Annotated in this window: 106 protein-coding genes and 1 pseudogene (2 of these 107 cut by a window edge); 62 read left to right on the plus strand and 45 right to left on the minus strand. The window is 54.9% G+C overall.

Annotated elements, in window-relative coordinates; all coding sequences use genetic code 11:
* From malK to ubiA, 5 genes are all read left to right on the plus strand, one after another.
* Positions 1-409 carry the final stretch of a maltose/maltodextrin ABC transporter ATP-binding protein MalK gene (gene malK / locus ACERJC_RS20215; protein WP_042321056.1) on the plus strand. The gene continues 701 nt to the left of window position 1, outside the view, so 409 of the gene's 1,110 nt are visible here — the last part of the coding sequence; its start codon lies beyond the left edge, outside the window; it ends in the stop codon at positions 407-409.
* 74 nt (positions 410-483) lie between these two features.
* A complete protein-coding gene (locus tag ACERJC_RS20220; RefSeq protein ID WP_373672358.1) occupies positions 484-1,809 on the plus strand; it encodes a maltoporin in 1,326 nt (441 codons plus the stop codon).
* A gap of 192 nt (positions 1,810-2,001) precedes the next feature.
* Positions 2,002-2,946, plus strand: coding sequence for a maltose operon protein MalM (malM, locus tag ACERJC_RS20225; protein ID WP_373672359.1), 945 nt, complete (start codon positions 2,002-2,004; stop codon positions 2,944-2,946).
* A gap of 180 nt (positions 2,947-3,126) precedes the next feature.
* Positions 3,127-3,624 carry a chorismate lyase gene (gene ubiC / locus ACERJC_RS20230; protein WP_178824113.1) on the plus strand — a complete coding sequence of 166 codons (498 nt, stop codon included), beginning with the start codon at positions 3,127-3,129 and terminating at the stop codon, positions 3,622-3,624.
* 12 nt (positions 3,625-3,636) lie between these two features.
* Positions 3,637-4,509: a 4-hydroxybenzoate octaprenyltransferase gene (gene ubiA, locus ACERJC_RS20235; protein WP_373672360.1), complete on the plus strand. Its 873-nt coding sequence runs from the start codon at positions 3,637-3,639 to the stop codon at positions 4,507-4,509.
* A gap of 134 nt (positions 4,510-4,643) precedes the next feature.
* Here ubiA and plsB read toward each other — a convergent pair whose 3' ends face one another.
* A complete protein-coding gene (gene plsB / locus ACERJC_RS20240; RefSeq protein WP_373672361.1) occupies positions 4,644-7,064 on the minus strand; it encodes a glycerol-3-phosphate 1-O-acyltransferase PlsB in 2,421 nt (806 codons plus the stop codon).
* 170 nt (positions 7,065-7,234) lie between these two features.
* Here plsB and ACERJC_RS20245 point away from each other — a divergent pair, with 170 nt between their 5' ends.
* From ACERJC_RS20245 to ACERJC_RS20260, 4 genes are all read left to right on the plus strand, one after another.
* Positions 7,235-7,603 (plus strand): diacylglycerol kinase, encoded by a 369-nt coding sequence (locus tag ACERJC_RS20245; protein WP_152401427.1) that lies wholly within the window; start codon positions 7,235-7,237, stop codon positions 7,601-7,603.
* Between the two features lie 123 nt (positions 7,604-7,726).
* The gene (lexA, locus tag ACERJC_RS20250; RefSeq protein WP_042321072.1) at positions 7,727-8,335 is read left to right on the plus strand and encodes a transcriptional repressor LexA; all 609 of its coding nucleotides are present in this window, start codon (positions 7,727-7,729) and stop codon (positions 8,333-8,335) included.
* Between the two features lie 84 nt (positions 8,336-8,419).
* A complete protein-coding gene (gene dinF, locus ACERJC_RS20255) occupies positions 8,420-9,745 on the plus strand; it encodes an MATE family efflux transporter DinF (protein ID WP_373672362.1) in 1,326 nt (441 codons plus the stop codon).
* Between the two features lie 130 nt (positions 9,746-9,875).
* Positions 9,876-10,085 (plus strand): CsbD family protein, encoded by a 210-nt coding sequence (locus tag ACERJC_RS20260; protein ID WP_042321477.1) that lies wholly within the window; start codon positions 9,876-9,878, stop codon positions 10,083-10,085.
* A 77-nt stretch (positions 10,086-10,162) separates the two neighbouring features.
* Here the strand turns inward: ACERJC_RS20260 and zur are convergent, their stop codons facing one another.
* On the minus strand, positions 10,163-10,678 hold the full coding sequence (gene zur, locus ACERJC_RS20265) for a zinc uptake transcriptional repressor Zur (protein WP_042321076.1): 516 nt from the start codon (positions 10,676-10,678) through the stop codon (positions 10,163-10,165).
* 312 nt (positions 10,679-10,990) lie between these two features.
* Between zur and ACERJC_RS20270 the strand changes: the two genes are divergently transcribed.
* The gene (locus ACERJC_RS20270) at positions 10,991-12,205 is read left to right on the plus strand and encodes a conjugal transfer protein TraF (RefSeq protein WP_373672417.1); all 1,215 of its coding nucleotides are present in this window, start codon (positions 10,991-10,993) and stop codon (positions 12,203-12,205) included.
* Positions 12,206-12,235: 30 nt separating this feature from the next.
* On the opposite strand, the gene ACERJC_RS20275 is transcribed toward ACERJC_RS20270, so the two are convergent.
* On the minus strand, positions 12,236-12,568 hold the full coding sequence (locus ACERJC_RS20275) for a type II toxin-antitoxin system HicB family antitoxin (protein ID WP_046493903.1): 333 nt from the start codon (positions 12,566-12,568) through the stop codon (positions 12,236-12,238).
* Positions 12,565-12,828: a type II toxin-antitoxin system HicA family toxin gene (locus tag ACERJC_RS20280; RefSeq protein ID WP_373672363.1), complete on the minus strand. Its 264-nt coding sequence runs from the start codon at positions 12,826-12,828 to the stop codon at positions 12,565-12,567. Before ACERJC_RS20280 ends, ACERJC_RS20275 begins: the two co-directional genes overlap by 4 nt.
* Before the next feature lie 145 nt (positions 12,829-12,973).
* Between ACERJC_RS20280 and dusA the strand changes: the two genes are divergently transcribed.
* Both dusA and pspG read left to right on the plus strand, forming a co-directional pair.
* Positions 12,974-13,969, plus strand: coding sequence for a tRNA dihydrouridine(20/20a) synthase DusA (dusA, locus tag ACERJC_RS20285; RefSeq protein WP_373672364.1), 996 nt, complete (start codon positions 12,974-12,976; stop codon positions 13,967-13,969).
* 133 nt (positions 13,970-14,102) lie between these two features.
* Positions 14,103-14,345 (plus strand): envelope stress response protein PspG, encoded by a 243-nt coding sequence (pspG, locus tag ACERJC_RS20290; RefSeq protein ID WP_371895953.1) that lies wholly within the window; start codon positions 14,103-14,105, stop codon positions 14,343-14,345.
* A 298-nt stretch (positions 14,346-14,643) separates the two neighbouring features.
* Here the strand turns inward: pspG and ACERJC_RS20295 are convergent, their stop codons facing one another.
* Positions 14,644-15,627: a quinone oxidoreductase gene (locus tag ACERJC_RS20295; RefSeq protein ID WP_373672365.1), complete on the minus strand. Its 984-nt coding sequence runs from the start codon at positions 15,625-15,627 to the stop codon at positions 14,644-14,646.
* A gap of 64 nt (positions 15,628-15,691) precedes the next feature.
* Here ACERJC_RS20295 and dnaB point away from each other — a divergent pair, with 64 nt between their 5' ends.
* The 7 genes from dnaB to ACERJC_RS20330 all read left to right on the plus strand — a co-directional run bounded on the left by dnaB (position 15,692) and on the right by ACERJC_RS20330 (position 22,616).
* Positions 15,692-17,107, plus strand: coding sequence for a replicative DNA helicase (gene dnaB, locus ACERJC_RS20300; RefSeq protein ID WP_042321088.1), 1,416 nt, complete (start codon positions 15,692-15,694; stop codon positions 17,105-17,107).
* A 149-nt stretch (positions 17,108-17,256) separates the two neighbouring features.
* Complete coding sequence (gene alr / locus ACERJC_RS20305) at positions 17,257-18,336, plus strand: alanine racemase (protein WP_152401436.1); 1,080 nt, start codon at positions 17,257-17,259, stop codon at positions 18,334-18,336.
* Between the two features lie 22 nt (positions 18,337-18,358).
* A complete protein-coding gene (gene pnuC, locus ACERJC_RS20310; RefSeq protein ID WP_373672366.1) occupies positions 18,359-18,916 on the plus strand; it encodes a nicotinamide riboside transporter PnuC in 558 nt (185 codons plus the stop codon).
* On the plus strand, positions 18,913-19,923 hold the full coding sequence (locus tag ACERJC_RS20315) for an AAA family ATPase (protein WP_373672418.1): 1,011 nt from the start codon (positions 18,913-18,915) through the stop codon (positions 19,921-19,923). Before pnuC ends, ACERJC_RS20315 begins: the two co-directional genes overlap by 4 nt.
* Positions 19,924-19,997: 74 nt before the next feature.
* The gene (gene tyrB, locus ACERJC_RS20320; RefSeq protein WP_373672367.1) at positions 19,998-21,191 is read left to right on the plus strand and encodes an aromatic amino acid transaminase; all 1,194 of its coding nucleotides are present in this window, start codon (positions 19,998-20,000) and stop codon (positions 21,189-21,191) included.
* A gap of 233 nt (positions 21,192-21,424) precedes the next feature.
* The gene (gene aphA / locus ACERJC_RS20325) at positions 21,425-22,138 is read left to right on the plus strand and encodes an acid phosphatase AphA (RefSeq protein ID WP_152401441.1); all 714 of its coding nucleotides are present in this window, start codon (positions 21,425-21,427) and stop codon (positions 22,136-22,138) included.
* Between the two features lie 127 nt (positions 22,139-22,265).
* A complete protein-coding gene (locus tag ACERJC_RS20330) occupies positions 22,266-22,616 on the plus strand; it encodes an MmcQ/YjbR family DNA-binding protein (RefSeq protein ID WP_061075572.1) in 351 nt (116 codons plus the stop codon).
* 41 nt (positions 22,617-22,657) lie between these two features.
* Here ACERJC_RS20330 and uvrA read toward each other — a convergent pair whose 3' ends face one another.
* Positions 22,658-25,480 (minus strand): excinuclease ABC subunit UvrA, encoded by a 2,823-nt coding sequence (gene uvrA / locus ACERJC_RS20335; RefSeq protein ID WP_152401443.1) that lies wholly within the window; start codon positions 25,478-25,480, stop codon positions 22,658-22,660.
* 252 nt (positions 25,481-25,732) lie between these two features.
* Here uvrA and ssb1 point away from each other — a divergent pair, with 252 nt between their 5' ends.
* A complete protein-coding gene (gene ssb1 / locus ACERJC_RS20340) occupies positions 25,733-26,260 on the plus strand; it encodes a single-stranded DNA-binding protein SSB1 (RefSeq protein ID WP_046493925.1) in 528 nt (175 codons plus the stop codon).
* Between the two features lie 248 nt (positions 26,261-26,508).
* Entirely contained in the window at positions 26,509-26,940 is a 432-nt protein-coding gene (locus ACERJC_RS20345) for a universal stress protein (RefSeq protein ID WP_152401445.1), read from the plus strand.
* A 66-nt stretch (positions 26,941-27,006) separates the two neighbouring features.
* On the opposite strand, the gene ACERJC_RS20350 is transcribed toward ACERJC_RS20345, so the two are convergent.
* Both ACERJC_RS20350 and ACERJC_RS20355 read right to left on the minus strand, forming a co-directional pair.
* Entirely contained in the window at positions 27,007-29,715 is a 2,709-nt protein-coding gene (locus tag ACERJC_RS20350; RefSeq protein ID WP_373672419.1) for a cation-transporting P-type ATPase, read from the minus strand.
* Between the two features lie 556 nt (positions 29,716-30,271).
* Positions 30,272-30,553 carry a YjcB family protein gene (locus ACERJC_RS20355; RefSeq protein WP_042999048.1) on the minus strand — a complete coding sequence of 94 codons (282 nt, stop codon included), beginning with the start codon at positions 30,551-30,553 and terminating at the stop codon, positions 30,272-30,274.
* 593 nt (positions 30,554-31,146) lie between these two features.
* Between ACERJC_RS20355 and pdeC the strand changes: the two genes are divergently transcribed.
* Entirely contained in the window at positions 31,147-32,733 is a 1,587-nt protein-coding gene (pdeC, locus tag ACERJC_RS20360; protein ID WP_373672368.1) for a cyclic di-3',5'-guanosine monophosphate phosphodiesterase PdeC, read from the plus strand.
* Positions 32,734-32,735: 2 nt separating this feature from the next.
* Here the strand turns inward: pdeC and soxS are convergent, their stop codons facing one another.
* On the minus strand, positions 32,736-33,059 hold the full coding sequence (soxS, locus tag ACERJC_RS20365) for a superoxide response transcriptional regulator SoxS (protein ID WP_042321117.1): 324 nt from the start codon (positions 33,057-33,059) through the stop codon (positions 32,736-32,738).
* 85 nt (positions 33,060-33,144) lie between these two features.
* Between soxS and soxR the strand changes: the two genes are divergently transcribed.
* From soxR to ACERJC_RS20385, 4 genes are all read left to right on the plus strand, one after another.
* Entirely contained in the window at positions 33,145-33,609 is a 465-nt protein-coding gene (gene soxR / locus ACERJC_RS20370) for a redox-sensitive transcriptional activator SoxR (RefSeq protein ID WP_042321119.1), read from the plus strand.
* A gap of 254 nt (positions 33,610-33,863) precedes the next feature.
* A complete protein-coding gene (locus ACERJC_RS20375; protein WP_373672369.1) occupies positions 33,864-34,532 on the plus strand; it encodes a glutathione S-transferase family protein in 669 nt (222 codons plus the stop codon).
* 346 nt (positions 34,533-34,878) lie between these two features.
* Complete coding sequence (ghxP, locus tag ACERJC_RS20380; RefSeq protein ID WP_152401452.1) at positions 34,879-36,228, plus strand: guanine/hypoxanthine transporter GhxP; 1,350 nt, start codon at positions 34,879-34,881, stop codon at positions 36,226-36,228.
* A gap of 148 nt (positions 36,229-36,376) precedes the next feature.
* Positions 36,377-38,023 (plus strand): Na+/H+ antiporter, encoded by a 1,647-nt coding sequence (locus tag ACERJC_RS20385; RefSeq protein WP_152401454.1) that lies wholly within the window; start codon positions 36,377-36,379, stop codon positions 38,021-38,023.
* A gap of 213 nt (positions 38,024-38,236) precedes the next feature.
* Here ACERJC_RS20385 and ACERJC_RS20390 read toward each other — a convergent pair whose 3' ends face one another.
* The gene (locus tag ACERJC_RS20390; RefSeq protein ID WP_373672370.1) at positions 38,237-39,130 is read right to left on the minus strand and encodes a LysR family transcriptional regulator; all 894 of its coding nucleotides are present in this window, start codon (positions 39,128-39,130) and stop codon (positions 38,237-38,239) included.
* Between the two features lie 103 nt (positions 39,131-39,233).
* Here ACERJC_RS20390 and ACERJC_RS20395 point away from each other — a divergent pair, with 103 nt between their 5' ends.
* Together ACERJC_RS20395 and ACERJC_RS20400 are read left to right on the plus strand one after the other, a co-directional pair.
* Positions 39,234-39,644 (plus strand): CidA/LrgA family protein, encoded by a 411-nt coding sequence (locus tag ACERJC_RS20395; protein WP_178823771.1) that lies wholly within the window; start codon positions 39,234-39,236, stop codon positions 39,642-39,644.
* Entirely contained in the window at positions 39,637-40,326 is a 690-nt protein-coding gene (locus ACERJC_RS20400; RefSeq protein ID WP_373672371.1) for an LrgB family protein, read from the plus strand. The genes ACERJC_RS20395 and ACERJC_RS20400 overlap by 8 nt, the downstream gene beginning before the upstream one ends.
* 42 nt (positions 40,327-40,368) lie before the next feature.
* On the opposite strand, the gene actP is transcribed toward ACERJC_RS20400, so the two are convergent.
* The 3 genes from actP to acs all read right to left on the minus strand — a co-directional run bounded on the left by actP (position 40,369) and on the right by acs (position 44,529).
* The gene (gene actP, locus ACERJC_RS20405; protein WP_286631396.1) at positions 40,369-42,018 is read right to left on the minus strand and encodes a cation/acetate symporter ActP; all 1,650 of its coding nucleotides are present in this window, start codon (positions 42,016-42,018) and stop codon (positions 40,369-40,371) included.
* A complete protein-coding gene (locus ACERJC_RS20410; protein WP_042321140.1) occupies positions 42,015-42,329 on the minus strand; it encodes a DUF485 domain-containing protein in 315 nt (104 codons plus the stop codon). The genes actP and ACERJC_RS20410 overlap by 4 nt, the downstream gene beginning before the upstream one ends.
* 241 nt (positions 42,330-42,570) lie before the next feature.
* Positions 42,571-44,529, minus strand: coding sequence for an acetate--CoA ligase (gene acs / locus ACERJC_RS20415; protein ID WP_373672372.1), 1,959 nt, complete (start codon positions 44,527-44,529; stop codon positions 42,571-42,573).
* A 432-nt stretch (positions 44,530-44,961) separates the two neighbouring features.
* Between acs and nrfA the strand changes: the two genes are divergently transcribed.
* From nrfA to gltP, 8 genes and pseudogenes are all read left to right on the plus strand, one after another.
* On the plus strand, positions 44,962-46,398 hold the full coding sequence (gene nrfA / locus ACERJC_RS20420) for an ammonia-forming nitrite reductase cytochrome c552 subunit (protein WP_152401465.1): 1,437 nt from the start codon (positions 44,962-44,964) through the stop codon (positions 46,396-46,398).
* Between the two features lie 102 nt (positions 46,399-46,500).
* The gene (nrfB, locus tag ACERJC_RS20425) at positions 46,501-47,064 is read left to right on the plus strand and encodes a cytochrome c nitrite reductase pentaheme subunit (protein ID WP_046493984.1); all 564 of its coding nucleotides are present in this window, start codon (positions 46,501-46,503) and stop codon (positions 47,062-47,064) included.
* On the plus strand, positions 47,061-47,732 hold the full coding sequence (gene nrfC, locus ACERJC_RS20430; RefSeq protein ID WP_178826291.1) for a cytochrome c nitrite reductase Fe-S protein: 672 nt from the start codon (positions 47,061-47,063) through the stop codon (positions 47,730-47,732). Before nrfB ends, nrfC begins: the two co-directional genes overlap by 4 nt.
* A complete protein-coding gene (gene nrfD, locus ACERJC_RS20435; protein WP_373672373.1) occupies positions 47,729-48,685 on the plus strand; it encodes a cytochrome c nitrite reductase subunit NrfD in 957 nt (318 codons plus the stop codon). Before nrfC ends, nrfD begins: the two co-directional genes overlap by 4 nt.
* A gap of 26 nt (positions 48,686-48,711) precedes the next feature.
* A pseudogene (locus ACERJC_RS20440) lies at positions 48,712-50,471 on the plus strand (heme lyase CcmF/NrfE family subunit); the annotation flags it as partial.
* Positions 50,453-50,935: a heme lyase NrfEFG subunit NrfF gene (gene nrfF / locus ACERJC_RS20445; protein ID WP_371895984.1), complete on the plus strand. Its 483-nt coding sequence runs from the start codon at positions 50,453-50,455 to the stop codon at positions 50,933-50,935. The pseudogene ACERJC_RS20440 and the gene nrfF, both read left to right, overlap by 19 nt.
* Positions 50,932-51,552: a heme lyase NrfEFG subunit NrfG gene (nrfG, locus tag ACERJC_RS20450; RefSeq protein WP_373672374.1), complete on the plus strand. Its 621-nt coding sequence runs from the start codon at positions 50,932-50,934 to the stop codon at positions 51,550-51,552. Before nrfF ends, nrfG begins: the two co-directional genes overlap by 4 nt.
* Before the next feature lie 333 nt (positions 51,553-51,885).
* A complete protein-coding gene (gltP, locus tag ACERJC_RS20455; protein WP_152401477.1) occupies positions 51,886-53,196 on the plus strand; it encodes a glutamate/aspartate:proton symporter GltP in 1,311 nt (436 codons plus the stop codon).
* Between the two features lie 97 nt (positions 53,197-53,293).
* On the opposite strand, the gene yjcO is transcribed toward gltP, so the two are convergent.
* Complete coding sequence (gene yjcO / locus ACERJC_RS20460) at positions 53,294-53,983, minus strand: Sel1 family TPR-like repeat protein YjcO (RefSeq protein WP_178826771.1); 690 nt, start codon at positions 53,981-53,983, stop codon at positions 53,294-53,296.
* Between the two features lie 102 nt (positions 53,984-54,085).
* The gene (gene fdhF, locus ACERJC_RS20465; protein ID WP_373672375.1) at positions 54,086-56,233 is read right to left on the minus strand and encodes a formate dehydrogenase subunit alpha; all 2,148 of its coding nucleotides are present in this window, start codon (positions 56,231-56,233) and stop codon (positions 54,086-54,088) included.
* 343 nt (positions 56,234-56,576) lie between these two features.
* On the opposite strand from fdhF, the gene yjdP reads away from it, so the two are divergent.
* Complete coding sequence (gene yjdP / locus ACERJC_RS20470) at positions 56,577-56,906, plus strand: DDRRRQL repeat protein YjdP (RefSeq protein WP_373672376.1); 330 nt, start codon at positions 56,577-56,579, stop codon at positions 56,904-56,906.
* Here the strand turns inward: yjdP and phnP are convergent.
* From phnP to ACERJC_RS20550, 16 genes are all read right to left on the minus strand, one after another.
* Complete coding sequence (phnP, locus tag ACERJC_RS20475) at positions 56,903-57,661, minus strand: phosphonate metabolism protein PhnP (RefSeq protein ID WP_373672377.1); 759 nt, start codon at positions 57,659-57,661, stop codon at positions 56,903-56,905. The two genes, yjdP and phnP, sit on opposite strands and share 4 nt — an antisense overlap.
* Positions 57,662-57,724: 63 nt before the next feature.
* Complete coding sequence (phnO, locus tag ACERJC_RS20480) at positions 57,725-58,159, minus strand: aminoalkylphosphonate N-acetyltransferase (protein ID WP_373672378.1); 435 nt, start codon at positions 58,157-58,159, stop codon at positions 57,725-57,727.
* A complete protein-coding gene (gene phnN, locus ACERJC_RS20485) occupies positions 58,146-58,700 on the minus strand; it encodes a ribose 1,5-bisphosphokinase (protein ID WP_286631403.1) in 555 nt (184 codons plus the stop codon). Before phnN ends, phnO begins: the two co-directional genes overlap by 14 nt.
* Before the next feature lie 2 nt (positions 58,701-58,702).
* Complete coding sequence (phnM, locus tag ACERJC_RS20490) at positions 58,703-59,839, minus strand: alpha-D-ribose 1-methylphosphonate 5-triphosphate diphosphatase (protein ID WP_286631404.1); 1,137 nt, start codon at positions 59,837-59,839, stop codon at positions 58,703-58,705.
* On the minus strand, positions 59,836-60,516 hold the full coding sequence (gene phnL, locus ACERJC_RS20495) for a phosphonate C-P lyase system protein PhnL (RefSeq protein WP_371895942.1): 681 nt from the start codon (positions 60,514-60,516) through the stop codon (positions 59,836-59,838). The genes phnM and phnL overlap by 4 nt, the downstream gene beginning before the upstream one ends.
* Positions 60,517-60,789: 273 nt before the next feature.
* Positions 60,790-61,548, minus strand: a complete 759-nt coding sequence (gene phnK / locus ACERJC_RS20500; RefSeq protein ID WP_373672379.1) for a phosphonate C-P lyase system protein PhnK — start codon at positions 61,546-61,548, stop codon at positions 60,790-60,792.
* On the minus strand, positions 61,545-62,336 hold the full coding sequence (gene phnJ / locus ACERJC_RS20505) for an alpha-D-ribose 1-methylphosphonate 5-phosphate C-P-lyase PhnJ (protein WP_373672420.1): 792 nt from the start codon (positions 62,334-62,336) through the stop codon (positions 61,545-61,547). The genes phnK and phnJ overlap by 4 nt, the downstream gene beginning before the upstream one ends.
* A gap of 46 nt (positions 62,337-62,382) precedes the next feature.
* Positions 62,383-63,450 (minus strand): carbon-phosphorus lyase complex subunit, encoded by a 1,068-nt coding sequence (locus tag ACERJC_RS20510; protein WP_286631406.1) that lies wholly within the window; start codon positions 63,448-63,450, stop codon positions 62,383-62,385.
* Positions 63,450-64,034 carry a phosphonate C-P lyase system protein PhnH gene (phnH, locus tag ACERJC_RS20515; protein ID WP_152401503.1) on the minus strand — a complete coding sequence of 195 codons (585 nt, stop codon included), beginning with the start codon at positions 64,032-64,034 and terminating at the stop codon, positions 63,450-63,452. Before phnH ends, ACERJC_RS20510 begins: the two co-directional genes overlap by 1 nt.
* The gene (gene phnG / locus ACERJC_RS20520) at positions 64,031-64,483 is read right to left on the minus strand and encodes a phosphonate C-P lyase system protein PhnG (RefSeq protein WP_373672380.1); all 453 of its coding nucleotides are present in this window, start codon (positions 64,481-64,483) and stop codon (positions 64,031-64,033) included. Before phnG ends, phnH begins: the two co-directional genes overlap by 4 nt.
* Positions 64,484-65,209 (minus strand): phosphonate metabolism transcriptional regulator PhnF, encoded by a 726-nt coding sequence (phnF, locus tag ACERJC_RS20525; protein WP_152401507.1) that lies wholly within the window; start codon positions 65,207-65,209, stop codon positions 64,484-64,486.
* A gap of 20 nt (positions 65,210-65,229) precedes the next feature.
* A complete protein-coding gene (phnE, locus tag ACERJC_RS20530; protein ID WP_152401509.1) occupies positions 65,230-66,009 on the minus strand; it encodes a phosphonate ABC transporter, permease protein PhnE in 780 nt (259 codons plus the stop codon).
* Positions 66,010-66,107: 98 nt separating this feature from the next.
* Complete coding sequence (gene phnD / locus ACERJC_RS20535; protein ID WP_373672381.1) at positions 66,108-67,124, minus strand: phosphonate ABC transporter substrate-binding protein; 1,017 nt, start codon at positions 67,122-67,124, stop codon at positions 66,108-66,110.
* Positions 67,125-67,179: 55 nt separating this feature from the next.
* Positions 67,180-67,968, minus strand: a complete 789-nt coding sequence (gene phnC, locus ACERJC_RS20540; RefSeq protein WP_286631410.1) for a phosphonate ABC transporter ATP-binding protein — start codon at positions 67,966-67,968, stop codon at positions 67,180-67,182.
* 132 nt (positions 67,969-68,100) lie between these two features.
* Positions 68,101-68,547 (minus strand): VOC family metalloprotein YjdN, encoded by a 447-nt coding sequence (yjdN, locus tag ACERJC_RS20545; protein WP_373672382.1) that lies wholly within the window; start codon positions 68,545-68,547, stop codon positions 68,101-68,103.
* Positions 68,548-68,628: 81 nt separating this feature from the next.
* Positions 68,629-68,964: a zinc ribbon domain-containing protein YjdM gene (locus tag ACERJC_RS20550; protein ID WP_042321205.1), complete on the minus strand. Its 336-nt coding sequence runs from the start codon at positions 68,962-68,964 to the stop codon at positions 68,629-68,631.
* 525 nt (positions 68,965-69,489) lie between these two features.
* Here ACERJC_RS20550 and crfC point away from each other — a divergent pair.
* Together crfC and ACERJC_RS20560 are read left to right on the plus strand one after the other, a co-directional pair.
* The gene (gene crfC / locus ACERJC_RS20555) at positions 69,490-71,844 is read left to right on the plus strand and encodes a clamp-binding protein CrfC (protein ID WP_373672383.1); all 2,355 of its coding nucleotides are present in this window, start codon (positions 69,490-69,492) and stop codon (positions 71,842-71,844) included.
* Positions 71,841-72,731, plus strand: coding sequence for a diguanylate cyclase regulator RdcB family protein (locus tag ACERJC_RS20560; RefSeq protein ID WP_152401518.1), 891 nt, complete (start codon positions 71,841-71,843; stop codon positions 72,729-72,731). The genes crfC and ACERJC_RS20560 overlap by 4 nt, the downstream gene beginning before the upstream one ends.
* 17 nt (positions 72,732-72,748) lie before the next feature.
* Here ACERJC_RS20560 and kdgT read toward each other — a convergent pair whose 3' ends face one another.
* Positions 72,749-73,747, minus strand: a complete 999-nt coding sequence (gene kdgT / locus ACERJC_RS20565; protein WP_373672384.1) for a 2-keto-3-deoxygluconate transporter — start codon at positions 73,745-73,747, stop codon at positions 72,749-72,751.
* 701 nt (positions 73,748-74,448) lie between these two features.
* Between kdgT and proP the strand changes: the two genes are divergently transcribed.
* On the plus strand, positions 74,449-75,951 hold the full coding sequence (proP, locus tag ACERJC_RS20570) for a glycine betaine/L-proline transporter ProP (protein WP_373672385.1): 1,503 nt from the start codon (positions 74,449-74,451) through the stop codon (positions 75,949-75,951).
* 62 nt (positions 75,952-76,013) lie between these two features.
* A complete protein-coding gene (gene pmrR / locus ACERJC_RS20575) occupies positions 76,014-76,103 on the plus strand; it encodes an LpxT activity modulator PmrR (RefSeq protein ID WP_152401524.1) in 90 nt (29 codons plus the stop codon).
* Here pmrR and pmrB read toward each other — a convergent pair.
* From pmrB to melR, 7 genes are all read right to left on the minus strand, one after another.
* Positions 76,100-77,182, minus strand: coding sequence for a two-component system sensor histidine kinase PmrB (gene pmrB / locus ACERJC_RS20580; RefSeq protein WP_152401526.1), 1,083 nt, complete (start codon positions 77,180-77,182; stop codon positions 76,100-76,102). The two genes, pmrR and pmrB, sit on opposite strands and share 4 nt — an antisense overlap.
* Entirely contained in the window at positions 77,183-77,857 is a 675-nt protein-coding gene (gene basR / locus ACERJC_RS20585; RefSeq protein WP_125370199.1) for a two-component system response regulator BasR, read from the minus strand.
* On the minus strand, positions 77,854-79,497 hold the full coding sequence (gene eptA / locus ACERJC_RS20590; RefSeq protein WP_373672386.1) for a phosphoethanolamine transferase EptA: 1,644 nt from the start codon (positions 79,495-79,497) through the stop codon (positions 77,854-77,856). Before eptA ends, basR begins: the two co-directional genes overlap by 4 nt.
* Before the next feature lie 100 nt (positions 79,498-79,597).
* Positions 79,598-80,935: an arginine/agmatine antiporter gene (adiC, locus tag ACERJC_RS20595; protein ID WP_046494030.1), complete on the minus strand. Its 1,338-nt coding sequence runs from the start codon at positions 80,933-80,935 to the stop codon at positions 79,598-79,600.
* Between the two features lie 128 nt (positions 80,936-81,063).
* A complete protein-coding gene (locus ACERJC_RS20600) occupies positions 81,064-81,825 on the minus strand; it encodes an AraC family transcriptional regulator (protein WP_152401533.1) in 762 nt (253 codons plus the stop codon).
* A 334-nt stretch (positions 81,826-82,159) separates the two neighbouring features.
* A complete protein-coding gene (gene adiA / locus ACERJC_RS20605; protein ID WP_373672421.1) occupies positions 82,160-84,427 on the minus strand; it encodes an arginine decarboxylase in 2,268 nt (755 codons plus the stop codon).
* Between the two features lie 199 nt (positions 84,428-84,626).
* The gene (melR, locus tag ACERJC_RS20610) at positions 84,627-85,559 is read right to left on the minus strand and encodes a transcriptional regulator MelR (RefSeq protein ID WP_373672387.1); all 933 of its coding nucleotides are present in this window, start codon (positions 85,557-85,559) and stop codon (positions 84,627-84,629) included.
* 268 nt (positions 85,560-85,827) lie between these two features.
* On the opposite strand from melR, the gene ACERJC_RS20615 reads away from it, so the two are divergent.
* The 3 genes from ACERJC_RS20615 (at position 85,828) to ACERJC_RS20625 (ending at position 88,955) form a co-directional block, all read left to right on the plus strand.
* Positions 85,828-87,183, plus strand: coding sequence for an alpha-glucosidase/alpha-galactosidase (locus tag ACERJC_RS20615; RefSeq protein WP_373672388.1), 1,356 nt, complete (start codon positions 85,828-85,830; stop codon positions 87,181-87,183).
* 84 nt (positions 87,184-87,267) lie between these two features.
* Complete coding sequence (melB, locus tag ACERJC_RS20620) at positions 87,268-88,698, plus strand: melibiose:sodium transporter MelB (RefSeq protein ID WP_373672389.1); 1,431 nt, start codon at positions 87,268-87,270, stop codon at positions 88,696-88,698.
* Between the two features lie 2 nt (positions 88,699-88,700).
* A complete protein-coding gene (locus ACERJC_RS20625) occupies positions 88,701-88,955 on the plus strand; it encodes a SemiSWEET transporter (protein ID WP_061075522.1) in 255 nt (84 codons plus the stop codon).
* 41 nt (positions 88,956-88,996) lie between these two features.
* Here the strand turns inward: ACERJC_RS20625 and ACERJC_RS20630 are convergent, their stop codons facing one another.
* From ACERJC_RS20630 to ACERJC_RS20655, 6 genes are all read right to left on the minus strand, one after another.
* Positions 88,997-89,626, minus strand: coding sequence for a DUF2238 domain-containing protein (locus ACERJC_RS20630; RefSeq protein WP_152401544.1), 630 nt, complete (start codon positions 89,624-89,626; stop codon positions 88,997-88,999).
* Between the two features lie 146 nt (positions 89,627-89,772).
* The gene (gene fumA, locus ACERJC_RS20635) at positions 89,773-91,419 is read right to left on the minus strand and encodes a class I fumarate hydratase FumA (RefSeq protein ID WP_373672390.1); all 1,647 of its coding nucleotides are present in this window, start codon (positions 91,417-91,419) and stop codon (positions 89,773-89,775) included.
* Between the two features lie 76 nt (positions 91,420-91,495).
* On the minus strand, positions 91,496-92,836 hold the full coding sequence (gene dcuB / locus ACERJC_RS20640; protein WP_046494043.1) for an anaerobic C4-dicarboxylate transporter DcuB: 1,341 nt from the start codon (positions 92,834-92,836) through the stop codon (positions 91,496-91,498).
* A 635-nt stretch (positions 92,837-93,471) separates the two neighbouring features.
* On the minus strand, positions 93,472-94,191 hold the full coding sequence (gene dcuR, locus ACERJC_RS20645) for a two-component system response regulator DcuR (protein ID WP_152401549.1): 720 nt from the start codon (positions 94,189-94,191) through the stop codon (positions 93,472-93,474).
* The gene (locus tag ACERJC_RS20650; RefSeq protein WP_152401551.1) at positions 94,188-95,819 is read right to left on the minus strand and encodes a sensor histidine kinase; all 1,632 of its coding nucleotides are present in this window, start codon (positions 95,817-95,819) and stop codon (positions 94,188-94,190) included. The genes dcuR and ACERJC_RS20650 overlap by 4 nt, the downstream gene beginning before the upstream one ends.
* A 119-nt stretch (positions 95,820-95,938) precedes the next feature.
* Positions 95,939-96,889 carry a nickel/cobalt transporter gene (locus ACERJC_RS20655; protein WP_373672391.1) on the minus strand — a complete coding sequence of 317 codons (951 nt, stop codon included), beginning with the start codon at positions 96,887-96,889 and terminating at the stop codon, positions 95,939-95,941.
* Positions 96,890-97,372: 483 nt separating this feature from the next.
* Here ACERJC_RS20655 and ACERJC_RS20660 point away from each other — a divergent pair, with 483 nt between their 5' ends.
* The 18 genes from ACERJC_RS20660 to ACERJC_RS20745 form a co-directional block, all read left to right on the plus strand.
* Positions 97,373-99,805: a DMSO/selenate family reductase complex A subunit gene (locus ACERJC_RS20660; RefSeq protein WP_373672392.1), complete on the plus strand. Its 2,433-nt coding sequence runs from the start codon at positions 97,373-97,375 to the stop codon at positions 99,803-99,805.
* A gap of 13 nt (positions 99,806-99,818) precedes the next feature.
* On the plus strand, positions 99,819-100,445 hold the full coding sequence (locus ACERJC_RS20665) for a DMSO/selenate family reductase complex B subunit (RefSeq protein ID WP_042321258.1): 627 nt from the start codon (positions 99,819-99,821) through the stop codon (positions 100,443-100,445).
* Positions 100,438-101,211, plus strand: a complete 774-nt coding sequence (locus ACERJC_RS20670) for a dimethyl sulfoxide reductase anchor subunit family protein (RefSeq protein WP_371895925.1) — start codon at positions 100,438-100,440, stop codon at positions 101,209-101,211. The genes ACERJC_RS20665 and ACERJC_RS20670 overlap by 8 nt, the downstream gene beginning before the upstream one ends.
* A 92-nt stretch (positions 101,212-101,303) precedes the next feature.
* A complete protein-coding gene (locus ACERJC_RS20675; protein ID WP_371895924.1) occupies positions 101,304-101,900 on the plus strand; it encodes a molecular chaperone TorD family protein in 597 nt (198 codons plus the stop codon).
* Complete coding sequence (locus tag ACERJC_RS20680) at positions 101,897-102,430, plus strand: 4Fe-4S dicluster domain-containing protein (protein WP_373672393.1); 534 nt, start codon at positions 101,897-101,899, stop codon at positions 102,428-102,430. Before ACERJC_RS20675 ends, ACERJC_RS20680 begins: the two co-directional genes overlap by 4 nt.
* Positions 102,431-102,924: 494 nt before the next feature.
* Entirely contained in the window at positions 102,925-103,455 is a 531-nt protein-coding gene (locus tag ACERJC_RS20685; RefSeq protein ID WP_152401563.1) for a fimbrial protein, read from the plus strand.
* Positions 103,456-103,529: 74 nt separating this feature from the next.
* Positions 103,530-104,078, plus strand: coding sequence for a fimbrial protein (locus ACERJC_RS20690; RefSeq protein ID WP_178826554.1), 549 nt, complete (start codon positions 103,530-103,532; stop codon positions 104,076-104,078).
* A gap of 63 nt (positions 104,079-104,141) precedes the next feature.
* The gene (locus ACERJC_RS20695) at positions 104,142-106,616 is read left to right on the plus strand and encodes a fimbria/pilus outer membrane usher protein (protein WP_152401567.1); all 2,475 of its coding nucleotides are present in this window, start codon (positions 104,142-104,144) and stop codon (positions 106,614-106,616) included.
* A gap of 72 nt (positions 106,617-106,688) precedes the next feature.
* The gene (locus tag ACERJC_RS20700) at positions 106,689-107,402 is read left to right on the plus strand and encodes a fimbrial biogenesis chaperone (protein ID WP_507161369.1); all 714 of its coding nucleotides are present in this window, start codon (positions 106,689-106,691) and stop codon (positions 107,400-107,402) included.
* 17 nt (positions 107,403-107,419) lie between these two features.
* The gene (locus ACERJC_RS20705) at positions 107,420-108,043 is read left to right on the plus strand and encodes a fimbrial protein (protein ID WP_152401569.1); all 624 of its coding nucleotides are present in this window, start codon (positions 107,420-107,422) and stop codon (positions 108,041-108,043) included.
* Positions 108,043-109,098, plus strand: a complete 1,056-nt coding sequence (locus ACERJC_RS20710) for a fimbrial protein (protein ID WP_152401571.1) — start codon at positions 108,043-108,045, stop codon at positions 109,096-109,098. Before ACERJC_RS20705 ends, ACERJC_RS20710 begins: the two co-directional genes overlap by 1 nt.
* A gap of 9 nt (positions 109,099-109,107) precedes the next feature.
* Positions 109,108-109,656, plus strand: a complete 549-nt coding sequence (locus tag ACERJC_RS20715) for a fimbrial protein (protein WP_152401573.1) — start codon at positions 109,108-109,110, stop codon at positions 109,654-109,656.
* A 23-nt stretch (positions 109,657-109,679) separates the two neighbouring features.
* Positions 109,680-110,339: a DNA-binding response regulator gene (locus ACERJC_RS20720; RefSeq protein WP_178823453.1), complete on the plus strand. Its 660-nt coding sequence runs from the start codon at positions 109,680-109,682 to the stop codon at positions 110,337-110,339.
* Between the two features lie 89 nt (positions 110,340-110,428).
* Entirely contained in the window at positions 110,429-110,629 is a 201-nt protein-coding gene (locus ACERJC_RS20725; protein ID WP_152401577.1) for a DUF4762 family protein, read from the plus strand.
* A gap of 59 nt (positions 110,630-110,688) precedes the next feature.
* Positions 110,689-111,360 carry a DsbA family protein gene (locus tag ACERJC_RS20730; RefSeq protein ID WP_178823455.1) on the plus strand — a complete coding sequence of 224 codons (672 nt, stop codon included), beginning with the start codon at positions 110,689-110,691 and terminating at the stop codon, positions 111,358-111,360.
* Between the two features lie 5 nt (positions 111,361-111,365).
* On the plus strand, positions 111,366-112,316 hold the full coding sequence (locus ACERJC_RS20735) for an ABC transporter (RefSeq protein ID WP_373672395.1): 951 nt from the start codon (positions 111,366-111,368) through the stop codon (positions 112,314-112,316).
* Positions 112,317-112,324: 8 nt separating this feature from the next.
* Complete coding sequence (locus tag ACERJC_RS20740; protein ID WP_373672396.1) at positions 112,325-114,433, plus strand: peptidase domain-containing ABC transporter; 2,109 nt, start codon at positions 112,325-112,327, stop codon at positions 114,431-114,433.
* Positions 114,430-115,343, plus strand: the 5' portion of a protein-coding gene (locus ACERJC_RS20745) for an efflux RND transporter periplasmic adaptor subunit (protein ID WP_373672397.1). The gene runs 238 nt beyond the window's last position; only the first 914 of its 1,152 coding nucleotides appear in the window; its start codon is at positions 114,430-114,432; its stop codon lies beyond the right edge, outside the window. Before ACERJC_RS20740 ends, ACERJC_RS20745 begins: the two co-directional genes overlap by 4 nt.

Raw genomic sequence — 115,343 nt, forward strand, 5'->3', positions numbered from 1 at the left:
TGGTTCGCCGAAGATGAATTTCCTGCCGGTGAAAGTCACCGCGACGGCCATCGACCAGGTCCAGGTTGAACTACCGAACCGTCAGCACGTCTGGCTGCCGGTCGACAGCCGTGATGTGCAGGTGGGCGTAAACATGTCGTTAGGTATCCGTCCTGAACACCTGTTACCCAGTGATATCGCCGATGTCACGCTGGAAGGCGAGGTTCAGGTCGTCGAACAGCTTGGTCACGAAACACAGATTCATATCCAGATCCCCGCCATTCGTCAAAACCTGGTGTACCGCCAGAACGACGTGGTGTTGGTAGAAGAGGGCGCCACATTCGCTATTGGCCTGCCGCCAGAGCGTTGTCATCTGTTCCGTGAAGATGGCACTGCATGTCGTCGGTTGCATAAAGAGCCAGGCGTTTAAGGTGTCCCATTAAAAAAAAGCGCAAAGCCCTACGGTGAAGCGTTCAAAGAAAAGCAATGATCTCAGGAGATAGAATGATGATTACTCTGCGCAAACTCCCCCTGGCGGTTGCCGTCGCAGCAGGCATTATGTCTGTTCAGGCAATAGCAGTGGATTTCCATGGTTATGCTCGTTCCGGTATCGGCTGGACGGGTAGTGGCGGCGAACAACAATGTTTCCAGGCAACCGGTGCTCAAAGTAAATACCGTCTTGGTAACGAATGTGAAACCTATGCGGAACTGAAACTGGGTCAGGAAGTGTGGAAAGAGGGTGATAAGAGCTTCTATTTTGACACCAACGTTGCCTACTCTGTAGCACAGCAAAATGACTGGGAAGCCACTGACCCGGCGTTCCGTGAAGCTAACGTACAGGGTAAAAACCTGATCGACTGGCTGCCAGGCTCCACCATCTGGGCAGGTAAGCGCTTCTATCAGCGTCATGACGTTCACATGATCGACTTCTACTACTGGGATATCTCGGGTCCTGGCGCCGGTCTTGAAAACATCGACCTGGGCTTCGGTAAGCTGTCTCTGGCTGCCACCCGTTCTCAGGAAGCGGGCGGCTCGTACATCTTTAGCAGCAACGATGTCTATCGCGATTACAAAGACACCGCCAACGACGTGTTCGACGTGCGTTTAGCTGGTCTGGAAACCAACCCGGACGGCGTGCTGGAGCTGGGTGTTGACTACGGTCGCGCGAACAAAACGGACGGTTACAGCTATGCCGACGGCGCCACCAAAGACGGCTGGATGTTCACCGCTGAACATACCCAGAGCATGCTGAAAGGCTACAACAAGTTTGTCGTTCAGTACGCGACTGACGCAATGACCACCCAGGGTAAAGGGATCCCACAGGGCTCCTTCACGGGTAATAGCTACAATCCTGATACTGAAATCGGCGTAGTTAACAACGAAATCAACAACAACGGTTCTCTGGTGCGTATCCTCGACCACGGTGCGATCTCCCTGGGCGACCGTTGGGATCTGATGTACGTCGGTATGTATCAGGATATCGATCGTGACGATAACAACGGTTCAACCTGGTACACCGTGGGTGTGCGTCCGATGTTCAAATGGACACCGATCATGAGCACCCTGATGGAAGTCGGCTACGACAACGTGAAATCTCAGCGTACCGACGACACCAACAACCAGTACAAAATCACCCTGGCGCAACAATGGCAGGCTGGCGACAGCATCTGGTCTCGCCCGGCTATCCGTGTCTTCGCGACCTACGCGAAGTGGGATGAAAAATGGGGTTACGACAACGGCATCGCCTACAGCGATACCAGCGCGCATACCTTCAGCCGTGGTGACAACGATGAGTGGTCCTTCGGTGCCCAGATGGAAATCTGGTGGTAATCCAGCACTAACCTGACGTAACGAGGGGCGAAAGCCCCTCCCAAACTGCTGCAATGCCCGATGGCGCAAGCTTATCGGGCCTACGGCACCAGTTTGTAGGCCGGATAAGGCGTCCGCCGCCATCCGGCATCATCTGGTTTAGCGCGCTATTGCCTGGCCACCGCTGAACCCACGCTTTCTGAGGTGATAACAATGAAAATGAAGAAAAGTCTCGTCGCCCTTTGTTTATCCGCAGGGTTATTTGCCAGTGCGCCGGGCATCAGCCTGGCTGACGTTAACTATGTGCCGCAAAATACCAGCGCTGCGCCGACGATTCCGACGGCTGCGCTCCAGCAGTTAACCTGGACGCCGGTTGACCAGTCCAACACGCAAACGACGCAGCTTTCGACTGGCGGTCAGCGTCTTGACGTGGCCGGAATTTCCGGTCCGGTTGCCGCCTACAGCGTACCGGCGAACATTGGGGAGTTAAACATCACGCTCTCCAGCGAAGTGAACAAACAGACCAGCGTATTTGCGCCCAACGTCCTGATTCTTGATCAGAACATGACGCCTTCTGCGTTCTTCCCGAGCAGCTATTTCACCTACCAGGAGCCCGGCGTGATGAGCGCGGATCGCCTGGAAGGGGTTATGCGCCTGACGCCAGCGCTGGGCCAGCAGAAACTTTATGTTCTGGTCTTTACGACCGAGAAAGATCTCCAGCAGACCACCAAACTGCTCGACCCGGCGAAAGCCTATGCCAAAGGGGTGGGTAACTCTGTTCCGGATATTCCGGATCCGATTGCCCGTCATACCACCGACGGCCTGCTGAAGCTGAAAGTGAAAACCAACAGCAGCTCCAGCGTGCTGGTGGGGCCACTGTTTGGTTCTTCCGGCCCAGGTCCGGTGACGGTGGGGAATACTGCCGCCCCTGCGCCGACCTATGCTGCACCTGTTGCCGCGCCGGCGGTGGCTCCTGCACCTGCCAAGAAAAGCGAGCCGATGTTGAATGACACCGAAAGCTACTTTAACAAAGCGATTAAAGACGCCGTTGCCAAAGGCGACGTTGATAAAGCGCTGAAACTGCTTGATGAAGCTGAACGTCTGGGATCGACATCTGCCCGTTCCACCTTTATCAGCAGTGTAAAAGGCAAGGGGTAATGTTCTCCCCACATTGCTGATTTGCAACAACTGGTGCGTCATCTGGCGCACCTTTTTTTTAGCATTTCCTGCGACTTGTTACGCTTCTGTTGCGCAACAGATCACTTAATTATGTTTCCATCTCCCGTAAGCTCTTTTCTGCGATACAATGCCTTTCAGTTATGAAACGGAGAGTCAGGCATGTCACACCCCGCGTTAACGCAACTGCGTGCGCTGCGCTATTTTGAAGAGATCCCCGCCCTGGACCCAGAACAGCTCGACTGGCTGCTACTGGAAGATTCCATGACAAAACGTTTTGAGCAGCAGGGAAAACGGGTCACTGTGACACTGATCAGGGAAGGATTTGTGGGTCAACATGAGGTGGTGGAAGAGCTAACCCGACTGCCAAAAGAAACCCGCTACTGGCTGCGTGAAATCCTGTTATGTGCCGATGATGAACCCTGGCTGGCCGGACGCACCGTGGTGCCCGAATCCACGCTGTCTGGCCCTGAGCTGGCCTTACAAAATTTGGGCAAGACCCCGCTGGGGCGTTATCTGTTTACATCATCGACGTTGACCCGAGATTTTATTGAAATTGGTTGTGATGCCGGGCTGTGGGGACGCCGTTCCCGACTGCGACTGAGCGGTAAGCCGCTGATGTTGACCGAACTGTTTTTACCCGCATCACCGTTGTACTAAGAGGAAAATAAAATGGAGTGGAGTCTGACGCAGAATAAGCTGCTGGCGTTTCACCGCTTGATGCGTACGGATAAGCCCATCGGCGCCTTACTGCTGCTCTGGCCGACGCTGTGGGCGCTGTGGGTGGCGACCCCTGGAGTCCCTCAATTGTGGATCCTGGCGGTGTTTGTCGCCGGGGTCTGGCTGATGCGTGCCGCCGGATGTGTGGTTAATGACTATGCCGATCGGAAATTCGACGGGCACGTTAAACGCACGGCGAACCGCCCGTTGCCCAGCGGCGCGGTGACGGAGAAAGAGGCCCGGACGCTGTTTGTCGTGCTGGTGGTGCTCTCGTTTCTACTGGTGCTGACGCTCAATACCATGACCATTCTGCTGTCAATTGCGGCGCTGGCGCTGGCGTGGGTCTATCCGTTTATGAAGCGCTACACCCATCTACCGCAGGTGGTGCTGGGGGCGGCGTTTGGCTGGTCGATTCCGATGGCCTTCGCGGCGGTGAGTGAATCGGTACCGTTGAGCTGCTGGCTGATGTTCCTGGCCAACATTCTGTGGGCGGTGGCCTACGACACGCAGTACGCGATGGTTGACCGCGATGACGATCTGAAAATCGGCATCAAATCGACCGCCATTCTGTTTGGCGAGCATGACAAGCTGATCATCGGTATCTTGCAGGTGGCGGTGCTGGCGCTGATGGCCCTGATTGGTTGTCTGAACGGCCTGGGGCTGGGCTATTACGGGTCTGTACTGGTCGCTGGCGCGCTGTTTGTCTGGCAGCAGAAGCTGATTGCCAACCGCGAACGTGAAGCGTGCTTCAAAGCGTTCATGAACAATAACTACGTGGGACTGGTACTCTTTATCGGTCTGGCGATGAGTTACTGGCACTTATAAAGCATCTTGTCCGATGGCGCTGCGCTTATTGGCCTACCAGACGGTAAGCCGATGTAGGCCGGATCAGGCGGAACGCCGCCATCCGGCAATCTGACATAAAAAAAGCCGGTCATCTCGACCGGCTTTTCTATGTATTACTCGCCTTGTGTTGCGCTCTCAATCGTCAGGCGCACATCCGACGTGATGAGCTCCGCCAGCATCTGATACACCTTCATCGTTTCGCCCGGTTCCGCATCGCCGGTATCGCTGATGTAACCCTCGTCACGCAGGGTCAGCACCAGTGAGCTGAACACCGCCTTGTCGAAGAATTCCGGTGCGTTGATACCGTGCAGCACGGACAAACGCTGCGCCACGGTGCGGCTTTCTTTCTCCAGCGTCCCGCGGTTGATAGACGGGTTGGCGCTCAGCAGCCAGAAGGTGATGGCATAGCGTTGCAGCGTTTCGCGCGCGCCCGCCGCCAGCAGTTGCAGCGTGCGGGAGTGGGCCGGGTTGATATGCAACTCGTCGTCCTGAACGGTAATCAGCCCCTGACGCTGCATTTCAGCCGTCAGCGCGTCAATCACGCCTGCCAGTTCATCACGCTCCCAGCGCAGGAACAGTTCGGCTTTCAGCATCGGGTAGAGCACGTCAACGTGTTGCAGCAGCGCTTCGCGGGAAATATGACGATGCTGGGTGACGATCGCCGCCATCAGTGAAGGCAACACCAGCATATGCGCGATGTTATTGCGATAGTAGGTCATCAGCACCGCCTGCTCGCGCGGCAGAATGATGATATCGCCAATGGTATCCTTCTCGACTTCGAACTTGTTCATCTGCAACGCGTGATCGATAAGATCGTCGGCGCTGACAGACGGTACGGTCGAATCAGAGGAATACGGCACATTGCGCATCAGATCCAGATAACAGTTGAGCTGCTCGGTCAGTTGCTCGCGGGTCAGCGAACGCTGACGAGAAGCTAGCAGCGCGGTGCAGCACAGGTTCATGGCGTTTGCCGCACCCGCGTTGTTAATACGCACCATCAGCTCTGCCGCAATCCCGTTCACCGTTGGCGTCAGCCAGGCTGGACGCACGGCTTCGATGGGATCGATAGACTCGCGCCACTCCGGCACGTGGTGATTCAGGTATGTCATCAACGGCATCGGCTCGCCAAAGTTCACGTAGCCCTGACCGAGATTACGCAGCTTGCTCAAGCCACGCAGCATCTGCGGCAGACTCTCTTTCTCTTTGGTTGCCCCGCGCAGCTCTTTGGCATAGGTTCCCACTTCCATCACGTGTTCGTAACCGATGTAAATCGGCACCAGGGTGATCGGACGGGTGCCACCGCGCAGCATCGCCTGGATAGTCATCGACAGCGTGCCGGTTTTCGGATCCAGCAGACGACCGGTACGGGAACGACCGCCTTCGACAAAGTATTCAACCGAGTAGCCGCGGCTGAACAGTTCGCCCAGATACTCACGGAAGACGGTGGAATAGAGCTTATTGCCCTTAAAGGTACGACGAATGAAGAACGCGCCCAGGCGGCGGAAGATCGGGCCTGCCGGCCAGAAGTTCAGGTTGATACCCGCGGCAATATGCGGCGGCACCAGCCCCTGGTGGTAGAGCACGTAAGAGAGCAACAGATAGTCCATGTGGCTGCGGTGGCAGGGAACATAGACAATTTCGTGCCCGTCGTGCGCCAGCTGGCGCACGCGCTCAGCGTTGTGAACGTTAATCCCCTGATAGAGCCGGTTCCAGGTGAAGCCCAGGATACGGTCAGTCAGGCGAATCATCTCGTATGAGAAGTTGGCGGCGATCTCTTCCATCAGCGCAATCGCGTTTTGCTGCGCCTTTTCATGGGAGATTTTCTTGCTGCGCGCTTCATCTTCTACCGCGCGGGCAATCGCTTTGGACGCCAGCAGCTTGTTGAAGAGATCCTGACGTGCAGGCAGACGTGGCCCCACAGCAGCCAGTCGCTGACGGGCAAAGTGCATACGCGCCACGCGTGCCAGTTTCTGCGCAATGATTTTATCCGTGCCGTGCTCATCGGCCATGCGGCGCAGGGAGACGGAAGGAGAGAAACGGACAAAGCTGTCGCGACCCAGCCAGGAGACGGCAACGAATTTCTGGATGCCGTTAAGCATACGCAGCGGCGGGTTAACCTCACCCTTCTCGCGACCCGGTGAGCGTCCAAACATCACCGACACCGGCACCATTTGCACATCCAGATCCGGATTGCTGCGATGCAGGTCGAGATAGTTATGGAACAGCTTAATGGACTCTTCTTTCGGCGTGTAATAGGTGAACACCCGCGGTCCGCCGTGAATGAACACATAGCGCGGTAACTGCGTGCCATCGATCTCCAGCGGCTCTAATGGGTCGGGGAGATCGTGCGCCAGGCATTGCGCGCGCAGCGTCAGCAAGTCCGCTTTGGAGTTGTACGGTAAAACGTACATAATTGGACGAGAGGTATCGAGTCCTAACTCCGGGGCAGGATCTGCCGGAATAGACTTGCTTTTTACCAGTACGCTTAATGGTAAATTCAGGATTTTGTAGTAAATTCGTGGCCAGCCGGACATAAACGATGTAAAGCCTCTGGTTAATAATGCAATTGCGTTGCAAGGATATCAGAAAGTCATGTGAATTTCTGGTGTATCCCGTCATACTTCGCGCCGCGTTGCCTTAACTCGAATCACATGAGTTAACAAGACAATGTCATTGACGCCAATAATGCAAAAAGGTTCTTTTAATGGCTAATAATACCACTGGATTCACCCGAATTATCAAAGCCGCAGGCTATTCCTGGAAAGGTTTTCGCGCCGCGTGGATTAACGAGGCCGCGTTCCGTCAGGAGAGCGTGGCGGTTTTGCTGGCCGTGGCTATCGCCTGTTGGCTGGATGTGGATGCCATTACGCGCGTGCTGTTGATTGGCTCCGTCATGCTGGTCATGATTGTTGAAATCCTGAACAGCGCCATCGAGGCCGTGGTGGACCGTATTGGTTCTGACTATCACGAACTCTCTGGTCGCGCAAAAGATATGGGCTCGGCGGCGGTGCTGCTCTCTATCATTGTGGCGCTGATCACCTGGGGCATCCTGCTGTGGACACATTTTCGCTAAGGTTTTTTCGACCCTGATTCCATAACAAGTTAAATCTGCTGTTGAATGTGCAGTTTGTGGTTCCAAAATCACCTTTAGCTGTATATACTCACAGCATAACTGTATATACACCCAGGGGGCGGAATGAAAGCGTTAACGGCCAGGCAACAAGAGGTGTTTGATCTCATTCGGGATCACATCAGCCAGACAGGTATGCCACCGACGCGTGCAGAGATCGCACAGCGTTTGGGGTTCCGTTCCCCAAACGCGGCTGAAGAACACCTGAAAGCGCTGGCGCGTAAAGGAGCAATTGAAATCGTCTCCGGCGCTTCTCGCGGCATTCGACTGCTGCAGGAAGAAGAAGAGGGTTTACCACTCATCGGTCGTGTTGCGGCGGGCGAACCCTTGCTGGCGCAGCAGCACATTGAAGGCCATTATCAGGTGGATCCGTCTTTGTTTAAGCCGAATGCCGATTTCCTGCTGCGCGTCAGCGGAATGTCGATGAAAGATATCGGCATTATGGATGGCGATTTGTTGGCGGTACACAAAACCCAGGATGTGCGTAATGGCCAGGTGGTTGTGGCGCGTATCGACGACGAAGTGACGGTCAAACGCTTGAAAAAACAGGGCAACAAAGTTGAGTTGCTGCCTGAAAACAGCGAATTTAAACCTATCCTGGTTGACCTTCGCGAACAGAATTTCACCATCGAAGGATTGGCCGTTGGCGTCATCCGTAACGGTGAATGGCTGTAGTATTCCTGTAGGCCGGATGAGGCGTTTACGCCGCCATCCGGCACTCTCACCACTCTCGTTATAACCTCTTCTCAGGCTCGCTCCATGCCGTTTTTTGCTTCTGCTGACAAAGCGCTCTGGCGTCTCGCCTTACCGATGATTTTCTCCAATATCACCGTTCCGCTGTTGGGACTGGTGGATACGGCGGTCATTGGTCACCTGGACAGCCCCGTGTATCTCGGCGGGGTGGCGGTGGGGGCGACGGCAACCAGTTTTCTGTTCATGCTCCTGCTCTTTTTACGCATGAGCACGACCGGGTTGACGGCGCAGGCGTTCGGTGCGAAGAATCCTCAGGCGCTGGCGCGGGCTCTGGTGCAACCGCTGATCCTGGCGTTGGGCGCAGGGGCAGTGATTGCGCTCTTTCGTACACCGATTATCGATCTGGCGCTGCACATTGTGGGTGGTAGCGAAGCGGTGCTGGAACAGGCAAGACGGTTTCTGGCCATTCGCTGGCTGAGCGCCCCGGCATCGCTGGCGAATTTGGTACTGCTCGGTTGGTTACTGGGCGTACAGTACGCGCGTGCGCCGGTGATCCTGCTGATTGTCGGCAATATCCTGAATATTGTGCTCGACCTCTGGCTGGTGATGGGGTTGCACATGAACGTGCAAGGGGCCGCGCTGGCGACGGTGATCGCGGAATATGCGACGCTGCTGATCGGTTTGCTGATGGTGCGCAAGGTGTTGCACCTGCGTGGCGTCTCCCTCGTTATGCTCAAACAGGCCTGGCGGGGAAACATTCGTCGTCTTCTGGCGCTCAATCGCGACATCATGCTGCGTTCACTGCTGCTGCAACTCTGCTTTGGCGCTATCACCGTGCTGGGGGCCAGACTGGGCAGCGATATCATCGCCGTTAACGCCGTATTGATGACGCTGCTGACGTTTACGGCCTATGCGCTGGATGGCTTTGCTTACGCCGTGGAGGCGCATTCCGGTCAGGCCTATGGTGCCCGCGACGGCAGTCAGTTACTGGAAGTCTGGCGTGCCGCGTGCCGTCAGTCTGGTATCGTCGCGCTGCTGTTTTCACTGGTTTATTTACTCGCCGGCGAACCGATCGTTGCGCTGCTGACATCACTACCGCAAATCCAACAACTGGCCGATCGCTACCTGCTCTGGCAGGCGATTTTGCCTCTGGTCGGCGTCTGGTGCTATCTGCTGGATGGCATGTTTATCGGCGCAACGCGGGCGGCTGAAATGCGCAACAGCATGGCGGTGGCCGCCGCCGGGTTTGCGCTGACGCTATTCGCGCTACCCGTGTTGGGTAATCACGGTTTATGGCTGGCGTTGGCGGTATTTCTGGCGCTGCGTGGGCTGTCATTAGCCTGGATCTGGCGGCGTCACTGGCGAAACGGAACCTGGTTTGCTGTCTCGTAATGGTTAAAGATTCTGAATAGTGAATTTAACCCAGAATCTATGACTACACTTAATCTCACGTCCAGCAGAAAACGAACGCAGTTGGGCGGTTTACTCTCACTATTCACAGCCTAATAAAGAGGACGTTATGATGAATAAAGACGAAGTCGGCGGTAACTGGAAACAGTTCAAAGGTAAAGTGAAAGAGCAGTGGGGCAAACTGACCGATGACGATATGACGGTCATTGAAGGTAAGCGTGATCAGCTGGTGGGTAAAATCCAGGAACGTTATGGTTACGCGAAAGACCAGGCGGAGAAAGAGGTCGATAGCTGGGAAAAACGCAACGACTATCGCTGGTAATCCCCCCTCTTACCCGTGAGTACAAGGATGTACACCCCTCTGTTTGCTTCGGGCGGCATCGCGTGCCGCCCACGCCCTTAACGGGGCTTCTTTTTAACCTGAATCGAATGGTCGTGCTGGCACTCGCCAGGATGACGACAGGCTTCTACTTCCACGCAGGCTGAACATAATCCGTGTGCTTCAATGACATTGTGGCGCAGGGCAAATCCCATCTTCGCTGCCAGCGTATGCATAATGTCTTCCACGCCTTCCGCACACTCTTCCTTCACCGCGCCGCAGCGGTCACAGATAAACATGGCGGAAGTATGGGTCGGCTGATCGAACAGGTAGCACAACACGTAGCTGTTGGTGGATTCGACTTTATGCACAAACCCTTGTTCAAGCAGAAAATCGAGGGCGCGATAGACCGTTGGCGGCTTGGCCTGCGGTTCGGATTCACGCAGCAGGTCGAGCAGATCGTAAGCGCTAATCGCGCCTTCCTGCAGGCTCATCAGACGCAACACTTCGAGGCGCTGTGGGGTCAGGCGCACATTGCGTTGCGCGCACAGTTTTTCAGCTTGCGCCAGCAACTCTTGCGTTGTGGTCTTTTCCATTGGGCACCTCGGATCGCATGGAGTAAGAAAACCCTCACTTTATCATGTTATGGGAGAAACGCCGAGTTCCAGACCAGAGCGATAAATCGCCCGCTAATCTTTCCCTGATTTACAAACTCTTCTATATATATTGAGGCATGTCACAAAAATAAACGCCCCGGCGATAAAAGGACGGGGCAAAACAGGCAACTTTTTCCTTGTTAATCACAGCAATGCTCCAGCTTTGTCCGGTTGATACTGGCAGAGACGATTTTCACCTGCGAATAAAATGGGCTTACTGTGAATAAAAATTTGAATATTTTGGTGGTGGCGATGACGGGCTCGCTGTTGGCGTCTCAAACCGCGAGTGCCGCGAATTCCTGGACAGAAGCGCGTAATGACGCGATGGGCGGCACGGGCGTGGCGTCAGCAAATTATGGCAGCGGCGTACTCATCAACCCGGCATTATTGGCGAAGTCACAGCCGGATGATGACATTACGGTGATCTTCCCGGCTATCGGTGGACAGATTTCCGACAAGGATAATCTGCGCGATAAGATTGATGATGTCACCGACGACGTGAATAACTACCGCCGCTCCCTGGACAATATCAACCCCCTCGATCTCTTTGTTCCCGGCAGCGCAGGCTACCGGCAGGTGTCTAATGCCGCGGGCGATCTGGCTGACCAACTGGAATCCCTGAAAGGGAAAACGGCCAGTGCGAAAGCCGGGGGCGGGCTTGCGGTCAGCATTCCGAACGATGTGTTAGCCGTGGCCTTTGTGGCGAAAGCCAACGCCCGCGCCCGTGTGAGTTCGTCTATTGATCAGGGCGACATCGACACGCTGCGCGGCGTTGAAGCGGTGCCTTCCAGCATCCTGGCGGTGGATCCTGAGAACCTGAAGTCAAAAGGGTTTGGCCGCGCCGCCATTGTCTCTGATTACGGTGTCGCAGTGGCTCGGCAGTTCGACCTGGGCGGCGTACCGGTTTCGGTTGGCGTGACGCCGAAACTGCAAAAAACCTGGCTCTACAACTACACGGTCTCGATTTACGATTTCAATAGCGACGACATCAACAGCAGTCGCTATCGCAATGATGATACCGGTTTTAACGTTGATGCGGGCCTGGCCGCGGACTTTGGCGAACACTGGACGGTTGGCCTGAGCGGGCAAAACCTGTTCTCTCGCGATATCGACACAAAAGAGGTGGCTGGCGTCCGCGATACTTACCAGATTCGACCGTTGGTCACCGCCGGTGTGGCGTGGCAGAACGATCTGCTGACGCTGAGCGCAGACGGTGATTTAACCGAAACTAAAGGCTTCAAAAGCGAGGAAAACTCACAGTATGTTGGCGTCGGTGCTGAAGTCCGACCGCTCGACTGGTTGGCCGTCCGTGCCGGTTATCGTGCTGACGTGAAGGACAATGACAGCAATGTCTTCACCGGCGGTGTCGGGTTTGCCCCGTTCAATCGCGTCCATCTTGATTTGATGGGGCTGTACGGCGAGGACGAAACCTGGGGCGCAGGCGCGCAGGTTAGCGTGACGTTCTGATGAGGATGGCGGGGCAGTATGCCCCGTCTTTCAGCCATGAGCTGCTTTAGTCAACGTATCGTTAATCCATTGATTTACACTTTTCCCGGAGACTTCGGCGGCGATGTTAATCGCCGAATGCACCTCCGGAGAAATACGCAGACTGATCTTTCCACTAGCCGGGCGCAGAGGTTCTCTGCCTTGTTCAGCACAGTAAGAAAGGTAATCATCGACCGCTTCTTCGAAGGCATTGCGAAGATCGGAAACGTTGTCGGCATGGAAACCAATCACATCACGTATACCGGCAACATGCCCGACGAAGCACAAATCTTCGTCACTGTAATCAATTTTGGCGGCATAGCCTTTATAAGTCATGGTGTTCATGGGATCACTCCTACTGCGATAAGAAAGGCCATAGCATCCTTGACCTGATAAACGTTGGCTTCCTTTTCAGGATGTGGGCGATGAAAAGAGGCCACAACCTGATTGATTTCACATCTGACACGGGATCCGTTCCCCTCTGAGACCTTTGCACCTAAGGCAACAAACAGCGCCTCAATTTTTCGCCATTCCAGCGCCGCAGGCGTTGGTAGTGAGAAAATCTGCTGTAATGTTTTTTGGTGTCTGGCGCTTAGTGATGTCATATCAATGCCGTTTCCTTGTGAGTATAATGCCCGCCAGGACAATTTGATGATATCATTTTTTGATAGCACACCAAGGTGAATCGTATCCCTTTCCTGCCTGTGCTATAGTAGCGCCCCCAATTCACCGGATGCTCAAAAAATCACCATGTCACCAGAATTACAATCCGTCTTTCCGGCCCACCGTTTTTCCATCGCGCCCATGCTCGACTGGACGGACAGGCACTGTCGCTATTTCCTGCGCTTGTTGTCTCGCCAGACGCTGCTCTACACCGAGATGGTAACGACGGGGGCAATTATTCATGGCAAAGGGGATTACCTGGCGTACAGCGAAGAAGAGCATCCGGTCGCGCTACAACTGGGTGGCAGCGATCCGGCAGCGCTGGCGCACTGTGCGAAGCTGGCTGAGGCGCGCGGCTATGATGAGATTAACCTCAATGTCGGCTGTCCTTCCGATCGCGTGCAGAACGGCATGTTTGGCGCCTGTCTGATGGGCAATGCGCAACTGGTGGCAGATTGCGTAAAGGCGATGCGCGACGTGGTGTCGATTCCGGTGACGGTGAAAACCCGCATTGGTATTGATGAGCAGGACAGCTATGAATTTCTCTGTGATTTCATCAGTACAGTGTCCGGTCGCGGTGAGTGCGAGATGTTCATCATCCACGCCCGCAAAGCCTGGCTTTCCGGGTTAAGTCCGAAAGAAAACCGTGAGATCCCGCCGCTGGATTATCCGCGCGTTTATCAACTGAAACGCGACTTCCCGCAACTGACGATGTCCATCAACGGCGGCATTAAGTCGCTGGATGAGGCGAAGGCGCATCTCGAACATATGGACGGCGTGATGGTTGGCCGCGAGGCTTATCAGAACCCGGGTATTCTGGCCTCTGTCGACCGCGAAATCTTTGGCTCCCCGACCGCTGATGCCGATCCGGTGGCGGTGGTGCGGGCCATGTATCCCTATATCGAGCGCGAACTGAGCCAGGGGACGTATCTCGGCCACATTACGCGCCATATGCTGGGGCTGTTTCAGGGGATCCCTGGAGCGCGCCAGTGGCGTCGTTACCTGAGCGAAAACGCCCATAAAGCCGGTGCCGATATCAATGTGCTGGAGCATGCGCTAAAGCGGGTTGCCGATAAGCGGTAGATTTTCACTAAAAGTTAGTCAATTTCACCACGCCCTGCAAAAATTTGCGGGGCGTTTTGTTGATAAATCAACAAATTAACTTTGGCATGATTTTTGTAATGGATTGTGCAGGAATTCATTATGGGAGAGCATCATGCTGGAACTACTTTTTGTGCTTGGCTTCTTTATCATGCTGATGATCACCGGCGTCTCGCTGTTGGGCATTCTGGCTGCGCTGGTTGTCGCCGCGTTCGTGATGTTCCTTGGCGGCATGTTTGCACTGATGATCAAACTGCTGCCGTGGCTACTGCTGGCTGTTGCCGTAGTGTGGGTGATCAAGGCGATTAAGCCGCCGAAAGTCCCACAATATCAGCGCAATAACCGTTGGCGTTACTAAAGATGTGAGGGATGCGTCACAACCTGTAATTTTGGCGTCATAACCAAATAGGAATTGATCGTCAAATCTGTCAGTATTGCGCGTCTAACAGATTCATCGAGCTGTACCCTACATACAGCCGAACAAAAAAAGAAAGGGCTTCCCAATGGGAAGCCCAATTTCTTTCTCCCCGTCATAATTAAATCTGCAGGTGTGTTGGCTGCTGTCACTCACCCCAGTCACTGATTTCAGTAAGCTCCTGAGGATTCGTTCCATTGCTGCCTTCCTGCAACGTGAATGATTCAGGGGAGCCAGGCAGTTAAGGAATCAGCAAACTGGAACCCTGCGTCGCCCGACTCTCCAGCACTTCATGTGCTCGCCGCGCCTCTTTCAACGGATATTTCTGACTGTCTGCCACATCCACTTTGATCACACCGCTGGCGATCAGCGAAAACAGTTCGTTGCTGGCTTCGGTCAGTTCTTCCGCGTTGGTGATGTAACCCTGAAGAGAAGGGCGCGTGGCGTACAGGGAACCTTTCTGATTCAGAATCCCCAGGTTCACGCCAGTCACTGGCCCCGATGCGTTGCCAAAACTGACCATCAGTCCACGACGTTGCAGACAGTCCAGCGAGGCTTCCCAGGTATCCTTGCCGACGGAGTCATAGACCACGCGGACTTTTTTACCGCCGGTTATCTCTTTTACCCGCTCGACAATGTTCTCTTCGCGATAGTTAATCACCTGCCATGCGCCGGCATCCAGCGCCCGCTGCGCCTTCTGCGCGCTGCCGACGGTGCCAATCAGTTTCGCGCCGAGTGCTTTTGCCCACTGGCAGGCAATCAGCCCGACGCCGCCAGCGGCCGCGTGGAACAGGAACGGTTCGTCGGGCTTGATTTCGTAAGTTTTGCGCAGCAGATAAAAAACGGTCAGTCCCTTCAGGAAAGAGGCAGCAGCCTGCTCATAGGAGATGGCATCAGGCAGGATAGCAGCCTTATCAGCCGGTACGTTGTGGACCGAACTGTAGGCGCCGAGCGCGGACTGCGCATACACCACGCGATCGCCCACGTTAATATGGCTGACGCCGCTGCCGACTTTGACGACGACACCAGCCGCTTCGGTCCCTAAACCGCTGGGCAGCGCGGGAGGCGGATAGAGCCCGCTGCGAATATAGGTATCGATAAAGTTAATGCCGATCGCTTTGTTTTCGACCTGGATTTCGTTCGCCGCCGGATCGGAGGGGGGAAAGTCCACGGCCTGAAGCACGTCAGGGCCGCCATGCTTGTGAAATTCAATTCGTGTTGCCATGATTTCTCCAGTATCATCGGAAGATTAGCTTCAACTCACTTTTATCTCGGTAACTCCATTCACTATGGCAGGAAATAAACCCTTCAACAAACAACAGACTGATGTCCGTGACCGCGACCCACAGGTTGCCGGACTGAAAGTACCGCCGCACTCGATTGAAGCGGAACAGTCGGTGTTGGGCGGTTTAATGCTGGATAACGAGCGCTGGGACGATGTCGCCGAGCGCGTGGTGGCGGAAGATTTTTATACCCGTCCACATCGTCACATCTTCACCGAGATGGGACGGTTGCAGGAAACCGGCAGTCCGATTGACCTGATTACGCTCGCGGAATCGCTGGAGCGACAAGGGCAACTGGACAGCGTCGGCGGTTTTGCTTATCTGGCTGAACTCTCCAAAAATACGCCAAGTGCGGCGAACATCAGCGCGTATGCGGATATCGTGCGCGAACGCGCGGTAGTGCGCGACATGATCGCCGTTGCCCATGAAATTGCCGATGCGGGTTTTGATCCGCAGGGGCGCACCAGTGAAGACTTGCTCGATCTCGCCGAGTCCCGCGTCTTTAAAATCGCGGAAAGCCGCGCCAATAAAGACGAAGGCCCAAAAAACATTGCCGATGTGCTCGACGCAACCGTCGCGCGTATCGAGCAACTGTTCCAGCAGCCGCACGACGGGGTGACGGGCGTTAACACCGGCTATGACGATCTCAACAAAAAGACCGCTGGCCTGCAGCCGTCAGATCTGATTATCGTTGCGGCACGTCCGTCGATGGGTAAAACCACATTTGCGATGAACCTCGTCGAAAACGCGGCGATGTTGCAGGATAAACCGGTTCTTATCTTCAGCCTCGAGATGCCCTCTGAGCAGATTATGATGCGTTCTCTGGCATCGCTGTCCCGCGTGGATCAGACCCGTATTCGTACCGGACAACTGGACGATGAGGACTGGGCGCGGATTTCCGGCACAATGGGTATTCTGCTGGAAAAACGTAACATCTATATCGATGATTCCTCCGGTCTGACGCCAACGGAAGTGCGCTCCCGCGCGCGCCGTATCGCCCGCGAACACGGCGGCATAGGGCTGATTATGATCGACTACCTGCAGTTGATGCGTGTGCCGTCGCTGTCCGACAACCGTACGCTGGAGATTGCTGAAATTTCCCGCTCGCTGAAAGCGCTGGCGAAAGAACTGCATGTGCCGGTCGTGGCGCTGTCGCAGCTTAACCGCTCGCTGGAACAACGTGCCGATAAGCGTCCGGTCAACTCCGACCTGCGTGAATCCGGCTCCATCGAACAGGATGCCGACTTGATCATGTTCATTTACCGCGATGAGGTTTATCACGAGAACAGCGATCTGAAAGGTATTGCGGAAATCATCATTGGTAAGCAGCGTAACGGCCCCATCGGGACGGTGCGACTGACCTTTAATGGACAATGGTCGCGCTTTGATAACTATGCGGGCCCTCAATATGACGACGAATAAATTTCCTTCACCCTTCACGCCGCAGGTGCGTTGACTGCGCTCGCTCACCCCAGTCACTTAGTTAACTAAGCTCCCGGGGATTCGCGGGCTTGTCGCCTTCCTGCAACGCGAATGGTTTTGGAAATTCTTTTTTTAATGAAGGAATACAAATGCAAGCGGCAACTGTAGTGATTAACCGCCGCGCTCTGCGACACAACCTGCAACGTCTGCGTGAGCTGGCACCCGCCAGTAAGCTGGTTGCGGTCGTGAAAGCGAACGCTTACGGACACGGTCTGTTAGAGACCGCGCGAACGCTCCCCGATGCTGACGCCTTTGGCGTGGCGCGTCTCGAAGAAGCGCTGCGTCTGCGAGCGGGTGGGATCACGCAGCCCATCCTGCTGCTGGAAGGCTTTTTTGAGGCGGCCGATTTGCCCACCATTTCCGCGCAGCGCCTGCATACGGCTGTCCATAACCAGGAACAACTGGCCGCGCTGGAAGCCGCCGAACTGGATGAACCGGTAACCGTGTGGATGAAACTCGACACCGGCATGCATCGCCTGGGTGTCCTTCCCGAAGAGGCGGACGCCTTCTGGCAGCGCCTGACGCAATGTAAAAACGTGCGCCAACCGGTGAATGTCGTCAGCCATTTTGCCCGTGCGGATGAGCCGGAATGCGGTGCGACTGAACGGCAGCTTGATGTGTTCAATACCTTTTGTGAAGGCAAAGCGGGTCAACGCTCAATTGCCGCGTCCGGCGGGATTTTACTCTGGCCGCAGTCACATTTTGACTGGGTGCGACCGGGCATTATTCTCTACGGCGTGTCGCCGCTGGAAAACCAGTCCACGGGAGCGGATTTCGGCTGTCAGCCGGTGATGTCGCTGACCTCCAGCCTGATCGCCGTGCGCGAGCATAAAGCGGGTGAACCGGTAGGCTATGGCGGAACGTGGATCAGTGAACGTGATACACGCCTTGGCGTCGTGGCGATGGGCTATGGCGATGGTTACCCGCGCGCAGCGCCATCCGGTACGCCGGTGTTGGTGAATGGCCGCGAAGTGCCGATTGTGGGCCGCGTGGCGATGGACATGATTTGCGTTGATCTTGGGCCGCAGGCGACTGACCAGGCCGGTGACCCGGTGATTTTATGGGGAGAGGGCCTCCCGGTTGAGCGTATTGCGGCAATGACTAAAGTTAGTGCTTACGAACTGATCACCCGCCTGACCTCACGGGTGGCGATGAAGTACGTCGACTAACGTATTATTCCAGGGATGGACAATGACACCCTCTGAAATCGCCGCTTGTCTGGCTTACGCACTCTCCGTCTGGCTGGCCGCAAGAAACAGCGTTCATACGTGGTGGATTGGCATTATCGGCAGTGTGCTGTATGGCTGGGTTTTCTGGTCTGTACAACTGTATGCCGACGTCACGTTGCAGATCTTTTTTATCATCACCAGCATCACCGGGTGGCTGCACTGGCTGAAGGGGCACCACGGCGATGTCCTTCCCATTCGTCGTACCCACACCGGACATTTCTTCATGCTGTTAGCCTGCGCCGCTGTAGTAGCGGTCGGTTATGGCCTTTTATTGCATACCTTCACCAATGCCTGGGCACCCTGGCTGGATTCGCTGATCCTGACCTTCAGCGTGCTGGCGCAGTTTATGCTGATGGGGCGGCGGATAGAAAACTGGTATGTCTGGCTGGCCGTGAATACGCTGGCAGTGCCCTTATACGCAACGCGTGGGCTCAGTCTGACCGCCGGGTTATATCTGGTGTTCTGGTTTAACGCCTGGCACGGACTGTATCAGTGGCGCAGGGAGCTTCGAGCGCAGTGAAACCGTTCTCCTGCGGGCTGGTGGTCGGTAAGTTCTCGCCCTTACACGCGGGCCATGAAGTGCTGATCAACACTGCGCTGGCGCAGTGTGAGCAGGTTTTAATCATCAGTTACTCCGTACCCGAAATGTCGGGCTGTGAGCCGGAAAAACGCCTTTGCTGGTTGCGCTCGCGTTTCCCGCAGTGCCAGCATCTGGTGCTATCTCCTGAGCGGTTGGCCGACCTGAATCTTGAACCGCCGCCGCATAATGAGGCTGCTGCCGATCTCCACCGTCACTATGTCGCGACGCTCTGTGACGCGGTTCTGCAATGCCAGCCACAGGCGGTCTTCACCGCAGAAGCGTATGGCGATGGATTCGCTCGCGTGCTGAGTCAGCGTTTTGGACACGTTGTGGAACATGTGCGGTTACAGCGTCCACGCGGACCTGATGCTCCTTCCGGTACCTTGATCCGATCGGACGTCCATCGTTACCGCGCCATGCTTGCCGATGAGGTTTATCGCAGCTTTGTATTTCGCATTTGCCTGCTGGGCGGCGAGTCGACCGGAAAAAGTACGCTCGCAAGGGCATTAGCCGAGGCGCTGAACGCGGATTATGTCGCGGAATTTGGTCGCGAATACTGGGAGGAAAAGCGCGGCGTACTGGCGCGTGAGGATCTGCTGCATATCGCCCGTGAACAGGTGCGTCGAGAGGAGGCCGCCTGTGCAAGTCCGCTGCTGGTTTGCGATACTTCGCCCTTAACCACGTTGTTTTACATACTTGACCAGTACGGTGACGCCCCCCAGGAACTGCATGATTTAGCACAGCGGCATTACGCGCTGGTGGTGCTGTGCGGCGATGAGTTTCCCTTTGTGCAGGATGGCACCCGCCAGGGGGCTGAGTTCCGTGCCCGGCAGCAGGCCTGGTATGAAGTGGAACTGGTGCACCGAGGGATCCCTTTCCTGCGGGTTTACGGTTCGTTGTCTGCGCGTATCGCGCAAATTCGCCAGCATCTGGCGACACTCAGGTAAACATCCTCTCGATCTTCCCTTGCATCCGGTTTATTGTGTCTTAACCCCTGCCTGTAAACCTGGAGAACCATCGCGTGTTTCAAAAAGTTGACGCCTACGCTGGCGACCCGATTCTGTCGCTCATGGAGCGGTTCAAAGAAGACCCGCGTAGTGACAAAGTGAATCTGAGTATCGGCCTGTATTACAACGAAGACGGGATTATCCCGCAGTTGAAGGCCGTGGAGGAAGCCGAAGCGCGTCTTAACGCGCAACCGCACGGTGCCTCGCTGTATCTGCCGATGGAAGGGTTAAATACCTATCGTCATACTATCGCGCCATTGCTGTTTGGGGTTGACCATCCGGTTCTCCGGCAGCAGCGAGTGGCGACGATCCAGACATTGGGCGGCTCTGGCGCGCTGAAAGTGGGGGCCGATTTCCTGAAGCGCTATTTCCCGGATTCCGGCGTGTGGGTCAGCGACCCGACGTGGGAAAACCACATCGCCATTTTTGAAGGGGCGGGATTTAACGTCAGCACGTATCCCTGGTACGACAATGCCACCAACGGCGTGCGTTTCAACGATCTGTTAGCGACCCTGAAAACCCTGCCTGCGCGCAGTATCGTCCTGCTGCATCCTTGCTGTCACAACCCGACCGGTGCAGATTTAACGCCTGCGCAGTGGGATGCGGTTATTGAGATCCTGAAAGCGGGCGATCTGATCCCGTTCCTCGACATTGCTTATCAGGGCTTTGGTGCTGGTATGGACGATGATGCCTATGCTATCCGCGCGATTGCCAGCGCCGGACTGCCAGCGCTGGTCAGCAACTCGTTCTCGAAAATCTTCTCTCTGTACGGCGAGCGCGTCGGTGGGCTTTCTGTTGTCTGTGAAGATGCAACTACCGCAGGTCGCGTGCTGGGGCAACTGAAGGCGACCGTCCGCCGTAACTACTCCAGTCCGCCGAACTTTGGCGCACAGGTGGTCGCGACGGTACTCGGCGATGAAGCGCTGAAAGCCAACTGGCTGGCGGAAGTGGAGGCGATGCGAACCCGTATTCTGGCCATGCGTCAGGAACTGGTGAACGTGCTAACCGCTACGATTCCGGGACGTAATTTCGACTATCTGCTACAACAGCGCGGTATGTTCAGCTACACCGGGCTGAGCGCGGCTCAGGTCGATCGTCTGCGTGACGAGTTTGGTGTCTATCTGATCGCCAGCGGACGCATGTGCGTGGCTGGTCTGAACGTGGCGAATGTGCAGCGCGTGGCGAAGGCTTTTGCCGCCGTCATGTAATTGCCTGGCCAGATAAGCGCAGCGTCATCCGGCAAAACGCCACTGCCGGATGACGACGAATCGCCTTATCCGGTCTGGCAATGGTCTCTTCCATACTTATGTGATCCTCCTCCTTTTCCGGGACAAAACCGCAGAAAATCCTTCCTTTCACCTGCCGCCGGGGTTATGGTCAGAGGGTTTTTTGAACAATTGGTCTAATAAAATGATAACTAAATGACTTAACAGGGAAAAATATGCGAAGGCTCACACTGGCGCTGAGCGCCATCTGCTTGTTATTCACATTAAACCATTCCGCCAGCGCGCTGGCCTCTTCTCCTTCTCCGCTCAATCCAGGTACTAACGTTGCGAAACTCGCGGAACAAGCCCCCATTCACTGGGTTTCCGTGGCGCAGATCGAAAACAGCCTCGCTGGTCGTCCGCCGATGGTCGTTGGTTTCGACATTGATGACACCGTGCTGTTTTCCAGCCCCGGCTTCTGGCGCGGTAAGAAAACCTGGTCCCCTGACAGCGAAGCGTATCTGAAAACCCCGGCATTCTGGGAGAAAATGAACAACGGCTGGGATGAGTTCAGTATTCCAAAAGAGGTCGCCCGTCTGCTGATCGATATGCACGTCCGTCGCGGCGACAGCATCTTTTTTATTACCGGACGTTCGCCAACAAAAACCGAAACCGTGTCGAAAACGCTGGCCGATAACTTCCACATTCCGGCGACAAATATGAATCCGGTGATTTTCGCCGGAGATAAGCCCGGTCAGAACACCAAAACGCAGTGGTTGCAGGATAAAAATATCCGCATGTTCTATGGCGATTCGGACAACGACATTACCGCCGCGCGCGATGCGGGCATTCGTGGGATACGAATCCTGCGCGCCTCAAACTCGACTTACAAACCGCTGCCGCAGGCTGGCGGGTATGGCGAAGAGGTGATCGTAAACTCGGAGTATTAAAAAGCGGGGAGGGCATTTGCTGTTTTTTTAAACAAAATTGATCTGTCAGCTTTTACCTTTTGCAGTCTTGCTGCACACTGATTAGATGACATTTCAGTGGAGCATCACGCTTGCAAGGGGAATAACGATGACCAATTCGGAGTTACTGCAATACTGCATGGCGAAAATCGGCGCGGAGCAGAGTGTGCACAGTGACTGGAAAGCCACACAAATCAAAGTTGAAGATGTGCTCTTTGCCATGGTGAAAGAGGTGGAAGATCGCCCGGCGGTATCTCTGAAAACCAGCCCCGAACTGGCAGAACTATTACGTCAGCAGCACAGCGATGTGCGTCCGAGCCGACATCTCAATAAGGCGCACTGGAGCACCGTCTACCTCGACGGCTCGTTGCCAGATTCACAAATCTATTATCTGGTGGATGCGTCGTACCAACAGGCGGTTAATACGCTACCGGAAGAGAAACGCAAACAGTTGCAATGAACAACGCCGTTCACATCTTCACATGAACGGCGTTTTGCGTTTTACAGCATCGGTTTGAGGAAGCGGGCAGTATGCGATGTTTCACATTCCGCCACGGTCTCAGGGGTACCGGAAACGAGGATTTCCCCACCGCCGCTACCGCCCTCCGGTCCAAGGTCGACTATCCAGTCCGCCGTTTTGATGACGTCCAGGTTGTGCTCAATCACCACGATAGTGTTGCCCTGATCGCGTAACTGATGGAGCACGTCCAGCAACTGCTGAATATCAGCAAAGTGCAGACCGGTAGTCGGTTCATCCAGAATATAGAGCGTCTGACCGGTACCGCGTTTCGACAGTTCGCGCGCTAACTTCACGCGCTGCGCTTCGCCACCGGAAAGCGTCGTCGCCGACTGGCCAAGACGAATGTAGGTCAGCCCTACGTCCATCAGGGTTTGCAGCTTACGCGCCAGCGCCGGGACGGCATCAAAGAACTCGCGGGCTTCTTCGATAGTCATATCCAGCACTTCGTGGATGGTTTTACCCTTGTACTTAATCTCCAGCGTTTCGCGGTTATAGCGTTTGCCTTTGCACTGGTCGCACGGCACGTAAATATCCGGCAGGAAGTGCATCTCGACTTTAATCACGCCATCGCCCTGACAGGCTTCGCAACGCCCACCGCGAACGTTAAAGCTGAAACGCCCTGGCGTATAGCCGCGCGAGCGCGACTCCGGTACCCCGGCAAACAGTTCGCGCACCGGCGTAAAGACCCCGGTATAGGTCGCCGGGTTGGAACGCGGTGTCCGCCCAATCGGGCTCTGGTCGATGTCGATAACCTTGTCGAAATGCTCCAGCCCCTGCACGTCGCGGTACGGCGCCGGTTCGGCGATCGTTGCGCCGTTCAACTGGCGCTGAGCAATCGGGAACAGCGTATCGTTGATCAAGGTCGATTTACCGGAACCCGACACGCCGGTGATGCAGGTGAACAGCCCCACGGGCAGGGTCAGCGTCACGTCTTTCAGGTTGTTGCCGCGTGCGCCGGTCAGTTTCAGCACTTTTTCCGGATTCGCTGGCACGCGCTGTTTCGGCACTTCAATCTTGCGCTTGCCGCTCATGTACTGGCCGGTCAGTGATTCCGGTACCGCCATAATGGCTTCCAGCGGACCTTCGGCAACCACTTCGCCACCGTGGACGCCGGCTCCCGGACCGATATCAATCACGTGGTCGGCGGCGCGAATTGCATCTTCATCGTGCTCCACCACAATCACGGTATTGCCAAGATTACGCAGGTGGATCAGCGTCCCCAGCAGACGTTCGTTATCGCGCTGGTGAAGACCGATGGACGGTTCATCCAGCACATACATTACGCCGACCAGCCCGGCACCAATCTGGCTTGCCAGACGAATACGTTGGGCTTCGCCGCCGGAGAGCGTTTCTGCGGAGCGCGACAGCGTCAGATAGTTAAGGCCGACGTTGACCAGGAACTTGAGGCGATCGCCAATCTCTTTGAGGATTTTCTCTGCAATCTTTGCCCGCTGGCCTGCGAGTTTGAGATTGTTGAAGAAGTCCATCGCGTGGCCGATGCTCATGTCGGAGATGGTCGGCAGCGGCGTATTCTCAACGAAGACGTGGCGCGCTTCGCGACGCAGACGGGTTCCTTCACAGCTGGCGCACGGGCGGTTGCTGATGAACTTGGCTAGCTCTTCACGTACCGCACTGGATTCCGTCTCTTTATAGCGGCGTTCCATGTTGTGCAGCACGCCTTCAAACGGATGGCGGCGCACGGAGGTGTCGCCACGATCGTTCATATACTTAAATTCAATATTGTCTTTACCGGAGCCGTACAGCACCACCTTGTGCACGTTCGCATTCAGGCTGGCCCACGGGGCTTCAACGTCGAACTTATAGTGCTCTGCCAGCGATTTCAGCATCTGGAAATAATAGAAGTTCCGACGATCCCAGCCGCGGATGGCTCCGCCTGCCAGTGACAGCTCAGGGTTCTGGATCACGCGATCGGGGTCGAAATACTGCTGTACACCGAGGCCGTCGCAGGTTGGACAGGCACCCGCCGGGTTGTTAAAGGAGAACAGGCGCGGTTCCAGTTCGCGCATGCTGTAGCCACAAATTGGGCAGGCGAAGTTGGCGGAAAAGAGCAGTTCTTCTGCTTTTTCGTCGTCCATATCGGCAACTACCGCCGTCCCGCCGGAAAGTTCCAGCGCGGTTTCAAACGATTCCGCCAGACGGGTACTGAGATCGTCACGCACTTTGAAACGATCGATCACTACCTCGATGGTGTGTTTCTTCTGCAGTTCCAGCTTGGGCGGATCGGAGAGGTCACACACTTCGCCATCAATGCGGGCGCGGATATAACCCTGGCTTGCCAGGTTTTCCAGCGTTTTGGTGTGCTCGCCCTTACGCTCTTTAATGACCGGCGCCAGCAGCATCAGGCGCTTGCCTTCCGGTTGTGACAGGACATTATCCACCATTTGACTGACGGTCTGCGCCGCCAGCGGGACATCATGATCCGGACAGCGCGGTTCGCCAACGCGAGCAAATAGCAGACGCAGGTAGTCGTGGATCTCGGTAATAGTACCGACCGTGGAGCGCGGGTTATGAGACGTCGACTTCTGTTCAATTGAGATAGCGGGCGACAGCCCCTCAATATGATCGACATCCGGCTTTTCCATTAGCGACAGAAACTGACGCGCATAGGCAGAAAGGGATTCAACGTAACGACGCTGCCCTTCGGCATACAAGGTGTCGAAAGCGAGCGAGGATTTGCCTGACCCCGAAAGCCCGGTCACGACAATCAGTTTGTCGCGGGGGATGACGAGGTTGATGTTTTTGAGATTATGGGTGCGGGCGCCCCGAACTTCGATCTTATCCATTCACCTTTCCCGGATTAAACGCTTTTTTGCCCGGGGCAGCAGGGTGCCACCGGCGATCACAAACGGTTAATTATGACACAATAAAACCTGAATGGATATACAGTATTGGAATGCAAAACACAGAGTCTTGTGTAACAATACCCGGCTGAAGTTGTTTCGCGGAATCCGCGTCGCAACGTAGTAAAATCGCTATTGGTAATGCTACAATCGCGCGTTTACACTTATTAAGAAACGTTTTCAGGAGACTCGATCATGGCCAGCAGAGGCGTAAATAAGGTTATTCTCGTGGGTAATCTGGGCCAGGACCCGGAAGTACGCTACATGCCGAATGGTGGCGCTGTCGCCAACATCACGCTGGCTACTTCCGAATCCTGGCGTGACAAGCAGACCGGCGAGATGAAAGAGCAGACGGAATGGCACCGCGTTGTGCTGTTCGGCAAACTGGCGGAAGTGGCCAGCGAATATCTGCGTAAAGGTTCTCAGGTCTACATTGAAGGTCAGTTGCGTACCCGCAAATGGACCGATCAGTCCGGTGTTGAGAAATACACCACGGAAGTGGTGGTGAACGTTGGCGGCACCATGCAAATGCTGGGTGGCCGTCAGGGTGGTGGCGCCCCGGCGGGTGGTCAGCAGCAACAGGGCAGTTGGGGTCAGCCTCAGCAGCCACAGGGCGGTAACCAGTTCAGCGGCGGCGCGCAGTCTCGTCCGCAGCAGCAGTCTGCGCCAGCAGCACCATCCAATGAACCGCCGATGGATTTCGACGACGATATCCCGTTCTGATCATTATTCATGTCGAATTCTCAGTACCGTTATAAGACCCCGTGAAAACGGGGTTTTTTGTCAGTTTATCTCCCGCAAAGTAAATAAACCTACATACTTTTCAATAAGATAATTAAATTGCCTGTGATCAAATCGTAGGTGGGATTATCGGTTATCCTGCGTTCGCAACTTTCACCCATTAAGACTGAACCTTGCCGGGCTTTTCAGGGAAACACGATCAGCCTGTCAGCGAACATAAGGAAATTAGAATGAACAAAGCCATTTTAATGCCGGTTGATATTCTGGCGATGGACCTTTCTGACAAAGCGATTGCCTGGGCCGATCACATGCTCAATAGAGAAGAGGGTGTTCTGCATCTCCTGCACGTTTTCCCCAAGCTGCACACGTCGCCGATTCGCGGTTTTGCTTCGGATATCAAAAAATACGAAGAGTACATGACCAACGATGCGCAGGAGAAAATGCTCGCCCTGGCGAGAAAATTCAAAACGCCGCTGGAGAGGATTCGCTTTGAAGTCCGTCATGGCAATATTCGTGATGAAGTGAATAACGCGGTAATCGCACATAACGCCGAAATGATTATTATCGGCTCGCGCAAGCCGGGGATTGCCACCCATCTGCTGGGCTCGGCAGCCGCCAATATTTTACGTTACGCAAAAGTACCGGTAATGGTTGTGCGTTAATCCGTTATCGCATTTGAAAAAAGGCCTCCCAATATGGAAGGCCTTTTTATTGCCGGATACCGCCGGTTATTTCCGGCGGAATTTGCGGGTGAGCGGTTTCTCAATCTCAACAATGAAGAATAGCGCGATGCCGATGGCAAAGGTAATTCCCCAGTAGCGCAGCGGCAGGGCTTCGGTACCAAACAGCATTTGCAGGAACGGCACATAGATAATCGCCAACTGCAGCAGCAACAGAATACCGCTGACCAGCCAGATGCCTTTATTCATCAACAGTCCACGACCCAGAGAGAAGCCATCGGAGACGCGGCAGTTAAGCATGTATACCCACTGCGCCGTCACCAGCGTTTGCAACAGGACCGTACGGATGAATTCCGGGCTGTGACCGCGCGGCTGCAGCCAGGCTTCCAGCGTGAAGGCACAGGCGGCAATCAGCGTGCCGACAAAACCGACGCGCCAGATGGCAAATCCATCCATCACGTTCTCGTTACTCTGACGCGGTGGGCGGCGCATGATGTTGCGCTCACCGGCTTCAAACGCCAGACCGAATGACAGCGTGGCAGAGGTCGCCATGTTCATCCACAAGATCAGTACCGGGGTCAGGGGGATCAAATTGCCAGCCAGTAGCGCGACGACGATCAGCAGACCCTGCGCCAGGTTAGTGGGCATGATAAACAGAATGGTTTTCTTCAGGTTGTCGTAGACGCGTCGCCCTTCCTGTACCGCGCTGGCGATGGTCGCGAAGTTATCGTCCGTCAGCACCATGTCGGCGGCTTCTTTCGTCACTTCGGTGCCTTTAATACCCATCGCGATCCCCACGTCGGCCTGCTTCAGCGCCGGGGCATCGTTCACGCCATCGCCGGTCATGCCGACGATCTCGCCTTTCTCTTGCAGGGCTTTTACCAGACGCAATTTATGTTCCGGGCTGGTACGGGCAAAGATATCGTAGGTGACAGCCGCTTCGGCGAGTTCAGCATCATCCATCTGCTCGAGCTCATAGCCCGTCACCGCGTGGCAGCTGTTATGGATACCCAACATGCCGCCGATGCTCATGGCGGTTTGCGGGTGATCGCCAGTGATCATTTTGACGCGGATCCCGGCCTGCTGGCAGGCGCCGATCGCCGCAATGGCTTCCGGGCGCGGCGGATCCATCATCCCGGCGATGCCGAGGAAAATGAGCCCCTCGTTCAGACAGTCATGAGTCAGCGTACTGGCATCGGCACGCGCGGGTTTCCAGGCGGCGGCCACCATCCGCAGACCTTCTTTGGCATAGCGGGCAATTTCGGCCTCCCAGTGCGGCTGGGTAAAGGCTTCCGTACCGTTCGCGGTTTGCTGCAACTGGCAGAGTTTAAACAGCACATCCGGCGCTCCGGTCACCAGCACGCGCTCGTCGTTGCCGATGCGATAGTGCGTCGCCATGTATTTGTACTGGGAATCGAACGGAATTTTACTGCGCAGTTCGCACTCGACGGCAGGTAGCATGGCTTTGGCGGCCAGCACTTTCAGCGCCCCCTCCGTGGGGCCGCCGGTAATCCCCCAGGGACCCTGATCATCGCGAATCAGCTGGCTGTCGTTACACAGGTCAATCGTGCGCAGATAGTTTTCAAGCAGGCTGCCTGGCGCAATCTCTACCAGCGCGTCATCTTCCTCGACGTGGATCTCGCCCGTTGGCTCGTAGCTGTTGCCCTGCACGCGGTAATTTTTATCCGCCGTGATGATGGCTTTGACCGTCATCTCGTTCATGGTCAGGGTGCCAGTCTTATCGGAACAGATCACCGACATGGCCCCCAGCGTTTCAACGGTAGGCAGTTTGCGGATGATCGCGCGTTTGCGGGCCATGGTCTGCACACCCAGCGACAGGATGATCGAGATAATCGCCGGTAAACCTTCCGGAACGGCCGCGACAGCAAGGCTGATTAACGAAAGCAGCAGCTCGCTCATTGGCATATCGCGTAGCAACAGGCTGAAGATAAACAGACCGGCCATCATGGCGAGAATGAGGGAGAAAATCGCTTTGCCGAGCTTATCCATCTGCACCAGTAGCGGCGTGCGGTGCTTCTCGATCCCGGTCATCATCTGGTTGATATGGCCCAGTTCCGTCGCTTCCCCGGTGGCGATCACCACGCCAAGCCCGGCACCGGCGCTAATCGTTGTGCCAGAGAACAGCAGGTTTTTGCGATCGCCCAGCGGCAACTCGCCAGCCAGCGCGTCTGCCGTTTTATCCACAACGGTAGATTCGCCGGTCAGGATAGCCTCTTCAACCCGCAGGTTATGGGCTTCCATGACGCGAAGATCGGCGGGGATGCGGTCGCCCGCGCGCAGCACCACGATATCGCCAACGACCAGATCGGTGGTCGCGACCGTCTCATGTTGCCCGTTTCGTACCACTACAGCAGAAGCGGAGAGCATATTGCGGATACTTTTTAGTGATTTTTCCGCGTTGTTTTCCTGAATGTGACCTATCAGGGCGTTGATCACTGCGACGCCGAGGATGACGGCAGTATCCACCCAGTGCCCCATTACGGCGGTGAGTGCCGCTGCGGCAATCAGGACGTAGATCAGGACATCGTGAAAATGGGCCAGAAAGCGTAGCCAGGCGGGTTTGCCGGCTTTTTCAGGCAGTGCGTTAAGACCATCCCTGGCAAGACGTGCGCTGGCCTCATCATGAGTCAGCCCGGAAGGTTGGCTCTGTTGATTTTTCAGAACCTCCTCAACGGTCAGCTGGTACGGCTTTTTTCCAGCGCATGGCGCAGAATGGAGACGATTGCTGTTCGGCATTCTGGTCAAAGTAAAATTCCTCGAAGTATTAAATTTAAATATTTTGAAACACAGGCATACTATTTGAATAATGCCTGCAGATATTTGACATTAATCAATGGCGTTTCTGTAAATATTATTTTATCTTTGAATGAAGATGATATTTTCCCATGCGGGTCATGGGGTTAAATGGATATGTAAATTTAGGAAAGGAGGTTTTATGTTTGGAATTTATAATGCTAAGAAATTGATTTTATTGATTGTTTTTGCAATTGTTGTGGCGGCCATTAGCGGTATTTCAACCTATGCCTTTGTAAAATATCTGGGGTGAGAATAATAAAAACAGTCTTCCTTACATAACTTTTAAATCCTGAATAATAATGACAATAGGGAAACGAACACAGAGCGGAAAATATATTTTAAGCCGCGGTCTGTTGAGTAAACCGACCGCGCCAGATGAACGCATAATAGACGCGGACTTGCTGAAATCGAGACGGGACGAATTTGTCTCACAAGAGATAGGTCGGGATTTTCTGGAAACAATAAAAAAGCCTCCGTCAGGGAGGCTCAGGTGAAATCAGGTCAAGACCATCGGCCATTCCGGCGGGGTCTGACTCATCACTTCGACCATCACGGATTCAATGTTGTTCCAGATGGCGGAGAGATCCATCAGGGTGATGCCGAGTAACCCCGTCGCAAACCAGCAGGCGGCGACAACCCCGAGTCCACTGCTGATCACAGCCAGACCAATGTAATCTGAGCGACGAAAACGAATATTTAACGTGCTGGCTAAAAACATGAGCACAGCGCTCAGCAGTTGCCAGCGGAGAAGAACCACGCCAGTGGTTAGGGTAGCCATGAAACATTTCCTCTGAGAGTAGCAGGTGCCCTGGACAGCGCGGCGTTTTCACGGGAAGCGTGGCACACTCCTGGCTATCGACGGGCATTCACATCAATACCGAATGAAACGTTGTTTCTGTTTCAGAATATTTGTGAACTATATCACTTTTAGTCATTCGTTCGCCAGCCTGTACGCCTTTTTTTGTTTGCTTTTTAACCGCATTTTAAAAAGGGTTATTGGGCGATAATGAACACGTTTTGATCGTGGCGTAACTGGAGGGAGGCGATGTAAAAAGATGTATTTATTCTACCCTTTCTGTTTTGTCCTAAATAAGCATACAGGGAAATTTAACTTAATTTCATTTTGTGTATGAACCGACAAAACTTTCATAAAAAACTACCCCTTTCGGAGAATGGATTACCCTTAATAAAATTAATCGTCACTGTAGGTTTGCTTTACGGTCGAATATTATCACCATCCTGCAATATCAGACTTTTGCTAATAAAAGTCTGTTGCTAATATCGATAGATTCATGCAACGTAATCACCTGTGTGATTTAGCATCCTGCCTTGATGATAAAGGCACATAAAATGCAGGGATATAGGGCTTAAATGAATCATCGGGCGCGACGCAAGATGCTGAGGTTCCTCGGGATAATCATGGTGGTTTTGCTCCCCGTGATGCTGGCGCTATGGTTTGCCCAGTTGCGAGCCACCTCTCAAACCAGTAGGCAACTGAGCACCTTTGCCCATTTGGCTTTAGATAAAACAGAACTGGTTGTTTTACAGGCTGATTTAGCGCGTGATGCCGCTGAACAGTACCAGGGGCAGGCGTGTACACCGGCGCATCAACAACGGATGTTGAATATTATCCGTGGGCGCCTGTATATCAACGAGTTAATTTATGCACAGGGCGATCGTTTTTTATGCTCTACGGTAATGGCACCGTCAGAGCCCTATATTATGCCGACGGCAGACTATAAACGAAAACCTAATATCTCCATTTATTACTTTCGCGATACGCCTTTTTTTACCGGTTATAAAATGACGTATATGCAACGCGGAAACTATGTCGCGGTGATCAACCCGCTGTCATATAGTGAAGTGATGTCCGAAGACCCCGAAATGGCCTGGGGGGTATATGACACCGTGACCAATACCTTTTTCTCCGTCAGCGAACAGGCCTGGGTGGCACAACTGTTGCCACTGGTCCAGCGTAATCAATCTGTCTTTCAGCAGGACGGTCACTTTTATACCATCGCCCACTCGGATAAACGGCCCATTGCCGTGATTGTGTCGACCTCGATGCAGCGGTTTTATCAGAACCTGTATCAGCAGTTGCTGATCACCCTTCCGCTGGCGGTCATCAGTAGCATTCTGTTGTTAATGTTCTGGTCGCGGGCGCGTCGGCAATACTACTCCCCCCGTCGTATGCTCCAGCGCGCGCTTAAGCAACGCCAGCTCTGCCTGCACTATCAGCCGATCATTGATATCAAAAATGAGAAATGCGTGGGGGCGGAAGCGCTGCTGCGCTGGCCGGGCTGCAAGGGTCAGGTCATGAGTCCGGCCGAGTTCATCCCGCTGGCGGAAAAAGAGGGGATGATCGCGCAGATAACCGACTATGTGGTGGAAGAAGTGTTCAGCGATATGGGGACATTTCTGGCTGCCAACCCGCAGTTGTATATCTCTATCAACCTTTCCGCGTCGGATTTCCACTCTTCGCGACTGATTGCCATGATTGCGGATAAAGCGCGCGAACACGCCGTGCTTGCACAACAAATTAAAGTGGAAGTGACTGAACGAGGATTTATCGATGTGCCGAAAACCACGCCGGTGATCCAGGCATTTCGCCAGGCGGGCTATGAAGTGGCGATTGATGATTTCGGCACCGGCTACTCTAACCTGCACAACCTCTATTCACTCAACGTCGATATTCTTAAGATCGACAAGTCCTTTATCGATACGCTGACCACCAACAGTACCAGCCATCTGATTGCGGAACATATCATTGAGATGGCGCAAAGCCTGCGTCTTAAAACCATCGCGGAAGGCGTGGAGACGGCGGATCAGGTGAGCTGGTTACTTAAACGCGGGGTGCAGTACTGTCAGGGGTGGCACTTCGCGAAGGCGCTGCCGCCGCAGGACTTCATTCACTGGTTGCAACAACCGCCCGCACTCCTGATGCAGCGCGGACAGTAACACTACAGGCGGTGACGGTAGTCGCTGGGGGTGCGATCAAATTCCCGGCGAAACACGCGGGAAAACGTCTGCTGCGACACATAGCCTAAATCCATCGCAATATCGAATATCGGTCTTTCGGTGTTGCGCAGTTCAACGGCGGCTAACAGAAGTCGGCGCTGACGGATATAGTCACCCAGCGTCTGGCGCATCACCGTGCGGAACATCCTCTGTAAATACCACTTTGAATAACCTGATTTTTTTGCGACCACATCAATATTCAGCGGTTGGTCGATATGTTCATCAATCCATTCAATAAGGGTTTGAATAATTTGCTGATGGGACATATTGCTGCCTCCTTCTCAGTGTTCGATTCGTCTTTTGTCTGCGGGCGAGTATAATTCCTCAAGTTAACTTGAGGTAAAGCGATTTATGGAAAAGAAATTACCCCGTATAAAAGCGATGCTCACGCCAGGCGAAGTGGCAAAGCGCAGCGGCGTGGCGGTTTCCGCACTGCATTTCTATGAAAGCAAAGGGCTGATCAGCAGTATCCGCAACAGCGGCAATCAGCGCAGATATCGGCGTGATGTGCTGCGTTATGTCGCGATTATCAAGATTGCCCAGCGGATCGGCATCCCGCTGGCGACCATCAGCGAAGCGTTGGGCGTGCTGCCGGAGGGCCATACCCTCAGCGCTAAAGAGTGGAAGCAACTCTCTTCGCAATGGCGCGAGGAGCTGGACCGGCGCATTCATACGCTGGTGGCGCTGCGTGACGAACTCGATGGCTGTATCGGCTGTGGCTGTTTATCGCGTAAAGACTGTCCGTTGCGTAACCCAGGGGATCGGTTGGGCGAAGAGGGCACGGGCGCACGCCTGCTGGAGGATGAACAAAACTAAAGCGCCGCAAGGGCGCTTTAGTTTGTTTTCCGGTCTTTGTCTTTCTCTCTATCCCGTTGGTTCACGGGAGGGTTTCCCCCGACGTCAACACCCCTCATTCGAGCACGTGGTGGAGGTTCCGGTTTGTGTTGATACTGTAAGTGTAAGCCGCATCATCCCGTTTGCCAGCTAATCTGGCGTTTTTTTAGGCGAATTTTTTTCGTCATCTCCCATAATTTACTAGAGTGAGTAAGAGGAAATAACGGGAGAACATCATGCTGACGGTGCATCATTTAAACCAGTCCCGCTCACAGCGCATTCTCTGGGCGCTGGAGGAGTTGTCGCTGCCTTACCTGATTGTTCGCTATCAGCGTGAAAAGAGTATGCTCGCCCCGCCTGCCCTGAAGAAAATCCATCCGCTGGGTAAATCCCCGGTAGTTGAAGATAACGGTGCAATCCTCGCGGAATCAGGGGCCATTCTCGACTATTTGCAGGACACCTACGACAGCGAAGGGCGATTTAAACCGAATGAAGCGGAGCCAAAGCGCCAGTATCGCTTCTGGTTGCACTACGCCGAGGGTTCACTGATGCCGTTGCTGTTAATGAAGCTGGTCTTCGTCAGTCTGGGTAAACCGCCGATGCCCTTTGGTTTGCGCACGCTGGGCGGCGCGCTGGGGCAGGGCGTGCAAAAAGCGTATCTCAATCCGCAACTGGAAACCCATGCACGCTTTATTGACGCGCATCTTGCTGAGCGGCCATGGTTTGCCGGGGAGCATCTCAGCATGGCGGATATTCAGATGAGTTTCCCCCTGTTTGCACTGCTGGCGCGCGGTGGTATTGCCGATCTTCCCCATATCCGCGAGTGGAAAAAACGTGTGGAGATGCGTCCCGCCTGGCAGCGTGCCATCCAGCAGGGGGGACCTTTTGAAATTCCCGGCGGCTGATGGCATTTTTTTAGCTGTCTTCAGCTGTGCATCTGCAATATGGCCGGGAAAATGATGTTGCCGGATTGCGCATTGACGATAACGTTTGCGCATCAGTTGATGATTTCTTCAGCGTTAGCGCAAGAAATGAGTAAAAAGCGGCAAAGTTCAGTTGAAAATCCCCGTATGATCGCTGGATAATCGTTTGCTTTTTTTTACTACCCGTTTTTTTATGCGCGGAGCTAAACGTTTGCTTTTTGCGACACCCCTTTTGTCGCGATCAGAGCACAGGGAGTTGACGTTGCGCTGGCAGTGGATTGTCCACCACGCATAAGAACGAATAATAAACTCTCAGGGGATGTTTTCTATGTCTACGCCTTCAGCGCGTACCGGCGGTTCGCTTGACGCCTGGTTTAAAATTTCACAACGTGGAAGCACTGTCCGTCAGGAAGTGGTGGCAGGTTTAACAACGTTTCTGGCGATGGTGTACTCCGTTATCGTCGTGCCTGGCATGCTGGGCAAAGCCGGATTCCCGCCCGCAGCGGTGTTCGTTGCGACCTGTCTGGTGGCTGGTTTGGGTTCTATCGTCATGGGGCTGTGGGCAAACCTGCCGCTGGCGATTGGTTGCGCCATCTCGTTGACCGCTTTCACGGCGTTCAGCCTGGTACTGGGCCAGCAGATTAGCGTTCCGGTCGCGTTGGGCGCGGTATTCCTGATGGGTGTGCTGTTTACCATTATCTCCGCGACCGGGATCCGTAGCTGGATCCTGCGCAATTTACCGCAGGGCATCGCGCACGGCACCGGCATCGGTATCGGCCTGTTTTTACTGCTGATCGCGGCGAACGGCGTAGGTCTGGTCATCAAGAACCCGCTGGACGGTCTGCCGGTAGCCCTCGGTCATTTCGCGACCTTCCCGGTGATTATGTCGCTGGTTGGTCTGGCGGTGATTATCGGTCTGGAGAAACTGAAAGTGCCGGGGGGTATTCTGCTGACGATTATCGGCATTTCTATCGTCGGCCTGCTTTTCGATCCGGCCGTGAAATTCTCCGGCATTTTCGCCATGCCGTCGCTGAGCGATGAAAATGGCAAATCGCTGATTGGCAGCCTGGATATCATGGGCGCGCTGAACCCGGTTGTACTGCCAAGCGTCCTGGCGCTGGTGATGACCGCCGTGTTTGATGCCACCGGCACCATCCGCGCCGTGGCGGGTCAGGCGAATCTGTTGGATAAAGACGGGCAGATCATCGACGGCGGTAAAGCGCTGACCACCGACTCCCTGAGCAGCGTGTTCTCCGGTCTGGTGGGCGCGGCGCCGGCAGCGGTCTATATCGAGTCAGCGGCTGGTACGGCTGCGGGCGGTAAAACCGGTCTGACCGCCATCACCGTTGGCGTGCTGTTCCTGCTGATCCTGTTCCTCTCTCCGCTCTCTTATCTCGTTCCGGTGTATGCAACGGCGCCTGCGCTGATGTACGTCGGTCTGCTGATGCTGAGCAACGTGGCGAAAATCGATTTTGCTGACTTTGTTGATGCAATGGCGGGTCTGGTGACAGCCGTATTCATCGTACTGACCTGTAACATCGTGACCGGTATTATGATTGGTTTTGCCACGCTGGTGATTGGCCGTGTGGTTTCGGGTGAGTGGCGCAAGCTGAACATCGGCACCGTGGTGATTGCCGTTGCTCTGGTGGCGTTCTATGCCGGCGGCTGGGCCATCTGATTACGAAATGTACTCCGAAAATGGGTGGCTTTTGCCGCCCATTTTTATTTTCAGCACACACTTGTTGTCTTTTGCGATACTCTGAAAAAGGTAAAATCAAGGCACGACGCCTCTCAAACACATAAGAAACATCGCAAACAGGGAACGCATGGAAATCTTCTTCACAATACTCATCATGACCCTTGTGGTCTCGCTGTCCGGGGTATTTACGCGCGTATTGCCCTTCCAGCTCCCCTTACCCCTCATGCAGATTGCGATCGGCGCGCTGTTGGCGTGGCCCACGTTTGGTCTGCACGTCGAGTTTGACCCCGAACTGTTTCTGGTTCTGTTTATCCCGCCGCTGCTGTTTGCCGATGGCTGGAAGACGCCAACGCGAGAATTTCTTGAACATGGGCGAGAGATATTTGGCCTCGCGCTGGCGCTGGTCGTCGTCACGGTGGTCGGGATAGGGTTCCTGATTTACTGGGTGGTGCCGGGTATTCCGCTGATACCCGCCTTTGCGCTGGCCGCCGTGCTGTCACCCACCGATGCGGTGGCCCTTTCCGGTATTGTCGGCGAAGGCCGTATACCGAAGAAAATCATGGGCATCCTGCAGGGCGAGGCGCTGATGAACGACGCCTCCGGCCTGGTCGCGTTGAAATTTGCCGTTGCCGTGGCGATGGGGACGATGATTTTTACCATCGGCGGCGCGACCGTTGAATTCTTCAAAGTGGCGATCGGCGGTATCCTGGCCGGGTTTGTGGTGAGCTGGCTGTACGGTCGCTCGCTCGGGTTCCTCAGCCGCTGGGGCGGTGACGAACCCGCCACGCAGATCGTCCTGCTGTTCCTGCTGCCGTTTGCTTCTTACTTGATTGCCGAACATATCGGCGTGTCGGGCATCCTGGCCGCCGTCGCGGCGGGGATGACCATCACCCGTGCGGGCGTGATGCGCCGTGCGCCGCTGGCGATGCGTCTGCGCGCCAACAGCACCTGGGCAATGCTGGAGTTTGTTTTTAACGGCATGGTGTTCCTGCTGTTGGGCCTGCAGTTGCCGGGCATTCTGGAGTCCTCTCTGGTGGCGGCAGAAGCCGACCCGAACGTTGAAACCTGGATGCTGTTTACCGACATCGTGCTGATTTATGCGGCGCTGATGCTGGTGCGTTTCGGCTGGCTGTGGACGATGAAAAAATTCAGCGTGCGTTTTCTGCACAAGAAGCCGATGGAGTTTGGCTCCTGGTCCACGCGTGAGTTGCTTATTGCCTCCTTTGCGGGGGTTCGCGGGGCCATCACCCTGGCGGGTGTTCTGTCTATCCCGCTGCTGCTGCCGGATGGCAACGTCTTCCCGGCGCGTTACGAACTGGTCTTCCTCGCCGCTGGGGTGATTCTGTTCTCGCTGTTTGTCGGCGTAGTGATGCTGCCGATTCTGCTGCAACATCTGGAAGTGGCCGATCATTCTCAGCAGTTGAAAGAGGAACGGATTGCTCGTGCGGCGACGGCGGAAGTGGCGATTGTCGCTATCCAGAAAATGGAAGAGCGTCTGGCGGCGGATACTGAGGAGAATATCGATAATCAGCTCCTGACCGAAGTGAGCTCCCGCGTCATCGGTAACCTGCGTCGTCGTGCTGACGGGCGTAACGATGTCGAGAGTTCGCTCCAGGAAGAGAACCTGGAACGCCGCTTCCGCCTCGCGGCGCTGCGATCAGAGCGGGCGGAGTTGTATCATCTGCGCGCTACCCGCGAAATCAGCAATGAAACCCTGCAAAAATTACTGCACGATCTCGACCTGCTGGAAGCGTTGCTGATCGAAAATCAGTAAAACCGTCGTGTTGCCTGATGGCGCTGCGCTTATCAGGCCTACGGTTCGTGCATGTTGCAGTTGTAGGCCGGATAAGGCGCCAGCCGTCATCCGGCATGGGTCTGTCTGCACATGTTTGTCGTGTTGCCTGATGGCGCTGCACTTATCAGGCCTACGATTTAGCGTAGTTTGTAGGCCGGATAAGGCGTCAGCCGTCATCCGGCGGTACGATGTTTATCGGTCAGCCGAGGTTAACCAAAATCCTTCACAACAGGACAGCCAGGCTTTGGCGCTGTGTGAGAGATACACCCCTTCGCGCCAAATCATCCCTAGCTGCCAGCGTAACTCACTTTCCAGTGGGATCCAGCGCAGCGTATTCTTATCCAGCCGCTCGCAAATAGGCTCCGGCAAAATGGCGATCCCCACGCCTGCCTGCACCATTGCCGCAAGAAAGTCCCACTGACCGCTGCGCACCGCGATACGCGGCTTCACCTCATGCTCACTGAACAGTTGCATCAGTTGGCGGCTCAGGGCGAAATCCTCGTTGTAGATCAGCAGTGGATGCTCGGCCAGCGCTTCCGGCGACACGGACTGGCAGGTGGTCCACTGACCGGAGCGCGGCACCAGTACGCAAAGAGGATGGCTGAATACCGGTAATGTCGCCAGACCGCTCTCTTCCTCCACGGGGAGCGCGGTCATCGCGACATCCAGTTCCCCGTTCATCACCGCCTGCTGCACCGTCAGGCCGCCAAACTCAGAAACCTTAAGCTCCACGCCGGGGTAGCGCTGGCGAAACAAGCCGATCGGTCCGGCCATCAGCATGCCAACCATCGGCGGGATGCCGAGACGCAGCAGTCCTTTATTAAGGTGGTTGATGTCGCCCAGTTCGGCTTCCAGTTGGCGAAACTCGGCCAGAATCGCCAGCCCGCGTTCGAACACGACGCGACCGGTGTCGGTGAGCAACAGTTTGCGACCATCGCGGATCAGCAGCGTACAGCTCAGCTCATCTTCCAGGTTTTTCAGCATCTTACTGATGGTCGGTTGGGTGACAAAAAGCTTCTCCGCTGCGCGGGTGAAGCTCTGTTGGCGCACCACTTCAACAAAATAACGCAGCGTTCTGATATCCATGAGTATTCCTTCCGACTATGCCTGTAATGATTTTAATTCATTTCAGTCATCGACGGGGTCTCTCTATACTGGCGTTCCGTATTATTTTTCAGGATGTTCCCTCATGGCTGTGGCGATAAGCCGCGTTACGCCAGCCGTTATGCAACGACTCCAGGTTCCGGTTCAGGTACTGCTGTATGCAGGTTTGTTTATCGTTGCGCAATATCTGGTTTCCTGGCTGCATCTGCCGCTACCGGCCAATCTGGTGGGGATGATGCTGATGCTGGCGCTGATTGTTTGTCGCATCCTTCCATTGCGCTGGGTTCGCGCCGGGGCGCGCTGGCTGCTGGCGGAGATGCTGCTGTTCTTTGTTCCGGCGGTGGTGGCGGTAGTGAACTATGCCCATCTGCTACTGGTGGACGGCTGGCGGATTTTTTCGGTCATTGCGATCAGCACGCTAATGGTGCTTGGTGCAACGGCGTGGGTAGTGGATAAAGTCTATCGTTATGAAATAAGCAGGGTAAACCGTGACTAATCTCCAGCTCAGCGTGCTTTGTCTGGCGATCACGTTGATTATCTATTTCGCCAATAAACGCCTGTACCGTCGTTTTCGTAAGCTGCCGCTGATGCCGCTGGTACTCACGCCCGCGCTACTGGTGCTGATGCTGGTATTTGGTCATATCTCCTGGCAAAGCTACATCGGTGAATCACACTGGTTGCTGTGGCTGCTTGGTCCGGCAACGATCGCCTTTGCGGTGCCGGTTTACGACAATTTTGCCATTATCAAACGTCACTGGATGTCGCTTACCGCAGGCGTGGTAACGGCAACGGTGGTCGCGGTGACCAGTTCAGTCTGGCTGGCACGTTTATTTACCCTGCCGGACGACATTCAACGCAGCCTGGCGGTGCGTTCGGTGACTACGCCGTTTGCCCTGGCGGCGGCTGAACCGCTGGGTGGGCAGCCAGATTTAGTGGCGCTGTTCGTGGTGGTGACCGGCGTATTTGGCATGGCGGTCGGCGATGCGCTGTTTTTGCGTCTGTCGATTCGTGAAGGGATGGCGAAAGGCGCGGGATTTGGCGCGGCTTCGCACGGGGCAGGGACGGCGCGCTCGTATGAGCTTGGCCAGCAGGAGGGCGTGGTCGCCAGCCTGGTGATGATGCTTTCCGGTGTGGTGATGGTACTGGTTGCCCCGCTGGTGGCGAGGCTGATGTTCTGATAAAGGATCCCCGGCCAGATTGACCGGGGATGAGTACGTTGATTAGTGGGCGCGGCCTTGCTCGACCCCGAAGCCCGTCTGGGAACGGATGAACTGAGCACGGAACTGCTCGCGTTCGCGATTCCCTTCTGCCGAGTTATCGGTGGCAGAGAAGAACCAGATCCCAAGGAATGCCACGGTAATGGAGAACAGCGCCGGGTATTCATACGGGAAGATAGCCTTTTCGTGGCCGAGGATTTGTACCCAAATGGTAGGGCCAAGCACCATCAACACCACGGCAGTCAACAGGCCTAACCAGCCGCCCAGCATTGCGCCACGCGTGGTCAGTTTCGACCAGTACATGGAAAGCAGGATGATCGGGAAGTTACAGCTCGCGGCGATAGCAAACGCCAGACCTACCATGAAAGCGATGTTCTGATTCTCGAACAGCACGCCAAGAATAATGGCGATGACGCCCAGCACCAGCACGGTGATTTTCGACACCCGCAACTCGTCACGTTCGGTCGCACCTTTGCGGAATACGTTCGCGTACAGATCGTGAGAGACCGCAGAGGCGCCCGCCAGCGTCAGACCGGCGACGACCGCCAGAATAGTGGCGAACGCCACCGCTGAAATAAAGCCGAGGAACAGGTTGCCGCCCACCGCATTCGCCAGGTGTACCGCCGCCATGTTGTTCCCGCCAATCAGCGCGCCCGCCGCATCTTTATACGCCGGATTCGCACCGACCAGCATAATGGCGCCAAAACCGATGATGAAGGTCAGGATGTAGAAGTAACCCATAAAGCCGGTGGCATAGAACACGCTCTTACGCGCTTCGCGGGCATCGCTGACCGTGAAGAAACGCATCAGGATGTGCGGCAAACCCGCCGTACCAAACATCAGGCCGAGCCCCAGTGAGAGCGCAGAGATCGGGTCTTTCACCAGCCCGCCCGGACTCATAATCGCAGAACCTTTCGGGTGCACCGCCATCGCTTCGGTGAACAGGTTATTGAAGCTAAAGCCCACGTGCTTCATCACCATAAAGGCCATAAAACTGGCGCCGAACAGCAACAGCACGGCTTTGATGATCTGCACCCACGTGGTTGCCAGCATGCCGCCGAACAGTACGTACATCATCATCAGCACGCCGACCAGCACCACCGCGATGTGGTAGTTCAGACCGAACAGCAGTTCAATCAGTTTGCCCGCGCCGACCATCTGGGCAATCAGATAAAGGGCAACGACCACCAGCGAACCACAGGCCGACAGAATACGGATCGGGCCTTGCTTCAGGCGATAGGAGGCCACATCGGCAAAGGTATAGCGACCGAGGTTACGCAGACGTTCGGCGATCAGAAACAAAATGATCGGCCAGCCCACGAGGAAGCCCAGCGAGTAGATCAACCCGTCATAGCCGGAAGTAAACACCAGTGCGGAGATCCCGAGGAACGACGCTGCCGACATATAATCGCCGGCAATCGCCAGTCCGTTCTGGAAGCCGGTGATATTCCCGCCTGCCGTATAGTAGTCGCTACGTGAACGTACGCGTTTAGAGGCCCAGTACGTAATACCCAGCGTAAACACGACGAAAATCAGGAACATGACAATTGCCTGCCAGTTGGTCGGCTGGCGTTGTACCGCACCGCTAATGGCATCCGCCGCGTTGGCCGCGAAGGGTAGTGTGGCGGCAAGCGCCGTCAGGACTCTCTTCATGATGCGTTAACCTCGCGCAGTACTGCATTGTTCAGACGGTCGAATTCGCCGTTCGCCCGCCAGATATAGATGCCGGTCAGAACGAAGGAGATCAGAATCACCCCCACGCCAATCGGAATACCCCGGGTGACGCTGGTTCCCTCGTGAAGCGGGGTTCCCAGCCAGCCAGGCGCAAAGGCAATCAGTAGAATAAAGCTGATATAGACCACCAGCATGATGATCGACAGTATCGTGGCAAACCGTTGCCTTTTTTCAACTAACTCCCTGAAACGCGCATTGTCTTCTATCCGCTGATAAATGGTGTCATTCATCACAGAGTCTCCAGAGGTTCCCTTCGTCTTTCACGCCGCAGGCAAGACCTGACTGCTGTCGTAGTCCTGCAACGCGAAATCCTTTGGGGAGGTTTTATTATTTCCCTCTCTCATGTAGAGAAAGGGTAGGGGGTATTGTTTATTTTGCCGGATGGTGGCTAAAGCCTTATCCGGCCTACAAGGGTTGCTGAACCTGTAGGCCCGATAAGCTTTTGCGCCATCGGGCATTTCACGGTGGTGGTTATGATGGCATCGCGATGGCCTGCTTCTCTTCGAGCAGTTTCTCTACCACGCCAGGATCGGCGAGGGTCGAGGTATCGCCCAGATTGCTGGTATCGCCCGCCGCGATCTTGCGCAATATGCGGCGCATGATTTTGCCGGAGCGGGTTTTCGGCAGTGAGTCGGTCCAGTGCAGCACGTCTGGCGTCGCCAGCGGGCCAATCTCTTTACGTACCCAGTTGCGCACTTCGGCGTACAGCTCAGGGGACGGTTCTTCGCCGTGATTCAGCGTCACATAGGCATAAATCGCCTGCCCCTTGATGTTGTGCGGGATGCCGACCACCGCCGCTTCGGCGATCTTCGGATGTGCGACCAGCGCGGATTCAATTTCCGCCGTGCCAAGACGGTGACCAGAGACGTTCAGTACGTCATCAACGCGACCGGTGATCCAGTAGTAACCGTCTTCGTCACGACGAGCGCCATCGCCGCTGAAGTACATGTTTTTAAAGGTTGAGAAGTAGGTTTGCTCAAAGCGTTCGTGATCGCCGAACAGTGTACGCGCCTGTCCCGGCCAGGAGTCGGTGATCACCAGGTTGCCTTCGGTGGCCCCTTCTTGCGGATGGCCTTCGTTATCTACCAGCGCCGGTTGCACGCCGAAGAACGGACGCGTGGCAGAACCGGCTTTCAGTTCGGTCGCGCCGGGCAGCGGGGTGATCATGAAGCCACCGGTTTCGGTCTGCCACCAGGTATCCACCACCGGGCATTTTTCATTACCGATCTTCTTCCAGTACCACTCCCATGCTTCCGGGTTGATGGGCTCGCCAACCGAACCCAGAATGCGCAGCGATGAGCGGTCAGTGCCCTCAATCGCCTTATCGCCTTCCGCCATCAGGGCGCGGATCGCCGTCGGCGCGGTATAGAGAATGTTAACCTTATGCTTATCCACCACCTGGCTCATACGCGCCGGAGTTGGCCAGTTTGGCACCCCTTCAAACATCAGCGTGGTGGCGCCGCAGGCCAGTGGGCCATACAGCAGGTAGCTGTGTCCGGTGACCCAACCCACGTCGGCAGTACACCAGTAGATATCGCCCGGATGGTAGTCAAATACATACTTAAAGGTGGTTGCGGCATACACCAGATAGCCGCCGGTGGTGTGCAGCACGCCCTTCGGTTTACCGGTGGAGCCAGAGGTATAGAGGATGAACAGCGGATCTTCGGCGTTCATTTCCGCAGGCTGATGCTCGGCGCTGGCCTTATCAATCAGGTCGCTCCACCACAGGTCGCGACCTTCCTGCCACTCAATGTTGCCGCCGGTGCGCTTGAGGACAACCACATGTTCGATGGTTTTTACGTTCGGGTTTTTCAGCGCATCGTCGACATTTTTCTTCAGCGGAATGCTGCGACCGGCACGTACGCCTTCGTCGGCGGTGATCACCAGCTTCGAACTGGAATCAATGATGCGCCCGGCAACGGCTTCCGGTGAGAAGCCACCGAAGATCACCGAATGGACGGCACCAATGCGGGCGCAGGCCAGCATCGCGACAGCGGCCTCTGGCACCATCGGCATATAGATAGCAACCACATCGCCTTTTTTAATGCCCAGATCCTGCAGCGAGTTGGCGAAACGACAGACATCGCGATGCAGTTCGCGATAGCTAATCTGTTTGCTCTGCGAGGCGTCATCGCCTTCCCAGAGGATGGCGGTACGATCGCCATTTTCCTGCAGGTGACGGTCGAGACAGTTCGCCGCCAGGTTCAGCGTACCGTCTTCGTACCATTTAATGGACACATTGCCCGGCGCGAAAGAGGTGTTCTTCACTTTCTGGTACGGCTTGATCCAGTCGAGAATTTTTCCCTGCTCGCCCCAGAAGGTATCTGGTTCGTTAATAGATTGTTGGTACTTCGCTTCGTACTGCTCCGGATTTATCAGGCAACGATCCGCAATGTTTGCGGGAATAGCGTGTTTGTGAATTTGGCTCATGGCTTTTGTTCTCCTTGTAGGATGTTAATAATATGTCTCACAAACGTTAAATGTAGGGGCTTTGACAGTTTTGTTTAGGTTTTGCGCGACAGATCACGCAATACGGGAATTGTGCAAATTAGCGGCAATACGTTTTTTGAAGGAAACCAACAAAAGTTGCCAAAATCTTTCCGTTACAGAGGGTTATGTTAATTTTTCCAGAAAGGCGATCGGGGGCGAAAAATGGGAAAGGAGTAGAGAGAAAACGGCCTGACTAACTCTAAAGTGGTATTTTACATACACTTACAATTGATTAAAGACAACATTTTGTGTGTGGTTTTTTGTTACATCTAGATTAGGGCAATGTCATGGCGGTGTGTGTGGTTATCGTCATGGATAGAATAAAAAAAGAACCGTCATTAAACACAATGGCGCAATCTGGATGAGACCTCTATGGCAAGGATTACACTACGCGCACGCCGTTTCTTCAGCCTGGTCGTACCGCTGTTTTTCATTTCTGCGGTTTATGCTGAGCAAACGCCCGAACCCGCAAAGACTGTTACCGTTGAAGCGAAGAATGAAGTCTTCGCCCCTCAGCACCCCGATCAATACCTTTCATGGAAAGCCACCTCAGAGCAATCAAAACGTGAAGACGCATTAGCGGAAGATCCCCGTCTGGTGATCTTGTGGGCGGGATATCCGTTCTCCCGTGATTACAACAAACCGCGTGGGCACGCCTATGCGGTGACCGATGTACGCGAAACGTTACGTACCGGCGCACCAAAGACGGCTGAAGACGGTCCATTACCGATGGCCTGTTGGAGCTGCAAAAGCCCGGACGTGGCGCGTCTTATCCAGAAAGACGGTGAAGACGGCTACTTCCACGGTATGTGGGCGCGCGGCGGTCCGGAAGTCGTTAACAACCTGGGCTGCGGCGATTGCCATAACACGGCGTCACCTGACTTCGCGAAAGGCAAACCTGAGCTGACGTTGTCTCGTCCGTACGCTGAACGCGCGATGGAGACCATCGGCAAGCCGTTCGATAAAGCCGGTCGTTTCGACCAACAGTCGATGGTGTGCGCGCAGTGTCATGTGGAATACCACTTTGACGGCAAAAACAAAGCCGTTAAGTTCCCGTGGGATGACGGCATGAAGGTCGAAGACATGGAGAAATATTATGACGCCATTACCTTCGCTGACTGGACCAACTCGCTGTCAAAAACCCCGATGCTGAAAGCGCAGCATCCGGAATATGAAACCTGGAGCGTGGGCATTCACGGCAAAAACAATGTGACCTGTATCGACTGTCACATGCCGAAAGTGCAGAACGCCGATGGCAAACTCTATACCGATCATAAGATTGGCAACCCGTTCGACAACTTCCCACAGACCTGCGCGAACTGCCATACCCAGGACAAAGCCGCCCTGCAAAATGTCGTTGCTGAGCGTAAGAAGGCGATCAATGGGCTGAAAATCAAGGTTGAAGATCAGCTGGTGCGTGCTCACTTCGAAGCGAAAGCGGCCTGGGATGCGGGCGCAACGGAAGCGGAAATGAAACCGATTCTGAGCGATATCCGTCACGCGCAGTGGCGCTGGGATCTGGCCATTGCTTCTCACGGTATCCATATGCACGCTCCGGAAGAAGGTCTGCGGATGTTAGGCATCGCGATGGACAAAGCCGCCGATGCCCGGACGAAACTGGCGCGTCTGCTGGCAACCAAAGGCATCACCCATGAAATCGCGATACCAGATATCTCCACCAAAGAGAAAGCCCAGGCGGCCATTGGTCTGAACATGCAGCAGATTAACGCCGATAAGCAGGACTTTATCAAAACGGTGATTCCGCAGTGGGAAGAACAGGCGCGTAAAAACGGTTTGTTAAGCCAATAACCTCAATTTGCCGGATGACAGCGCCAGCGCTTTATCCGGCCTACGGAAGTCTTGTAGGCCTGATAAGCGTAGCGCCATCAGGCATTATGCAACGGAGTGAATATGAGCGTATTCCGTTCGTTATTAACTGCTGGGGTGCTGGCGTCAGGTCTGTTATGGAGCCTGAGTGGGATAACCGCCACGCCAACGCCGCAGGAGTCTGAACGCTGGACGGTCACCCAACAGCGTAGCCCGGATGCCGCGTGTCTGGACTGTCACAAGCCGGATACCGAAGGGATGCATGGTAAGCATGCGTCCGTGACCAATCCGAACAACAAACTGCCGGTCACCTGTACCAATTGTCATGGCAAGCCATCGCCTCAGCACCGTGAAGGGGCGAAGGATGTGATGCGCTTCAACGAGCCGATGTACAACGTGGAGCAGCAGAACAGCGTTTGTCTGTCCTGTCACTTGCCTGAGCAGTTGCAAAAAGCGTTCTGGCCGCACGATGTCCACGTGACTAAAGTGGCCTGCGCCAGTTGTCACTCACTGCATCCGAAGCAAGACACGATGCAGACGTTAAGCGATAAAGGACGGGTTAAGATTTGCGTCGATTGCCATAGCGATCAGCGTAACAATCCGAACTTTAATCCGGCGTCTGTTCCTTTGCTTAAGGAGCATCCATGAGTTGCTCTCGTCGCCAGTTCATCACCGGCGTCGGCGCGCTGGTGGCCGTCAGCGGTACTGCAGGACGCGTGGTGGCGAAAACGTTGAATATCAACGGCGTGCGATACGGCATGGTGCATGATGAATCATTATGCATCGGCTGTACCGCCTGTATGGATGCCTGTCGGGAAGTCAACAACGTACCGGAAGGGGTGTCGCGACTCACCATCATTCGCAGCGAACCGCTGGGCACGTTTCCGGATGTGAAGTACCGCTTCTTCCGTCATTCGTGCCAGCACTGCGATCGTGCGCCGTGTGTTGACGTCTGCCCGACCGGGGCATCGTATCGCGATGCCGCGAATGGCATCGTGGACGTGAACCCGGATCTCTGCGTCGGCTGCCAGTACTGCATCGCCGCGTGTCCGTACCGCGTGCGCTTTATCCATCCGGTCACGAAAACGGCGGATAAATGCGATTTCTGCCGCAAAACCAACCTGAAAGCGGGCAAACTGCCGGCCTGCGTTGAGTCGTGCCCGACGAAGGCGCTGACGTTTGGCAATCTGGACGATCCTGACAGCGATATTTCCCGGCTGCTGCGACAGAAAACCACGTATCGCTACAAGCTGGCGCTGGGTACCAAACCGAAGGTCTACCGCGTTCCCTTTAAATATGGGGAGGTGAGCCAATGACAAACGCATCTGCTTTCCACTTTGAATCGCTGGTGTGGGACTGGCCCATCGCCATCTATCTGTTTCTGATCGGTATCTCTGCCGGACTGGTGACGCTGTCTATCCTGCTGCGCCGTTACCATCCGGAGGCGGGCGGAGCGGACAGTACACTGCTGCGCACCACGCTGGTGGTGGGGCCAGGGGCGATTATTCTCGGTCTGCTGATTCTGATCTTCCACCTGACGCGTCCCTGGACCTTCTGGAAGCTGATGTTCCACTACAGCTTTACGTCGGTGATGTCGATGGGGGTTCTGCTGTTCCAGTTGTATATGGTCGTGCTGATTGTGTGGCTGGCCATCATCTTTCAAAAAGAGGTCATTGCCCTGCAACAGCGTTGGTTACCCCGTCTGGGACTGGTACAGAAAGGGCTGACGCTGTTAACGCCGTTCAACCGTGGACTCGAAACGTTGATGCTGGTGCTGGCCGTGCTGCTGGGGGCTTATACCGGTTTCCTGCTTTCGGTACTGAAATCCTATCCGTTCCTGAATAACCCGATCCTGCCGGTATTGTTCCTGTTCTCCGGGATCTCTTCCGGTGCGGCGGTGGCGCTGATCGCGATGGCGTTACGCCAGCGCGGTAACCCGCACAGTACCGAGGCGCACTTTATTCACCGCGTGGAAACCCCGGTGGTGTGGCTGGAGATCTTCCTGCTGGCCGCCTTCTTTGTGGGGCTGGCTCTGGGGGATGACGGCAAAATGCGCGCGCTGTCGGCGGCGCTGGGTGGAGGCTTCTGGACCTGGTGGTTCTGGATCGGCGTCGCGGGGCTGGGACTGATCGTTCCGATGCTACTGAAACCCTGGGCCAGTCGTGGTTCGACGTTTCACGGTGTGCTGGCGGTATGTGGTGCCAGCCTGACGGGCGTACTGTTGCTGCGCTTTTTCATTCTTTATGCTGGACAGCTCACGGTTGCATAGGCCTGGCTGTGAGGGAAAGGTGATTTCTGGACGTACTCCTTCCTGAAGCCGGTTTTCTGGCGCTGCTATTCAGTCTCGGGGTCAACGTGTTGACCCCGCTTGCCGTACTGGCAGGTGAACGCCTGCGCTGGCAGGGCGTAATGCGTCTGGCAAGCGCAGGCGTCTGGGCGCAATTTGCGTGCCTGCTGCTCGCCTTTTCGATTCTGGTCTTCTGCTTTCTGACCAGCGACTTCTCGGTTCTCTATGTGGCACAACACAGCCACAGCCTGTTGTCGTGGGGACTCAAACTGGCGGCGGTATGGGGTGGTCACGAAGGGTCGCTGTTGTTGTGGGTACTCTTCCTGTCCGGCTGGAGCGCGCTGTTTGCCTGGCGTTATCGCCGCGAATCGGATCCCCTGTTCCCGCTGACGCTCGGCGTGCTCTGCGCGATCGTCGCCTTTCTGCTGCTGTTCATCGTGTTCTGGTCCGATCCGTTTGTCCGCATTTTTCCGCCGGCAATAGAAGGACGCGATCTCAACCCGATGCTGCAACATCTGGGGCTGATCCTGCATCCGCCGCTGCTGTATCTTGGCTACGGTGGTTTGATGGTCGCCGCCGGTGTGGCGCTGGCGTCCCTGCTGCATGGCGATTTTACGAAGATGACGGCCTGGGTATGCTGGCGCTGGGCGCTACCCGGCTGGTGCGCGCTGACGCTCGGTATCATTCTCGGTTCCTGGTGGGCGTATTGCGAACTGGGGTGGGGCGGCTGGTGGTTCTGGGACCCGGTGGAAAACGCCTCTTTATTACCCTGGCTTTCCGCCAGTGCGCTGTTGCACAGCCTGTCTGTGTCGCGCGAACGCGGCCATTTCCGCCACTGGTCGCTGTTGCTGGCGATCGTCACGCTGATCCTCTCTTTGCTGGGAACGCTGATAGTCCGCTCCGGCATTCTTGTTTCTGTACATGCCTTTGCGCTGGATAATGTGCGCGCTGTACCGCTGTTTGCCCTCTTTGCCATTCTGAGTCTGGTCTCGCTCGGCTTGTACGGCTGGCGGGCGCGAGCCAGTCAACAGACAGTCCGTTTAGGCGCCTGGTCGCGCGAGATGTTGATTCTGGCAGCGCTGCTGCTCTTTTGCGCGGTGCTGCTGATCGTGCTGATGGGTACACTCTACCCGATGATTTATGGCCTGCTGGGGTGGGGGCGACTCTCCGTGGGCGCACCGTATTTTAACCGTGCTACCTTGCCGTTTGGGCTGTTGATGCTGGTAGCGATCGCTATTTCGATGGTCAGAAGCCGGAAGCGGTCCGTACGCCGCCAGCTTCCGGCGCTGCTGGCGCACGCTGGCGTGCTGGTTTTTGCCGCGGGGATTCTCTTCTCCAGCGGCAGTCGCCAGGAGATAAGCCTCAACCTGAGCCCGGGTCAGCAGGTTGAACTGGCAGGTTACACCTTCCGTTTTGAACGGCTGGAGCTGGCCGCGAAAGGGAACTACACCACCGAAAAGGCGCTTATTACACTGTGGCAGGGTGACAAACGGACAGGTAGCCTGACGCCCGAGCGGCGCTTTTATTCCGCCCGCCGCCAGCAGATGATGGAGCCTGGCATCCGCTGGGATCTGCTTCACGACTGGTATGCAGTGATGGGCGAAAAAACTGGCGAGGAGCGTTATGCCATACGCCTGTACGTGCAGAGCGGTGTGCGCTGGATCTGGGGCGGCGGGCTGTTGATGATTGCCGGGGCGCTGCTCAGCGGCTGGCGGGGGAGAAAGCGCGATGCGTAGTCTTATCTGCAATGTGCCGGATGGCGGCGCACATGCCTTATCCGGCCTACGATTTAAGCGCTGCGCAGGCCTGATAGGTACAGCGTTATCAGGCACTCTCATGGCGTTTATCTTACTGTTGGTTATCTCCTTTTCCGCTCATGCTCAGGTGGTGGATACCTGGGCCTTTGATAACCCGCAGCAGCAGGAAAAGGCGTTGTCGATCGCCAGTCAGTTACGCTGCCCGCAGTGTCAGAATCAAAACTTGCTGGAATCCAACGCGCCGGTTGCCGTCAGTATGCGCCATCAGGTCTATACGATGGTGGCAGAAGGGAAAAATGAAGCCGAAATCACCGCCTGGATGACCGAACGGTATGGTGATTTTGTCCGCTATAACCCGCCGCTCAATGGACAGACTATGCTGCTGTGGGCGCTTCCGTGCCTGCTGTTGCTGCTGGTGGGCGGGGTGCTCTGGCGGGTCAGTACGCGTCAACGTAAAGAGGAGGACGAGCCATGAGTCTGCCCGAACGTTCAGACGCGCCTTTTCGTCCGCTGCCGCTGAAGTGGCTGGCGCTGGCCGTTGCGCTGATGGTCATCGTTTGTTTCAGTGGTTATCTGCTGTCACCAAAATGGCAGGCCGTGCGTGACGAACAACGACGACTGGCCGATCCGCTGCATGAATTTGCTGAAACATCGACGCCGGAAGCCCAGTTGTTAGCCCTGCAAAAACAGATTCGCGCCAACCCGCAGGACAGCGAAAAGTGGGCGCTGCTCGGCGAGTATTATCTGTGGCGTAATGATTACGATAATGCGCTACTGGCTTATCGTCAGGCGCTGCGTAGCCGTGGAGAGAATGCGGAGATCTATTCGGCGCTGGCGACCGTGCTCTACTACCAGGCTGGGCAGCATATGACGCCGGCGACTCGCGAGATGATTGACAAGGCGCTGGCGCTGGATGCTTCGGAAGTCACCGCATTAATGCTGCTGGCGTCGGATGCATTTATGCAGGCGGATTACAAACAGGCGATTTCGCAGTGGCAAAAAGTCCTGGATTTAAATTCGCCGCGGGTGAATCGTGTACAACTGATAGAGTCGATTAATATGGCGAAATTGTTACAGAATCGGCAGAAATAATTTTGTGATTTGCGTCATTTATCTGTTTAAAAAACAGGCAAATGAATCTCGCGGTCAAAATAATTCCTGCAAGTTATAATTCAAAAATGCAGATTTAAAAATCTTTCCATAACAAATAGTTATGCAATACAATCCCGATAAATTCGCGTTATTATGCATTATTTCAGCGAAAAGCCCTGTTCTTAAAGGGTTGCGTAAGATGCCCTGCAAATGGTACTGATTATGCGCGTTAAAAAACTCTACAAACCAACGCAACACAATTCATACCCTTTCAGTATGTAACCATTCCTGTTTTTTTACCGGAGTGGCGCTCCATTGAGGAAGTCCGTCGTTATGAAAAGTTTTAAACTCAGCCTGGCCTGGCAGATCCTGATTGCCATGGTGCTGGGCATTTTACTCGGCAGTTATCTGCATTATCACAGCGATAGCCGCGAGTGGCTGATTGCAAACCTGCTCTCTCCGGCAGGGGATATCTTTATCCATCTGATTAAAATGATCGTTGTGCCGATTGTGATCTCTACGCTGGTTGTCGGCATTGCCGGTGTCGGCGATGCGAAACAACTGGGACGTATCGGCGCGAAAACGATTCTCTATTTCGAAGTGATCACGACCATCGCCATTATCCTCGGGATTACGCTGGCGAATGTGTTTCAGCCGGGCTCCGGCATTGATATGTCGCAACTGGCGACCGTGGACATTTCGAAATACCAGAACACGACGGCAGAAGTGCAGAGCCACGCGCATGGCCTGATGGGCACGATTCTGTCGCTGGTCCCGACGAACATCGTCGCCTCGATGGCGAAGGGCGACATGCTGCCCATTATCTTTTTCTCGGTGCTGTTTGGTCTGGGGCTTTCCTCACTGCCGGCAACGCATCGTGAGCCGCTGGTGACGGTGTTCCGTTCCATTTCCGAAACCATGTTTAAAGTGACGCACATGGTGATGCGCTATGCGCCGATCGGGGTATTCGCGCTGATTGCCGTGACCGTGGCGAACTTCGGTTTTGCCTCACTGTGGCCGCTGGCGAAGCTGGTACTGTTGGTTCATTTCGCGATCCTGTTCTTCGCGCTGGTGGTGCTGGGTATTGTCGCGCGCATTTGCGGGCTGAGCATCTGGATCCTGATCCGCATTCTGAAAGACGAGTTGATTCTGGCGTACTCTACCGCCAGCTCCGAAAGCGTTTTGCCGCGGATTATCGAGAAGATGGAAGCCTATGGCGCGCCGGCCTCGATCACCAGTTTTGTGGTGCCGACCGGTTACTCGTTCAACCTCGATGGTTCGACCCTGTACCAGAGTATTGCCGCGATCTTCATCGCGCAGTTGTACGGTATCGACCTGTCACTGTGGCAGGAAATCGTGCTGGTGCTGACGCTGATGGTGACATCGAAAGGGATTGCCGGCGTACCGGGCGTCTCCTTCGTGGTACTGCTGGCAACGCTTGGTAGCGTAGGCATTCCATTGGAAGGCTTGGCCTTTATCGCGGGTGTGGATCGTATTCTCGACATGGCGCGTACGGCGCTGAACGTGGTGGGGAATGCGCTGGCGGTGCTGGTTATCGCCAAATGGGAACACAAGTTTGACCGCAAAAAAGCGCTGGCGTATGAGCGCGAAGTACTGGGCAAATTCGATAAAACCGCTCAGTAACGGTTAGCGGATTGCCTGATGGCGCTTCGCTTATCAGGCCTACAAAGGATGTGTGGGCCTGATAAGACGCGTGAGCGTCGTCATCAGGCAATCTGATTCACCCATTGGTTAACTTATCAAACTCTTCGCAGCCGGTATCAAACCCTTCGCTACAGCTCAGATTTAACCAGTGCAGCGCCTTCTGTTTATTCTTCTCAATAAAGCCCTGTTCGCCGTTCAGAAACATCATTCCCGCCCAGTATTCGGAATATCCGGTACGAGAGATGGCGGAACTGCGCTTGAAGTACCAGGTCGCTTTATCATCATCGGCCTGAATCCCGACGCCGTTGGCGTAAATCAGACCGAGCAACATCTGCGCGTCTACAGCAACATCGCTCTCCAGATTTTCAGAAGCGTTTTGCAGCAGGGAAATGGCTTTGGGATAATCGGGTCTACCGGCCTGAGTATTGACCAGAATTCGCGCCAGCGTAATTTCACCCGCTTTACTGCCCGCCTGGGCAGCCTTTTCCGCCAGCATTTTCGCTTCCGGATAATCCAGACTGACCGGGTTAGTGATTTTAATTTGCGCCAGCAGCGCACAAGCATCCGCATCGCCATTGTCCGCAGATTTCTGTGCCCAGTACTCGGCTTTGCTCAAATCGCCGAAGCTAAACCAGCTGTCAGCAAGGTAATATTGCGCGCGTTTGTCACCTGCCTCTGCGGCCTGCAAATACTGGCTTCCAGGCTCAGGATCGGCAGCACGGGCAAAGAATGTCATCAATAACATCAATGCAAGAAGTGGTTTCATTATTAAGTTTTAATTAGGGTACGGAATGGACAGTATAAAGAGATCGTATGGATAAAAAAACAGCCTCCAGGAGGAGGCTGTTGAGATGCATCAACGTTGTGGTTAACCCATTGCGGTTTCGCGCAGGCGGGCCTTCAGCTTGTTGTACTCATCAATCACGTACTGCTCGGCGGCGGATTGATCGGCAATCGGCTCCACGCGCACGGCGCAATACTTGTACTCCGGCGTTTTGGTAATCGGGCTTAAGTTCTCCGTCACCAACTCGTTACAGGCGCCAATCCACCACTGGTAGGTCATATAAATCGCCCCTTTGTTCGGGCGTTCGCTGACCTGTGCGCGGGTGATGATTTTGCCTTTGCGCGAGTGAACCCAGACCAGCGCTTCATCTTCAATGCCCAGACGCGCCGCGTCGGCCGCGTTGATTTGCGCATAGCCCGGTTCGTCTGCCAGCGCGGCCAGGGCCGCACAGTTACCGGTCATCGAACGACAGGAGTAGTGGCCGACTTCACGCACCGTTGACAGTACCATCGGGTACTCTTCGGTGAGTTTATCGATAGGCGCAACCCAGTCGCAGGTGAAGAACTGTGCCATGCCGTTCGGGGTATCAAACTTCTCTTTAAAGAGGTAAGACGTCCCCTGATCGGCGTCCGACGTGTCACGGCAAGGCCACTGGATATACCCCAGTTCGCCCATCTTCTCGTAAGTGGCACCGTAGAAATCCGGGCACAGATGACGCAACTCATCCCAGATCTCCTGGGTGTTGTTGTAGTGCATCGGATACCCCATCCGTGTGGCAATTTCACTGATGATTTGCCAGTCGGTTTTCAGATCCCACTTCGGTTCAACGGCTTTAAAGAAGCGCTGGAAGCCACGGTCAGCCGCGGTAAATACCCCTTCATGCTCACCCCATGACGTCGACGGTAAAATAACATCCGCCGCCGAGGCGGTTTTGGTCATAAAGATGTCCTGCACGATGACCAGCTCCAGATCCTCAAAGCCTTTGCGCACCGCAGAGAGTTCCGCATCGGTTTGCAGCGGATCTTCACCCATGATGTATGCCGCACGCACTTCGCCATGCGCCGCACGGTGCGGCAGCTCGCTGATGCGATAGCCGGTGTGCGCAGGCAGACTGTCCACGCCCCAGGCTTTGGCGAATTTCTCGCGGTTGGCCGATTCTTTCACATACTGATAGCCCGGATAGGTATCCGGCAGCGCACCCATATCGCACGCGCCCTGAACGTTGTTCTGACCACGTACCGGGTTAACGCCCACGCTGGGCTTACCGAGGTTGCCGGTCAGCATCGCGAGGCTGGTCAGCGAGCGCACGGTTTCCACGCCCTGATAGAACTGGGTCACACCCATGCCCCACAGGATGGTCGCGTTTTTCGCCCCGGCATACATCCGCGCCGCCTGGCGAATTTCATTCGCGCTGACGCCGGTTATCTCCTCAACGGACTCCGGCGTATAGCCTTCGACAATCTTGCGGTACTCTTCAAAGCCTTCCGTACGCGAGGCCACAAATGCCTGGTCGTAGAGGTTTTCTTCAATAATGACATGACCCATTGCGTTCAACAGCGCGATATTCGAGCCGTTTCGCAATGCGATGTGCATGTCGGCAATGCGCGCGGTTTCAATTTTGCGCGGATCGCAGACGATAATTTTCGCCCCGTTACGTTTAGCGTTAATCACGTGATTCGCCACAATAGGGTGGGAATCCGCCGGGTTGTAGCCGAAGATAAACACTAAATCGGTGTTATCAATTTCGTTAATTGCATTACTCATTGCGCCGTTACCGACCGACTGGTGCAGACCTGCAACCGATGGGCCGTGTCAGACGCGAGCGCAGCAGTCAACGTTATTGGTACCAATAACGGCGCGCGCAAATTTTTGCATGATGTAGTTGGTTTCATTCCCGGTACCACGAGACGAGCCGGTCGTCTGGATGGCATCAGGGCCGTATTTCGCTTTGATGGCGCTCAGGCGCTCGGCGACGTAGTTCAGCGCTTCATCCCAGGAAACAGATTCCAGTTTGCCGCCACGCTGGCGACGAATCATAGGGGTTTTCAGGCGCGGGGTCAGGATCTGGGTATCGTTAATAAAATCCCAGCCGTAATAGCCCTTCAGACACAGAGTACCCTGATTGGTTTTCCCCTGCGCCGCCTCAGCCCGGACGATTTTGCCGTTATCGACCACCAGGTTTATCTTGCAACCTGATGCGCAATACGGGCAAACCGTGACGACTTTTTTCATCGGTTTCGCTCCAGTTAATCAAATCGCGCATACACGCTTGTCGCCCTGAGTATGCATCTTTTATGCCACATTTTAATTGGGGACTTTCCCTGATATTACGGGTAATTTTTGGTCAAAACCCTGACGAAAAGCAGGCTGTCGTCATATTTGACGTGACGATTTCCCGTGAATGACAACATATCGACCCCGCGCAGCGGCAGAGTCGTGTTGGCTGGCTAAGGTTTTGAACCCGGTACACCCATGGAGGGACGCTGCTGACCCAGACTGAATTTGAGATTCCTCCTCTGGTTGCATCAGGTTGCGTTGACTAACGTAGAAAACGTCCCCTTTTGAGGCTGGTTTTATGAAACGCACTCTGACGCTCTTTTTATTCAGCCTGCTGTCGCTGGCTACCGTGCCGGCGCAGGCCGATATTATTGATGATGCCATCGGCAACATTCAGCAGGCGATCAACGATGCCTATAAGCCTGACAGCGGGCGGGACTACGAGGATTCGCGTGACGACAGGTGGCAGAACGACATGAGCGACGATCGCCGCAGGCAGTATGACGACCGTCGCCGTCAGTTTGAGGACAGACGTCGTCAACTGGATGAACGCCAGCGCCAGCTCGATCGCGAGCGCCGCCAACTGGAAGATGAAGAGCGTCGAATGGAAGAGGACGACGAACGTTAATCCACCACAATCTGCATTCCGTCATAGCCCGCTTCAAATCCGTCCGGGAGCGGGTTATCCATCAGCCAGACGTCGAACTGGTGGCTGATATGAGTGAGGATCACCTGCGGGCAGTGAATCACCTCATTGAGCGCCATCACCGTGGTTAAATCACCGTGGTTGCGCGGGGGTTCCGGACTCGGCGCATGGCTACAGTCGATGACGATAACCTGCGGCTGATTGTTGAGCAGAAAGGTGAGCGTTTTATCGGGCAGTCCGGCGGTGTCGGATAGCCACGCCACGCGGCTGTGCGCCGTCTCCAGAAGATAACCCAACGTCAGCTTTGAGTGATTCAGCGGCAGCGGTGTGACCTGTAATCCCTGTAACTCAAACACCACAAACGGCTCGACGGTGTAGCTAAAGTCCAGAATGCCGGGGTGCTTAAACAGATCGTCGCAACCCTGTTCGTCCGCCGGGCCGTACACCGGGATGGAGGCTCCAACGCCCCAGCGCAGCGGAAACAATCCCTGTACGTGGTCCATGTGATAGTGGGTGAGTAAAAACTGTCGGAAGCTACCCGCCGGCCAGTCGTCCATCAGGTGCGGTATGCCTGCATCCAGCAGCGTCACCGCATCGTTGAATTTGACCACGCCGCTACACGGGCGTCGGCAATACGGTTCCTGCAAACGCGCGCGACGACAGGCGGCGCAGTCGCAGCCATACGCCGGCACCCCTTGCGCGCCGCCCGTGCCGCTCAGCGTAATGGTCAGGCTCATCGTGACTCCCCTTGTCGTATCGTGCCGGATGGCGACGCGAGCGTCTTATCCGGGCTACGTACCTCACAATGCTTTTGTGAAGCGAAAATGGCTCTGTTCGTAGCCTTCGCGCAGATAAAAACGGTGGGCGTTATGACGCTTCACGCTGGTGGACAGCTCCGTCATCTCCGCTCCCGCCTCGCGGGCTTCCTGTTCCGCCCATGCCAACAACTGGCTGCCGATTTTCAGACTCCGCGCCTGCGGCATCACCACCAGCTCCTGAATCTCGCCAATCCAGTTGGCGTGATGTAAATGATACTGCAAATGCAGGCCAATCAACCCAACCGCCTCACCGTCAAGCAGCGCCAACTGATAGCGCAATCGGGCATCCTGCAAATTGGCGGTGAATCCGGCGCGAAAGGCCGGGTAATCAAACGTGGTTTGTTTCAGTTCGCAGATGAGCGCGTACACGGCCTCGGTGTCTTGTACCGTGGCGCGACGAAGTTCACAGGCAGACATGGCGTGGCTCCTTGCGTCCCATTAACGTTAACAGTGTATCGACGGACTGGCGCAAACTGCCGTCGTTATTCAACGTATGGCAGTCAAACGGGGCATAGCGGGCGGCGCGTTCGAGACGCGCGGCGATCTCCGTTTCGCTTTCCCGCCCGCGCGCCTGTAAACGCTGGCGCAAAATCGTGGGGGAGACCTGCAAACAGACCGGCAGCAGCGCCGTACCGTAGCGCGCCTGCGCCTGGGGAAGATGCGCCCGGGAGCCGTTGACCACTACGTCGAAGCCGCCGTTGAGCCAGAGATCGATCTCCACGCCGACGCCATAGTAAAAGCCGTTAGCATGCCAGCTTAGCGCCAGCAGGTTATGCCCGGCGCGGGTGAAAAACTCCTGTTCGCTCAGGGCAACATGATTCTCGCTCCCGGCGTTCGCCGCGCGGGTGATGTAACGATGCGCCACCAGCAGTTGCGCATGTTCCTGCTGACGGAGTGCCGTCAGCAAACTGTCCTTTCCGGAGCCGGACGGCCCCATCAGCCAGATCAGTTTTCCCATACTCAGAACACCCTCTTTCCCTGACGCCAGACGTGGTCGATGTGGATGTGATCGCCCTTGCGGTGTGCCAGTACCAGATCGGCGCGTTTCCCTTCGGCGATCGTGCCGCGATCGCTGAGACTGAGCGCCCGTGCCGGGTTGGCGGTGACCAGGCGGATCGCCTGCGGCAGGGTGAAGCGGTTGGCCGCGTCGTCCGCGACGCGAAACGCCGCATCCAGCAGGCTGGCAGGGTAGTAATCCGACGAGAGAATATCCAGCAGGCCCAACTCCGCCAGCGTATGCGCCGCGACGTTGCCGGAGTGAGAACCGCCGCGCACGATGTTCGGCGCGCCCATCAGCACGTTCATGCCGTGCTGGCGTGAGGCTTCTGCGGCTTCAAAGGTGGTGGGAAATTCGGCGATCACGCTGCCAAGCTGATGTGATTCAAGCACATGTCCGGCGGTGGCGTCATCGTGGCTCGCCAGCGCAATGTTGCGCTCACGGCACAACTGCGCGATGGCCGTCCGGTTGGGCTGTGACCAGCGTGCGGCAAGCTGAAGCTGTTCCTCTTCGTAACGCGCCATCTGTTCATCGGTCAGCGAATATTTGCCCTGATAATACTCACGGTACTTCTCGCGGTTGGCGAACTGGCGCTGGCCCGGCGAGTGATCCATCAGCGAAACCAGCGTGACCGGTTCACGACCCACCAGTTTCTCGAACAGCGGTAACGTGGTGTGGTGCGGCAGTTCGCAGCGCAGATGCAGGCGGTGTTCGGCGCGGTTCACCCCACGCTTTTGCGTCTCTTCCACGGCGTTGATCATCTTCTCCAGGTTTTCCAGGCGATCGCCGCCGTCGCGGACATCGCCAATCGCTACCGCGTCCAGCACGGTGGTGATACCGCTGGCGACCATCAGCGCGTCGTGGCTGCTCATCGCCGAATGGGCGGGCCAGTCCACCTTCGGGCGGGGGGTGAAGAATTTGTCGAGATTGTCGGTGTGAAGCTCAATCAGTCCCGGCAGCAGCCAGCCGCCTTCACCGTCCAGCGCCTGTGGCAAACGGCTCTGACTTTGCGCAAACGCGCGAATCACACCCTCCTGCATTTCCAGCGATCCCTGCACCACTTCATCTTCCAGCACCAGCTTTACATTGTTGATAATCATGGTGTTGTTCCCATCAGGTGCAAACGATCCGCTACGCGGTCGCGCACAGTTTGATCGTGAAAAATGCCGACAATGGCCGCGCCGCGCGCTTTTGCCTCTTCAATCAGCGCCACCACGGCGGCACTGTTTTTGGCATCGAGCGATGCGGTCGGTTCGTCGAGTAACAAAATCGGGTAATCGACGATAAAACCGCGCGCAATGTTGACGCGCTGTTGTTCACCGCCGGAAAAAGTTGACGGGGCAAGGTGCCACAGGCGTTCCGGCACGTTCAGACGCGTCAGCAGGTTTGCGGCTTTGGCGGCGCACGCCTCGCGCGGCACGCCGAGATCCAGCAGCGGCTGCATGACGACATCCAGCGTGCAGACGCGTGGGATCACCCGCAGAAACTGGCTCACCCAGCCTATCGTGGCGCGGCGTACTTCCAGCACTTTGCGCGCCGGGGCCTGCACCAGATCCACCCATTCGTCGCGATGGCGAATATGGATGTGTCCTTCATCGGGCAGGTAGTTGGCATACAGCGAACGGAGCAGTGTCGATTTCCCGCTGCCGGAATGGCCATGCAGCACGACGCATTCCCCGTTTTTTACCTCCAGCGAGGCGTTTTGCAGCACCGGCAGGCGCACGCCGTTTTGCTGATGGAGCACAAAAGTCTTGCTGACATTTTCTACGCGAATCATGTTGGCCTCTTCGTTCTTTTTGCCGGATGTCCGATCGCCGGATGACGGCTTTGCCTTATCCGGCCTACACATTTCGTAGCCGGATGGCGGCTTTACCTTATCCGGCCTACATGTTTCGTAGCCGGATGGCGGCTTTGCCTTATCCGGCCTACATGTTTCGTAGCCGGATGGCGGCTTTACCTTATCCGGCCTACATGTACCGTAGGTCGGGTAAGCGCGGTTCTGTAGGCCGGATAAGACGCGTTAGCGTCGTCATCCGGCACAGCAGCGACATCAATTCTGTAAAACTGACGACACCAGCAGTTGGGTATAAGGGTGGTGCGGATCGTCGAGCACGCGGTCGGTTAATCCACTTTCCACCACCTGACCCTGTTTCATCACCAGCAGACGGTCTGCCAGCAGGCGCGCCACGCCTAAATCGTGGGTGACAATCACCACTGCCAGATCCAGTTCCACCACCAGTCCACGCAGCAGGTCCAGTAGCTTCGCCTGTACGGAGACGTCCAGGCCGCCGGTCGGTTCATCCATAAACACCAGCTTCGGATGCGTGACGAGGTTGCGGGCGATCTGCAGACGTTGCTGCATGCCGCCGGAAAAGGTGGTCGGCAGGTCGTCGATACGTGAGGCCGGAATTTCGACCTCTTCCAGCCAGCGCTGAGCCGTGGCACGGATCTCGCCGTAGTGGCGCGCACCGGTCGCCATCAGGCGTTCGCCGATATTGCCGCCCGCAGAGACCTGACGACGTAGGCCGTCCAGCGGATGCTGATGCACCACGCCCCATTCGGTGCGCAGCAGGCGACGACGGTCGGCCTCGCTCATGGCGTACAGCGAACGGTTCTGGTACTGAATCTCGCCCGACTGCGGCGTCAGGCGTGAGGAAATGGATTTCAGCAGGGTGGTTTTACCTGAACCGGACTCCCCGACAATGCCCAGCACTTCGCCAGGCCACAGGTCAAAAGAGACCTCGCTGAAGCCTTTGCCCGGCGCGTAGAGATGGGTCAGGTGATTAACCGAAAGCAGCGGTTGCGTCATTGGCTGAGTGCCTCGCTCTGTTGGCGGCAGTAGTCGGTGTCGGAGCAGACAAACATCCGTTTGCCGGTGTCATCGAGCACCACTTCGTCAAGATAACTGTGTGTTGAACCGCAGATGGCGCAGGGCTCATCCCAGGTCTGCACGGTGAACGGATGATCGTCGAAGTCGAGGCTTTCCACGTGGGTATACGGCGGCACGGCGTAGATGCGTTTTTCGCGTCCCGCGCCAAACAGCTGGAGGGCGGGCATCATGTCCATTTTCGGGTTATCGAATTTCGGGATTGGCGACGGGTCCATCACATAGCGGCCATTCACCTTCACCGGGTAGGCGTAGGTGGTCGCGATGTGGCCGAAGCGGGCGATATCTTCATACAGTTTTACCTGCATGATCCCGTACTCCTCCAGCGCATGCATGGTGCGGGTTTCTGTTTCGCGCGGCTCGATAAAACGCAGCGGTTCGGGGATCGGCACCTGGAAGATGATGATCTGATCTTCCCCCAGCGGCGTTTCCGGGATCCGGTGACGGGTCTGGATAAGCGTGGCGTCTTCCGTGCGTTCGGTGGTATTAACGCCGGTGACGCGTTTGAAGAAGTTGCGGATCGATACGGCGTTGGTGGTGTCATCCGCGCCCTGATCGATGACTTTCAGCACATCCGGTTCGCCAATCACGCTGGCGGTAATCTGGATCCCGCCGGTTCCCCAGCCGTAGGGCATCGGCATTTCGCGACCACCGAACGGCACCTGATAGCCCGGGATCGCCACCGCTTTGAGGATCGCGCGGCGGATCATGCGTTTGGTCTGTTCATCCAGATAAGCAAAGTTGTAGCCGGAGAGGTTAGTGGTCACGGGCGGCCTCCTGTTGCAGGCGTTTGAGCAGTTCCAGCTCGGCCTGGAAATCGACGTAGTGGGGGAGTTTGAGGTGCGAAACAAAACCCGCCGCTTCGACGTTATCCGCATGCGCCAGCACGAACTCTTCGTCCTGTGCCGGTCCCGTGACCGTTTCATCGTAGTCGGGTGCCTGTAGGGCTCTGTCCACCAGCGCCATTGCCATCGCTTTGCGTTCGCTCATGCCGAACACCAGCCCGTAGCCGCGAGTAAAGTGGGGCGCGTCGTGTTCCGGGGCGACAAAGCCGTTGACCATTTCGCATTCGGTCATCAGCAGTTCGCCAACGTTGACCGCAAATCCCAGCTCTTCCGGCACCGTTTCCAGCGCAACGTAACCGCTGCGGATCTCGGCCGCGAACGGGTGATTGCGCCCGTAGCCGCGCTGGGTAGAGTAGGCCAGCGCCAGCAGATAGCCCTCATCGCCGCGCATCAACTGTTGCAGGCGCGAGGCGCGGGAGCAGGGATAAACCGGCGGCGTGCGGGTGATGTCATCCGGCGCGATGCCGTTATCTTCTTCGGGCTTCGCCAGCCCCTGATTCGCCAACAGCGAAAAGACGTGCGGGGCGGCTTCCTGTGTACTCTCTGCGGTCCGCAACGGTGGCGTTTCGCCATTCGCCAGCAGCGTAAAATCGAGCAGACGATGGGTGTAGTCATAGGTTGGCCCTAACAGCTGTCCACCCGGAATATCTTTATAGACGGCGGAGATACGGCGTTCCAGGCGCATTTCCGCGCTGTTCAGCGGCTCACTCACCGCCAGCTTCGCCAGCGTGGTGCGATAGGCGCGCAGCAGAAAGATGGCTTCGACGTTATCGCCGCTGGCCTGCTTGAGCGCCAGCGCCGCCAGTTCGCGATCGGCAATACCGCCTTCGGTCATTACCCTGTCGACAGCCAGATTCATCTGCTGTTCGATCTGCGCCACGCTCAGTTCGACAACTGCATCGTCGCCCCGGCGTCGGTGCTCCTGTAACGCATGGGCATTGGCTATTGCCTTCTCGCCCCCCTTGACGGCTACGTACATCAGCACACCTCCACATGGGTGGTTCGCGGAATGGCCAGCAGCCGTTCGCCGCAGGTGAGGATAAGATCGACGCCCAGCGGGAACGGATGCGGACGCTCGGTGAGTTCGTGAATCAGGCACTCTGGCAACTGCGGCGCAATCATCCGCTCTTCGGCGATCCCCGCGCCGGTCAGACGTAGCATCCGCCCGCCGCTCAGGCTGGAGACCTGCACGATCAGCGTGGCGCTGGATTCCGGCGCGACGGCAGAACCGGCGGAGAGGGCATTAAGCTGTTCGCTGCTGATCTGCTCGTCGGCCACGGCAAAGGTTGCCAGTTGCGGTTGTTCGACCATCGGCGCGTTGGTGTGAAAACGCAGGTTCTGGCTGGCGATGTCATTATTAAGCGCAGGCGACAGCCAGACCGGCGTATCGCCATCGACCAGCGTCAGCAGAACGCTGGTGGTCGCCAGATTCAACGGCTGCCAGCCGTGTTTCAGTTGATGCAGGGCAACAATCACCCCCGGTTCGCTCATCGCTTTCAGCAGGCGGCGAAAGCTTTGTTGGGCGTCCTGAACGGGCAGGGTAAAGGCGGTCTGTAGGGTCATTCGTTATCTCCGCGTACCAGCGTAAAGAAGTCGACCCGGCTGGCGTTGACTTCGGCGCGACGGGCGGTAATTTCCGCCTCGCGTTCTGCTTCCAGCGGGCTAATTAAGGTTTCCATCAGATTCTGGAAATGCGTCTGTTCCTGCAGTAAGGCGTCGATAACGGCGCACTGCTCGGCGTGATGTTTGTTGCGTCCCAGCAGGTAGCTGTAGCCCAGCGTGCCGCTTTTCAGGCGTACCACTGCGCGGGTCAGCGTGGTGTCTCCGGCAAAGAAGCGGTTGCCGGTGCCGCCTATGCGCGCCTGAATTTGCATCAGCCCGGTTTCCGGGGCGCGAATCAGCTCATATTCCGGTGCCAGCTTTAACGCCTGGAGCCGCGCATTCAGGGCATCGGCCTTACTGAAAGCCAGCGCGCGCATCCAGCGCTGGCGGGTGGCGGTATCGAAATGCATTCAGTGCTCCATAGTGAATTCGATCATGTCGGCGCGGGTCAGGCTGACGGAGTACTCCATCGCACGTTCTTCGCCTTCACGGTGGTTCAGGGTGCGCACGCAGAGCAGCGGCGCCATATTGGGGATTTCCAGGACCTTGCTCTCTTTCGCCTGCGCACGGCGGGCGCTGATGCGTGTCTGCGTGCGTTTGAGCGTGAGGCCGGACTGCTCGCGCAAGTAGTCGTGCAGCGAGCCGTGATTAAAGCCCTGCAGCAGCGGCCAGAGGGTGAGGTCGGAAAAGTAATGGTCAATCAGACACAGGGCAATGCCGTTCACCCGTCGCAGGGTGCGCAGGTGGATGACGTTAGTGCCCTCCTGCGTGCTGAGCGCATCGGCAACGTGACGGGAAGCCGGGCGCAGCACCGCCAGCAGTTTTTCGCTGGTGGGATGGCTTCCCTGATCCAACAGGTTTTGACTGAAGCGAGCCTGGGCGTTAAGCGGATAATCGAACGGGCGCATCAGCACCAGCACGCCAACGCCCTGACGACGCTGTACCCAGCCGCGCTCAACCAACTGGTCGATGGCGCGGCGCAGGGTGTGACGGTTAACCTCATAATGCGCGGCAAGCTGATGCTCGGCGGGCAGGTAATCGCCGCAGCGGTAGTGTTGGCGTAGCTCCTGCTCAAGTCTCGCGGCAATCTCCTGATAACGCGTCGGATAACTGGTCGGATGTGTAGACAAGTGCATAGCAATCAATGCCTCGCTAATCAGATAAAGTGCTTACGTAAACGCTGGGAGAGAAAATCCAGCAGGCTGACGGTGACGATGATCAACACCATCAGGGCGCAGGTTTGCTGGAACTGGAAACCGCGAATCGCTTCCCACAACGTGACGCCAATGCCGCCTGCGCCCACCATCCCCACTACGGTTGCCGAGCGGACGTTGGATTCAAAGCGGTACAGCGAGTAGGAGATCAGCAGCGGCATCACCTGGGGCAGCACGCCGTAAAGAATCTCTTCGATTTTGTTGGCACCGGTGGCGCGAATGCCTTCAACCGGACCGGGTTCAATGGCTTCCACCGCTTCGGACAACAGTTTGGAAAGTACGCCGGTGGTGTGGATAAACAGCGCCATGACGCCTGCAAAGGGACCGAGACCGACGGCGACCACAAACAGCATGGCAAACACCATTTCGTTGATGGCGCGGCAGGCGTCCATCGCCCTTCGCATCGGCTGGTAGATCCACCAGGGCACGAGGTTGTCGGCGCACATCAGGCCGAAGGGAATGGAGAGGATCACGGCCAGCGCGGTGCCCCAGACGGCGATTTGCAGGGTTACTGCCATTTCGCCGAGGTAGTCCCGCCACTGGCTGAAGTCCGGTGGGAAGAAATCGGCGGCGAAGGTCGCCATGTTGCCGGAGTCCTGAATCAGCGTGAGTGGGGCCATTTCGGCGCCTTTCCACGACACGACCAGCACGGCGAGCAGAATGGCCCAACTCACGAGCGAGAACCAGCTACGTTTCGGAGGTGGGACGGTGATGGTTTGCATGAAGTTCTCCGTGGTCTGTCATTGCCGGATGGCGCTGCGCTTATCCGGCCTACAGATGGAACGTAGGCCCGGTAAGCACAGCGCCACCGGGCAGAGCATTACTGCACCGCTTTGTTCACGCTGGTCATGGCGCTCAGCGCGGCGGTCAGACGGTCGAGATCGTCCAGTTGCGCTTTAATCGCGGAAGATTTACTGGTTTTCTCTTCAGCGTTCAGTCCTTTGTTGTCCTGCACGCTCTGCATCTCTTTAAACAGCGCGAGCTGGCGAATCGGTACCAGTTGCAGGTCGCTGGAGGCACGGAACGGAGCCCAGCCCAGACGTTCCAGCACGGTTTTTTCTTCCGCTGTTTTGCCGTAGTTCATGAAGAAGTCGTACACCTTGTCCTTGGTGGTTTCTGAGAGGTTCTTACGCCAGACGATCGGATCGCCCGGGATCAGCGGCGACTTCCAGATAACCTTCAGCGCTTTCAGCTTGTCCGGCGCGGAGGTTTTCAGCTTATCGAGGTTCTCGGTATTGTTAGTGGCGACATCCACTTGCTTGTTGGCGACGGCGAGGGCATTGGTTTCATGACCGGCGTTGACGGTGCGTTTGAAGTCGCTGGCGGCAATGTTGTTTTTGGCAAAGACGTAATAGCCCGGGACGAGATAACCGGAGGTGGAGTTGGGATCGCCGTTACCGAAGGTGAGATCTTTGCGTTTGGCGATCAGTTCGTCGAGGTTGTTGATCGGGCTGTCCTTGTTCACGATCAGCACGCTCCAGTAACCCGGAGATCCATCGGCGGCGACGGTCTGGGCGAAGACCTGGCCGTTGGCACGATCCACGGCTTCCATTGCCGAGAGGTTGCCGTACCAGGCGATATCGACTTTATTAAAGCGCATACCCTGGATGATCCCGGCGTAGTCCGGGGCGAAGAAGGCGTTCACTTTTACGCCCAGCGTCTTCTCCATATCCTTCAGGAACGGATCCCATTGGGGTTTGAGGTTTTGCTGTGATTCGGTCGAAATAATGCCAAAGTTCAGCGCTTTTTCCTGCTCTTCGGCAAAGGCGGGACTGAGCAGAGTACTGACGCTGAACATGCTGGTAAAGGCCAGCGCGGCTACCGTTTTATAGCTCATTTCCATTCCTCATATTGTTCCAGGCTGTTTCACCTGCCAGCCTGGGCTTTTTGAATTAAGCAGCCTGTGCGTTCGGTTCGACGCGGTTCATGCTGCGGTAGAGATGGTCAAATCGTTCGTTATCAAAGAGCTGGCTGCTGCCGTCATAGAAGACGTGTCCCTGACGCAGCGCGACAATGCGTTCGCAGTAGCGCAGGGCGTAATCCACCTGATGCAGCGTGACGACGACGGTAATGCCGTCGGTCTGGTTGATGTCGCGCAGGGTGTCCATCACGATGCGCGCCGATTCCGGGTCCAGTGAGGCAATCGGTTCGTCGGCGAGGATCACTTTGGCCTGTTGCATCAGCGCCCGGGCGATTGCCACACGCTGCTGCTGACCGCCGGAGAGCGTTGAGACGCGCTGGTGCGCAAAGTGCGCCATCCCGACGCGGGTCAGCGCCTGGAGCGCGCGCTGTTTCTGCTCTGCGCTAAACCAGCTAAAACAGGTGCGCCAGAACGGCGTACTGCCGAGCGCGCCAATCAGCACGTTCTCCAGCACCGTCAGGCGATTCACCAGATTGAACTGTTGGAAGATGTAACCGGTATGCGCGCGGCTCTTGCGGATATCGCGCGCCAGTCGGCCTTCATGCTGAACGGTGCGACCGAGCAGTTCGACGCGGCTGCCTGGCGATTTATCGCCGGTGATCAATCCGCTCAGATGACGTAAAAGGGTGGATTTGCCGGAGCCTGACGGCCCAAGCAGAGCCACCATCTCACCGGAACCTATGTTCAGATCAACCGCATGCAGCGCCTGATGCTGATTAAACGTTTTGGAGAGTTTCTCGACGCGAATGATCGTTTCCATGATGCGGCCTCTCTATAAAAAGTGGCCCCATCGTGGCGGATCAATATGACGTTTGGGTTAAGGGGACGTGACTTGCCGATGAAGAGTTAAGGTGAGTTTGATGACAAGACGGGAGGCACGCCTCCCGCTGTGTTACTCGGTTGGCTGGGGTTGTTTGACGACATTGATCATCCACGGTATGCCGTAGCGATCGCTGACTTTGCCAAAGCCATGTGCCCAGAAGGTTTCCTGCCAGTCTATTTCGATTTGACCCTCAGCGGCGAGATGGTCAAACCAGCGCTTCCCTTCATCGACATTTTGCGTGTCGAGGACCAGCGTGAATCCAGAATAGTGGGCGTTGTCCGATGAAATGGCATCACTCATCATGATGTCGCTATTGGCGATACGCAGGTTGGCATGGGCGATAGCGGTATCGGGGAATGTCATTGCGGACGGGCAACCGTCTTCGCTGTCCTGCGCCGATTTGGGCATTTCACCGAAGCTGATTTTATAAAGGAGTTCTGCACCCAACGTCTTTTGATAATACGCGATGGCGTCAGCACAGTTTCCGGCAAAAGAGATGTAGGGACTTAACGGCATAATCTTTACCTCAGGTAAGAGAAGCCACTTAAGTGTAGTTACCCCGGGCCCGGTAAGCGAAGCGCCACCGGGCAATTAAAATCAGTTCTTTTTCACGAACTCTGATTTCAGTTTCATCGGGCCAAATCCATCAATTTTGCAATCGATGTTGTGGTCGCCTTCCACCAGACGAATGTTTTTTACTTTCGTACCGATTTTCAGCATCGAGGAGCTGCCTTTCACTTTCAGATCCTTCACCACGGTGACGCTGTCGCCGTCAGCCAGCAGATTACCGTTGGCATCTTTCACAATCAGCGAATCGTCTTCATGCGCCGATTCCGCATCGTTCCATTCGTGGGCACATTCCGGGCAGATGTACATGCCGTTATCTTCGTAAGTGTATTCGGAGTTGCATTGTGGGCAGTGGGGTAATGACATGTCGATTTCCTCAAAAGTCAGCAAGGGCAAAAGCGCCCAAAAAATGGCAGATTGCCGAAAAAGGACGCAATTATACACAAAATCCTTAACGTTGTCGGGACTACTCTGTTTTTAACGTAAATGCCGAACTGTGACCGTAACCGGACGGCCAGACCAAAAAATCGAGGTAATATTTTTAAGGGAAATTGCTACCGTTTGTTATTTGAGATAAGGTGGCGAGAAATATCCTAAATAATTGGCTGGGCGATTTTCAGTCTGGGTTCTTTCAGCGCTTTACCCCTTATTTTTGGTAGGTGAAATTAACCTAAACTGGTCTGGTTTTTTATAAAACTGAACTACGCTTTTTTACTTCTTTACGTCACTGAGCGTCATTCAAAAGACAGTAATTAAAATAATAATTTCAATAATATCAGTAAATTAATTAATAAATCCTTTTCCATACGTAATTATTAAAGCCGAATATTCACTAATAAAATGAAACGGCTAAATAAAAGCAATAAAATTTGCGTTAAGGAAACATTTTTTATGTACACACAGACAATATATGAATTGAGCCAGGAAGCGGAACGCTTGCTGATGCTCTCTTTAGAACATCTTAAAACGGTAAAAAAAATGCCAACGGCAACGCTGGAGGGCGCTTCCTCATTAAAGAGAGAGGACGACCTTAACGTTCAGCCCATGCATTTTAGCGCCCGTGGGATCGAAACCCAGCAGGCCACGCTGAACAATGAGTTGCGAAAAATCTCGCGACTGGAAATGGTGCTGGCGATCGTCGGTACCATGAAAGCGGGAAAATCGACAACGATCAATGCCATTGTCGGGACGGAAGTACTGCCCAATCGCAATCGTCCGATGACGGCATTACCGACGCTGATCCGCCATACACCCGGTCAGAAAGAACCGGTGCTGCATTTTTCCCACGTTGCGCCCATCGAGGCGCTGATGAAGACCCTCCAGGAGAGCATGCATGCTTGCGATCGGCAGAGTCTGACTCAGGTGCTGGAAATTGATAAAGACATGAATGGTCTCATGCAGCGCATCGAAAGAGGGGAAGCGTTTGAGCGCCACTATCTCGGCGCGCAGCCGATCTTTCACTGTCTGAAAAGCCTCAACGATTTGGTGCGCTTATCGAAAGCGCTGGAGGTCGATTTTCCTTTTTCTGCCTATGCGGCTATTGAACATATTCCAGTGATTGAGGTGGAGTTTGTACACCTGGCGGGGCTGGAGAACTATCCTGGCCAACTGACGTTACTGGATACGCCGGGGCCAAATGAAGCCGGACAGCCGCACCTGCAAAAAATGCTCAATGAGCAACTGGCCCGTGCCTCCGCCGTGCTGGCGGTGATGGACTATACACAACTGAAATCGATTTCCGATGAAGAGGTCCGCCAGGCTATCGCCGCGGTCGGAAAATCGGTGCCGCTGTATGCGCTGGTGAATAAATTTGACCAGAAAGATCGCAACAGCGATGACGAAGAGCAGGTGAGGGCGCTGATTTCCGGCACCCTGATGAAGGGCTGTATTAACCCGGCGCAGATTTATCCGGTCTCTTCGATGTGGGGATATCTGGCCAACCGGGCGCGTCATGAACTGGCAAGCCGCGGTCATCTGCCGGATCACGAGGAGCAGCGTTGGGTGCAGGACTTTGCCGAAGCGGCGCTCGGGCGGCGCTGGCGAAGCGCCGACCTCGATGATATTGAACACCTTCGCCACGCCGCGGATTTGTTGTGGGAAGATTCGCTGTTTGAACAGCCGATCCGGACCTTAATTCATGCCGCTTATGCCAATGCATCGCTGTATGCATTGCGCTCCGCCTCGCATAAATTGCTGAATTACGCCCACAGCGCCCGCGAATATCTGGATTTCCGCTATCACTGCCTGACGGTGGCTTTTGACACGCTGCAACAAAATATCGTGCGTCTGGAAGAGGACATGCAGCAGTTGAAGGTGAGTCAGGACAGCGTCAGCGATGAAGTCCACCATGAGGTCGGGCTGGCGCTGACGTCGGCCAACGGCTTTCTCAACCAGCAGCAGGCCACGATCTTGCGCAGTATCGAGACCTTTTTCAGCCGCGAGCAGATACTGAAACTGTCGCGTGGCGATAGCTGGTCGCCGCTACCGCAGGCGGAGTTTGACGCAGAGATGCTGGTGCTGCACGACGAAGCGCAGGCGCAGGTGATCCTCAGTAAGCTGCGTGCCGCCTGTGAGGGCGTCCTGCTGGCGGCGCAGGAAAACATCAGCCGTGACCTGGGAATACGTTTTGAACAACTGGAAGTGACCCTCAGCCGTTCGCTGAATGAAGCGATGCGCCCCATCGAAATGCGGGTGAAAGCGGAGTTGAGTCATGCGGGATTCAGTCCCAGGATAAGCTTCCCGGCCTTTCACGCCGCCATGTTTAACTTCACGACGCGGCAGTTGTTCAGCGACGCGATTGCCCAGCAGGACCACGTCGAAAGCGACGCACCCCGGGTGGGCGGGGTGCGTGAGACCTTCTCCCGCTGGCTGAATCAGCCGAACTGGCGCTGGAATGACTATGTTGAAGCGAAGACGCGCTATCTGATTGATATTAATGCGCTGCACCAAAGTCTGGTGGAGTACGTCAGCCATTTCTGCCAACAAATTCGTAAAGCTTTAGCCGCGCAGGTCGATGTTTCAGTGACGGCAGGTATGGCAACATTTTTTGCCGATTTCTCATTGTGCCTGGCGGGATTGCAGGAGAGCCTGCGTGAGAGTTTGCTGGTTCGTCAGCAAAATGAATCGGCTGTCCAGAGTCTGAGTCAGCAATTGCAGCACAGTATTGCCGCCTCCGCCTGGATTTATGAAGACTCCCGTCTGCTCCGTGACGACATTCAAACCCTTTTTGCGGCCGAACACACATGACAAACGCGTTACTGGAAGGCCCCGGACGGACGCTGGAGTGTATCCACCCGAAGTTTATGGTCGATCTGGTTCAGGGAGAAGAACCGAAACGGGCAGGCGGCACGCTGCAACAGCAGCAGTTTCGCGAACGCCTGACGCTGGAGATCCTCTCCCGGACGCAGTTGCGGGCGTGGGCCATGGCCGGAATGTTCAGTGAACATCTGATGATGCGCCTGAAGCTGGTGGAAAAACTGGCGGGCATGCTCGATCCGGGGCATCTGGCGCTGACGCGAATCTCTGCACGACTGCATGTTTTACAACAGACTGACCTCTCTCGCGGGCCGTCTATCCCTGGACTGGCTCAACAGCTTACTTCGCTGAGCGAATGGTTTCGCCAGCGCAGCGCCTGGAAGGAGAAGGCGCTGAGCCAGCGTGGTCTTACGGTCCAGGCCGGGGAACACAGCGAGCAGGTGTTTACCCGCTGGCTGGCGGGCGCGTATGAGGGGTGGTCGTTACCGGGGCGCTGTTTTATTGCGCTGGAAGAGTTGCGCTGGGGACCGTTTGGCGATGCCTGCCGTCTGGCGAATCCGGACGTGGCGGCGATGCTGAAAGATAATCTCCGGGCGATGGCGACAAACTATCTGGCCCACAGTATCAATGCCGCACCCACGACGCGTCACTACTATCACCAGTGGCTAAATACCACCGCGACCACCGGTTCAGGCGACTACAGCGACATGCTGAGCTGGCTGGGAGACTGGTGTGAGGCGGATAAACATCCGGTGTGCTGGTCTGTGACGCAGCGCTGGCAGACGGTTGCGCTGGGTATGCCGCGACTCTGTTCGGCAAAACGACTGGTGGATGCGATGGTTGAAGAGGTGTTTCCACCCTCTCCCCTCATGCGCTGAGAGGAGAGGGGTGATGATTAGTGGTTTGCGGATTTCGCTGTCGTTTCTTCCACCGTCGCTGGTGCCGGAAGCCTGGCGAAGCGTTTGGCGTAGAGCGCCGTAATAATGGGCACCAGAATCGCCGTGACCACTACGCTTGCGGCGACCAGCGCCGTTGCGGAGGCGGCGACCGGTTCAAACGCCGGGTTGATTTGCGCGATGATCACCGGGTTGGCGACGGCGGCACCTGCCGCAGAGGACGCCGCGACACCCGCAGTACCATTACCGCCACCGATCACGCGGTCAGCAATAATCAGCGGAATACCGGTGATGATAATGACCGCCACACCCAGCAGGATACCCAGCAGACCCGTATCAACAATCACGCCCAGGTTGATGGTGTTACCCAGCGCAAAGCCGAAGAACGGAATCAGTACCGGCGTCGCTTTACTGAAGAATGCACGCAGATCGTGGTCAAGGTTGCCCAGCGCGAAGCCGACCAGGAACGGCAGCACCGCGCCGATAAAGTGATGGGGTTCAAAGGAGCCCAGACCCGCCGCGCCAAGGATGACCATCGTCATCAACGGACCGGATTCCAGAGACATCAGGACGAACGCACCAGACTCTTCTTTCGTACCGTACTGGTTCATCAGGCTGGCATACAGACCGCCGTTGGTCATATCCATCGCGGAAACAATCGCCAGTACGGAAAGACCGGCAAAGAAACCGGTCTGAATACCGGTATCCGGAATAAACGATGCGGCAATCATTGCCACTGCCCACGCTACGGCAATTTTGGTAATCACCAGCGTGCCGGATTTACGCAAGACCGTACCGGTAGCGCGTAAATCAATCGATGCCCCAATACAGAAAAACCACACAGCAAGAATCGGTACCGTGCCGGTAATCATGCCTTTTGTAAAGGAACCAAAATAAGCACCGGTATTTGGTGCAAGGGTATTTACAACCGCACCCAGCAGCAATGGAATCAACATCATCCCACCAGGGATGCGTTCAATGGTGGCTTTAATTCTCATAAATGTCCTCACTTCTTGCCCGCGGAACAAACGGGTAAGGTGGCAAAAAATATTAAAATTCAGATTGTTATATCTAAACAGAAAGCAAGGAGAACCTGCATTCTCTTTATGTTGTACGTAGCGATTGCGCCTGGGATCGGCGTCTTTCGCTTCCCGGTGGTATTACATCGGCTATTATCTTGCATTCATTGGAATGCTGATTCAATCAAAACGAAACAGCGTTTTAGTTATCTTTGTCACATAATCAATCTAAACATTCCAGTGCGATCTGAATATTTAAAATTACCGTAAAGAATTTGTGAAAAATGAGAGAGAATTGCCTGGCAGAATAATAATAACGACAGTGACTTTTTATTAAGGAAGCGCAATAAAATAGAGATTGAAAGCGTAAAAAAGCACAACACTGCGCTTTAAAAAAAGAGACTCAGAATCACCTTATTTACCTCCGTTGACGAAACCTAAACATATATGTGAAGTTGATCACAATTTTAAACACTGGTAGGGTAGATAGCTCATTAACCGCCCAAATCAGGCGTCAACAGGTTCGGTTGTACAGGCCTTAACCAGTCCGTGTAAGTAAACCTGCTACGCTTGTTACAGGGGTTGCACCTGAGCAACCCGCGCTCGACGGTGACGTTCGCGCTTAGTGCGCCAATGGCGTCGGTATGCAGCGAGACAGGGCTTAGTCTACGAGGACAGCTATGCTGAAAAGGAAAAAAGTAAAACCCATTACCCTTCGCGATGTCACGATTATTGATGACGGTAAATTGCGCAAGGCGATTACCGCAGCGTCGCTGGGTAATGCGATGGAGTGGTTTGATTTTGGGGTTTATGGGTTTGTTGCTTACGCATTAGGTAAAGTGTTCTTCCCGGGGGCCGACCCCAGCGTGCAGATGATTGCCGCCCTTGCCACCTTCTCTGTTCCCTTTTTGATTCGTCCGCTTGGCGGTTTGTTCTTCGGTATGCTTGGCGATAAATATGGTCGCCAGAAGATTCTTGCCATCACCATTGTGATTATGTCGATCAGTACTTTCTGTATCGGCCTGATACCGTCCTACGCCTCGATAGGCATCTGGGCACCTGTCCTGCTGCTGTTGTGTAAGATGGCACAGGGCTTCTCTGTCGGCGGTGAGTACACCGGCGCGTCGATCTTTGTGGCCGAGTATTCCCCGGACCGTAAACGCGGCTTTATGGGAAGCTGGCTGGATTTCGGCTCCATTGCCGGGTTCGTGCTGGGTGCGGGCGTGGTGGTGCTGATTTCGACGGTTGTCGGGGAAGAGAACTTCCTGGAATGGGGCTGGCGTATTCCGTTCTTTATCGCCCTGCCGTTAGGGATTATCGGACTCTATCTGCGTCATGCGCTGGAAGAGACACCGGCGTTCCAGCAGCACGTTGATAAGCTGGAGCAGGGCGATCGCGAAGGTTTGCAGGACGGGCCAAAAATCTCCTTTAAAGAGATTGCCACTAAGCACTGGCGCAGCCTGCTGGCCTGTATTGGCCTGGTGATTGCCACCAACGTCACCTACTACATGCTGCTGACCTATATGCCGAGCTATCTGTCGCATAACCTGCATTACTCTGAAGATCACGGCGTGCTGATTATCATCGCTATTATGATCGGGATGCTGTTTGTTCAGCCGGTGATGGGGCTGCTGAGTGACCGCTTTGGTCGTCGCCCGTTCGTAATTATGGGCAGTATCGCGCTGTTTGCGCTGGCCATTCCGGCCTTTATCCTGATTAACAGCAATATCATTGGTCTGATTTTTGCTGGTTTGCTGATGTTGGCGGTGATCCTCAACTGCTTTACCGGGGTGATGGCCTCTTCGCTGCCGGCCATGTTCCCGACGCACATTCGTTACAGTGCGCTGGCGGCGGCCTTTAACATTTCGGTACTGATTGCCGGTCTGACGCCAACGCTGGCGGCCTGGCTGGTGGAAAGTTCGCAGAATCTGATGATGCCAGCCTACTACCTGATGGCGATCGCCGTGATTGGTTTCATTACGGGTATCACCATGAAAGAGACCGCGAACCAGCCGCTGAAAGGGGCAACGCCTGCTGCCTCGGATATTCAGGAAGCGAAAGAAATTCTCGGCGAGCACTACGATAACATCGAGCAGAAAATTGAGGATATCGATCAGGAGATTGCTGACCTGCAGGTGAAGCGTACGCGCCTGGTGCAGCAGCATCCACGGATTGACGAGTAAGCCTTAAGGTTCGCTTAATCTCTGACTGGCACACTCTCTTCCATACCCTGGAGGAGAGTGTGATGAAACAGCGTGTTTATGAAAGTGTAATGACCGTGTTCAGCGTAGTGATTGTCAGTAGCTTCCTGTACATTTGGGTCTCAACCTACTAAGCCTTCTTCAATATCACCGACGCGCGGGTTCCGGTTGTTCCACTGCGATTTTGCAGGAAAAACTGCCCGTGATGCAGCTGCGTAATGCGGCTGACAATGCTTAACCCCAGGCCGATTCCGCCGTAACGGCTGTCCATGCGTACGAAGGCTTTGCTGAGTTCGCCGCACTTGCTCTCGTCGATCCCCGGTCCTTCATCTTCTACCGCCATGGTTGCCCGATCATTAACATTTAGCGTAATGGTGATGGTAGTTCCTTCCGGACTGTAGCGATGGGCGTTCTCTACCAGATTGCGCAGCAGCATTCGCAGGAGCGTCGCATCGCCCTGCACGATGGCATCGTCCTGACGATCGGGCAGCAGCAATAGCGTTTGTTCGCGCTGTTCCAGCATTGTGCTCAGCTCATCGTAAGACGGCAGGACAACATCTTCCAGCAGCCTGACCTGTTGATAATTTCCCGATGAAAAGGACTGGCCCACGCGGGCGAGTTGTAGGAGCTGCGAGACGCTGTCCATCATTTGATCCAGACGGCCAAGCAGCGGGGCGACATCCACGTTATGCGCCTTTGACAACAACTCCAGATGCAGGCGGACACCCGATAACGGCGTTCGCAACTCGTGTGCGACGTCGGCGGTAAACAGGCGTTCGTTCTCGATGGTTGCGGTCAGTCGATTCACCAACTGGTTGAGTGCGGAAACAACCGCTTCAATTTCGACCGTCGAACTGTGAATTTCGATGGGGGAGAGATTATCCGCCGTGCGGGTCTCTAACTCTTGCTGCAGATTGGCGAGCGGACGGGTGATGCGGCGAACGGCCTGATAGCAAATGAACAGCGTTAGCCCCACCATAAACACGCTGGGGACGATCAGACTGGCGATCGCCTCGCGGATTTCATGCATGATGTGGCGATCGTTATTGCGGTTATCCCGCAGCGCCTGTTCAAACAACTGGATCTGCTCAGTGCTTTCGTGCCAGAGCCAGAAGGTGCTGATAAGCTGGAAAACCAGCAAAATCATGCCGATGGTTATCATCAACCGCCGACGCAGGGTCATTGGCTGGCGCAGAAAACGCTTCAGATTCAATTAGCTTTCCTCAGTCGCGGTCGCCACCAACATGTAGCCAAAACCGCGCACGGTACGAATACGTGACTTTCCAACTTTATCGCGCAGGTTGTGGATATGCACTTCCAGGGTGTTGGTCGACGGTTCGTTATCCCAGTTATAGATGTCGTTATAGAGAATTTCCCGGTGCACCGGACTTCCCGATTTCAACATCAGGCGTGACAGCAGCGCGTACTCTTTGGGGGTGAGGATTAACTCTTCTCCCTCTTTCCACACCTGCCGACGGCCCATGTTCAGCGTCAGATTGCCGACGACCAGTTCGCTCTCGCCCTGGTTATTGTGACGACGCAGCAGCGCGCGAATACGGGCGTGCAACTCTTCCAGCGCAAAAGGCTTCACCAGATAATCATCCGCGCCGACGTCCAGCCCGGAGATCTTATCGCCGAGCGTGTCGCGTGCGGTGAGGATCAGCACCGGCAGGGTATATTTTTTCTGCCGGATGCGGGTAAGAAAATGCAGGCCATCTTCGTCAGGCAGGCCGAGATCCAGCACCACCAGACTGTAATGACCGGTCTCCAGACATTGCTCAGCCGCGCGGGCGGTCGACACGCCATCGCAGGCATACCCTTCGGTTTGCGCCGCCAGAATCAAGCCCTGCAAAAGCAGCGTATCGTCTTCAACAATCAATATTTTCATTCAGTGGTTCTCCTGCAAGGCTGCAGAATATCATCTGCGGCTTGATATTGCGTGGTCTGTACGCCGGTCAGTCCCAGCATGGTCGAGAAAAGATTGTCCTGCGAGTAGTCCCGATCGTGCGCCTGTTTTTGCAGGCAGTTTGCATCAACCTGGTAGCGCTGCTGATAATCCTCTGACAGCCACAGCAGCATCGGCACATGCTTTTGTGCATCTGGCGCAATGGCATACGGCAGGCCGTGCAGATAGACGCCGTTTTCGCCCAGCGACTCGCCGTGGTCGGAAAGAAAAACCAGGCTGGTGGTAAATTTGTCCTGATGCGCTTTCAGGAGATTAATTGTTTTATCAACAATATAGTCGACATACAGCACGGTATTATCGTATGTGTTCACTAATTGTTCCTGTGAACAGGTCTGGATTTCATTGGTATCGCAGGTCGGGGTAAATTTCCTGAACTGCGGCGGGTAACGGTTGTAATAGGTGGGGCCGTGGCTACCAATGGTATGCAGCACGATCACCCCGTCGCTCTTCAGGCTGTTGATGTACTCCTCCAGACCGTGGAACAGCACCTCGTCATAGCATTCGCCGTCGATGCATTCCCCTTTCAGGTTTAGCGCTGTCATATTCTGATGCGGTACGCGATCGCAGGCGCCTTTACAGCCGCCGTCGTTGTCGTTCCACAGCACGTTAATCCCCGCGCGCTGGATAATATCGAGCATGCCTTCCTGATGCTGCGCCAGTTCTTCGTCGTAGTGCTTGCGCGGCATGTTGGAGAACATGCATGGCACAGACACCGCCGTGGCGGTACCACACGACGTGGTGCGCGGGAAGTAGACCACATTATCTTTTGCTAACAATGGGTTGGTTTCACGTGAGTAACCGCCAAGCGAGAAGTTTTCGCCACGTGAGGTTTCACCGACGATCAGGATGGTCAGATTTTTACGCTTTTCTTGCTGCATCTGCGGATTGCGATGTGCATCTTCACCGATACGTACCAGCGGCAGGTGCGCGAGGCGTTGATGGGAGTACCAGGACGAACTGGCGACAATGCCGTTTGACGGGCTGAGGGCTTTGACCAGTTCCTTATTGTTGCGAAACAGCGAGGCGTAATCTTTATAGAAAAAGGCCGCCACCAGAACAATCAATAATACCGACACCAGCACGTTGGCGGCGCGATACAGCACGCTGCGCAGGGCCGGCGTGGTCGGTTTGATTTTGATCCAGCAGGCGACGAACGCCGCCAGAATGCCGCTAAGACCGAGTGTGAGAACCATTCGCGGCGTCATCAGGGCGAACGTTTCGGCAGGCGTGGTATCCACCATATTGGCAATCATCGAGCGGTCGATGATGATGCCGTAGGTCATGATGAAGTACTGCGCCGACGCGGCCATCAGAATAAACAGGCAGGCCAGCAGGCGGTTTAGCCACAGGAAAGAGGCCAGCGTCAGGACAATATTGATGACGCTGAACGCCACCACCGGCATTGATAAGAAGACCAGTACGTTACGCAGGGAATCCAGCGGCAGGGCCTGCACAACCTGCTTGTAGAATGCGATGTTCAGACAAACAGACAAATAGAATGAAACCAGTAGTAACCAGGCCAACAGGCTGAGAATGGGTCTTTTGATAATGCGCTTTAACATGGTGGAGCTTCCGTAGACTAAGTAGCGCCGATCCTCGCAGAGTAAAGTTAAGCCAACCTTAAGAACTTAAGGTTGGCTTAATGGGGGGAAAATGACGGGGTTAGTTCCGGTTAACTGGCGCATCCAGCGGGAAGGGGTTTTTGTGGATCCGGTTGTAGTTCAGGGCGTACAGCGCGGTGATGATCATCAGGGTCACAAACGACCACATCACCTCTTTCGCGCCGGAACCGACCACCGCCCAGATGCAGTAGATAAAGGCGACAAAGGTCACCAGCAGATAGAGCGGACGCGCTTTGCCGAAGTGTCCGTGGCCGAGCAAAAGCAGCGCAGCGCAGGTGTACAGATACGGCACCAGCGTAAAGATGACGGACACCGAGGAGACGAGACCAAACTCTTTCGCGGCGTTGGGCGACATGCTGCTGAACTGGAAGACCGTCATCAGAATACCGACGATAATCAGCCCGGCAACCGGTGTACCGGCCTTATTCACGCGGGCAAAAATGGGCGGGAAAAGACCGTCATCGGCGGCGGCTTTTGCGGTCTGTCCGGCCAGCAGCGTCCAGCCACCCAGTGAGCCTAAACAACCTGCTGCCGCGCAGAAGGAGACAATCGCGCCGGCGGTATTGCCCAGCGCCATGCGTGCTGCGTCACCGAACGGTGATGCGGAGACGCGCAGCGCAGCGTTGGGGATCATCCCCATGATGGCAGTCGTGGAGAGCACGTAGCACACGGCAGCAATCAACACGCCGCCAATGGTGGCAATCGGCACGTTGCGTTTCGGGTTTTTGACCACCCCTGCCGCGACCGAAGCGCTTTCGACCCCGATGAACGACCATAGCGTGACGTTAAGGGTGCTCTGAATCGCGCCAAAGGTGTTCATACCGCTCACGTTCCAGGCGGCCATATAGGTTTCGCCACGAAACCAGAACCAGCCAAACACCGCGATACCGACGATGGGGACCAGCGCCAGCACGGTGGCGACGGCCTGAACGCGGGTGATCATTTTCGGACCGACAATATTGAGCAGAACGAAGATCCACAGTACCACCACGCAGGTCAGCGTCAGCACCAGCGGGTCTTTCAGAATCGGGAAGAAGTAGCTCAGGTAACCGACGCCGATAACGACCATCGCGATGTTACCGATCCAGCAGGCCAGCCAGTACAACACGTTGGTTTGATAACCGAGGAACGGCCCAAAGCAGCGGCGTGCGTAAGCGTAAGAACCGCCGGGACTGGGATCTAAGGACGACATTTTCGCGTAGACCATCGACAGCGCCAGCGCGCCGATAATCGTGACTAACCATCCGTAGATTGCAATCCCGCCGGTGGCGGCCAGGTTAGCAGGCAGCAGGAAAACCCCTGAACCCATTATATTCCCCGACACCATTAAGGTGACGGGGATTAAGCCCACTTTGTGAGCATCAGCATCCGAGGACATAAATAGACTCCTGAAAGGAACAACAAATGATGTTCTATAATACGCCTTCAGGAGTCGGTTGAATTATGTCCGGTACGGGTTATCGCTAATGCTGATATTATCGTGGCTCATTGTAAAGCGATCAAAAATCACGCTACTGCACGGTCTTTAAACTGGCTGACATAATGCAATGGGGTCATGCCATAATACTCTTTGAACACAGAGATAAAGTAAGATGTACTGTTATAACCACACAGTTCGGAGACCTGGGATATATTCTTGCCATCCATCAGGAGCTGATTAACGGCGTAGCGCATGCGGCAAGTGGTGATGATTTGACTGTAGCTGGTATTTTCGCTTTTGAGTTTCTTCTTTAGCAAACTCGGGCTAAGACAGAGGCAACGGGCGACCTGGTTAAGATTCCAGGCTTTATGAATATCACTCTCAATAATATGATAAACGCTGTCGCTGACGCGACTTCGCAGCATATACATGAGCAGGGGCATGAACTTCTTACTGTCGAGGAAACGTGATAACACGGTGAACAGCAGGGCGCGCGTGCGTTCCTCTTCACCAGGACTGTCGGTATGTGCAATGCTGTGTTGCGCCGCTACCCGAAAAACATCGGGGGTCAGACAATCGGCGGTTAATACCGGGGAGGAGCTCCGTTGCCAGAGTGGAATAGCCGTGAGATCTTTATTTAAGAAACGAAGGTAGTCTTTAATTATATCGCGGCTAATATGTGCGACCAGTGCGTTATTAATTGATGATATATCGACGATGTTATTTTCACAGGCGATGAGTGCCATATGATTCGCTTTTAAATTGATAGCCTCTTTACCATTTACACGTAGCCAGACGTCTTTTTCAGTTAACACGATGATGCAAGGATTATTGCTGAAAATTCTCATACCCCAACTCCCGAAATATGAACATAAAATACCCGTTCTCGCCAAAGGGGAGAGATAAAACAGATATTTTGATTTGTATGACGAATGAAGTCCACAATAAAATAATGGTTTTGGTTAAAATTACAATAGGCGCCAACTAAATGCTATGTACAGAAATTTTTACGCGGTGGAAACCCTGCATTGTGTATAAAAAAAAGCGCGGGGGGCACCCGCGCAAAAGGTATGACAATGTTAGTTTTTTTCAGCAATACTCAGGAAACGCACGTCATCACCTTGTGGCCAAAACCAGGCTGCGTCAGGATGGCCATTTCATGACGCAGTCGTCGGAATAGACTTACGCCTTCACGCACATCACGTGATAGACGCCATCAATGATTTCAGTGCCTTCGGTTTCATGCTCGAAGCCAGGGAAGTGATGATCCCAGGATTGCAGAGCGCGAAGATAAGCAACCTGCGGACTGTTTTCATCACCAAAGTTCTCGCCGGAGAGCAGCATCGGAATTCCCGGCGGGTAAGGGATGACGGAGTTCGCCGCGATACGTCCCGACAAATTCTCAATGGCAACCATTTCGATGTTGTCGTTAACGATAGCGTTATAAGCCTCACGCGGCGTGATCTCGGCAACCGGCAGCCCGGAATAGGCGGCGTTCAGTTGCGCGCCTGGATTGTTCTCACGCAGCCAGGCAAACATCTGGTCGCCCAGATCGTGGATCCCCATGTTGGCATAGGTTTGGGGATGTTCCTCCACCAGTTCCGGCATGACCTGCGCCAGCGGGGTGTTGGCATCGTAGTGATGTTTGAAGGAGCACAGCGTATTGATCAGCGTCCCCCATTTCCCACGGGTGATGCCCATCGAGAACAGAAACATAATCTGAAAATCGGTGGTACGGGTCGGAACGATACCGTGACGTCCAAGCCAGGCGGTGACCAGAGCAGCAGGCACACCCGTCTCTTCCAGTTCGCCATCGTCGCCCATACCCGGTGCAAGGATACTGACCTTGATCGGGTCGAGCATACTCCAGTTATCGGGTAAGTCCTTAAAGCCGTGCCAGGATTCGCCTGGACGCATCACCCAGCAGTTCTGGTCAGTGGCCAGCAGTTTCGCCGGAGCATCAGCAAAATCGAATGTTTTACCGGTCTGTGGATCGGTGACCACCTCTTTGTTCCACGGCTTGAAGAACCAGTCGCCGTCGGCGCTGAACGCTTTATACAGACGCGCCATGGCCTGGCGGAAGTCGATGGCTTCGTCGATCACTTCCTGAGTCAACGACAGGCCGCTGTTGCCGTCCATCATCGAGACCGCGACGTCGTTGGATGCGCAAATGGCATACAGCGGCGAGGTGGTGGCATGCATCATGTATGCCTGGTTGAAGCGGGAGAAATTCACCGCGCCGCGACCTTCCCGCACATGAATGTAAGAGGCCTGAGAGAGCGCGTTCAGCAGTTTGTGCGTGGAGTGGGTGGCAAAAACGGTAGGACCGCTGTGATCGCCCGGTTCGCCGCGCATCGCATAGTGATCGGCGTAAATCGGATTGAAGCGAGCATACCCGTACCAGGCTTCATCGAAGTGGATACGGTCGGTGGTTTGCGCCAGTAACGCCTGTGCAGATTTCGCGTTATAGCAGACACCGTCGTAAGTGCAGTTGGTTACGACGCTGTAAGAGGGCTTTTGCCCCACTTTATCTTTGGTTAGTTTACTGTCGCTGATTTTTTGCTGTAGCGTTTCCGGCTGCATTTCCTGTGGGTAGATAGGGCCGATGATGCCGTAGCGGTTACGGCTCGGCACCATATACACCGGTTTCGCCCCGGTCAGGATCAGCCCCTGTTCGATCGATTTATGGCAGTTACGGTCCAGTACCACCACATCGTTATCGGTCATACAGGCCTGCATAATGGTACGGTTAGAACCGGAGGTCCCGACCACTACGGACCAGGAGCGGTCTGCGCCAAATACCCGTGCGGCGTACTTTTCACTTTCACCAAAGGCACCGGTGTGATCGAGCAGGGAGCCCAGCGATGCACGCTCAATCCCCATGTCGCTGCGGAACAGGTTTTCGCCGTAATAATCATGATAGAAGCGACCGGCAGGCGTTTTGGTAAAACCCACACCGCCCTGGTGGCCCGGCGCGGCCCAGGAGTATTCGTGGATATCGCTGTACTTCATCAGCGCATTGAACAGCGGTGGTAATAGTTGTTGGCGATAACGGGTCATCGCCGCAACGGCGCGGCCTGCGATAAAGTCAGCGGTGTCTTCGAGGATCCAGGCGAACTCATCGACAAGCTCCAGCATATCGCGGTCCAGCGATGCGGTGGCTTTCTCTCTGTCACCTAACAGAAAGACCGGCACGTTTTGCTGGCGCTCATGAAGCTTACCGATCAGTTCTCTGACGTTCTGATGTTCATCAGGATGTTCCATTTGATAGCTGAACATCAGGCAATCAATGGCTTCGTTTGCCGAAAGGATGGCGTAGCCGTCGTCGAAAGACGTGGACTTAATGACGGTAACATTTTGCCGACTTAAGGCGTCTGCCAGACGTTCCACGGCCTTGCCGACCCAGGTGTCCTGATGCAGAAATTCACTTTCAACAATTAATACTTTCATCATCTTTTACCCGGTTGTGGAGGAATCTGTGATGCGGGCAAGTATTACCCTGACAAAAAAAGGTGTAAAGAGGGGGTAAAACGATGATTTTTTGAAATTAATTGTTTATAAACAATATGTTAAAATGATTTTTCTGGTGTTTTTTGCAGCGGTTTATCGACAGCTGAACTATTTTTTGAGCTGATAGTGATATCACACGTCACCCGACCATGAGCTGTCGACGCTGCTGGCTCAACTTACGGTATTGTTGCGGTGACATGCCGACATATTTACTGAAGGTACTGTAAAAACGACTACTGGAGCGGAAGCCTGCTGTCAGCGCCACGTCGAGAATGGTTTTATCCGTATCGCTGAGCAGGGCGCGGACGTGATTAATCCGCATGGCGGTGATGTATTGCTTCAGGGTCAGCTGCATCACGCGTTGAAATATCCCCATCGCATAGTTGGCATTGAGTTTCACATGGTCCGCGACGTCATTAATGGTGAGTGCCTGATCGTAATTATCAGCAATAAATCCCAACATCTGGCTGACGTAAAACTGCGCGTGGCGCGAAACGCTATTCTTATGCGTGCGTGAGGTTTTGTTGAGCAAAATCGGCTGCCAGCCGGAAAGGCTAAAGCGCTTAAGCATCAGGCCGATTTCATCGATCGCCAGTTGACGAATTTGTTCATTTGGGCTGTTTGTTTCCTGCTGCCAGCGCAGAACTTCAAAGGTACTGAGTTGCTGAGTGGCCAGGGATTTAATCACCATGCCGTGTGTGACATGGTTGATAAGCTCCCTGTCCAGCGGCCAGGAGAGAAACAGGTGCATCGGCAAACTGAAAATCGCCATCTGCCGGCAGTTGCCGGGACGGGTAAGCTGATGTGGCGTACAGGCCCAGAACATGGTGATATGCCCTTGTTTTATCTGTACAACCTCATTGTTGATCAGATACTCCACGTCCCCGTCAAAGGGGACATTCACCTCGACCTGACCATGCCAGTGACTCGCGGCCATCGCATGCGGAGCGCGTAGCTCAATATCCAGCCGTTGATATTCGGAATAGAGCGACAGCGGACTGCGCGTCTGTTTTTCGTCACCATTACACATATGCGGGTCAGGTGGGAGAAAGGGGATTGGTTGCGTGCTCATCGACACTCCGTTTCCTGAATTGTCAGAATCATGCCAGCTTTACGGGAACAGAACCGGGAATTCGGACACAAAACCGACGGTTATAATTGATAGTAGCCCCTATAACCGCCCGGATACTCTGCTTTTCCGTCTATTTTGTCCCAAAAACTCAGATCGCCGTGCGACCAGCAGAGGATCTGAGTTTTCGGGAATGCTCATCGGGGAAGACGGAGGTTTTCACTCAGATCGCGTGCCACCATGAATCTGTTCACTACTGTTCTGGAGAGTCATGATGACAGCACCCAAAATTACCTTTATCGGCGCCGGTTCAACGATTTTCGTGAAAAACATTCTCGGCGATGTCTTTCACCGCGAGGCGCTGAAGTCGGCGCATATTGCTCTGATGGATATTGATGAGACGCGCCTTGAAGAGTCGCACGTCGTTGTACGTAAGCTAATGGATTCTGCCGGTGCGTCCGGACACATTACCTGTCATACGGAGCAAAAAGCGGCACTACAGGATGCCGATTTTGTCGTTGTCGCCTTTCAGATTGGCGGCTATGAGCCCTGCACGGTGACCGATTTCGAGGTCTGTAAACGTCACGGTCTGGAGCAAACCATTGCCGATACGCTCGGCCCTGGCGGCATCATGCGCGCGCTGCGTACCATCCCGCACCTGTGGCAGATCTGTGAAGATATGACGCAAGTCTGTCCGGATGCCACCCTGCTGAATTATGTCAACCCGATGGCAATGAATACCTGGGCGATGTATGCCCGCTATCCGCACATTAAACAGGTGGGGCTTTGCCACTCCGTGCAGGGAACGGCGGAAGAACTGGCTCGCGATCTGAACATTGATCCCGCTTCATTACGCTATCGCAGCGCCGGTATTAACCATATGGCGTTTTATCTGGAACTGGAACGTAAAACCGCCGATGGCACGTATGTGAATCTCTATCCGGAACTGCTGGCAGCTTATGACGCCGGGCAGGCACCGAAACCCAACATTCATGGCAACGATCGCTGTCAGAATATTGTGCGTTACGAGATGTTCAAAAAACTGGGGTATTTCGTCACCGAATCCTCGGAACACTTTGCTGAATACACCCCGTGGTTTATTAAGCCAGGCCGCGATGATCTGATCGAACGTTACCAGATTCCACTGGATGAGTACCCGAAACGCTGTGTGGAGCAACTGGCGAACTGGCATAAAGAGCTGGAGGAGTACAAAACCGCAGAGCGTATCGATATTCAACCGTCACGGGAATATGCCAGCACCATTATGAACGCCATCTGGACGGGTGAGCCGAGCGTGATTTATGGCAACGTGCGTAACGACGCGCTGATCGACAACCTGCCGCAGGGCAGTTGCGTGGAAGTGGCCTGTCTGGTGGATGCGAATGGTATTCAGCCAACCAACGTCGGGGCGATTCCGTCGCATCTGGCGGCGATGATGCAGACCAATATCAACGTACAGACGCTATTGACCGAAGCCATTCTGACGGAAAACCGCGATCGCGTTTACCATGCGGCCATGATGGACCCGCACACCGCTGCCGTACTGGGTATTGAGGAAATCTATGCGCTGGTGGATGACCTGATCGCCGCCCACGGCGATTGGCTTCCCGCCTGGTTACACCGTTGATTGTCAACGTCGCCGGACTCAGACCCGGCGTTTACCCTCTCTAATAACAGAAGGCGGGCGCTGGTAACAGCGACCCGGTACCCTATGAGCATCTCTCTGACAACAAAATTAAGTTACGGATTCGGTGCGTTTGGTAAGGATTTCGCCATCGGCATCGTCTATATGTACCTGATGTATTACTACACCGATGTGGTGGGGTTATCGGTGGGTGTCGTGGGTTCGTTGTTTCTGGTGGCAAAGATCTGGAATGCGTTCAACGATCCGGTAATGGGCTGGATTGTGAACGCCACCCGGTCGCGGTGGGGAAAATTTAAACCGTGGATCCTGCTCGGCACACTGGCGAATTCGCTGGTACTGTTTCTGCTGTTTAGCGCCCACCTGTTTGAAGGCACGGCACAGGTGGTCTTTGTCTGCGTGACCTACATTCTGTGGGGCATGACGTATACCATCATGGATATTCCGTTCTGGTCGCTGGTGCCGACCATTACGCTTGATAAACGTGAGCGCGAGCAACTGGTACCGTTTCCGCGCTTCTTTGCCAGTCTGGCGGGATTTGTTACCGCCGGGGTGACGTTGCCGTTTGTGAGTTATGTTGGGGGGGAGGATCGTGGGTTCGGTTTCCAGATGTTCACGCTGGTGCTGATCGCGTTCTTTATTGCCTCCACCATCGTGACATTGCGCAATGTGCATGAAGTGTATTCGTCTGACAGCGAGGCTACCGCTGACAGTACCCGGCTGTCGCTGAAGTCGATCCTCGCGTTGATCTACAAAAACGATCAACTCTCATGTCTGCTGGGAATGGCGCTGGCTTACAATGTGGCCGCCAATATTATTACCGGTTTCGCGATTTATTATTTCACCTATGTGATTGGCGATGCTGATCTTTTCCCGTATTACCTGTCCTATGCCGGCGCGGCGAATTTATTGACGCTGATCCTCTTTCCTCGTCTGGCGAAGGCGCTTTCCCGGCGGATTTTATGGGCGGGCGCGTCGGTGATGCCGGTTCTCAGCGGCGGGGTATTGTTAATCATGGCGCTGGCTGGATACCACAATGTGTTTCTTATCTGCCTGGCCGGAGTCTTTCTGAACATAGGCACCGCGCTGTTCTGGGTACTACAGGTGATCATGGTGGCAGACACCGTCGATTACGGTGAGTATAAGTTTAACGTGCGCTGCGAGAGCATTGCCTATGCTGTGCAAACGATGGTGGTAAAAGGCGGCTCCGCGTTTTCGGCTTTCTTTATCGCCGTGGTACTGGGGATCATTGGCTATATCCCCAATGCGGTTCAGTCTGCTGAAACTATCCTGGGCATGCAGTTCATCATGATTGCATTACCGACGCTGTTTTTCATCGTGACGCTGATCCTTTACTTCCGCTACTACCGTCTGAACGGCGATACATTGCGTAAGATCCAGATTCATTTGCTGGATAAGTACCGTAAAGTGCCGCAGTCCGCTTTACATCCGGAAACACGCCCGATACCGGTTAGCGCGACTGGCGATGTGAAGGCGTAATCATGGAATGGATTTCGTTGATAGGCTATCTGGCGGCAAGCCTGACCACGCTCTCTTTTCTGCCGCAGGCGATAAAAGTCATCACCACCCGTAATACGCAGGGGATTTCCGGACTGATGTACGTCATGTTTGTCTGCGGGTTAGTGATGTGGTTGATTTACGGATTACTCATTGAGGACACCGCGGTCAGCATGGCGAACTTCCTGACGCTGGTGTTCGCCTTGCCGATTCTGGTGATCAAATACCGCAGGGGATAGTGCAACAGGGGATAGTGCAAATTGCCGGAGGGCGTTGTGGCTTATCCGGCAATTAACCGATAGCGCTTCAACTGTCGGCAATGAATGCGCGCCAGCAGCATCACCGAGGTTAACGCGCCCAACAGCGCGCAGAACATGTCTGACTGGGTATCCCACGGGTCTCCCTGGGTACCAAGAAAATCATCCGCGCCTTGTCCCATCGCCAGTGCCGCCCACCATTCAATCAGCTCGTAAGTGGCGCTGATCGCCAGCGCCACGCAGCAAACCAGAAATGCCAGCATCTTGTTTCCGCGAACAATCTTTCCACGAAGCAGAATTTCGCGTGCCACCAGTGCCGGCACCAGCCCCTGGAAGAAATGCCCCAGTTTGTCGTACGGATTGCGGCTTAAGCCCAGCCAATCCTGCACCTCAAAACCGATGGGCACTTTGGCGTAGGTGTACATTCCGCCGACCATCAGGATGATGGCGTGGAAGAAAATCAGCGTATAAAGCAGCGGGGTAAGCGGGTAGCGCGTTGCGGTTGCCAGCAGCAGCGGTACCACAATAATCACCGGCGTCACTTCCATCAGCCAGGTGATTTTCTCACCCGCTGAGACGCCGGTGTAGATGAGGATAAGCGTCAGTATCAGGGCAGCAACAGTGAGCAGGCCGGGATTCAGTGTGCGGATCATCGAGATTCTCTCAGTAAGGGAAAAGACGACTATTCACCGATGCCGATAAAAATTCAACGTCTGCTATGGGAGGATAATAAGTGGCCCGGGGGGATCACCGGACTGCCCTCAAACGTTGAGAACCGTCCGGTGCCGGGCCGAAGAGGTTATTTCGCGCAGTTAGCACACTGCTTGCTGACTATCTGCTGGAAGAAATCGTTGCCTTTGTCATCCACCAGGATGAACGCCGGGAAATCTTCCACTTCAATTTTCCAGATAGCCTCCATACCCAGTTCCGGATACTCAATGCATTCCAGATGCTTGATACTCTGCTGCGCCAGGACCGCGGCCGGGCCGCCAATACTGCCCAGATAGAAGCCGCCGTGTTTCTGGCAGGCATCGGTCACCTGCTGACTGCGGTTGCCTTTCGCCAGCATGATCATGCTGCCGCCGTGTGATTGCAGCAGATCAACATAGGAATCCATGCGGCCTGCGGTGGTCGGCCCTAATGAACCTGACGGATAGCCCGCCGGTGTTTTCGCCGGACCCGCGTAGTAGATGGGGTGATCTTTAATGTACTGAGGCAACCCTTCGCCAGATTCGATACGCTCTTTCAGCTTCGCATGCGCAATATCGCGACCCACGATAATGGTTCCGGTCAGCGACAGGCGGGTTGAAACCGGGTACTGCGAAAGCTGAGGCAGGATCGCTTTCATCGGGCGGTTGAGGTCAACTTTTACCACTTCGCCTTCGCCGGCCTGACGCAGGGCTTGCGGGATGTACTGGCCTGGGTTGTGCTCCAGTTTTTCGATCCAGATCCCTTCGCGGTTGATTTTTGCCTTGATGTTACGGTCTGCTGAGCAGGAGACGCCCATACCGACCGGACAGGAGGCACCGTGACGCGGCAGGCGGATCACGCGGATATCGTGGGCGAAATATTTGCCGCCAAACTGCGCGCCGAGACCGAGTTTTTGCGCCTCTTCCAGCAGTTCCTGTTCCAGTTGTGTGTCGCGGAACGCCTGACCGTGCTCGTTACCGGTGACCGGCAGCGCATCGTAGTAGTGCGTGCTGGCGAGCTTCACGGTTTTCAGCGTGCTTTCTGCGGACGTACCGCCAATCACAAAGGCGATATGGTACGGCGGGCAGGCTGCGGTGCCGAGGGTACGCATCTTCTCAACGAGGAAATTTTTCAGCTTGCCCGGGGTGAGCAGCGCTTTAGTTTCCTGATACAGATAGGTTTTGTTGGCAGAACCACCGCCTTTCGCCACGCAGAGGAACTTATATTCATCGCCATCAACGGTGTAGAGGTCGATCTGTGCCGGCAGGTTGGTACCGGTGTTCACCTCTTTGTACATATCCAGCGCGGCGTTCTGTGAATAGCGCAGATTGTCTTCGATATAGGTGTTGTACACCCCTTTTGACAACGCGGCTTCGTCACCCCCCCCGGTCCAGACACGCTGGCCTTTTTTCCCCATGATAATGGCCGTACCGGTATCCTGACAGGTCGGCAGAATGCCTTTGGCGGCGATTTCGGAGTTTCTCAGGAATTGCAGCGCGACGTATTTATCGTTTTCGCTGGCTTCGGGGTCATGGAGAATGGCGGCAACTTGTTGCTGATGTTCGGGGCGGAGCATGAAGGAGGCATCGTGGAAGGCTTGTTGTGCCAGTAGCGTCAGGGCTTGCGGCTCAACCTTCAGTATGGACTCTCCTTCAAACTCACTCACGCTGACATAATCGGAAGTGAGCAGGTAGTACTCTGTTTCATCTTTCCCCATCGGGAAAGGTGCCTGATAGAAGAACTCTTTATTTGACATGTGCTTCCAGCCTATTGATTTCTTTTAATATCATAAGTGACGCGCCGCCCGGCGAAGGGCGGCACGCGGGAGACCTTTACAGGAATCCGTACATGGCAGCAAAGATCCAGCCAAAGACGCAGGAGACGCTCACGCCAATCAAACCCGGCAGAATAAAGCTGTGGTTGATGACGAAACGACCAATGCGGGTGGTACCGGAACGGTCAAACTGAATCGCAGCCAGATCGCTTGGATAGGTCGGCAGAATGTAGTAGCCGTAGCACGCCGGGGCAGACGCCACGATGTACGCCGGGTCAACGCCGATCGCCAGCGCGACTGGAACGATAGCCGCCAGCGCCGCAGCCTGGGAGTTAACAAATTTGGACACCAGCAGCAGAACAATTGCATAGGCCCACGGATACTCTTTCACCATCTCGCCCAGCACGCCCTGGATCTCATCCATATGGGCACCGAACATGGTCTCTGCCATCCAGGCGATACCGTACACCGCCACAATCGCGATCATACCTGAACGGAAGACTTCGTTTTTAGAGATTGAAGCGGGATTGGTTTTGGTCAGGATAATAATCAGCGCGCCGGTCAACAGCATGAACATCTGGATAACCAGCACCATTGACAACGCTTTGCCGCCAAAGGAAGGACGCAGCTCGGAGAAAGCACCCAGAATGGCTACAATCGCGATAGAACCCAGGAAGATCCACATCGCCAGCCAGTTGCTTTTCGGCAGCTTTTTGTCCAGCAGCGTTGCGGTGTCACCATACACGTAGTGATGGTTTTCCGGTACGGAGATGAATTTCTGGAAGTCTTCGTCTTTATCCAGATCTTTACCGCGGAACCAGCTGAAAATACCGATTGCCAGGATACCCAACAGCGTGGACGGGATGGTGATTGCCAGCAGGTCGAGGAATTCCAGGTGCTTACCTTCAAACGTCACATTACCCAGCATCGCAACCAGAGAAACCACGGCGACCGATACTGGACTTGCGATAATCCCCATTTGCGCGCCGATGGAGCTGGCGGCCATTGGACGTTCCGGGCGAATGTTGTTTTTAATCGCAACGTCGTAAATGATTGGCAGGATCGTGTAGACCACGTGGCCGGTACCGCAGAGGATAGTCAGGGTACAGGTCACGAACGGCGCAACGATAGAGACATATTTTGGGTTGCGGCGCAGCAGTTTCTCTGCGATCTGCAACATGACATCCAGACCCCCGGAGGCCTGTAGGGTTGCTGAGGCCGCGACCACCGCGATGATCACCAGCATGACGTCAACCGGTGGTTTACCCGGCTGGAGGTGGAAAACGAAGACCAGAATGACCAGGCCGATACCGCCTAACAAACCCAGCGCAATACCGCCCTTTCTGGCACCATAAAACAAACATATTAATATTATGAGAAGTTGTATACTAAATAGCATTTATTTACCCTCGCGATAAACCAGTCAATTTTGATAAATGGATCACAGCCATGTTCTGTTTTTTGTGTAGTGGGCGCAGAGCCTGGCTAATATTCGTTTCGTCTGAAAGTGTGATTAGTTTCTAAACATTGAATAAAAGTTTTTCATAAGGAACATGGAAACTCTTATCGTTTTTTCAGGCTGTTTTCAGAAAGCAAGACTCTCTGGCGATGGGCAGTGTTGAAAAAGGAGAGCAGAAGCAGTTTCGGGATCTTTTTTGTATCTTTATGAAAAATATGAACATGTCATCTGCTCACAGAGTGTGCTTATCCCTAAGATGTAGCATGAGCTCCGTTGCTACCGTTTATCGTTTTTGTTAATCCGTCTGGTTATTTCCAGACTACTCCTTTGTGATTAAAAATACACACTCTATGAGGTGGATAATACTTTATTAACTTTTGTTAGCGTTTTTGAAATTAAAAACAATGCTATGTCGGATAATAATAAAGCATTGATAAATGTGAAGTGATGCAATTATATTTGATCTGGCACAATTTCTGAATTTTCAGACAGTAACCTTAACCTTTTTATTTTTTCATTATTGTAATAATTGTTACCAATATATAACGAAATAATGCAAGGTTAAGATTGTTCTTCTACTGACAATATTGCTTAAGTAAAGAATAATGTTCTGCCTGAATACGGTAGCGGTAAACCGGTCTGCCCGTGACGCCATAATGAATGCTGGTGACCAGAATATGGCAGTTAACCAACCAAATGAGGTATTTGCGGCAGGAGACGCGGGAGATATTCACCGCATTCGCCAGCTCATCGGTTGAAAACTCATAATCCTGATGCGCATCGATCCACTGACACAGCGTACGCAGCGTTTGCGGCGTTAGCCCTTTCGGCAGGCGGCGAGTGTCCTGCTCATTGGACGCACTGCCGTGAATCAGTTGGTCCAGCTCTGACTGCTCATAATACTGGTGCTTGTCCATGTCCCTTTTCTTTTGCAACCAGCTGGTGAGGGCTTCTTCAAAACGTGAGGCCTGAAACGGCTTGATTAAGTAATCAACGACGCCGTAGTGCAGCGAGTCCTTAATCGTTATGGCATCGGCGGCAGACGAGATGACAATGACATCAATTTTGCAGCCGGCGGCATGCAGAAGGGGAAGCAGATCCAGCCCATTCTCTTTCTGCATGTAAATATCCAGCAAAATCAGGTCTATCTGAACGTCGCTATGAAAAATAACTTCTTTGGCTTTCTCCAGCGTTGAGGCGGTTCCGCAGCACTGAAAACCGGGGATCTGTGCGACATAGCGGCGGTTTAACTCCGCTACCATTGCGTCGTCATCGATAATAAAGACATTGATCATGTGCTGGCCCTCTGCCCATCCCAGGGTATTTGTACAAAAAATTGTGTGAAAACGCCAGGTTCGGATTCCACAAAAATATTGCCGCCAAGACTTTCAACTTGTTGTTTAACAAGCGCTAAACCGACGCCGCGTTCAGTTCCTTTAGATGAGACGCCTTTCTCAAAGATAGCGTCAACACGGTGCGGTTCGATGCCGGGACCATCGTCACTCACTTCACAATGCAACCAGCCATTGCGATAGTATAAGGAGACGTTGATTTCACCTCCTGACTGCTGTGCTAACGCGTCGATCGCGTTTTCAATCAAATTTCCGAGCGCGGTGATCAATACCGCAATTTGATCTTCATTGCCGCTGTCCGGTAATTGGCTGTCATGGCTAATCACCAGTTTGTGCCCTGAATCGGATGTGCGATTAATCTTACTGAGTAAAAAGCCCGCAATGACCGGCGATCTAATTTTGCCTAGCAGTGAGCCGATCTCTTCCTGATAGTTGTTAGCCGTCCTGATAATATAATCTTCAAGTTGCTTATAACTCTTCAGATGTAACAATCCCAGAATCACATGTAATTTATTCATGAATTCGTGGGATCGTTCACGGAGTGAGTCGGCATAGTTCACCATGCCATCGAGCCGCTGCATCAACTTGCGAACTTCCGTTTTGTCCCTGAAGGTGGAGATCGCGCCAATAATCTTGCCGTCGCTACGAACCGGGACGGTATTAATGAGCAGCAACCGGTCTTTGATGTTGATCTCTTCATCGCGGTGCGGCGTACCGTCGCGCAAAACTTCGCTGAGATCCACCACCTGCGACCAGGCGTGGCTGAGCGTGGAAAACTGGGGATCGTCCTGTGACTTGCGATAGTTCAGCAATTCCTGGGCGGCATCGTTAATCAACGTCACTTCGCCTTTGTCGTCAACGGCGATTACCCCTTCCTTGATCGACTGCAGCATCGCCTGGCGCTGTTCAAACAGGGTGGAAATCTCATACGGCTCCAGACCAAACAGGATGCGCTTGAGCACTTTCACCAGCACCCAGGTGCCCAGCAGACCCACCAGCACGCCAAAAAGTACGGACCAGATAATACTGCCACGACTGTTGTTAATCTGTTCGGTGACCCGGCTCAGTTCCAGACCGATCGCCACCACCCCAATCTGGCGGTGATTGTCGTCATAAATGGGCGTGAAAACGCGCAGCGCCTGGGCGAGAAAGCCCCGGTTGATGGCAATATTCTCTTTGCCATCTAACGCCCGCAAAATATCGTCGCCTTTAAACGGCTGTCCGATGCGCTGGGCTTCCGGGTGGGAATAACGCAGGCTTTTCATGTCGGTGACGACAATAAACAGCATATCGTTACGCTTGCGCACCGCTTCGGCAATTGCCTGAATCCCGCTATCCTCCGGTTTTTTCATCAACCCCCTGCGGATCTCCGGCGAGTCTGCCAGCGTTCGGGCAACGGCCAGCGCCTTATTTGCTAACGCATCACGCGTCATGTGGCTGATTTGTGAGAAGTAGAACAGGTGGACGACCAGCAATACAGAAAACAACACGGCGCTGACCATCAATATTACCGTCGTACCGAGTTTCATCGGCCGTGTACGTAGCGTGCGGCAAGGCAGAGAGTGTCTCATTGTGGTCCCGGGTTCACTGTTCGTGTGGTTATTATCCCTATTGGGACACGTAATTCCAAGGTGGCAGGGAAATTCACCGGAGCAGGTACGCAATTATCGGACAATTATTGCGCTTACCGTTAGCAACCTGCGGCAATAAAATCGCCATTGGCGCTAATCGGGATCACCGTTAAGAACAGGATCGTGGCAAAAAGAATCAGCACCACGCCACCGACAATTCTGGCTGCAGGCGCCAGCCATTTCAGGGCCGGATGTCCAGTGCCGAACCATGAGAGCGTCTGATTGCGGGCATAGCGTACCGCCAGCGACAGTCCCATGATTGACAGCGCGGTGCCAAAGGACATGGTCATCACCGCCGCAATGCCCCAGGTGACGATGCCGAGCGCGTTGGAAAATAACAGGATCATGATCGCCCCACTGCACGGCCGGGCGCCGATGGCGAGAATTACCCCCAGCCGGGTTTTCCAGTTGCCGTCCTCCAGCGTCTTCCCGACGCCGTGATGCCCGCAGCCGCACTTCTCGTCATGGCTATGCAGGGGAGTAAACCGGGTGAAGGTGATGGGACGCAGGGATTTTAAAGCATGATAGATCATAAAAGCGCCAAACCCGGCGATCAGCAACGCGCTAATTTTCTCAACGTACCAGCGGCTGGTGCTCAAATCACCGGATGCCAGGTTAAATCCAATCGCGAGGATAAACACAAACAGAATCGCGCTGACGCCTTGCATCAGGCTGCCAACAAAAGGCACAACCCGTGCAGCCAGCAGGCTTTCCTTATTGGTGCTCAGATAAGTCGTCACGATGAACTTCCCATGCCCCGGCCCGATGGCATGCAGCACGCCGTACAGAAAGGCCCCCGTCAGTAACCAGAAGCCGCCGCTGTACTGATGATTATTCAACTGCAGCAGGTACATCACCAGATAACGGTGCAGCGTGATTTGCGTCGCCAGACACCATTGAATGAATGCCCCCCAGTGCAGATGCAGGGTATAGCCGACCCCGAACAGTGTCAGAGTCAGGAGTCCTGCCAGCGACAGGCGCAGAGAGGGATGGCGTCCGGATGCGATCATGATTCGGTCTGGCTATGGGTATGATGAAACAGTATAGCCTGATTAAGGGGAGAACCCAGCTCACTGAGCAGACTTCCCCCTTTTTTTACATAACGAATAATTATATTATCTATAAATTATCATGAAAAGTTTATAGGACACCGGCCGCCAGGAATATCACTTTCGTCCAGGAATAATCTTTTTGCGCACGCCGCGAAAATAGGAATTTTATTTCACTTGCCTGACGGGATATTGATTCGTAATATATTTAAATACATAGCGACTATGCCGATGTTGTTCTGCTTTTATCTCTTGTTTGTATCGGAAAGTGTCATTTTCAGTTAAATCACTGCTTTTTATCAGATGAAAAATGATAAGACGGTCATGGTTTTTCCACTTTATTTCTCCATAAAAGTTCGTTTGATCATAATCAACCATCATCCGTGTTTAGCCCTTTATGATGACTTATTAATAATAACTATGGATGAAATGTGAGAAATAAAGATGGAAATAAAAAAATGGCTAAACACAACACTGTCCCGACGGGATGCGGTGACAGGCACCGCCAAAATAGGTGCCGCGGTTGCGCTCAGTAACGCGATTACGTTGCCTTTCTCTGTTACCGCGCAGGCCGAAACGACCGCTGCGCCGACGCAGGGTGGTAATGGTGAAACCGTTCGCCACAGCGCCTGTCTGGTCAACTGCGGCAGCCGTTGCCCGCTGAAAGTGATCGTTAAAGACGACCGTATTGTGCGTATTGAACCAGAAGACGCAAAAGACGACGCGGTATTTGGCGAGCACCAGATTCGTCCATGTTTGCGCGGACGTTCCAGTCGCTGGCGGGTATATAGTCCGGACCGAATTAAATATCCGATGAAACGCGTAGGTAAACGCGGTGAAGGGAAATTCAAACGTATTTCCTGGGATGAAGCGACCGCATTTATCGCAGCAGAATTGAAACGCGTGACGGAAAAATATGGCCGTGAGGCCATTTATTATAATTATCAGTCAGGCGCTTATTACCATACCCAGGGAACGCCAGCCTGGAAGCGTCTGCTGAATCTCACCGGCGGCTATTTAAATTATCATAACACCTATTCCACCGCGCAAATTGCCACGGCAACGCCCTACACCCACGGTGTTTATGTCGGGAGCCACTTTACGCAAATTGCCCATTCCGATTTGGTCGTGCTGTTTGGTCTGAATTTGTCTGAAACGCGCATGTCCGGTGGCGGACAGGTTGAAGAGTTACGTCGCGCGCTGGAAGCCTCAAAGGCGCGGGTGATTATTATCGATCCGCGTTATACCGACTCGGTGGTGACCGAGCATGCCGAGTGGCTGCCGATTCGCCCAACGACCGATGCTGCGCTGGTGGCCGGTATCGCGCACACGCTGATTACCGAACAGTTGATTAATGAAGCTGAAGTGAATAAGTACTGCGTGGGTTATGACAGCAGCACGCTGCCCGAAGGCGCGGCGCCGAATGCCAGCTATAAAGACTACGTGACCGGTAAGGGCGATGACGGTATCGCTAAAACGCCGGAATGGGCGGCGGAGATAACCGGTATTCCGGCGACGCGCATTCGCCAACTGGCGCGTGAAATCGCCTCGGCCCGTGCCTGTTACATTTGTCAGGGTTGGGGACCGCAGCGTCACGCCAACGGCGAGCAAACTGTGCGCGCCATTCAGACGCTGCCTGCGCTGACGGGCCACTTTGGCCTGCCGGGAACCAACAACGGTAACTGGCCTTATGGCACCCCGTACGGCGTGCCGCTGTTACCGATTTTGACCAACCCAATCAAAACCTCTATTCCGTGCTATCTCTGGACGGATGCGATTCAACGTCCTGAAATCATGACGGCCACCACGATGGGCGTGAAGGGGGCGGACAAACTGAAAACCGGCATTAAGCTGTTCTTCAACCAGGCCGGTAACACGCTGTTGAACCAGCACGGTGAAACCAACCGTACGCGCAAAATTCTCGCGGATGAAAGTTTGTGCGAAACCATTATCGTCATTGAAAACCACATGACGCCGAGCGCGAAATACGCCGATCTCCTGCTGCCGGAAACCAGCTATCTCGAAGCGGAAGATCTGGTGGACAGCTCCTATGCGGCGGGTTCTCACAACTACATGATAGCCCTACAGAAAACGGTCACGCCGATGTGGGAAGTGCGTAGCACCTACGACATCTGCGCCGATATTGCCGGGCATCTTGGCTTGCGCGAACAGTACACCGAAGGGCGGACGCAGGCGCAGTGGGCAGAAATGCACTATCAGCAGATCCGCGAAAAACGTCCGTATCTGCCGGAATGGCCGGTGGCGAAAGAGATGGGGGTTATCGACCAGCGCGTCGCGACAAACAAACAGAGTCTGGCGTTTGCTGATTTTCGCGCCGATGCCGTGGCGAATCCACTGACTACGCCATCCGGCAAGATTGAGATCTACTCTCAGGCGCTGGCCGATCTCGCAAAAGCGTGGACGCTGCCGGAAGGCGATCGTATCCCGGCGGTGCCGGAGTTCTGCGAAGTGAAAGAATCACACCTGAACAAAGTGTTAACCGTGAAATATCCGCTACAGCTGAGCGGTTTTCACACCAAAGGCCATACCCACTCAACCTATACCAACGTGCTGATGCTGCATGAAGCGGTACCGGATGAAGTGTGGATCAACCCGATAGACGCCAGCGCGCGTCAACTGAACTCAGGCGATCTGGTGCACGTGTTCAACGATCGCGGGGTGGTGGCGATCCCTTGTAAGGTGACCCAGCGTATTCTTCCGGGCGTGGTGGCGATGCCGCAGGGGGCGTGGACCCGTCTGGACAGCAACGGTGTGGACGTTGGCGGGTGCATCAACACCCTGACCAGTCATCTGCCGTCGCCGCTGGCGAAAGGGAACCCACAGCATACCAACCTGGTTGAAATCAAACGCGCTTAAGGAGTGATCTGCAATGAAACAGTATGGCTTTTATGTTGACTCCTCGCGCTGCTCAGGCTGTAAAACCTGCCAGGTCAGCTGTAAGGATAATAAAGATCTGGATGTCGGTCCGAAATTCCGCCGGGTCTATGAATACGGCGGCGGAAGCTGGGTGAAAGAGGGGGAAAGCTGGCACAACGACACCTTTACCTACTATCTCTCTATCGCCTGTAACCACTGTGATGAGCCGGTCTGCGTATCCGGTTGTCCGACCGGAGCGATGCACAAACGTGAAGAGGATGGCCTGGTGCTGGTCGATGACAGCATCTGCGTCGGTTGCCGCTATTGCGAAATGCGCTGCCCGTATGGTGCGCCGCAGTTTGATGCTAAGGCTAAAGTGATGCGCAAATGCGACGGCTGCCTCGATCGACTGGAGCAGAATCTGCGTCCAATCTGCGTGGACTCCTGTCCGCAGCGGGCGCTGGATTTCGGTCCCATTGACGAACTGCGGGCGAAGTACGGCACCGGAAATGAGATTGCGCCGCTGCCTGCCGCGTCGTTTACCCATCCTAACCTCATTATCAAGCCGCACCCGAAGGCCAAACCTACGGGCGACAAGGAAGGGGCCATTATGAACATGGGGGAGGTGCGCCATGCATGAGTTACCGCTGGTCTTTTTTACCGTCTTTACCCAAAGCGCGGTCGGCGCGTTCATTCTGCTGCTAATTGGCGGCACGCTGGGGCAGATTGACGCGCGGCGGATGGCCATTGGCCTGTTCTCCGTCATGTGTCTGTTTGGCGTAGGGGTACTGCTGGGGATCATCCACGTCGGGCAACCGCTGCGTGCGTTGAACATGCTGCTGCGCGTAGGCCATTCGCCGATGAGCAACGAAATCGTGCTGTCGGCGGTATTTGCCACGCTTGGCGGGCTGGGTTCCCTCGGTTTGCTTCTCAATCGTGGGGCGACCGCAGTGTGTAAAGCGCTGGTGTGGCTGGCTGCGGTAGTGGGCGTGGCCTTTATTCTGGCGATCCCGCAAATTTACCAGTTGCCGACGGTGGTCACCTGGCGCACTTCGTATACAACGGCGATGATGGTGCTGACGCCGCTGATTGGCGGCGGCATTCTGGCCGGACTGTTTGGGCTGCGTCTGGGTCTGCTGGTCAGCGTGTTGGCGATCCTGGCCAGCTTCTGCCTGCGCCCTGGGTATATGTCGACGTTGATGAGTGCGGACGGCGCCTTGACGGCGGCGCAAACCAGCTGGTTTACCGCACAGGCGGCGCTGTTGGCCGTGGGGATTGTTGGCGTGGTGACCTGGGCGCGACTGAAGTCCAGTGTCACCGTTCTGGCGATGACCGCACTGATTGTCATCGTGGCGGAGCTTGTGGGAAGGATTGCGTTCTACAATTTGTGGACGCTGCCGATGTAAGCTGTGAGCGGCCTCGGCCGCTCTTTTTCCGTAGTCGTCGTAGGCCTGATAAGGCGTCAGCCGCCATCAGGCACGTTCAGGAGTATTTAGAGATGTCGTCTCTTGCCGTATTACCCCGTATCCTCGGTGCCCTGTTTTACTACTCTCCCGGGCGACCGGAGGTGAAAGCGCTTTTCGACAGTTTGCCCATGCTGCCCGATTTGTACTCGTGGCGCGATCCGGCGCAGATGGCCAGACTGTGTGCCGACTGGCCGTTGCCGGACGATGATGAACTGGCGTGGCAATTTTCCGTGCTGTTCGAGGGGCAGGGCGATATGCCCGCGCCGCCCTGGGGTTCCGTCTGGCTGGAACGCGATAATCTGCTGATGGGCGATACCACCGCGGAGTACCGTGGGTTTTTACAGTCACAGGGAATGGCGTTTGACGCGCGTCAGAGTGAGCCCGAAGATCAGTTTGGCCTGATGTTGTTAGCCAGCAGCGCGCTGCTGGAGGCCGGCAAAGATGCGGCGGTTAATCAGCTATTCGAGATGTATCTGCTGCCGTGGGGATATCGCTATCTGGAACGGTTACAGGACTGCCCGGTGAGCCCGTTCTATGCCCGCCTTGCCGCCGTAACCGCGCGTTATCTGCAGGATATGGAGCAGCAACGGGCGCTGCAACCGGTGGTGAAACGGTTGTACTTCGGATGAACAAGTCAGAGAAATATTATCAGGCGCTGATGACGCACCGGCACGTCAGTCGACGCGGGCTGTTTCGCGCGTTTGTCAGTGCCGCAAAACACACTGCGCCTCAGGTGCCGGTGTCTCAACTGACGCATTCGCTGCCGCCGGGTGCCGTGCCTGATGTGCAGTTCATCACGCAATGTACCCGCTGTAACCAGTGCATTACTGCCTGCCCGATGGGAATTCTGACCCGACATGAGGACGGCTACCCGCAACTGGCGATTGAGTATGCCAGTTGCGATGGCTGTGGCTTGTGCATCGCCGCATGCCCGAGCGACGCGCTGTGCGTACAGGCTCGTTTTGATACCGGCCTGCGCCCGACGTTCAGCTCTGCCTGCGTTAATCCGTTACGCCCGTGCAACCAGTGTATCGAAGCCTGCCCTGAACAGGCTTGTGCCATCGGCGCGGCGGGGATCCCTGTGCTGGACAGCGAGTGCTGTACCGGCTGCGGCGAATGCCGGGTGCAGTGCAACGCTGATGCCATTCGTCTGAGATAACCCTCCAGCCTGGATTTGCGAGGCGGCCTTCCGTTTTGATGTGACTGGCGACGTTAAAAGATTTGCAGGCAGGTCTTTAATGTTGAACGTCGCGCTAAATATCTAATGATTTCCTAAATTATTATTTTATTTTCACTATAATTATGAATTATCCTAATCTCCCTTCTGATTTTTTATTTTATATCCGTTAAAAACCTATCATGTATTTAGGATTAATCGCACTGCTTCGCGAGATATAAATCCGCCTTTCTTCTCCTTGCGAGTTAACAATGCGTATCTATTCCACAGCAAATGTAGTGCTTTGTGTGGAAATTTGGATTTGGTAGCATTTTCATCAGTTCAAAGGAGTGGTGATAATTAATATTATTGCATATTTAATTATTGCCGGAACAATTCCAGAACAAAACCAAGAGTTGATTACAGCAGAACGAAATAACGATTGCGACGTGATGACTCTTTATTTCTCAGGATATTGGTACAAACAGGATATTGTTATGAAAATGAATAAAGTTGCTATGGCTGTTGCTTTCACCGCTGCTCTGGGTTCTATGTCTGTTTTAGCTGACACGACGAACGGTGTGATTGAATTCCAGGGTGAACTGGTGAATACCGCCTGTGGTCTGGCACCTGGTTCAAGCCCGGTGACCGTTGATTTTGGTCAAATTCCTGTTTCTGCGCTGGCTAACGGTGCACGCGTCGGGAACGTACACCAGAACATCGAACTGCAGCACTGCGACATCACCGTGGCGCAAACTGCAGAAGTGACTTACACCCCGACCAGCTTAAACCAGGCTGACGGTACTCTGGCTGCATTCACCTCTGGCACCGCCTCTGGCGCGGGTATCGGCCTGCGTGACAGCGCCAGCCAGGATGTGGTGTGGGGCACGGCTACAACACCTGTTCAGTTAGTTAACGGCACCAACAGCATTCCGTTTGTCGCCTATGTGAAAGCAGAAAGCGCAAGCGCAACCGTGGCTGCGGGTTCTTTCCAGTCAACGGTTAACTTCGAGATTGCTTATCAGTAATCCACCCGACGTTCTGAGTGCGGGAGTTTATCCCGCACTTTTTTAAATCAGGGATCGTACCAGGGAGGGACAAAATGAAAATAAGCAATATGTTCATACTATCGCTTTATTTGTGTGCTCTGACGGGGTCGGTTTCTGCTTTAGGATCCACCGTCACGCCGGGTAAATTAGCGATGAGCGGTGAACTGATTGAGGCGGCATGCAGTCTTGACCCGAACAGTCGGGATATTGTGGTTGAGTTTGGCGATGTGTCTGCCAGTCTGATTAATCGAAATGATGAAGGCAATATTACGCGGCCAGTATTGGTACGCCTGACCGGTTGTTCCGTGGTGAAACGGGGCAACGATGGTTCACTTTATCCTTATGCCTCGGTCACCTTTATAGGTAATGCGGCGGCATCCGATCCCACCACGTTATTAGTCAGTGGTGAAGCCGATGGTTTCGGCATTCGTCTACGTGACAGTCAGGGTGAAATATTAACGCTGGGTCAGCCCTCTCCGGGATATGAACTGAGCGAGACTGATAACGTTTTAAAATTTTCCGCATCGCTGGTACCGGTTCAAAAATATATAAGAGCGGGCGAGTTTACTGCGGTTGCGCAGTTTTTTATGGATTACCACTAACAGCATAACAATAACGTCGCGGGACGCAGAACGTATTTAACGGATTTATTTGGGACGAAAATCATGTCGGTAAAATTAAAAACCCATATAACGATGATTGCTCTTCTGGTGATGAATAGCGGCTACGCGGCGACGGCCAGTGCCGAGGAGAGCATAGAGTTTAATACCGATGTCCTGGATGCTTCGGAGCGTACCCAGATTGATTTGTCGCGTTTTGCGACCGACAACTATGTCACCCCTGGCGATTATTTGCTGGATATCCGCATTAACGGTCAACCGGTCGGCCAGGAGAAAATTCGTTATATCGATGCTCCCGAAGGCAAGCGCACGCTGCCGTGCATCAGCGGCGACCTGCTGGATAAGCTGGCGCTGAAAGATGACGCGCGCGCGCAGGTCACTCAACTCTATGAGAATTGCTACTCATTGCAAAGCCTGCCGGGGGCGAAATTAAGCAACTACGCCGGCGTGCTTGAAATTACCGTACCGCAGGCGTGGATGAAGTATAACGATCCGAGCTGGACGCCGCCTGAACGCTGGGATGAAGGGATCGCGGGGCTCCTGTTCGATTACAGCCTCAACGGGCAACTCACTCGCCAGTTCAACGGCCAGGAAAACTACAGCGCAGTTTCAGGCTACGGTCAGGCAGGGGCGAACATCGGCGGCTGGCGTCTGCGCGGTGAGTATCAGACCAGCTACTACAGCCAGAACCATCAATTCGATTTCGACTGGAACCAGATCTACGCCTACCGCCCCTTGCCGATGATCGCGGCGAAACTGACGCTGGGTGAGATCTACCTGAATTCGCAGGTTTTCGATACCGTGCGTTTTACCGGGATCAACCTTGCCAGTGATGAGCGGATGCTGCCACCGGCGTTACAGGGCTATGCCCCTGAAATTCATGGTATCGCCCGCACCAACGCCAAAGTGACCGTCAGCCAGAGTGGGCGCGTCATCTATGAAACCACCGTGCCCGCCGGACCGTTCAATATTCAGGATTTACGCAGTTCGGTGCGCGGTACGCTCGATGTGCGCGTTGAAGAGCAGGACGGCTCGGTGTCGACCTTCCAGGTGAACACCGCCAACATTCCGTATCTCACGCGTCCGGGCTATGTTCGTTACAACATCTCAGGCGGTACGCCATCCCGCTACAATCATAAAATGCAGGGCCCGACGTTCCTCTCCGGCGATTTCTCCTGGGGGGTCAGCAACGCCTGGTCGCTGTACGGCGGCTTACAGTCTTCCGGTGAAGAGTACACCGCGGCCTCGTTGGGTATCGGGCGCGATCTCTACGCATTTGGCGCCATTTCCGTTGATGCCACCGAGTCATGGAGTCGCGAGTCTGACGGTAAACGACTGAAAGGGACCTCTTACAAGCTGAGTTACGCCAAAACCTTCGACGAATACAACAGTTCCATTACCTTCGCGGGTTACCGGTTCTCGCAGGAAGACTTCCGCTCAATGTCGCAATACCTCGATGAACGTTACCAGGGATATGACCATCTGGGACGCGAAAAAGAGCTCTATACCATCACCGGGAATAAAACGTTCTGGGCTGGCGAAGCGGGAAAGGCGACGACCGTCTTTCTCACCTGGACGCACCAGAACTACTGGGATAAGCGCAGCCAGGATCGCTACGGTATGTCTGTGGGACGCTCCTTCCGGATTGGCGAGATCAACGGCATCTCTGCCAACCTTTCCGCTTACCGTACCGATTACAAAGGGCGCAAAGACGACTCGATCTCCTTCTCGCTGTCGGTGCCGATTGGCGACAACAAATGGGCGGGGCTGGATATCCAGACCAACAACGGCAAAACCAGTCCGATGGCGTCTTACACCGACAACAGTGATTACAACAATTTGTGGCGTATTCGTGCCGGCGCCAGCCAGAGCGGTAATGCCAGCGTTGACGGCTATTACCAGCATCGTTCGCAACTGGCAGAAATTAATACCAACGCCAGCTATCAGCAGAACCAGTACATGGCGCTGAGCACCACCCTGCGCGGCGGCTTCACGGCAACCCGCCACGGCGCGGCGATGCATAACAGCGGCGCAACGATCAATACGGCACGCGTCATGGTGGATACCAACGGCATTGGTGGCGTTCCGCTCAATGGCAAGAAGTCGAGGACTAACGGCTACGGCATTGCCGTGGTGCCGGATGTGGTGAGCTACAACAGCTTTGACACCCGCGTGGACGTGGATGCGATGGACAGTGATGTCGAACCGTCAAAAGCCATCAGTACAACGACCCTGACGGAAGGCGCGATTGGCTATCAGGCCTTCGGCATGGCGAAGGGGATGAAGATGATGGGGACGTTGCGCCTCGCGGATGGCAGCGTACCGCCATTCGGCGCGGAAATTTACAACACCGATGGGGTGAGCGTCGCGATGGTGCTGGAAGACGGGCAAGCCTGGCTTGCCGGGGTCAATGCTAACGAAACGCTGAACGTGATGTGGGGCGGCAAACAGCAATGTCAGGTCACGATCCCGCCAGGTGCAAACGACGGGCGAGCGAACGGGTTTTTGCCGTGTCGTTAACCTCGACGCAACGAGTTTTCTCACTGTAATAAAAGGCCAAAAATGAGCAAGAAAAGACATAACGGATATCTGATGGCGGCGTGGGCGCTGAGCATGATTGGCGGCTACGCGCAGGCAGGGGTCTCTCTGGATCGGACCCGCGTCATTATTACGGAGAAAGAGGCCTCGTCGAGTGCCAATCTGTCCAACACCAGCCCGGATATTCCCTTCCTCGCCCAGTCGTGGGTAGAGGATGAAAAAGGCAACAAGATTACGTCACCACTGATTGTGTTACCGCCTCTACAGCGGATCAACGGGGGACAGAAAGGGATCGCGCGCGTCACCAAAACCGCCGGGATTGAAAAGCTGCCGCAGGACAGAGAGAGCCTGTTCTACCTCAACGTCAGAGAGATCCCGCCGAAGCCGGATAAACCGAACACGCTGCAACTGGCCATGCAGTCGCGCATCAAGCTGTTTTACCGCCCGGCGGCGGTGATCCCGAAGACCCGAAGTGAAGTCTGGCAGGACCAGGTGGTGTTCCATAAAAACGGCAGCCAGATGACGGTACAGAACCCAACGCCTTATTACGTCACGATCCTTGGGCTGTCCAAAGGGGCTGGACATAAGATCACCCAATTTCCGGGGATCATGATCGCGCCCAAATCGAGCCAGCAGTTTGCGGTAACGGACGGGAATGTCAGTCAGTTTTCCATGATGTTCGTGAACGATTATGGCGGACACCCTGAGCTGAAGTTTCGTTGCGATGGCAACACCTGCAAAGCGCTTCCACCCGCGCAGCAGGGCTAACCAGGAGGAACCTGACAATGCAAAATCCTTTAACCACTGTGGCCCTCCTCGCGATGGGCGTGGCGTTTCAGTGCGGGGCGGATGTGCCGGCGCAGCCACAACATAACGCTCAGGAACATGTCAGCGAAGATAGCGGCATTGTCCGGTTTCACGGTTCTGTGTTTGCTTCTCCCTGCGTACTGATGACACAAGGGCGCATTCAGGACGTCGAGATGGGCGAGATCAGCGCGCAGCATTTTCGTCAGGCGGGCGATCGCAGCGAGCCGGTGCGCTTCAAGTTGCACCTGAAGGACTGCCTGAAAGGGGCGTCGCAGTCGCGAGGGAGTCTGGCTTCCAGAACCACCGGGAATGACTGGCGGGCTTACAGCACCGGGGAGCAGGCGGTGCAACTGACGTTTGTCGGCGAGTCCGACCACAATAACGGACAGCTGTTACGCGCCCACGGTACGACTCAGGGCGCGGGCGTGCGCCTGCTCGATAAGGACGGGAATGCGCTGGATGTCGGCCAGACCCATGCTCCCTGGCTGGTGAACTCAGGTGACAGTGAGCTGAATTTTATGGCGGCGCTGGAATCCACCGGTTTGCATGTGAGCGCGGGCGACTTTAGCAGCCTGGTCCGCCTGAAGATGGAGTACTTGTAATGAAACTGTCAGGCCTGTTCCGCCGCAAATTGCCGGTCTTACTGGCACTCAGCACGCTCGGCTTGCCGGGCGCGGCGTGGTCCGTAGTGGACGGTGAAATTGAACCGGTGAACGGCACCTACGACTATCTGATTAATATTTCTAATCATGACATTACCAACAACCAGATGGGCGCAACGGTTACCGATGAATTCGACCTGGCCGGGATGTTCCAGGGGCGCGCTTACTGCTCACAGCCGATGAGTAATCAGCCGGTATTTTTCATGGCGCAAGCGACGTTAACGCAGTCCGGCATGACGCCGGGTTACCTCAAGCTCAACGACTACATGGACGTCAAAATTGAGATCTACATCGGTGGTAATCTGCAAGACTATAAAACCGTGCCGTTCGAGAACGTCTCAAACGGCGCCGATCAGAACTTCTGCAACGTTCCCAGCACCATTCTGCAAAACCAATTCGCTTCCGGTGCGAGGGGGCGGGTGACCTTTATGATCACCAAACCGATTATCAACGGGGTGAACCTGCAAGGCTCTGAAATCGCCAAACTCTTTGGCCGTCTGGGGCCGGGGGCCATGGGGCAAACCCCGCTGTCGCGCGTCACCATTGCCTCAGGCGTCATCACCGTACCGGATAAATGCATCGTCAATCAGGGAACGCCGATCGTCGTTGACTTCGGCAATATTCCGGGGAACGGCAGTCGGCTGAACGGCACCAACTACAGCCAAAACGTGCCGATTCATGTGAAGTGCGAGGGCGGCAGTTTTGCCCAGGGCGCACTGAATATCAAATTAGGGATCCAGCAGGCCAATCCGGCGTTTGATGACGGCAAATACCTGAGTACGCAAGGAACAACGGATCGTTCCGAACTGGGTATTGCGCTGCGTGACCGTCAGGGTAACCCGGTGGCGCCGAACACCTTCTATAACGTACCGGGGTTTGCCAATAACGAAGGCGACTGGAACCTGACTGCCGCACCGGTGGCGAAATACGTCACCTCAGTCATTCCGGAAGGCGAGTTCCATGCATCTGCAACGGTTGTGGCTGAATTCCAGTAAGGAGGGAATATGCATCGCATAACAATGATCTTTGCCTGTTTATTGACGACGTTCGCTCCGGCCCCGGTATGGGCGTTGGGGGAGTTGATTGGCGGCGATCTCAGTTTCAATGGCGTGGTGATGGCTTACCCGTGCAGCATTGCGCCCGAGTCAGAACGGGTGCCGGTCGATTTCGGAAACATATCGACAAAGTCATTGTATATCAACGGCAAAACAGTACCTGTTCCGTTCACGATCAAATTAGAGGATTGCACGCCAAACGTCTTTAATTCTGTGACGGTAACGTTCAGCGGGGCTGCCAATGGCAATCTGGCGGACCGACTGGCGATCAGCGCGACGTCACCGGGCAATGCGGGTGGCGTCGGGGTTGGCCTGCTGGAAGAGGACGATACGCCCGTGCGTCTGAATGTGGCGACCCGTCCGACCGCGATCGGCGACACCGTTTTGCGGCTTAACTTCCAGGCGTTTGTTGAAGCCGAACCTGCTGCCTTAGCAAACGGCACCCTGACCACCGGCCCCTTTACCGCCACGGCAAATTACACATTGAACTATCAGTAACGTCATCAACAGGGAATTGAGGCATGGAGTATCGGTGTTTTCTTTACAATAAAGATCTCTTTTTTTCACAAGGAATAAAAACGGTCATTGCCAGTTTGCTCGCGGAGCAGACGGACGTTTTATATTCCTTAACGGATGACTACACGCAGCTTATCAGGCAGCTACAGACTCGCGTTAATGATGACTGCTGCCTGTGGATCCTGTGCGATCTGGACAGCCTGCCGCGGGAGCGGATTCGTGCGCTGCAACTCATGAATAATTTCTATCAGCGTGAAAATAAGAATCTGATTATTTTATTAAGCGAGCACAACATGCCGCTATTTTTCACGCTTTATGCACTCTTGCCAAACGCCCATTGGTTATTGAAAAGCGAGAATCTCGCCAATACCACCCCTTTTTTTCAGGAATTATTGGATCAACGACGTCAGGGATGCTGCTTTAGCTATTCATTGGTGAATTACACGCGCAGAAGACTGCACCGCCGGGAAGTGAATTATACGATTTCCGGTAATGAATGGTGGCTGATGGAAGAGATATTCAAAGGAAAATCGCTGTCGCAGATTTCCTGCGAGGTAAATATCGATGTCCGACGCCTGAGCTATATCAAGCGGCACTTAATGAAGCGACTGAATATCAGAAACAACATTGCGTTATTTACGGTGTTCAAGGGAATTATGCCGTGACCCGTTAAAAGTCTTTTCGGCAGTAGCATTCGCCGAATTATCGGTGCAAATGATTGCACTACATTAAACCCTAAGTAAGGAAAACAGAGATGAAAAAATTAACTGCAATCGAAGTGGCTAACGTTGTGGGCGGAACCTGTAAAACCTGCGAAACAACGTATCAGAACGTCACCGTTGGTGGTGTGACCTCCTGTAAGGAACTGACAACCTGCACGGATAAGCACGGTAGCACCACGTCAATGAAAGATGCAAATGCCAGCAAGTGTGGTGGGATTCCGAACCGCTTCTAATTGGCTATAGCCTGGAGGTACCCGCGCCTCCAGGTTTATTTTTCCACTGCGAGAATACTATGGCAACCCAATTTAAACGTATCACCATTATTAGCTATTCACTGTTTCTGATCGTTATCTCTTCGCTGATAACGGTGCTTTGCTATCACCTTTTTGTCTTTAATACGTTTGCCACGGATAGCTCGCAAACGCAGGCTTTTCGTGAAGTCAGCGCAGAGCAAATTGCGAATAGTCCGATCAAAGAAGCGCGCAGTATTATCGAAGTGATGTCTTACGGTTGCCATTATTGTGCGGCAAACGAAGAGAATCTGGCGGAATTTTCTCGCACGCTGCCGCCGGGAAGTTCGTTTACCTCGATCCATATTACCAGTGAGAACAGCGGCCTTGCCGCTTACGCGCCGATTTTTGCCACGCTGGAAGAGATGGGGATTGAAAAGAACGTTCGCGACAGCGCCTATAACGCCGTTATTACGCGCAATGTCGATCTCACCGATGAGAAGGTACTGAATGCCTGGCTGGAAAAAAACAAGATTGATGCGGATAAATTTAAAACCCTGCGCCAGAGTGACGCGGTAAAAAACCGTCTCAGCATGATGGCGGCCATTACCACACACTATGACATTAACGCGACGCCGATGTTTATTATCAATAAACGCTATGTGGTGGCCCAGGACAGTGAATTTCCTCAATTTGCGCAGCGCATGCTGCAATTGCTGAAAGAGGATAAATAACCCCGGTGGTCAGATTTTTTATTATCTGGAGCGTGTTTAGTTTTAAAAACAGCACGGGATGGCTGTATAACGCGAAACGTGATTTTTCTCAGGGAAGGCTGCTTCTGCTGCGAAAAATGGTGCGTTATCTGCCACTGCCTGCGTTGCTGACCGTGGCGAAAGGACTTTGCGCGCTACGGTTGCTGGGGCGTCCATTCCGTTTACGCAATGCCGTGGCAAACGAAAACGCCCGTTGCCTGATCGGGCAAACCGGTCGGGTGGACGCGGCCTGGGTTGCCGTGCGTCGCCGCCTGCTGGAAGAAGCCGCGACCTGGGGACAAAACCCAGAGCTGTTACGGCAGATTCGCGCCTGCGCGTCTGAACTCGACGCGGTTGTCGCACCACTGCATCAGCAGAACATACCTTACATGCTGGCACCGTTACATACGGTGTCGGACGTACTGGCGGCGATGGTCGGTGCCTGCGTCACGCCAGGCAAAGCCAGCGTGGTGGTCTCTTCCAGCGCTGAACTTTATAACGCGCAGACTCGCGTGCTTGGCGGTATCGACCTTTCCTACTGCTCCATTCATCAGCAGAACAAAACGCTGGCCGGCAGCCTGATGGGACTCATCACCGATGTCGCCGCCGGGCAGCAAAACATGATTATTTTTCCCGATATTTCGCCGGACTACACCTTACAGGCCGAAGGGGCGCTGGCAGCGAAATTACCGTGTCGTTTATTCGGTCGCAGCGCGAAGTTACACAATGGCGTGGTTCGCCTCTCCGGGGTGATTGCGGCGCAGGTGGTGTTTTATCACCTCAGTTACGACAACGGTCTGCGCATCCACATTCATCCACCGGTGAGCAGCCAGAACGTCGCCCACGCGCTGCCCGGCATTATTGAATCCACTCTGCGTGAACATCCGCAGGAGTGGCTCCTTTGGCACAGCCATTCTCTCTTCTTTATTAATCATTGATGATAAAAATGACAACCACGATCCCGAATCTGATCTTTCAGGAAGAGACCAACGAATGCGGACTGGCGTGCGTGGCGATGCTGGCGCAGACGCAGGGGCAGCCCGTTTCGCTGGCAACATTGCGCGAGCTGTTTCCGGCGTCCGATCACGGTACCTCGCTGGATACGCTGATGAGCATCCTGGCGCGACTGGGCATTGCCACGACGCCGGTGCTGTTTGAGCACGATGAGCTGAGCAGTCTGCCGCTGCCGGCTATTTTGCATTACGGCGCGAGCCACTATGTCCTGCTGGCCTGGCGCAAAGGCAACCACGTCTGCGTGATGAATCCGGCGATTGGCGAGCAGTGGCTGCCGTTTGCCGCGCTTAAGCAGGAGATCAGCGGCTATGCCCTGATTGTCGAAGCTGAACAAGCGTCAGTCGCCGACCCTGATTTACCGTTGCCGACAACAGCGCAGAGTGCGCCGCGGGCGATGAGTATGCAGGAGACCGCTGCGGTGCCGGGGATCTATCGGCTGATGCTGTTGACCTTTCTCGTCTCGCTAACGCTGTTTCTGATGCCGACGATGGTAAGCAGCGCCATCAACCAGGCCTTCTCCAGCGTGGAAAGCAGCCGCTTCCCCTACGGCTGGTTTATCCTGGCGTTTGTCGCCTCTTCACTGATGGCGCTCGGTGTGCGGGTCGTTAGCGAACGCTTTATCAAACGCTTTGTGCTGATCCACAGCGGCGTGGGATTTTCCCGCCTGCTCCGCAACCCGCTGCGCTTTTTCGAAAAAAGGGCGCCGGGGGAGATCTTCAGCCGCTTCACGGCCTGGCAGATTGGCCTGCTGCAAAAAATTGAACTGGATAACGGCCTGCGCTCCGACTGGGTGATCTGCGCGATCGCACTGGCTGTCATGTTCTGGATTGCGCCCGTGCTGGCGGCGATCTCCGCCGTCGGCGTCACGGTGATGGGGATCATCAGCGTCTGGGCGGTGATCCGCGACCGCTGGTTCACCCAGCAACTGCAGTTGAAAAGCGCCACCCTGAACGATTTTTTCATGGAGACCATTCAGGGCATTTTGACCGTCAAAACCGCCGGACTGGAAGGTCAGCGTCAGGGGCAGTTTGCCAACTTCAGCCGCGATCTGTTTTCGTGTCTGCAGCGCCAGAAGGTCTATCAGCAGGTGAAAGAGGGGTTGTATCAGCTCACCGGGAGTCTGGAGATGGTGGTGTTCATGCTGGTGGTCCTGCCGATGGTGCACAACAAACTGATCTCTCTGGGCGATTTTTTTGCCTACAGCTTCCTGCGGCAAATATTCACCTCCTACGTTACGCGGATTTTCTACGCCATCATTCAGAAATCTCAATTGAATGTGATAGACACCCGCGCCCATGCGCTGTTTGCGCCACGGGACGAGGAGGTCACCGCACCGCTGACGGCACAACCTCCCGCCGATACGGTGCCGGACCTGACGTTTGAGTCGCTGTGTTACGGCTACGATCCCGCAAGGCCGGTGCTGTCGTCGGTTTCGCTGTCGCTGCGCGCGGGCGAGCAGATTGCGATTGTCGGTGAATCCGGCGCGGGTAAGAGCACCTTACTGCGGCTGATTGCCGGACTGTTTTCTCCTCAGGCGGGAGGTTGTTATGCCGCTGACACGGCGCTCCCGGCGCAGCAACTGGCGCAGTTTGTCTGCCTGCAAAGTCAGGAGGATATTTTGTTTAATGCCTCGGTTCGCGAAAACATCACCCTGTTCGATGCGCACTACCGTGAACGTGACCGTGGGCGGATTGAGGCGCTGCTGGAATCCCTCGCGCTGGGTGAGGTGGTGCGTGGATTACCGGGCGGTATCGACGCCCTGATCCGTGAAAGCCATGCGGCGCTTTCGCTCGGTCAACGTCAGCGGTTATTGCTGGCGCGCGCACTGTACAGCTCGCGTCCGATTTTGTTGCTCGACGAACCGACCGCCAATCTTGATGACGACACGGCAGCCATTGTGATGGAGACGATTCACGCGCATTGCCAGAACGCCGGTAAGTCACTGATTGTGGTCACCCACAGCGACGCGATTCTGTCGCGGTTCCAGCGGGTTTATCAACTCACTGAAGGCAAACTCAGCCCGCTGGAGGTCAACGTATGACGCTGAAATCCCGTTGGTTGCCGATCGTCTGTGGCCTGGCGCTGGCCGTCGCGATCGGTGGGACGTGGGTGACGATGGCCTCGACCTCGCCGCAGGAGAATTTACCGCTGGAGACCATTGGCACTGGCGATATCGAAAAGGTGGTGCTGGTGACGGGGGTTCTGAAACCGGCGGTGCAGGTTAACGTCGGCGCGCAGGTCAACGGACAACTGCGCAAGCTGTACGTGCGCCAGGGCGAGAAGGTCCAGAAAGGGCAACTGCTGGCGGAAATTGACCCCACTTTGCAGGAGTCAGATCTGAACAACACGCGCGCACAGCTGGCCAGCGCCAAAGCGCAAAAGCTGTCGGCGCAGGCGACGCTGTTACGTTATCGCCAGGAGCTGAACCGCCAGAGCATGATGCTGCGCGATGGCTCCGGCGTACGTAGTGAATATGAACAGGCCAGAGCGCAATACGATGCGCAGGTGCAGCAAATTGACGTGAGCGACGCGCAGATTGTGCAGGCGGAGATGGCGGTGAAAACGGCGCAGGCCAACCTCAGCTATACCCGCATTGTGGCGCCTATCGATGGCGAAGTGCTGGGCATTGTCACCCGTGAAGGGCAAACCATCGTCTCCTCGCAAACGGCACCGACCATTCTGGTGCTGGCGGATCTCGATACCATGCAGGTGCAAACGCGCATCTCTGAAGCCGACGTGCAAAAAATCCGCCCCGGTCAGCCGCTGCGTTTCTACGTCATCGCCAACCCGGATAAACGCTACACCGGTACGATGGGCTTCGTGCAGCCAGCGCCGCAGGAAGCGCTGGAAGCGCCCGGCGAAGGCGGAATGGGCGGCAATCAACAGGCGATGGCGGTGTACTACACCGGCACCTTTGAAGTGCCTAACGCCGAGCGCGAGCTCAAAACGTC

It is taken from the genome of Citrobacter telavivensis, from assembly GCF_041807075.1.
Classification (GTDB): Bacteria; Pseudomonadota; Gammaproteobacteria; order Enterobacterales; family Enterobacteriaceae; genus Citrobacter_A; species Citrobacter_A telavivensis.

Coding starts and splice junctions, on each gene's coding strand:
- ACERJC_RS20690 (WP_178826554.1), top strand. CDS start 103,530: ATGAAAATAAGCAATATGTTCATACTATCGCTTTATTTGTGTGCTCTG.
- nrfD (WP_373672373.1), top strand. CDS start 47,729: ATGACAAACGCATCTGCTTTCCACTTTGAATCGCTGGTGTGGGACTGG.
- adiC (WP_046494030.1), bottom strand. CDS start 80,935: ATGTCCTCGGATGCTGATGCTCACAAAGTGGGCTTAATCCCCGTCACC.
- ACERJC_RS20270 (WP_373672417.1), top strand. CDS start 10,991: ATGACGGGCTCGCTGTTGGCGTCTCAAACCGCGAGTGCCGCGAATTCC.
- phnP (WP_373672377.1), bottom strand. CDS start 57,661: ATGAGCCTGACCATTACGCTGAGCGGCACGGGCGGCGCGCAAGGGGTG.
- ubiC (WP_178824113.1), top strand. CDS start 3,127: ATGTCACACCCCGCGTTAACGCAACTGCGTGCGCTGCGCTATTTTGAA.
- ACERJC_RS20625 (WP_061075522.1), top strand. CDS start 88,701: ATGGAATGGATTTCGTTGATAGGCTATCTGGCGGCAAGCCTGACCACG.
- phnH (WP_152401503.1), bottom strand. CDS start 64,034: ATGACCCTACAGACCGCCTTTACCCTGCCCGTTCAGGACGCCCAACAA.
- pnuC (WP_373672366.1), top strand. CDS start 18,359: ATGACACCCTCTGAAATCGCCGCTTGTCTGGCTTACGCACTCTCCGTC.
- ACERJC_RS20730 (WP_178823455.1), top strand. CDS start 110,689: ATGGCAACCCAATTTAAACGTATCACCATTATTAGCTATTCACTGTTT.
- soxS (WP_042321117.1), bottom strand. CDS start 33,059: ATGTCCCATCAGCAAATTATTCAAACCCTTATTGAATGGATTGATGAA.
- ACERJC_RS20375 (WP_373672369.1), top strand. CDS start 33,864: ATGCTGACGGTGCATCATTTAAACCAGTCCCGCTCACAGCGCATTCTC.
- ACERJC_RS20330 (WP_061075572.1), top strand. CDS start 22,266: ATGACCAATTCGGAGTTACTGCAATACTGCATGGCGAAAATCGGCGCG.
- ACERJC_RS20615 (WP_373672388.1), top strand. CDS start 85,828: ATGATGACAGCACCCAAAATTACCTTTATCGGCGCCGGTTCAACGATT.
- ACERJC_RS20655 (WP_373672391.1), bottom strand. CDS start 96,889: ATGATCGCATCCGGACGCCATCCCTCTCTGCGCCTGTCGCTGGCAGGA.
- ACERJC_RS20720 (WP_178823453.1), top strand. CDS start 109,680: ATGGAGTATCGGTGTTTTCTTTACAATAAAGATCTCTTTTTTTCACAA.
- phnD (WP_373672381.1), bottom strand. CDS start 67,124: ATGAGCTATAAAACGGTAGCCGCGCTGGCCTTTACCAGCATGTTCAGC.
- kdgT (WP_373672384.1), bottom strand. CDS start 73,747: ATGAGAATTAAAGCCACCATTGAACGCATCCCTGGTGGGATGATGTTG.
- phnM (WP_286631404.1), bottom strand. CDS start 59,839: ATGATTATCAACAATGTAAAGCTGGTGCTGGAAGATGAAGTGGTGCAG.
- phnN (WP_286631403.1), bottom strand. CDS start 58,700: ATGGGAAAACTGATCTGGCTGATGGGGCCGTCCGGCTCCGGAAAGGAC.
- uvrA (WP_152401443.1), bottom strand. CDS start 25,480: ATGGATAAGATCGAAGTTCGGGGCGCCCGCACCCATAATCTCAAAAAC.
- ACERJC_RS20705 (WP_152401569.1), top strand. CDS start 107,420: ATGCAAAATCCTTTAACCACTGTGGCCCTCCTCGCGATGGGCGTGGCG.
- ACERJC_RS20665 (WP_042321258.1), top strand. CDS start 99,819: ATGAAACAGTATGGCTTTTATGTTGACTCCTCGCGCTGCTCAGGCTGT.
- yjdP (WP_373672376.1), top strand. CDS start 56,577: ATGAAACGCACTCTGACGCTCTTTTTATTCAGCCTGCTGTCGCTGGCT.
- basR (WP_125370199.1), bottom strand. CDS start 77,857: ATGAAAATATTGATTGTTGAAGACGATACGCTGCTTTTGCAGGGCTTG.
- phnF (WP_152401507.1), bottom strand. CDS start 65,209: ATGCACTTGTCTACACATCCGACCAGTTATCCGACGCGTTATCAGGAG.
- proP (WP_373672385.1), top strand. CDS start 74,449: ATGCTGAAAAGGAAAAAAGTAAAACCCATTACCCTTCGCGATGTCACG.
- ACERJC_RS20660 (WP_373672392.1), top strand. CDS start 97,373: ATGGAAATAAAAAAATGGCTAAACACAACACTGTCCCGACGGGATGCG.
- pdeC (WP_373672368.1), top strand. CDS start 31,147: ATGAATCATCGGGCGCGACGCAAGATGCTGAGGTTCCTCGGGATAATC.
- ACERJC_RS20560 (WP_152401518.1), top strand. CDS start 71,841: ATGACAAACGCGTTACTGGAAGGCCCCGGACGGACGCTGGAGTGTATC.
- phnK (WP_373672379.1), bottom strand. CDS start 61,548: ATGACGCAACCGCTGCTTTCGGTTAATCACCTGACCCATCTCTACGCG.
- ACERJC_RS20630 (WP_152401544.1), bottom strand. CDS start 89,626: ATGATCCGCACACTGAATCCCGGCCTGCTCACTGTTGCTGCCCTGATA.
- zur (WP_042321076.1), bottom strand. CDS start 10,678: ATGGAAAAGACCACAACGCAAGAGTTGCTGGCGCAAGCTGAAAAACTG.
- gltP (WP_152401477.1), top strand. CDS start 51,886: ATGAAAAGTTTTAAACTCAGCCTGGCCTGGCAGATCCTGATTGCCATG.
- yjcO (WP_178826771.1), bottom strand. CDS start 53,983: ATGAAACCACTTCTTGCATTGATGTTATTGATGACATTCTTTGCCCGT.
- ssb1 (WP_046493925.1), top strand. CDS start 25,733: ATGGCCAGCAGAGGCGTAAATAAGGTTATTCTCGTGGGTAATCTGGGC.
- acs (WP_373672372.1), bottom strand. CDS start 44,529: ATGAGCCAAATTCACAAACACGCTATTCCCGCAAACATTGCGGATCGT.
- ghxP (WP_152401452.1), top strand. CDS start 34,879: ATGTCTACGCCTTCAGCGCGTACCGGCGGTTCGCTTGACGCCTGGTTT.
- eptA (WP_373672386.1), bottom strand. CDS start 79,497: ATGTTAAAGCGCATTATCAAAAGACCCATTCTCAGCCTGTTGGCCTGG.
- malM (WP_373672359.1), top strand. CDS start 2,002: ATGAAAATGAAGAAAAGTCTCGTCGCCCTTTGTTTATCCGCAGGGTTA.
- ACERJC_RS20600 (WP_152401533.1), bottom strand. CDS start 81,825: ATGAGAATTTTCAGCAATAATCCTTGCATCATCGTGTTAACTGAAAAA.
- lexA (WP_042321072.1), top strand. CDS start 7,727: ATGAAAGCGTTAACGGCCAGGCAACAAGAGGTGTTTGATCTCATTCGG.
- ACERJC_RS20245 (WP_152401427.1), top strand. CDS start 7,235: ATGGCTAATAATACCACTGGATTCACCCGAATTATCAAAGCCGCAGGC.
- ACERJC_RS20650 (WP_152401551.1), bottom strand. CDS start 95,819: ATGAGACACTCTCTGCCTTGCCGCACGCTACGTACACGGCCGATGAAA.
- ACERJC_RS20345 (WP_152401445.1), top strand. CDS start 26,509: ATGAACAAAGCCATTTTAATGCCGGTTGATATTCTGGCGATGGACCTT.
- ACERJC_RS20710 (WP_152401571.1), top strand. CDS start 108,043: ATGAAACTGTCAGGCCTGTTCCGCCGCAAATTGCCGGTCTTACTGGCA.
- phnJ (WP_373672420.1), bottom strand. CDS start 62,336: ATGATCCGCCGCGCGATCCTCAAAGCGGTGGCGATCCCGGGCTATCAG.
- ACERJC_RS20740 (WP_373672396.1), top strand. CDS start 112,325: ATGACAACCACGATCCCGAATCTGATCTTTCAGGAAGAGACCAACGAA.
- ACERJC_RS20280 (WP_373672363.1), bottom strand. CDS start 12,828: ATGACATCACTAAGCGCCAGACACCAAAAAACATTACAGCAGATTTTC.
- ACERJC_RS20550 (WP_042321205.1), bottom strand. CDS start 68,964: ATGTCATTACCCCACTGCCCACAATGCAACTCCGAATACACTTACGAA.
- ACERJC_RS20350 (WP_373672419.1), bottom strand. CDS start 29,715: ATGCCGAACAGCAATCGTCTCCATTCTGCGCCATGCGCTGGAAAAAAG.
- ACERJC_RS20700 (WP_507161369.1), top strand. CDS start 106,689: ATGGCGGCGTGGGCGCTGAGCATGATTGGCGGCTACGCGCAGGCAGGG.
- dusA (WP_373672364.1), top strand. CDS start 12,974: ATGTCACCAGAATTACAATCCGTCTTTCCGGCCCACCGTTTTTCCATC.
- adiA (WP_373672421.1), bottom strand. CDS start 84,427: ATGAAAGTATTAATTGTTGAAAGTGAATTTCTGCATCAGGACACCTGG.
- phnO (WP_373672378.1), bottom strand. CDS start 58,159: ATGTCTGCCTGTGAACTTCGTCGCGCCACGGTACAAGACACCGAGGCC.
- ACERJC_RS20355 (WP_042999048.1), bottom strand. CDS start 30,553: ATGGCTACCCTAACCACTGGCGTGGTTCTTCTCCGCTGGCAACTGCTG.
- ACERJC_RS20390 (WP_373672370.1), bottom strand. CDS start 39,130: ATGGATATCAGAACGCTGCGTTATTTTGTTGAAGTGGTGCGCCAACAG.
- phnG (WP_373672380.1), bottom strand. CDS start 64,483: ATGCATTTCGATACCGCCACCCGCCAGCGCTGGATGCGCGCGCTGGCT.
- nrfC (WP_178826291.1), top strand. CDS start 47,061: ATGAGTTGCTCTCGTCGCCAGTTCATCACCGGCGTCGGCGCGCTGGTG.
- phnL (WP_371895942.1), bottom strand. CDS start 60,516: ATGATTCGCGTAGAAAATGTCAGCAAGACTTTTGTGCTCCATCAGCAA.
- ACERJC_RS20275 (WP_046493903.1), bottom strand. CDS start 12,568: ATGAACACCATGACTTATAAAGGCTATGCCGCCAAAATTGATTACAGT.
- ACERJC_RS20385 (WP_152401454.1), top strand. CDS start 36,377: ATGGAAATCTTCTTCACAATACTCATCATGACCCTTGTGGTCTCGCTG.
- phnC (WP_286631410.1), bottom strand. CDS start 67,968: ATGGAAACGATCATTCGCGTCGAGAAACTCTCCAAAACGTTTAATCAG.
- dcuB (WP_046494043.1), bottom strand. CDS start 92,836: ATGCTATTTAGTATACAACTTCTCATAATATTAATATGTTTGTTTTAT.
- melR (WP_373672387.1), bottom strand. CDS start 85,559: ATGAGCACGCAACCAATCCCCTTTCTCCCACCTGACCCGCATATGTGT.
- ACERJC_RS20395 (WP_178823771.1), top strand. CDS start 39,234: ATGGCTGTGGCGATAAGCCGCGTTACGCCAGCCGTTATGCAACGACTC.
- actP (WP_286631396.1), bottom strand. CDS start 42,018: ATGAAGAGAGTCCTGACGGCGCTTGCCGCCACACTACCCTTCGCGGCC.
- ACERJC_RS20695 (WP_152401567.1), top strand. CDS start 104,142: ATGTCGGTAAAATTAAAAACCCATATAACGATGATTGCTCTTCTGGTG.
- nrfA (WP_152401465.1), top strand. CDS start 44,962: ATGGCAAGGATTACACTACGCGCACGCCGTTTCTTCAGCCTGGTCGTA.
- fumA (WP_373672390.1), bottom strand. CDS start 91,419: ATGTCAAATAAAGAGTTCTTCTATCAGGCACCTTTCCCGATGGGGAAA.
- alr (WP_152401436.1), top strand. CDS start 17,257: ATGCAAGCGGCAACTGTAGTGATTAACCGCCGCGCTCTGCGACACAAC.
- ACERJC_RS20220 (WP_373672358.1), top strand. CDS start 484: ATGATGATTACTCTGCGCAAACTCCCCCTGGCGGTTGCCGTCGCAGCA.
- nrfG (WP_373672374.1), top strand. CDS start 50,932: ATGAGTCTGCCCGAACGTTCAGACGCGCCTTTTCGTCCGCTGCCGCTG.
- soxR (WP_042321119.1), top strand. CDS start 33,145: ATGGAAAAGAAATTACCCCGTATAAAAGCGATGCTCACGCCAGGCGAA.
- ACERJC_RS20260 (WP_042321477.1), top strand. CDS start 9,876: ATGAATAAAGACGAAGTCGGCGGTAACTGGAAACAGTTCAAAGGTAAA.
- ACERJC_RS20410 (WP_042321140.1), bottom strand. CDS start 42,329: ATGAATGACACCATTTATCAGCGGATAGAAGACAATGCGCGTTTCAGG.
- ACERJC_RS20675 (WP_371895924.1), top strand. CDS start 101,304: ATGTCGTCTCTTGCCGTATTACCCCGTATCCTCGGTGCCCTGTTTTAC.
- melB (WP_373672389.1), top strand. CDS start 87,268: ATGAGCATCTCTCTGACAACAAAATTAAGTTACGGATTCGGTGCGTTT.
- nrfB (WP_046493984.1), top strand. CDS start 46,501: ATGAGCGTATTCCGTTCGTTATTAACTGCTGGGGTGCTGGCGTCAGGT.
- crfC (WP_373672383.1), top strand. CDS start 69,490: ATGTACACACAGACAATATATGAATTGAGCCAGGAAGCGGAACGCTTG.
- ACERJC_RS20295 (WP_373672365.1), bottom strand. CDS start 15,627: ATGGCAACACGAATTGAATTTCACAAGCATGGCGGCCCTGACGTGCTT.
- phnE (WP_152401509.1), bottom strand. CDS start 66,009: ATGCAAACCATCACCGTCCCACCTCCGAAACGTAGCTGGTTCTCGCTC.
- pmrR (WP_152401524.1), top strand. CDS start 76,014: ATGAAACAGCGTGTTTATGAAAGTGTAATGACCGTGTTCAGCGTAGTG.
- plsB (WP_373672361.1), bottom strand. CDS start 7,064: ATGTCCGGCTGGCCACGAATTTACTACAAAATCCTGAATTTACCATTA.
- dcuR (WP_152401549.1), bottom strand. CDS start 94,191: ATGATCAATGTCTTTATTATCGATGACGACGCAATGGTAGCGGAGTTA.
- ACERJC_RS20670 (WP_371895925.1), top strand. CDS start 100,438: ATGCATGAGTTACCGCTGGTCTTTTTTACCGTCTTTACCCAAAGCGCG.
- ACERJC_RS20510 (WP_286631406.1), bottom strand. CDS start 63,450: ATGTACGTAGCCGTCAAGGGGGGCGAGAAGGCAATAGCCAATGCCCAT.
- ubiA (WP_373672360.1), top strand. CDS start 3,637: ATGGAGTGGAGTCTGACGCAGAATAAGCTGCTGGCGTTTCACCGCTTG.
- ACERJC_RS20725 (WP_152401577.1), top strand. CDS start 110,429: ATGAAAAAATTAACTGCAATCGAAGTGGCTAACGTTGTGGGCGGAACC.
- ACERJC_RS20680 (WP_373672393.1), top strand. CDS start 101,897: ATGAACAAGTCAGAGAAATATTATCAGGCGCTGATGACGCACCGGCAC.
- dnaB (WP_042321088.1), top strand. CDS start 15,692: ATGGCAGGAAATAAACCCTTCAACAAACAACAGACTGATGTCCGTGAC.
- aphA (WP_152401441.1), top strand. CDS start 21,425: ATGCGAAGGCTCACACTGGCGCTGAGCGCCATCTGCTTGTTATTCACA.
- yjdN (WP_373672382.1), bottom strand. CDS start 68,547: ATGCCGTTAAGTCCCTACATCTCTTTTGCCGGAAACTGTGCTGACGCC.
- dinF (WP_373672362.1), top strand. CDS start 8,420: ATGCCGTTTTTTGCTTCTGCTGACAAAGCGCTCTGGCGTCTCGCCTTA.
- pspG (WP_371895953.1), top strand. CDS start 14,103: ATGCTGGAACTACTTTTTGTGCTTGGCTTCTTTATCATGCTGATGATC.
- ACERJC_RS20685 (WP_152401563.1), top strand. CDS start 102,925: ATGAAAATGAATAAAGTTGCTATGGCTGTTGCTTTCACCGCTGCTCTG.
- ACERJC_RS20715 (WP_152401573.1), top strand. CDS start 109,108: ATGCATCGCATAACAATGATCTTTGCCTGTTTATTGACGACGTTCGCT.